Source organism: Phycicoccus sonneratiae (assembly GCF_016887965.1).
In the GTDB taxonomy this organism is placed as follows: Bacteria; Actinomycetota; Actinomycetes; order Actinomycetales; family Dermatophilaceae; genus Phycicoccus; species Phycicoccus sonneratiae.
In genome coordinates this window covers 226,561-311,370 of sequence record NZ_JAFDVD010000012.1, presented here as the reverse complement: position 1 = coordinate 311,370, position 84,810 = coordinate 226,561, and the positions used below count along the sequence as shown (strand labels likewise).

Annotated in this window: 81 protein-coding genes (1 of these 81 only partly in view); 35 read left to right on the top strand and 46 right to left on the bottom strand. The window is 73.9% G+C overall.

Annotation, left to right across the window (positions count from 1 at the left end; translation table 11 throughout):
* Nucleotides 1-80: 80 nt before the first annotated feature.
* Both JQN70_RS12095 and JQN70_RS12090 read right to left on the bottom strand, forming a co-directional pair.
* Nucleotides 81-1,580: a uracil-xanthine permease family protein gene (locus JQN70_RS12095; protein WP_204131589.1), complete on the bottom strand. Its 1,500-nt coding sequence runs from the start codon at nucleotides 1,578-1,580 to the stop codon at nucleotides 81-83.
* A gap of 181 nt (nucleotides 1,581-1,761) precedes the next feature.
* Nucleotides 1,762-2,508: an SDR family NAD(P)-dependent oxidoreductase gene (locus tag JQN70_RS12090; RefSeq protein WP_204131588.1), complete on the bottom strand. Its 747-nt coding sequence runs from the start codon at nucleotides 2,506-2,508 to the stop codon at nucleotides 1,762-1,764.
* A 73-nt stretch (nucleotides 2,509-2,581) separates the two neighbouring features.
* On the opposite strand from JQN70_RS12090, the gene JQN70_RS12085 reads away from it, so the two are divergent.
* Nucleotides 2,582-3,127 (top strand): 2'-5' RNA ligase family protein, encoded by a 546-nt coding sequence (locus JQN70_RS12085; protein WP_204131587.1) that lies wholly within the window; start codon nucleotides 2,582-2,584, stop codon nucleotides 3,125-3,127.
* Nucleotides 3,124-3,513 carry a hypothetical protein gene (locus tag JQN70_RS12080; RefSeq protein WP_204131586.1) on the top strand — a complete coding sequence of 130 codons (390 nt, stop codon included), beginning with the start codon at nucleotides 3,124-3,126 and terminating at the stop codon, nucleotides 3,511-3,513. Before JQN70_RS12085 ends, JQN70_RS12080 begins: the two co-directional genes overlap by 4 nt.
* Before the next feature lie 16 nt (nucleotides 3,514-3,529).
* On the opposite strand, the gene JQN70_RS12075 is transcribed toward JQN70_RS12080, so the two are convergent.
* The 3 genes from JQN70_RS12075 to JQN70_RS12065 all read right to left on the bottom strand — a co-directional run bounded on the left by JQN70_RS12075 (nucleotide 3,530) and on the right by JQN70_RS12065 (nucleotide 7,023).
* Nucleotides 3,530-3,949, bottom strand: coding sequence for a DUF6578 domain-containing protein (locus JQN70_RS12075; protein WP_204131585.1), 420 nt, complete (start codon nucleotides 3,947-3,949; stop codon nucleotides 3,530-3,532).
* Between the two features lie 45 nt (nucleotides 3,950-3,994).
* Complete coding sequence (locus JQN70_RS12070) at nucleotides 3,995-4,276, bottom strand: hypothetical protein (RefSeq protein ID WP_204131584.1); 282 nt, start codon at nucleotides 4,274-4,276, stop codon at nucleotides 3,995-3,997.
* 1,421 nt (nucleotides 4,277-5,697) lie between these two features.
* Nucleotides 5,698-7,023 (bottom strand): PucR family transcriptional regulator, encoded by a 1,326-nt coding sequence (locus JQN70_RS12065; RefSeq protein ID WP_307835945.1) that lies wholly within the window; start codon nucleotides 7,021-7,023, stop codon nucleotides 5,698-5,700.
* Between the two features lie 88 nt (nucleotides 7,024-7,111).
* Between JQN70_RS12065 and JQN70_RS12060 the strand changes: the two genes are divergently transcribed.
* Genes JQN70_RS12060 through JQN70_RS20125 form a run of 3 tightly spaced genes read left to right on the top strand, consistent with a single transcriptional unit; the run spans nucleotide 7,112 to nucleotide 10,853 of the window.
* Entirely contained in the window at nucleotides 7,112-7,963 is an 852-nt protein-coding gene (locus JQN70_RS12060; protein WP_204131582.1) for an oxamate carbamoyltransferase subunit AllH family protein, read from the top strand.
* A complete protein-coding gene (locus JQN70_RS20130; protein ID WP_239111447.1) occupies nucleotides 7,960-9,450 on the top strand; it encodes an AllF/FdrA family protein in 1,491 nt (496 codons plus the stop codon). The genes JQN70_RS12060 and JQN70_RS20130 overlap by 4 nt, the downstream gene beginning before the upstream one ends.
* Nucleotides 9,447-10,853, top strand: a complete 1,407-nt coding sequence (locus tag JQN70_RS20125) for a YlbE family protein (protein WP_239111446.1) — start codon at nucleotides 9,447-9,449, stop codon at nucleotides 10,851-10,853. The genes JQN70_RS20130 and JQN70_RS20125 overlap by 4 nt, the downstream gene beginning before the upstream one ends.
* Here the strand turns inward: JQN70_RS20125 and JQN70_RS20980 are convergent.
* Together JQN70_RS20980 and JQN70_RS12045 are read right to left on the bottom strand one after the other, a co-directional pair.
* Nucleotides 10,789-11,964 carry a DUF418 domain-containing protein gene (locus JQN70_RS20980; RefSeq protein ID WP_204131581.1) on the bottom strand — a complete coding sequence of 392 codons (1,176 nt, stop codon included), beginning with the start codon at nucleotides 11,962-11,964 and terminating at the stop codon, nucleotides 10,789-10,791. The two genes, JQN70_RS20125 and JQN70_RS20980, sit on opposite strands and share 65 nt — an antisense overlap.
* Entirely contained in the window at nucleotides 11,961-12,281 is a 321-nt protein-coding gene (locus JQN70_RS12045) for a hypothetical protein (RefSeq protein ID WP_239111445.1), read from the bottom strand. The genes JQN70_RS20980 and JQN70_RS12045 overlap by 4 nt, the downstream gene beginning before the upstream one ends.
* Before the next feature lie 243 nt (nucleotides 12,282-12,524).
* On the opposite strand from JQN70_RS12045, the gene JQN70_RS12040 reads away from it, so the two are divergent.
* The 3 genes from JQN70_RS12040 to JQN70_RS12030 all read left to right on the top strand — a co-directional run bounded on the left by JQN70_RS12040 (nucleotide 12,525) and on the right by JQN70_RS12030 (nucleotide 17,939).
* A complete protein-coding gene (locus tag JQN70_RS12040; protein ID WP_204131579.1) occupies nucleotides 12,525-13,406 on the top strand; it encodes a bifunctional methylenetetrahydrofolate dehydrogenase/methenyltetrahydrofolate cyclohydrolase in 882 nt (293 codons plus the stop codon).
* Between the two features lies 1 nt (nucleotide 13,407).
* Entirely contained in the window at nucleotides 13,408-14,511 is a 1,104-nt protein-coding gene (locus JQN70_RS12035; protein ID WP_204131578.1) for a calcium:cation antiporter, read from the top strand.
* Nucleotides 14,512-14,657: 146 nt separating this feature from the next.
* Nucleotides 14,658-17,939 (top strand): carboxypeptidase regulatory-like domain-containing protein, encoded by a 3,282-nt coding sequence (locus tag JQN70_RS12030; protein ID WP_204131577.1) that lies wholly within the window; start codon nucleotides 14,658-14,660, stop codon nucleotides 17,937-17,939.
* A 97-nt stretch (nucleotides 17,940-18,036) separates the two neighbouring features.
* Here the strand turns inward: JQN70_RS12030 and JQN70_RS12025 are convergent, their stop codons facing one another.
* On the bottom strand, nucleotides 18,037-19,026 hold the full coding sequence (locus JQN70_RS12025) for a malate dehydrogenase (RefSeq protein ID WP_204131576.1): 990 nt from the start codon (nucleotides 19,024-19,026) through the stop codon (nucleotides 18,037-18,039).
* A gap of 97 nt (nucleotides 19,027-19,123) precedes the next feature.
* On the opposite strand from JQN70_RS12025, the gene JQN70_RS12020 reads away from it, so the two are divergent.
* Genes JQN70_RS12020 through JQN70_RS12005 form a run of 4 tightly spaced genes read left to right on the top strand, consistent with a single transcriptional unit; the run spans nucleotide 19,124 to nucleotide 21,019 of the window.
* On the top strand, nucleotides 19,124-19,504 hold the full coding sequence (locus JQN70_RS12020) for a hypothetical protein (RefSeq protein ID WP_204131575.1): 381 nt from the start codon (nucleotides 19,124-19,126) through the stop codon (nucleotides 19,502-19,504).
* A complete protein-coding gene (locus JQN70_RS12015) occupies nucleotides 19,459-19,953 on the top strand; it encodes a hypothetical protein (RefSeq protein ID WP_239111444.1) in 495 nt (164 codons plus the stop codon). Before JQN70_RS12020 ends, JQN70_RS12015 begins: the two co-directional genes overlap by 46 nt.
* Nucleotides 19,954-19,970: 17 nt before the next feature.
* Nucleotides 19,971-20,561 (top strand): nucleotidyltransferase domain-containing protein, encoded by a 591-nt coding sequence (locus JQN70_RS12010; protein WP_204131573.1) that lies wholly within the window; start codon nucleotides 19,971-19,973, stop codon nucleotides 20,559-20,561.
* On the top strand, nucleotides 20,558-21,019 hold the full coding sequence (locus JQN70_RS12005; RefSeq protein WP_204131572.1) for a hypothetical protein: 462 nt from the start codon (nucleotides 20,558-20,560) through the stop codon (nucleotides 21,017-21,019). Before JQN70_RS12010 ends, JQN70_RS12005 begins: the two co-directional genes overlap by 4 nt.
* Nucleotides 21,020-21,039: 20 nt before the next feature.
* Here JQN70_RS12005 and aqpZ read toward each other — a convergent pair whose 3' ends face one another.
* Together aqpZ and JQN70_RS11995 are read right to left on the bottom strand one after the other, a co-directional pair.
* Nucleotides 21,040-21,855, bottom strand: coding sequence for an aquaporin Z (gene aqpZ / locus JQN70_RS12000; RefSeq protein ID WP_204131571.1), 816 nt, complete (start codon nucleotides 21,853-21,855; stop codon nucleotides 21,040-21,042).
* Nucleotides 21,856-21,920: 65 nt separating this feature from the next.
* Nucleotides 21,921-24,134, bottom strand: coding sequence for an NADP-dependent isocitrate dehydrogenase (locus JQN70_RS11995; RefSeq protein ID WP_204131570.1), 2,214 nt, complete (start codon nucleotides 24,132-24,134; stop codon nucleotides 21,921-21,923).
* Nucleotides 24,135-24,296: 162 nt separating this feature from the next.
* Here JQN70_RS11995 and JQN70_RS11990 point away from each other — a divergent pair, with 162 nt between their 5' ends.
* Genes JQN70_RS11990 through JQN70_RS11980 form a run of 3 tightly spaced genes read left to right on the top strand, consistent with a single transcriptional unit; the run spans nucleotide 24,297 to nucleotide 27,025 of the window.
* Nucleotides 24,297-25,523 (top strand): glycosyltransferase family 4 protein, encoded by a 1,227-nt coding sequence (locus JQN70_RS11990; RefSeq protein ID WP_204131569.1) that lies wholly within the window; start codon nucleotides 24,297-24,299, stop codon nucleotides 25,521-25,523.
* Complete coding sequence (locus JQN70_RS11985; RefSeq protein ID WP_255546922.1) at nucleotides 25,516-26,388, top strand: sulfotransferase family protein; 873 nt, start codon at nucleotides 25,516-25,518, stop codon at nucleotides 26,386-26,388. Before JQN70_RS11990 ends, JQN70_RS11985 begins: the two co-directional genes overlap by 8 nt.
* Nucleotides 26,381-27,025: a sugar transferase gene (locus tag JQN70_RS11980; RefSeq protein WP_204131567.1), complete on the top strand. Its 645-nt coding sequence runs from the start codon at nucleotides 26,381-26,383 to the stop codon at nucleotides 27,023-27,025. Before JQN70_RS11985 ends, JQN70_RS11980 begins: the two co-directional genes overlap by 8 nt.
* 6 nt (nucleotides 27,026-27,031) lie before the next feature.
* On the opposite strand, the gene JQN70_RS11975 is transcribed toward JQN70_RS11980, so the two are convergent.
* Nucleotides 27,032-28,198: a DegT/DnrJ/EryC1/StrS family aminotransferase gene (locus JQN70_RS11975; protein ID WP_204131566.1), complete on the bottom strand. Its 1,167-nt coding sequence runs from the start codon at nucleotides 28,196-28,198 to the stop codon at nucleotides 27,032-27,034.
* 158 nt (nucleotides 28,199-28,356) lie between these two features.
* Between JQN70_RS11975 and JQN70_RS11970 the strand changes: the two genes are divergently transcribed.
* Entirely contained in the window at nucleotides 28,357-29,703 is a 1,347-nt protein-coding gene (locus tag JQN70_RS11970; RefSeq protein ID WP_204131565.1) for an O-antigen ligase family protein, read from the top strand.
* Here JQN70_RS11970 and JQN70_RS11965 read toward each other — a convergent pair.
* The 7 genes from JQN70_RS11965 to JQN70_RS11935 form a co-directional block, all read right to left on the bottom strand.
* The gene (locus JQN70_RS11965; protein WP_204131564.1) at nucleotides 29,654-30,871 is read right to left on the bottom strand and encodes a glycosyltransferase family 4 protein; all 1,218 of its coding nucleotides are present in this window, start codon (nucleotides 30,869-30,871) and stop codon (nucleotides 29,654-29,656) included. The two genes, JQN70_RS11970 and JQN70_RS11965, sit on opposite strands and share 50 nt — an antisense overlap.
* Entirely contained in the window at nucleotides 30,868-32,163 is a 1,296-nt protein-coding gene (locus JQN70_RS11960; RefSeq protein WP_204131563.1) for a glycosyltransferase, read from the bottom strand. The genes JQN70_RS11965 and JQN70_RS11960 overlap by 4 nt, the downstream gene beginning before the upstream one ends.
* Before the next feature lie 8 nt (nucleotides 32,164-32,171).
* Nucleotides 32,172-33,455 carry an MATE family efflux transporter gene (locus tag JQN70_RS11955; RefSeq protein ID WP_204131562.1) on the bottom strand — a complete coding sequence of 428 codons (1,284 nt, stop codon included), beginning with the start codon at nucleotides 33,453-33,455 and terminating at the stop codon, nucleotides 32,172-32,174.
* A 113-nt stretch (nucleotides 33,456-33,568) separates the two neighbouring features.
* Complete coding sequence (gene wecB, locus JQN70_RS11950; RefSeq protein WP_204131561.1) at nucleotides 33,569-34,705, bottom strand: non-hydrolyzing UDP-N-acetylglucosamine 2-epimerase; 1,137 nt, start codon at nucleotides 34,703-34,705, stop codon at nucleotides 33,569-33,571.
* Complete coding sequence (locus JQN70_RS11945) at nucleotides 34,705-35,805, bottom strand: polysaccharide biosynthesis C-terminal domain-containing protein (RefSeq protein ID WP_204131560.1); 1,101 nt, start codon at nucleotides 35,803-35,805, stop codon at nucleotides 34,705-34,707. Before JQN70_RS11945 ends, wecB begins: the two co-directional genes overlap by 1 nt.
* Nucleotides 35,802-36,842: a polysaccharide biosynthesis protein gene (locus tag JQN70_RS11940; RefSeq protein WP_204131559.1), complete on the bottom strand. Its 1,041-nt coding sequence runs from the start codon at nucleotides 36,840-36,842 to the stop codon at nucleotides 35,802-35,804. Before JQN70_RS11940 ends, JQN70_RS11945 begins: the two co-directional genes overlap by 4 nt.
* A gap of 84 nt (nucleotides 36,843-36,926) precedes the next feature.
* Nucleotides 36,927-38,735 carry a polysaccharide biosynthesis protein gene (locus JQN70_RS11935; RefSeq protein ID WP_204131558.1) on the bottom strand — a complete coding sequence of 603 codons (1,809 nt, stop codon included), beginning with the start codon at nucleotides 38,733-38,735 and terminating at the stop codon, nucleotides 36,927-36,929.
* Nucleotides 38,736-38,854: 119 nt separating this feature from the next.
* On the opposite strand from JQN70_RS11935, the gene JQN70_RS11930 reads away from it, so the two are divergent.
* Nucleotides 38,855-39,433, top strand: coding sequence for an arsenate reductase/protein-tyrosine-phosphatase family protein (locus JQN70_RS11930; RefSeq protein WP_204131557.1), 579 nt, complete (start codon nucleotides 38,855-38,857; stop codon nucleotides 39,431-39,433).
* Between the two features lie 30 nt (nucleotides 39,434-39,463).
* Here JQN70_RS11930 and JQN70_RS20975 read toward each other — a convergent pair whose 3' ends face one another.
* A complete protein-coding gene (locus JQN70_RS20975) occupies nucleotides 39,464-40,852 on the bottom strand; it encodes a tyrosine-protein kinase domain-containing protein (protein WP_204131556.1) in 1,389 nt (462 codons plus the stop codon).
* 159 nt (nucleotides 40,853-41,011) lie between these two features.
* Here JQN70_RS20975 and JQN70_RS11920 point away from each other — a divergent pair, with 159 nt between their 5' ends.
* The gene (locus JQN70_RS11920) at nucleotides 41,012-41,962 is read left to right on the top strand and encodes a hypothetical protein (RefSeq protein WP_204131555.1); all 951 of its coding nucleotides are present in this window, start codon (nucleotides 41,012-41,014) and stop codon (nucleotides 41,960-41,962) included.
* A 22-nt stretch (nucleotides 41,963-41,984) separates the two neighbouring features.
* Here JQN70_RS11920 and JQN70_RS11915 read toward each other — a convergent pair whose 3' ends face one another.
* From JQN70_RS11915 to cysC, 3 genes are read right to left on the bottom strand one after another with little or no spacing between them, the layout of a single operon-like run.
* Nucleotides 41,985-42,740, bottom strand: a complete 756-nt coding sequence (locus JQN70_RS11915) for a 3'(2'),5'-bisphosphate nucleotidase CysQ (RefSeq protein ID WP_204131554.1) — start codon at nucleotides 42,738-42,740, stop codon at nucleotides 41,985-41,987.
* On the bottom strand, nucleotides 42,737-43,699 hold the full coding sequence (locus JQN70_RS11910; protein WP_307835943.1) for a sulfite exporter TauE/SafE family protein: 963 nt from the start codon (nucleotides 43,697-43,699) through the stop codon (nucleotides 42,737-42,739). The genes JQN70_RS11915 and JQN70_RS11910 overlap by 4 nt, the downstream gene beginning before the upstream one ends.
* Complete coding sequence (gene cysC, locus JQN70_RS20970) at nucleotides 43,689-44,840, bottom strand: adenylyl-sulfate kinase (protein WP_307835942.1); 1,152 nt, start codon at nucleotides 44,838-44,840, stop codon at nucleotides 43,689-43,691. The genes JQN70_RS11910 and cysC overlap by 11 nt, the downstream gene beginning before the upstream one ends.
* A 106-nt stretch (nucleotides 44,841-44,946) precedes the next feature.
* On the opposite strand from cysC, the gene cysD reads away from it, so the two are divergent.
* The 3 genes from cysD to JQN70_RS11890 are packed head-to-tail and all read left to right on the top strand — an operon-like array spanning nucleotide 44,947 to nucleotide 47,911.
* On the top strand, nucleotides 44,947-45,867 hold the full coding sequence (gene cysD / locus JQN70_RS11900; protein WP_307835941.1) for a sulfate adenylyltransferase subunit CysD: 921 nt from the start codon (nucleotides 44,947-44,949) through the stop codon (nucleotides 45,865-45,867).
* Nucleotides 45,867-47,108: a sulfate adenylyltransferase subunit 1 gene (locus JQN70_RS11895; RefSeq protein WP_204131553.1), complete on the top strand. Its 1,242-nt coding sequence runs from the start codon at nucleotides 45,867-45,869 to the stop codon at nucleotides 47,106-47,108. The genes cysD and JQN70_RS11895 overlap by 1 nt, the downstream gene beginning before the upstream one ends.
* A 5-nt stretch (nucleotides 47,109-47,113) precedes the next feature.
* Entirely contained in the window at nucleotides 47,114-47,911 is a 798-nt protein-coding gene (locus JQN70_RS11890; RefSeq protein WP_204131552.1) for an exodeoxyribonuclease III, read from the top strand.
* A gap of 10 nt (nucleotides 47,912-47,921) precedes the next feature.
* On the opposite strand, the gene JQN70_RS11885 is transcribed toward JQN70_RS11890, so the two are convergent.
* From JQN70_RS11885 to galK, 3 genes are all read right to left on the bottom strand, one after another.
* Complete coding sequence (locus JQN70_RS11885; protein WP_307835940.1) at nucleotides 47,922-48,509, bottom strand: pyridoxamine 5'-phosphate oxidase family protein; 588 nt, start codon at nucleotides 48,507-48,509, stop codon at nucleotides 47,922-47,924.
* 90 nt (nucleotides 48,510-48,599) lie between these two features.
* Nucleotides 48,600-50,063, bottom strand: coding sequence for an HNH endonuclease signature motif containing protein (locus tag JQN70_RS11880; RefSeq protein ID WP_204131551.1), 1,464 nt, complete (start codon nucleotides 50,061-50,063; stop codon nucleotides 48,600-48,602).
* Between the two features lie 90 nt (nucleotides 50,064-50,153).
* Nucleotides 50,154-51,311 (bottom strand): galactokinase, encoded by a 1,158-nt coding sequence (galK, locus tag JQN70_RS11875; RefSeq protein ID WP_204131550.1) that lies wholly within the window; start codon nucleotides 51,309-51,311, stop codon nucleotides 50,154-50,156.
* A gap of 41 nt (nucleotides 51,312-51,352) precedes the next feature.
* Here galK and trpS point away from each other — a divergent pair, with 41 nt between their 5' ends.
* From trpS to JQN70_RS11860, 3 genes are read left to right on the top strand one after another with little or no spacing between them, the layout of a single operon-like run.
* Complete coding sequence (trpS, locus tag JQN70_RS11870; RefSeq protein WP_204131549.1) at nucleotides 51,353-52,378, top strand: tryptophan--tRNA ligase; 1,026 nt, start codon at nucleotides 51,353-51,355, stop codon at nucleotides 52,376-52,378.
* 11 nt (nucleotides 52,379-52,389) lie between these two features.
* Complete coding sequence (locus tag JQN70_RS11865; protein ID WP_204131548.1) at nucleotides 52,390-52,914, top strand: 2'-5' RNA ligase family protein; 525 nt, start codon at nucleotides 52,390-52,392, stop codon at nucleotides 52,912-52,914.
* On the top strand, nucleotides 52,907-53,983 hold the full coding sequence (locus JQN70_RS11860) for a mannose-1-phosphate guanylyltransferase (protein WP_204131547.1): 1,077 nt from the start codon (nucleotides 52,907-52,909) through the stop codon (nucleotides 53,981-53,983). The genes JQN70_RS11865 and JQN70_RS11860 overlap by 8 nt, the downstream gene beginning before the upstream one ends.
* Nucleotides 53,984-53,989: 6 nt before the next feature.
* Here JQN70_RS11860 and JQN70_RS11855 read toward each other — a convergent pair whose 3' ends face one another.
* A complete protein-coding gene (locus JQN70_RS11855) occupies nucleotides 53,990-55,639 on the bottom strand; it encodes an ABC transporter permease (protein WP_204131546.1) in 1,650 nt (549 codons plus the stop codon).
* The gene (locus JQN70_RS11850) at nucleotides 55,636-56,562 is read right to left on the bottom strand and encodes an ABC transporter ATP-binding protein (protein WP_204131545.1); all 927 of its coding nucleotides are present in this window, start codon (nucleotides 56,560-56,562) and stop codon (nucleotides 55,636-55,638) included. Before JQN70_RS11850 ends, JQN70_RS11855 begins: the two co-directional genes overlap by 4 nt.
* A gap of 53 nt (nucleotides 56,563-56,615) precedes the next feature.
* Here JQN70_RS11850 and JQN70_RS11845 point away from each other — a divergent pair, with 53 nt between their 5' ends.
* From JQN70_RS11845 to JQN70_RS11825, 5 genes are all read left to right on the top strand, one after another.
* A complete protein-coding gene (locus JQN70_RS11845; protein ID WP_204131544.1) occupies nucleotides 56,616-57,107 on the top strand; it encodes a GbsR/MarR family transcriptional regulator in 492 nt (163 codons plus the stop codon).
* A gap of 64 nt (nucleotides 57,108-57,171) precedes the next feature.
* Nucleotides 57,172-58,389, top strand: coding sequence for an amidohydrolase (locus JQN70_RS11840; RefSeq protein WP_204131543.1), 1,218 nt, complete (start codon nucleotides 57,172-57,174; stop codon nucleotides 58,387-58,389).
* Entirely contained in the window at nucleotides 58,386-58,793 is a 408-nt protein-coding gene (locus JQN70_RS11835; RefSeq protein ID WP_204131542.1) for a cytidine deaminase, read from the top strand. The genes JQN70_RS11840 and JQN70_RS11835 overlap by 4 nt, the downstream gene beginning before the upstream one ends.
* Before the next feature lie 113 nt (nucleotides 58,794-58,906).
* Nucleotides 58,907-60,196, top strand: coding sequence for a thymidine phosphorylase (locus JQN70_RS11830; RefSeq protein ID WP_204131541.1), 1,290 nt, complete (start codon nucleotides 58,907-58,909; stop codon nucleotides 60,194-60,196).
* Complete coding sequence (locus JQN70_RS11825; protein ID WP_204131540.1) at nucleotides 60,196-61,281, top strand: adenosine deaminase; 1,086 nt, start codon at nucleotides 60,196-60,198, stop codon at nucleotides 61,279-61,281. The genes JQN70_RS11830 and JQN70_RS11825 overlap by 1 nt, the downstream gene beginning before the upstream one ends.
* A gap of 12 nt (nucleotides 61,282-61,293) precedes the next feature.
* Here the strand turns inward: JQN70_RS11825 and JQN70_RS11820 are convergent, their stop codons facing one another.
* Nucleotides 61,294-62,127 (bottom strand): RDD family protein, encoded by an 834-nt coding sequence (locus JQN70_RS11820; protein ID WP_307835939.1) that lies wholly within the window; start codon nucleotides 62,125-62,127, stop codon nucleotides 61,294-61,296.
* A 53-nt stretch (nucleotides 62,128-62,180) separates the two neighbouring features.
* Between JQN70_RS11820 and JQN70_RS11815 the strand changes: the two genes are divergently transcribed.
* The 4 genes from JQN70_RS11815 to JQN70_RS11800 all read left to right on the top strand — a co-directional run bounded on the left by JQN70_RS11815 (nucleotide 62,181) and on the right by JQN70_RS11800 (nucleotide 66,064).
* Nucleotides 62,181-63,176: a stage II sporulation protein M gene (locus tag JQN70_RS11815; protein WP_204131539.1), complete on the top strand. Its 996-nt coding sequence runs from the start codon at nucleotides 62,181-62,183 to the stop codon at nucleotides 63,174-63,176.
* 10 nt (nucleotides 63,177-63,186) lie between these two features.
* On the top strand, nucleotides 63,187-64,149 hold the full coding sequence (locus JQN70_RS11810; protein ID WP_204131538.1) for a hypothetical protein: 963 nt from the start codon (nucleotides 63,187-63,189) through the stop codon (nucleotides 64,147-64,149).
* A 77-nt stretch (nucleotides 64,150-64,226) separates the two neighbouring features.
* The gene (locus JQN70_RS11805) at nucleotides 64,227-65,399 is read left to right on the top strand and encodes a serine hydrolase domain-containing protein (RefSeq protein ID WP_204131537.1); all 1,173 of its coding nucleotides are present in this window, start codon (nucleotides 64,227-64,229) and stop codon (nucleotides 65,397-65,399) included.
* 101 nt (nucleotides 65,400-65,500) lie between these two features.
* Nucleotides 65,501-66,064: a DUF2231 domain-containing protein gene (locus JQN70_RS11800; protein WP_204131536.1), complete on the top strand. Its 564-nt coding sequence runs from the start codon at nucleotides 65,501-65,503 to the stop codon at nucleotides 66,062-66,064.
* Nucleotides 66,065-66,752: 688 nt separating this feature from the next.
* On the opposite strand, the gene JQN70_RS11795 is transcribed toward JQN70_RS11800, so the two are convergent.
* The 10 genes from JQN70_RS11795 to JQN70_RS11750 form a co-directional block, all read right to left on the bottom strand.
* Nucleotides 66,753-67,562, bottom strand: coding sequence for an LLM class flavin-dependent oxidoreductase (locus tag JQN70_RS11795; protein WP_204131535.1), 810 nt, complete (start codon nucleotides 67,560-67,562; stop codon nucleotides 66,753-66,755).
* Complete coding sequence (locus JQN70_RS11790) at nucleotides 67,559-68,161, bottom strand: dihydrofolate reductase family protein (protein WP_204131534.1); 603 nt, start codon at nucleotides 68,159-68,161, stop codon at nucleotides 67,559-67,561. Before JQN70_RS11790 ends, JQN70_RS11795 begins: the two co-directional genes overlap by 4 nt.
* Nucleotides 68,162-68,210: 49 nt before the next feature.
* On the bottom strand, nucleotides 68,211-68,990 hold the full coding sequence (locus JQN70_RS11785) for a class I SAM-dependent methyltransferase (protein WP_204131533.1): 780 nt from the start codon (nucleotides 68,988-68,990) through the stop codon (nucleotides 68,211-68,213).
* Nucleotides 68,991-69,018: 28 nt separating this feature from the next.
* A complete protein-coding gene (locus tag JQN70_RS11780; protein ID WP_204131532.1) occupies nucleotides 69,019-70,311 on the bottom strand; it encodes a DUF58 domain-containing protein in 1,293 nt (430 codons plus the stop codon).
* Entirely contained in the window at nucleotides 70,311-71,309 is a 999-nt protein-coding gene (locus JQN70_RS11775; RefSeq protein WP_204131531.1) for an AAA family ATPase, read from the bottom strand. Before JQN70_RS11775 ends, JQN70_RS11780 begins: the two co-directional genes overlap by 1 nt.
* Nucleotides 71,306-72,538, bottom strand: coding sequence for a DUF4350 domain-containing protein (locus JQN70_RS11770; protein WP_204131530.1), 1,233 nt, complete (start codon nucleotides 72,536-72,538; stop codon nucleotides 71,306-71,308). The genes JQN70_RS11775 and JQN70_RS11770 overlap by 4 nt, the downstream gene beginning before the upstream one ends.
* Complete coding sequence (locus JQN70_RS20965) at nucleotides 72,535-73,197, bottom strand: DUF4129 domain-containing protein (protein WP_204131529.1); 663 nt, start codon at nucleotides 73,195-73,197, stop codon at nucleotides 72,535-72,537. The genes JQN70_RS11770 and JQN70_RS20965 overlap by 4 nt, the downstream gene beginning before the upstream one ends.
* Nucleotides 73,194-74,201, bottom strand: a complete 1,008-nt coding sequence (locus tag JQN70_RS11760) for a DUF7847 domain-containing protein (RefSeq protein WP_204131528.1) — start codon at nucleotides 74,199-74,201, stop codon at nucleotides 73,194-73,196. The genes JQN70_RS20965 and JQN70_RS11760 overlap by 4 nt, the downstream gene beginning before the upstream one ends.
* Before the next feature lie 191 nt (nucleotides 74,202-74,392).
* Nucleotides 74,393-75,028 carry a uridine kinase family protein gene (locus JQN70_RS11755; protein WP_204131527.1) on the bottom strand — a complete coding sequence of 212 codons (636 nt, stop codon included), beginning with the start codon at nucleotides 75,026-75,028 and terminating at the stop codon, nucleotides 74,393-74,395.
* A 52-nt stretch (nucleotides 75,029-75,080) separates the two neighbouring features.
* Complete coding sequence (locus JQN70_RS11750; protein ID WP_204131526.1) at nucleotides 75,081-75,554, bottom strand: MarR family winged helix-turn-helix transcriptional regulator; 474 nt, start codon at nucleotides 75,552-75,554, stop codon at nucleotides 75,081-75,083.
* A gap of 97 nt (nucleotides 75,555-75,651) precedes the next feature.
* Here JQN70_RS11750 and JQN70_RS11745 point away from each other — a divergent pair, with 97 nt between their 5' ends.
* The gene (locus JQN70_RS11745; protein WP_204131525.1) at nucleotides 75,652-76,281 is read left to right on the top strand and encodes a maleylpyruvate isomerase family mycothiol-dependent enzyme; all 630 of its coding nucleotides are present in this window, start codon (nucleotides 75,652-75,654) and stop codon (nucleotides 76,279-76,281) included.
* Nucleotides 76,282-76,321: 40 nt separating this feature from the next.
* Here the strand turns inward: JQN70_RS11745 and JQN70_RS11740 are convergent, their stop codons facing one another.
* From JQN70_RS11740 to deoC, 6 genes are all read right to left on the bottom strand, one after another.
* Nucleotides 76,322-76,984 (bottom strand): Type 1 glutamine amidotransferase-like domain-containing protein, encoded by a 663-nt coding sequence (locus JQN70_RS11740; RefSeq protein WP_204131524.1) that lies wholly within the window; start codon nucleotides 76,982-76,984, stop codon nucleotides 76,322-76,324.
* Nucleotides 76,981-78,432, bottom strand: a complete 1,452-nt coding sequence (locus JQN70_RS11735) for an HNH endonuclease signature motif containing protein (RefSeq protein WP_204131523.1) — start codon at nucleotides 78,430-78,432, stop codon at nucleotides 76,981-76,983. Before JQN70_RS11735 ends, JQN70_RS11740 begins: the two co-directional genes overlap by 4 nt.
* Before the next feature lie 83 nt (nucleotides 78,433-78,515).
* On the bottom strand, nucleotides 78,516-79,040 hold the full coding sequence (locus JQN70_RS11730) for a TIGR03086 family metal-binding protein (protein ID WP_204131522.1): 525 nt from the start codon (nucleotides 79,038-79,040) through the stop codon (nucleotides 78,516-78,518).
* 69 nt (nucleotides 79,041-79,109) lie between these two features.
* Nucleotides 79,110-80,018: an aldehyde dehydrogenase family protein gene (locus JQN70_RS11725; RefSeq protein WP_204131521.1), complete on the bottom strand. Its 909-nt coding sequence runs from the start codon at nucleotides 80,016-80,018 to the stop codon at nucleotides 79,110-79,112.
* Complete coding sequence (locus tag JQN70_RS11720) at nucleotides 80,015-81,463, bottom strand: aldehyde dehydrogenase family protein (RefSeq protein WP_204131520.1); 1,449 nt, start codon at nucleotides 81,461-81,463, stop codon at nucleotides 80,015-80,017. Before JQN70_RS11720 ends, JQN70_RS11725 begins: the two co-directional genes overlap by 4 nt.
* Nucleotides 81,464-81,489: 26 nt before the next feature.
* Nucleotides 81,490-82,479 (bottom strand): deoxyribose-phosphate aldolase, encoded by a 990-nt coding sequence (gene deoC, locus JQN70_RS11715; protein ID WP_204131519.1) that lies wholly within the window; start codon nucleotides 82,477-82,479, stop codon nucleotides 81,490-81,492.
* A gap of 125 nt (nucleotides 82,480-82,604) precedes the next feature.
* On the opposite strand from deoC, the gene JQN70_RS11710 reads away from it, so the two are divergent.
* Nucleotides 82,605-83,081 carry a nitroreductase/quinone reductase family protein gene (locus tag JQN70_RS11710; protein ID WP_307835938.1) on the top strand — a complete coding sequence of 159 codons (477 nt, stop codon included), beginning with the start codon at nucleotides 82,605-82,607 and terminating at the stop codon, nucleotides 83,079-83,081.
* On the opposite strand, the gene JQN70_RS11705 is transcribed toward JQN70_RS11710, so the two are convergent.
* Both JQN70_RS11705 and JQN70_RS11700 read right to left on the bottom strand, forming a co-directional pair.
* Complete coding sequence (locus JQN70_RS11705) at nucleotides 83,068-83,676, bottom strand: hypothetical protein (protein ID WP_204131518.1); 609 nt, start codon at nucleotides 83,674-83,676, stop codon at nucleotides 83,068-83,070. The two genes, JQN70_RS11710 and JQN70_RS11705, sit on opposite strands and share 14 nt — an antisense overlap.
* Before the next feature lie 19 nt (nucleotides 83,677-83,695).
* Nucleotides 83,696-84,810, bottom strand: partial view of a phospho-sugar mutase gene (locus JQN70_RS11700; protein WP_204131517.1) — the 3' portion only. The gene runs 562 nt beyond the window's last position; only the last 1,115 of its 1,677 coding nucleotides appear in the window; its start codon lies beyond the right edge, outside the window; the stop codon is at nucleotides 83,696-83,698.

Genomic DNA, 84,810 nt, shown 5'->3' with positions numbered 1-84,810 from the left:
GGGGCGGTGGGGAACGGGGTGGTCGGGAACGGGCGCGCCCCGCCCGGCGGGTGGCCGGGGCGGGGCGCACACGGGTCGGGTCAGGGGCGGCGGTCGCGCTCCGGGTCGCGCGGACCCTTCGAGCCGGGGTAGCCCTCCTGGTAGAGGTCGTCGATGCCGTCGCTGTCGCCGTAGACGTGGTCGCCGACGGAGATCGCGGTGCCCTCGGCGTCGGCCCGGATCTCGGCGGGGGCGATGAGCCGGGCGAGGTGCCAGCCCACGATGGTGACGATGGTGCCGAGCGCGATGCCACCGAGCGAGAAGTCGTCGGTGATCTTCAGCTCGACGTTGCCGATGCCGATGATGATGCCCGCGGCGACCGGGACGAGGTTGACGGGGTTGCCGAAGTCGACCCCGTTCTCCTTCCAGATCTTCGCGCCGAGCAGGCCGATCATCCCGTAGAGGACGACGGTGATGCCGCCGAGGACGCCGCCGGGGACCGAGGCCACGAGGGCGCCGAACTTCGGGGAGAGGCCGAAGACGATCGCGACGGCGGCGGCGACGTAGTACGCGGCGGTGGAGTAGACGCGGGTCGCGGCCATGACGCCGATGTTCTCGGCGTAGGTGGTCGTCGGGGAGCCACCGACGGAGGTGGCGATGACGGTGCCGACACCGTCGGCGGCGATGGCCCGGCCCATGACCGGGTCGAGGTCGTGGCCGGTCATCTCGGCGACGGCCTTGACGTGGCCGGTGTTCTCGGCGATGAGCGCGATGACGGCCGGGAGGACGAGGAGGATCGCCGCGACGCTGAAGCTCGGGGCGTGCCAGCCGACGACCTCCTTGCCGTCGGCGCCGACCATCGTCTGGTCCGGGAAGCCGATCCACGAGGCGCTGCCGACGCCCGAGGTGTCCCACCGCAGGTGCGTCGTGGCCGCGGTGGCCCCGCCGAGGACCGAGGTGATCTGGCCGACGGCGCCGTCGAGGATCCAGGACAGGAGGGTGCCGAAGATCAGCGCGAGGAAGATCGCGATGCGGCTGACGAAGCCGCGGAAGGCGACCGCGCAGACGATGGTGAAGAGCATCGTGAGGATGGCCACCCATTGGTCCTGGGGCCAGTAGATGCCGGCGACCACGGGGGCGAGGTTGAAGCCGATGAGCATGACGACGGCACCGGTGACGACCGGCGGCAGCACCTTGTGCAGCACCGAGGAGCCGAGGACGTGGATCGCGACGCCGACGGCGGCGAGCACGAGCCCGGAGACGAGGATCGCGCCGGTGACCTCGGCGGAGTCGCCGCCCTGGGCGCGGATGGCCGCGACGCCGCCGACGAAGGACGCCGACGTGCCGAGGTAGCTCGGCACCTTCCCCTGGACGATGAGGAGGAAGGCGATGGTCGCGATGCCGCTCATCATGATCGCCAGCTGGGGGTTGAGGCCCATGACCAGCGGGAACACGAAGGTGGCGCCGAACATCGCGACGACGTGCTGGGCGCCGAGGCCCACCGTGCGGCCCCACGAGAGGCGCTCGTCGGGGGCGACGACCTCTCCGGGGGCGAGCGACTTCCCGTCGCCCTTGACCTTCCAACCGAGACCGAGCGACATGGGGTGGACCTCTCTGCCGGTGCCGCGGCGGTGACGCGGCTCACAGGGACCGTGATACCGGGAACCTAGTGACCGTGTCCGGCGACACCCCCGGCAATGGTTGACAGCCGGACCCCGCGCCCGTTGGCAACCTCGGCCGAGCGCGGTGGCGTCGTGTCGGCCCGCTGCTCGGCGCGACCGGTCAGACCGGGAGCACCTCGCGCTCGCGGCCCCCGGGGAGGGAGACGACCGTGCCGGCGACGGCGTCGCCCGTGACGAGGGCGAGGACCTCGTCGGCCACGAGCCCGGGCGGCACGAGGGGCGGGCGGGCGGCCCGCTCGACCGGGTCGAGGGCCGCCAGCTCGGCGTGGGCGCGGGGGAGCCCCACCCACCCGGGGACGACCCCGGTGACGCGCACCCCGTCGTCCGCCAGCCCGGCCAGCGAGGTGGTGAGCCGGATGAGCCCGGCCTTGGCCGCGGCGTAGGGCGGGCTGCCGTACGCCCCGGTGCCGAGGGCCGCGCTGCTCGCGACGTTGACGACGCGCCCCCACCCGCGCCGGCGCATCCCCGGCAGGCAGAGCTGGAGGAGGAGCATCGGGGCCCGGAGGTTGAGGTCGAGGACGGCCGACCACTGCTCGACGTCGGCCTCCGGGTACTGCGCGTCGGCGCCGCCCCATCCACCGGCGTTGTTGACGATCACATCCGCGCCGCCGAGGTCGTCGGCGACGGCGACGAGGGCGCGCAGGTCGGTGTCGCGCGTGACGTCGCAGGCCACGCCGGTGGCCGCACCGCCCTCCCGGAGGACGTCACGAGCGGTGGCCTCGGCGGCCGCGGGGTCGCGGTCGGCGACGACGACGTGGGCTCCGTGGCGGGCGAGGGCCAGGCCGACGGCCCTCCCGAGCCCGTCGCCACCTCCGGTGACCACTGCGGTGCGCGCGACAGATCCCATCCGGGCACCGTAGGGCGAGGGACCGACAGCGCCGGGTCGACCGGGTCGGGCGGGGGCGGGAGAGGATGGTCCCGTGCACAGCGTCGAGCTCGTCCTCGACCCGGCCGCGGACGAGGCGGTGCGGGACCAGTGGACGCTGCTGGCCGAGGCCGGCCTGCCGAGCCAGGCGCTGCACCGCAGCCCGTCGAACCGTCCGCACGTCACCGTGACGACGTCGGAGGGCTGGCCGGAGGGTCCGGCGCTCGCGGCGGCGCTCGGGTCGCTCGCCGTCCTGCCGCTGCCGGTCCGGCTCGGTCCGCCGGTGCTGCTCGGGCGCGGGCCGTACGTGCTGGCGCGACTCGTCGTCGCGACCGAGGACCTGCTCCGGCTGCACGCCGACCTCGCCCGGGCGCTGGCGCCCCTGTCGTCCGACCTCGTCGCCGCCGGGCGGTGGCTGCCGCACGTGACGCTGGCCCGGCGGCTGCGGGCCGACCAGCTGGAGGCGGCCCTCGACGTCGTCGGTCCCGGACCCGACGACGTCGTGCTCGAGGCGGCGCGGCACTGGGACTCGGTGGCGCGTGTCGACGAGCCGCTCACCCCGCCCCGTCACCACGCGGGCGGCCGTAGCGTCGGGGGATGACGACCCGCCGCTTCGCGTTCGCGTTCGACCCCCGCTACCGGGTCGCCGGGCTGCCCTTCGGGGTGCTGCCGTCGACGACGTGGGTCGAGGTGGGGGACGGCCTGCTCCGGGCCCGGTTCTCGTGGTGGCGGCTGGAGACCACGCTCGACAACGTCGCCCACGTCGAGACGACGGGCGACTACGCCTTCGTCAAGACCGCCGGGCCGCCGCACCTGTCGTTCACCGACCGTGGCGTCACCTTCGCGACCAACGGCGAGCGCGGGGTCTGCGTGGCCTTCCACGACCCGGTACCGGCCATCGACCCGACGGGGCGCATCCGGCATCCCGGCGCGACGTTCACCGTCGCCGACGTCGACGGGCTGGTGGCCGCCCTGCGGGGTGGGTGAGCTCGGGCTGGTGCGGTCAGTCGGGCTGGTCGGGGTCGGGGTCGGCGCCGGCGTCGGTGAGCTCGAGGTCGACGAGGTAGCCGTTGAGGCGGAGGTCGCCGTCGAGGCCCTCGCGGCCGTCGACGCGGTCGACCGGGACGACGACGGCCGTGCCCACGACGGGGTAGAGCGTGCGCGGGTCCCCGCCCGGGGTCGGTGCGTAGCGGCACGAGGCACAGCGGATGCCGACCACCCGGCCGCGGTGGCGGCGGGCGTCGCCGCGGAGGCCATGGTGGTCCTCGTCGTGCGTCACGCGGGAGGCGAGGTCGTCGCCGACGGCGTTCGGCAGCCAGTCGTCGGCCGAGTGCGGGGCGAGGTTCCACTCGACGACGTCGTGCACGGCGAACGGCTCGCCGCAGCACTCCATCTGCCAGCTCGAGTACCAGACGACCGCCACCTGGCCACTCTCGCAGAGTGGCCGCGACGGGTGGGCGGGGTTGCGTCAGAACGGTGGCGGGTCGGTGGAGGGTGGTCGCCGTCGGTGTCGCTGGTGGGGGCCGGCGCGGTAGGTGATCGCTGCCGCCGGGTGGACGACGTGGACCCGACACGCGGCCGCGTGCTCGAGGTGGTGCTCGAGTGCGGAGTGGGGTCCGTCGGGCAGGACGGGCGAGTGGCTCGTCGGTGGGGGTGGGCGGTCGGTGCCGGTGTCGGGCAGGACGGTGGAGTCGAGGCGGTCGGGTGGATGGGTGGTGCGGGTGCGGCCGGTGGGGTCGGTCCAGGTCATCGTGGCGTCGGGGTGGAGGACGGCCCGCCAGCCGGGGCGTTGCTTGGTGCGGTGGGTGGCGGCGGCAGAGGCAGGCGAGGTTGGCGGCGCTCGTGGGGCCGGCGGGGAAGGGACGGACGTGGTCGAGGTCGCAGAACCGGGCGGAGACGTGGCAGCCGGGGAAGCGGCAGTGCCCGTCGCGGGTGCGCACGAACCGGGCGAGGGCGGCGCCGGGCCGGTAGGTGTCGGTGGTGAGGTCGTCGTGGGGGTCGAGCAACGCCCCGGTCGCGGGGTCGCACACGACGGCGACCCGACCGGAGCGGTGAGTGCGGCAGGTCGTCGCGGCGACGGCACGGGTCAGCCAGCCGCGCTCGACGAGCTCCGGCTCCCCGGCGCCGGTCACGGTGACCGACACCAGGTCCCCCGGTGCGCTGTCGGTGAGCGACCCGGCCGGCGGGAGCGACGGTGCGCCCTCGGGTGTTCCCGGTCCGAGGAGACCCGTCGCGGGGGCGGTGAGCGTGACCTGGACGTCGATGCTGGCCTGCTGGGTGACCAGGTCGGTCAGGGCCTTGGCGCGGGCCCGGTCGACCCGATCGCACACCCCGTCACGCAGGTACTGCTGGGCGAGGGCGTCGATCGCGGCCCACGCGGTGCACGCCTCCTCCGACGGGAACGTCCCGAGCCAGGTGTCGACTCCCGGCTCGTCGACCCACCGCCGCAGGCCCGACTCGCTGCGGGCCCGGACCGCCCGCTGGCGCAGCAGGTCCGGGCAGATGCGGGCCAGCAACCGCCGACACCGGCGCCGCAGCCGGGTGGCGTCCTCCCGCTCGAACCACGCCTCGAGGGCCTCGACGACGGCCCGCGCCACCTCCGCCGGAGCCTCGTCCAGCTCGTGCGCGAGGACCTGCGCCCGGTACGGGTCGAGCCGCCCCTGCCCCATCGCCACGTGCAAACCACCCAGGCCGGTGCACCCCGGCGTCCCCTCCGGCCCGTCCGCCGCGACCCGCACGGCCTCACGCACCCGCCGCTCGGCGTGCACCGCCGACACGCACAACACCCCCGAGATCACCGCCGCAGCATCCAGGGCCACGTGCCCCGGCGCGTGACGGACCTCGACCAGCATGCCGTCCTCGTCGACCTCGGTCTCCACGGCGGCCAGGGCCACGACCGCGCGCTCCTGCACCGCGGTCACGACGTCGACCAGCGCCTGCAGCTCACCGACCACCTGCGCCCACTGCGCGACCGAGCCCGCACCACCGGCGCCGGACACCACCGACGCGACCTCCGCCCGAGCCCGCCGAGCAGCCGCGAGCACCTCGCGCGGACCGGCGGTCGTGGTCATCGGGGCTCCTCCCTGCTCCCCCAAATCCTACCCGCGACCACCGACAACCCACGGGGTTGTCCACAGCAACCACGCTGTGGCACAGCCCGTTCGGCCAGACTCAGAGGCCCTTCATGCGGTGCACCCGCAACGCCAGCGCCAGCGTCAGCCGCAGCTGCGGGTCGGTGGTGAACGGGCCGAGCATCCGCTCGAGCTTGGCGATGCGGTAGCGCAGCGTGTTGTAGTGGAAGAAGAGCCGACGGGCGGTCTCGGCGACGTTGAGGTTGGTGTCGATGAGCACCGACAGCGTGTGCCGCAGGTCCGCGCTCTCGGGGGAGGTGTCGGTGGCGAGCTCGCCGAGGCTCTCGGTGACGAAGCGGCGCAGGTCGGCCGAGTCGGGGACGAGGGCGAGCAGCCGGTAGATCCCCAGCTGGTCGAAGTGCGCCACCCCGGACCCGCCCTCGACCTGCCGGCCGACCTGCACGGCGGTCTCCGCCTCCTCGTACGCACGCGGGAGGTCGGCGACCGACGTCACCGTGCGAGACACCCCGACCGTGAAGGTCCGCCGCCCGCCGCCACCGTCGCCCCGCACCACCCGGACGAGCTCGGACACCCGGCGCAGCACGGCATCGGCGTCGGCGTCCTCCTCGACGGGCTGCAGCACGACCACCTCCTGGCTGAAGCCGGCCACGGCCATCGAGGTGTCGCGGGCCCGCACCGCCTGCGTCCAGGCGCGCGCGAACCGGTCCTGGAGGGTCCGCACCTCGTCGGCGGACCGGGTGCTCTCGGCGTCGTTCTCGTCGGTCTCGGCCACGACGACCACGAGCGGACGGTCGACGTCCCACCCGAGCGAGGACGCGTGCGACACCGCGTCGACGGGCTCGCCGCCCCGGCCGGCGAGCAGGTCGCGGAGGAACTCGGCGCGGTAGCGACCCTCGACGGCGGCCACCGCCTGCTCCTTGGTGATGGCCAGCGCGGCGACGGTGGCCGCCCGCTCGAGGACGTGGACGTCGGTGGGGGACAGGGCCGGCCCGGGCGAGAAGGCGCCGAGCACCCCGAGCTCGGAGGACCCCGCGACGATGCGGACGAAGGCACGCGTGGGGTCGGCAGGGCCGTCGGGGTCGCGCCAGCCGACCGGCTCGTCCTCGACGAGGAGCCGTCCGGTGCGGTCGAAGCAGGGGAGGGCGCTGACGTCGGCGACGTCGTCGAGGGCCCCGGCGCTGGCGACGAGCCGGCCGTCGGTGGTCGTCACCGCGGCGGCGCCCCCGTAGAACCCGGCGACCGCCTCGGCCACCTCGGGCAGCCCCCCGCCGTCGAGGACCACCCGGACGAGGACGCGGTGCACCTCGTCCTCGCGCTCGAGGAGGGCCCGCTGCTGCTCGACGAGGGTCGCGAGGGCCGTGGGGTCGGCGTCCCCGGCGCCCGACGCCCCCGGCCGTCCGGGCACATCCGATGGCAAGGTCTGTGCGTCCGCAGGCCCATCGTTGGCAACTCTGACCATCCGGCCACTGTAGTGCCGTCACTAGCGTCTCCGTATGCCCTCGCCCGCGCCGGCCTCCCCGCGCGGCCGCGTCGTGCTCCCGGGGGCGCTCTCGCCGCTCACCGCCGACCTCGTGCGCGGGCCGCGCCGCCCGTACACCGTGGTCGGCGTGTTCCGGGCCGGCGCCTACCTCGCGACCGTCGACCGGGTCCTCCCCCTCCTCGCCCACGACGCCGTCGCCCTGCCCGGCGCCCTGCGTCTCGCCGAACCGGCCGACCGCCTCGACCTCGGCGTCCGCGCCGGGGACGTGGTCGTCGGCGGCGCCGGGTCCCTCCACCTCCCCGGGGTCACCGTGCGCGGTGTCCGCACCTGGCGCCCGGCCCGCGTGCGCCGCGCTCCCGCCGTCCCGCGCCTCGCCCCCGACGAGCGCCTGCGCGCCCTGCTCGCCGAGGCGTCGTCCGCCGGGTCGCGATGGCTCCTCCCGGCCGTCCGCGCCGCGCTCGTCGCCCCGCTGCCCACGGAGGCCGTGCGCCACCTCGTCGGACGCGGCGAGGGGCTGACGCCCAGCGGCGACGACGCCCTCGCCGGCGCCCTGCTCGCCCGGCGGGCGCTGGGCCTCGCCCCCGGCGCCACGGCCGGCGGCCGCGACCCGCTCGCCCTCGCGGTGCGCGACCGGCTGCGGGCCACGACCGCCGTCTCGGCGTCCCTCCTCGCCGCGGCCCTCGACGGCTGGACGACCCCCGAGGTCGCCGCGCTCGTCGGCGCCCTGGCCCGGGGCGACGCCGACGCGACCCGCTCCGCGCTCCCGTCCGTGCTGGCCGTCGGCCACACCTCGGGCCGCGACCTCGTCACGGGGGTCCGGGCCGTCCTCGACACCGTCGCGTCCACCGGGAGGACCGCCGCATGACCACCCACGTCGAGCTGCGCCGCGGGGCGTACCACGACTCCGTCAGCCTGCTCCAGGTGTCGCGCACCGTCGCCGGCGCCCCGCAGGTCGAGGCCGCCCAGGTCGCGATGGCCACCGAGCTGAACCTCGAGGTCCTGCGCGGGATGGGCTTCGACGTCCCCCACGACGCCGGCCCCAACGACCTCGTCGTCGCCCTGCGCGTCACGGACGACGCCGCGGTGTCCTCCGGCATCGCCGCCGTCGACGACGCCCTGCGCGCCCTCGCCGCACCGAGCGGCGGCACCGGCACCGACGACGAGGTCCCCCCGGGGACGCTCGGCTCGGCCGTGCGCCGAGCGGGCGCCGGCCTCGCCCTCGTCTCCGTCCCCGGAGCACACGCCGTCACCGAGACCTACGACGCCATCGCGGCCGGTGCCTCGGTGATGTTGTTCTCCGACAACGTGTCCGTCGCGGACGAGGTGGCCCTCAAGGACGCCGCCGAGGCCGCCGACGTGCTCGTCATGGGCCCGGACTGCGGCACCGCCCTGGTCGGTGGCGTGGCGCTCGGCTTCGCCAACGTCGTGGCCGCGGGGCCGGTCGGCATCGTCGCCGCCTCGGGAACCGGTGCGCAACAGGCGATGTGCCTCCTGGACGCCGCCGGGGTCGGTGTCAGCCACTGCCTCGGCGTCGGCGGTCGCGACCTCAAGGCCGCGGTCGGTGGCCGCTCCACCCGCCAGGCCCTGCGTGCCCTCGCCGACGACCCCGCCACCGAGTGGGTCCTCGTCGTGTCGAAGCCCCCGGACGCCGCGGTGCTCGACGAGGTGCGCGCCGAGGCCGACGCCCTCGGGCTGCGCGTCCACTGGTCGACCCTCGGCGCGGGACGCCCCGACCTCACCGCGGCGGTCGAGGACGCGCTACGCGCGGAAGGGTCGAGCGTCCCCGACTGGCCTGCCGCGCAGGCCGATCCCGACGAGCAGTCCCTCACCCGAGGTCCCTCCCTCCGCGGCCTGTTCTGCGGGGGCACCCTCGCCGAGGAGGCCCTGCTGCTGGCGGCCGACGCCCTCGGACCGGTCGCCTCCAACCTCGGCCACGAGCCCGCCCTCGGCCCCGGCCTCACCGACCCGGGCCACGTCGTCGTCGACTTCGGTGCCGACGAGCTGACCCGCGGCCGGGCCCACCCGATGATCGACCCGACCCTGCGCACCGCCCGCATCGCCGACGAGGCCGCCGACCCGACGTGCGGCGTCCTCCTCCTCGACCTCGTCCTCGGCCACGGCGCCCACCCCGACCCGGCCGGCGAGCTCGCCGACGCCGTCCGCGCCGCCCGGGCCACCGCCCACTCCGACGGCCGCGCCCTGCCGGTCGTGGTGTCGCTCACCGGCACCGACGCCGACCCCCAGGGACGCGAGCGCTGCTCGGACGCCCTCGTGGCCGCCGGCGCCTCGGTGTTCCTCTCGAACGCCGCCGCCGCGCGGCACGCCCTCGCCGAGCTGGGAGCCGCCCGATGACCGCCCCGCTGCACGGCCTCCTCACGGCCGACCCCGTCGTCGCCACCTCCGGGGTCGCGCTCTTCGCCGACGCCCTCCGCGACCAGGCCGTGCCGGTCACCGAGGTCGGCTGGCGCCCCCCGATGCCCGGCACCGAGGCCGACCTCGCGCGGGTCATGGCCGACCCCCGCCGCGAGGCCGCGAACGCGACCGCCTTGGCCCGGATGACCTCCGCCGAGGCCGTGCTCGTCGACGTCGCTCCTGCGTCCGAGGCCCTCGGGCTCGAGCGCGGCACGTTCCTCCACGCCGGTCCGCCGATCGGCTGGGACCGCGCGTCCGGGCCGCTGCGCGGCGCGCTCGTCGGCGCCGTCCTCCTCGAAGGGCTCGCCGACACCCCCGAGGAGGCCGAGCGTCGCCTCGCCGCAGGCGAGTTCGACCTCGAGCCGTGTCACCACCGGGGCGCGGTCGGCCCGATGGCCGGTGTCGTCAGCCCGTCGATGTGGGTCTACGTCCTGCGCGACGACGTCCACGGCAACACCTCGTGGTGCTCGCTCAACGAGGGACTCGGGAAGGTGCTCCGCTACGGCGCGTACGGCCCCGAGGTCGTCGACCGGCTGCGGTGGATGGGCGCCGTCCTCGGCCCGATCCTGCGCCAGGCCGTGCGCTCCACCGGCCCCGTCGACGTCCGGGCGATCATCGCCCAGATGCTCCAGATGGGCGACGAGGGGCACAACCGCAACCGCGCCGGCTCGCTGATGCTGCTGCGCGAGCTGCTGCCCGGGATGATCACCGCCGACGCACCGTCCTCCGACGTCGGCGAGGCGGTGCGCTTCTCCGGCGCCAACGAGCACTTCTTCCTCAACCTCGGGATGCCCGCCTGCAAGCTGGCCACCCGTGCGGCGGAGGGCATCCCGGGCTCGACGGTCGTCACGACGATGGCCCGCAACGGCACCGACTTCGGCATCCGCGTCTCCGGCACCGGCGACGCGTGGTTCACCGGTCCGGCCAACACTCCCGAGGGGCTCTTCCTCGGCGACTACGGCCCCGACGACGCCAACCCCGACATCGGCGACTCCGCCATCACCGAGACCGGAGGCATCGGCGGCTTCGCGATGGCCGCGGCCCCGGCGATCGTCCGGTTCGTCGGCGGCGACGTGCCGTTCGCCCTGCGGGCCACCCGGCGGATGTACGAGCTGACCGTCGGCGAGCACCCGCTCTTCCAGGTGCCGGTGCTCGGCTTCCGCGGCACCCCGGTCGGCATCGACGTCACGAAGGTCGTCCGCACCGGCGAGCTGCCGCAGATCAACACGGGCATGGCCGGACGGGTCGCCGGCACCGGGCAGGTCGGGGCCGGCCTCGTCACTCCTCCGGCGGAGTGCTTCCCGGCGGCGCTGGCGGCTCTCGCCGCTGCCGTGCCGCGCTGACCGCCTCGGCGAGCGCGGCGCCCGGCTGCCAGCCGGACGGGAGGCGGGCCAGCCGGACGAGCAGCTCGAGCGGCCCGGTGCCCCACGTGCGGTCGAGCAGCCACACCGACCCGACGACGGCGGCCGTCGTCACGAGCAGCACGACCCAGGAGTCGTCGCGGGCGCCGTCGCGCACGAGCGAGACGAGGGCGAGCACGAGCACCTGCACCGTGTAGGCGGTGAGGGCCAGCCGGCCGAGTGCGAGCACGGGGTCGAGCGCGCGGACGCCCCACCGCCCGACCGCCGCCAGGTCGGCGACCGCGAAGGAGACGGCGACGACGCCACCCGCGAGGAACGTGCCGGCGACGACCTCGGCCGTCGTGCCCGAGTACGCCGCGGCGCCGCCCGACGACGCCGCGCCGAGGGCGTGCACGACCCCGGCGGCGGCGAGCAGCACCGCCCCGACACCGGCCGCCGGGCGCCAGGCCGCGAGCCGGGGCAGGAGCAGCGCGAGGGCCAGCCCACCGAGGGCCATCGGGAGGAAGGAGACGAGCCGGTAGCTCGGGCCCGCCGCCAGCCAGTCGAGCACGTGCCGGGCGCTCGTGCCCGTGGAGGACCCGCTCGCGGCGAGCGCGTCACGGGCGCGTTCGGTGACGAGTGGCCCGAGCACGGCGGCGCCCGCGGCGACGCCGAGGGTCAGCACCGGCAGGCGTCGCAGCCCCACGGCCAATGGGGCGAGGACGACGACGAGGACGCCGAGGTAGGGGAGGACGACGTCGACCTGCCCGTAGAGCGCCTGGAGCAGGACCCCGAGCGCGACGAGGAGCAGGCCGCGCAGCGCGTTGTCCGCGACGAACCGGACCGGGTCGGTGCCCGGGCGGGCGAGGGCGAGGCCCATCGCGGCGCCGACGAGCAGCGCGAAGAGCGGTGCCGTGAGGTACTCGCTGAGGTCGAGAACGCCCCCGACGGGGCTGAGGTGGGCGACGAGCATCGAGAGGACGGCGAGGCCGCGGGCGACGTCGAGGCCGGCCAGCCGCGGGCCGCCGGCTCCCGGGGCGATGGCCGGGGGCACCGACACGCGGCCCCCCGAGCGGTGCCGTCCGGACCGTCGGGTGGTCTGGTCGGTGCTCACGCGCTCGTCGCGTCGAGGTGCTGGAGGAGGTCGTGCGCGGCGAGCTCGACCTCCTTGTGGCGCCACTCCGACGCCCGGTAGACGCACGCGATGAGCGCGCTGCGGTGGACGCGGCGGAAGTCACCGGCGACGAAGGCGTAGCGCGCCTTGGTCTCCTCGCCGGGACCCTCGGTGAGTCCGAGGTGCCAGGCGCCGTACTCGTCCCACCCGTGCCGCTCGAGGTAGGCGTTCTGGGCGGCGGCGTCGGGCTGGACCTCGCCCCAGTCGCTGTCGAGGACGTACTGGTGGGCGTCGATGAGCGCGCGGACGTGGGCCACGCCCGCCTCGTTCACCGCATACTTCGCCACAGGGGCCACGCTAGTCACTCCAGCGCCATCGCGGGAGGTCCCCGACCCATCCGGTGCCCCGACCCATCCGGACCGGCGACGGGTCCGAACCCCTCGCCGGTGCCTGACCCCGGCAGGGGTGGCAGGGACCGGCGCCGGTGGGGCGGTGATGCAGAGGGGCCGCCCCACCGGACGTGCGCCCCGTCCTTTCCCCGCCGATGGAAGAATGGCCGCGTGACGGCGACGACTCTCGACGGCAAGGCCATCCTCGCGACGATCAAGGACGAGCTGCGCGCCCGCGTGGCCGCCCTCGCCGAACGCGGCGTCGTCCCGGGCCTCGGCACGGTGCTCGTCGGTGACGACCCCGGCAGCCGCTGGTACGTCGGTGCGAAGCACAAGGACTGCGCCGAGATCGGCATCCGCTCGCTGCGCCGCGACCTGCCGTCCGGCTCGACCCTCGAGGAGGTCCTCGCGGTCGTCCACGAGCTGAACGACGACCCCGAGTGCACCGGCTTCATCGTCCAGCAGCCGACCGGCCTCGACGAGAACGCGATCCTCTCGGCGGTCGACCCCGCGAAGGACGTCGACGGCCTGCACCCGACCAACCTCGGATGGCTCGTCCTCGGCGAGCCGGCCCCGTTGCCCTGCACACCCGTCGGCTGCGTCGAGCTGCTGCGCCGCTACGACGTCCCGATCGCCGGCGCCAAGGTCGTCGTCGTCGGACGCGGCATCACCGTCGGCCGGCCGCTGGGGCTCATCCTCACGCGCCGGTCCGAGAACGCCACGGTCACGCTGTGCCACACCGGCACCCGCGACCTCGCGGCCGAGGTGCGCCAGGCCGACATCGTCGTCGCCGCCGCCGGCGTGCCCGGCATCGTCACCGCCGACATGGTCAAGCCCGGCGCCGCCGTGCTCGACGTCGGGGTCTCCCGGGTCGTCGACGACGCCTCCGGCAAGGGACGGGTGGCCGGCGACGTCGCCGACGACGTGTGGGACGTCGCGGGCTTCGTGAGCCCCAACCCGGGCGGGGTCGGGCCGATGACGCGCGCGATGCTCCTCTCCAACGTGGTGGAGGCCGCCGAGCGCGCGGCCGGCCTGCACCCGGCGAGCGGCTGACGTGGCGGCGGCCGGAACCCACCCCGTCCTTGCTCGCACCTGGACGGCGGCCCCGCTCGTCGGCCTCGCCGCGCTCGCGGCCACCTGGGGTCGCGACATCGGGGCGGTTCTCGTCCTCGTCGTGGCGCTGCTGCTCGCCGCGGCCGTGCTCGCGGCGGTGCACCACGCCGAGGTCGTGGCCCACCGCGTCGGGGAGCCGTTCGGGTCCCTCGTGCTCGCCGTCGCGGTCACCGTCATCGAGGTCTCGCTCATCGTCACGCTGATGCTCAGCGGTGGCGACGAGGCGGCGACCCTGGCGCGCGACACCGTCTTCGCCGCCGTGATGATCACCGTCAACGGGATCATGGGGCTCTCGCTCCTGCTCGGGGCCCGTCGCTTCGGGTTCGCGAACTTCAACGCCGAGGGCACCGGCGGCGCGCTGGCGACGGTCGCGGCCCTCGCCGCCACGTGCCTCGTGCTGCCGACCTTCACGACCGGACAGGCGGGCCCGGAGTTCACCGGCGGCCAGCTGGCCTTCGCGGCGGTCGCGTCGGTCGTGCTCTACGCCGCCTTCGTCGTCACCCAGACGGTGCGCCACCGCGACTTCTTCCTCCCGGTGACGGCCAAGGGGGAGCCGGTCGACGAGGACGACCACGCCGACCCGCCCACCGACCGGGAGGCGTGGACCTCCCTCGGGCTGCTCCTGCTCTCGCTCGTCGCCGTCGTCGGGTTGGCCAAGATCGAGTCCCCGGCCATCGAGTCGGCGGTGCTGGCGGCCGGCCTGCCGGTGTCGTTCGTCGGTGTCGTCATCGCCCTGCTCGTCCTCCTGCCGGAGACGATCGCCGCGGCCAACGCGGCCCGTCGCGAGCGGATCCAGGTCTCGCTCAACCTCGCGCTGGGGTCGTCGATGGCCTCCATCGGCCTCACCATCCCGACGCTCGCCGTCGCGTCCATCTGGGTGCCGACGCCGCTGCACCTCGGGCTCGGCCCGACCCAGATCGTGCTGCTCGCGATCACCATGGTCGTCGCCGTGCTCACGGTCGTCCCGGGCCGGGCGACCCGGCTCCAGGGCACGGTGCACCTCGTGCTGCTCGCGGCCTTCCTCTTCCTCTCGATGTCCCCCTGACGCACCGGTTTCCGGCCGCTCGGCCGGATTCGACGAAACCGTTGCGGAAGGTCCGTCGCTGACCCTAGGGTCTGCTCATCGTGCCGGGTAGACGACGGACCAGAGCCCTCCGTCGCCTCGGCCGGTTCGTTCCGGTGGGGAGATCCATGATCGTCAAGGCACCCGGTCGCGCGCTGCGCGCCCTCGTCGTCGTCGCTGCCCTCACGGTGGCCCAGCCCGCGCTGGCCTCGGCCCAGCCGGCCGGCGCACCGCCGAGCGCGGAGGTCGTGGCGTCGCCCACTGCGGCCACGGCCGAGCCGGCGGGGTACGTCCCGCTGAGCCCGGCGCGCCTGCTCGACACCCGGTCGACCGGGGCCACCGTCGACGGCGTCGGCAAGGGCGGCGGCAGCGTCAAGGGTGGGTCGCCCCGCTCGGTGCAGGTGACCGGCCGCGGCGGCGTGCCCTCCTCCGGGGTGTCGGCGGTCGTCCTCAACGTCACGGCCGTCAAGCCGACGGTGTCGACGTACATCACCGCGTACCCGGACGGCGAGGCCCGGCCGAACACCTCGAACCTCAACGTCGTCAAGGGGTCGGTGACGCCGAACCTCGTCGTCACCAAGCCCGGCAGCACCGGCAAGGTCGCGTTCTTCGTCGCCGAGGGGGCGAGCGACGTCCTCGCCGACGTGGCCGGCTACTTCCCGACCGGCGGCTCGTTCGTGCCGCTGTCGCCGGGGCGCCTCCTCGACACCCGGGCCACCGGGTCGACGATCGACGGCCAGGGCAAGGGCGGCGGGGCGCTCGGCTCCGCCGGCACCCGCACCGTGCAGGTCACCGGGCGCCACGGCATCCCGACCACCGGGGTCGACTCGGTGGTCCTCAACGTCACCGGCGTCAAGCCGACCAAGGGCACGTACGTCACGGCGTGGCCGGCCGGTGCGACCCGCCCGACGACCTCGAACCTCAACCTCCTCGCCGGGGAGGTCCGCCCGAACCTCGTCGTCGTCAAGGTCGGCAGCGGCGGCGCGGTCTCGCTCTTCAACAACGCCGGGTCGGTCGACGTGCTGGCCGACGTGGCGGGCTGGATCCCCACCGGCACGACCTTCCGCTCGGTCACGCCGGCCCGCCTCCTCGACACCCGCACCACCGGTGCGACGGTCGACGGGCAAGGCAAGGGCTCCGGGGCCGTGGGCGCCGCGAAGACCGTCGACGTGCAGGTCACCGGCCGCTACGGCATCCCCGCCACCGGTGTGCGCTCGGTCGTCCTCAACGTCACCGGCGTGACGCCGACGAGCACCACCTACGTCACCGGCTACCCGGCGGGGGAGACGCGGCCCAACGCCTCGAACCTCAACCTCGTCACGGGCGAGGTGCGCCCCAACCTCGTCATCGCCAAGGTCGGCGCGGGCGGCAAGGTCCGCCTGTTCAACAACGCCGGCTCCACGCACCTGCTCGCCGACGTCGCGGGCTACGTCGTCGACGGCTCCACCGGCACGCCCGCCATCGCCGGCACGGTCCGCCAGAGCGGCACCTCCTCGCCGCTCGCGGGCGTCGACGTCTACGTCGACGACCCGGTGACGGGGGAGGGCTACACCGCGACGACCGACGCGAGCGGTCACTGGTCGGTCGCCACGGTGGCGGCCGGTGGGTACACCGTGTGCTTCGCCCCGGAGGGCGCGACCGGTGGGAGCACGGACGCCACCGGGTACGTCGAGTCGTGCCACGGCCAGAACGCGCCCGGCGACGAGCCGACCGTGGTCCCGGTGACGGCGGCCGGTGGGGTCGTCGTCGACAAGACCCTCACCAGCGGGGCGGCCGTGGCGGGCAAGGTCGTGCAGGAGACGACGAACGCGAAGCTGCGTGGCGTCTCGGTGAGCGTGCGGCCGGTGCAGAGCGAGGACCAGCGCTTCCTCAACGCGGTCACGGTGACCACCGCGGCCGACGGCACCTACCGGGCCACGGGCATCGCCGCCGGCACCTACGAGGTCTGCTTCGACGCCACCGACGCGCTGGGCGGCACCAGCGACGCCACGGGCTACGTCAACGAGTGCTACGACGGCATCACCGAGTTCTACGACGGCGTCGAGACCTTCCTCACCCTCGCGCCGGGAGGGCAGCGGACGGGCATCGACGCGACCCTCGCGCGGGGCGCCGCCCTCCAGGGCACCGTGCGCGAGGACGGGACGAGCAAGCCGCTCGGCGGGGTGTTCGTCAACATCGAGTTCTCCTTCCCGGGCGACAACCCGCCGTGGTTCCGCGAGATGGTCACCTACGCCGAGACGGACGCCACCGGCCACTGGGTGATCAAGGGGCTGCGCGCCGGCGGCTACAGCGTCTGCTACGAGGGCGCCGACTCCTCGGGCGGGTCCGCCACGGCCAAGGGTCACGTCTCGGAGTGCCACCTGAACAAGAGCCGGTACGCGCCCGATCCGACCCTGGTGCAGACGACCATCGGCAGCGCCCTCACGGTCGACGCGGGGCTGGCCATCGGCGCCGGCATCACCGGCAAGGTCGTCCAGGCCGGCGGCTCCGGCGCACCCCTCGAAGGCGTGTTCGTCGACGCGTGGTCGCCGTCGGGCGACTCCGAGGGCTTCGCGACGACGGGGCCGGACGGGACCTACGCGATCCGCGGGCTCGCCGCGGCGACGGACGTCGAGGTCTGCTTCTCGGCCTCGGGCGCGTCGGGTGGTACGAGCACCGTCGGCTACGTGGACGAGTGCTTCGACGACAAGCAGGACGGCCAGGTCCCCACGCCGGTGCGCGTCACGGCCGGGGCGAACACCACGGTCAACGGTGCTCTCGCGGCCGCGGGCGGCGTCCAGGGACGGATCACCGACGCCACCGGCGGGGCCCCGCTGGCCAACGCGGAGGTCGTCGTGCACCAGGGCGACCGGCAGTGGTCGGACTGGACCGACGACACCGGCGCGTACTCCCTCATCGGCATCCCGGCCGGCTCGGGGTACGTCGTGTGCGTCAGCGGCTTCGGGGCCACCGGTCCCAGCCCGTCCGGCTACGTCGGGGAGTGCTACGACAACCAGCCGTTCTCCGACTTCGAGCCGACCGGTACACCGGTCTCCGTGGTCGCCGGTCAGTACGCGACCGTGGACCTGGCCCTCACCCGGGGCGCCGTGGTGGCGGGCCGGGTGCTCGACGACTCCACGAACGCACCGATCGAGGGCGTGTACGTGTCGGCCTTCTCGGCGACCTTGGGCGAGTCGTCCCAGGTCTTCACCGAGCCCGACGGCACGTACCGGATGGACGGCATGTCGGCACGCACCGACTGGGTGGTCTGCTTCGATGGCTTCGGCCTCACCACCCCCAGCCCGACCGGCTACGAGGGCGAGTGCCATCTCAACCAGCCGTACGACCCGACCGGCGCCGGCGTCACCAAGGTCAGCACCACCGCCGGCCAGACGACGACGGTCGACGCCCGGCTGGCCCGCAGCCCCTGACCGACCGGCGCGGTCGGCACACGCAGAAGCTCCCGCGGCACCGAGGAACTCTCGGGTGCCGCGGGAGCTTCCGCGTGTGCCGCCGCAGCGGCGGGGATCAGATGAGGCCGAGGCCCTTGACGGCGTCGCGCTCCTCGGCGAGCTCGGCGACCGAGGCGTCGATGCGGGCGCGCGAGAAGTCGTCGATGTCGAGGCCCTGGACGATCTCCCAGCGGCCGTCCTTGACCGTGACCGGGAAGGAGGAGATGAGCCCCTCCTGCACGCCGTAGGAGCCGTCGGAGCGCACGGCCATCGACACCCAGTCGCCCTCGGGCGTGCCCTGGACCCAGGTGCGGGCGTGGTCGATGGTGGCCGACGCCGCGGAGGCGGCCGAGGACGCACCGCGTGCCTCGATGATCGCCGCGCCGCGCTTGGCGACGGTGGGGATGAAGGTGCCCTCGAGCCAGGCCTGGTCGCCGACGGCCTCGGCGGCGTTGCGCCCGCCGACCTCGGCGTGGAAGAGGTCGGGGTACTGGGTGGCGGAGTGGTTGCCCCAGATCGTCATCTTCCGGATCTCGGTGACCGGCACGCCGAGCTTGGCCGACAGCTGCGAGATGGCGCGGTTGTGGTCGAGGCGGGTGAGGGCCGAGAAGCGCTCGGTGGGGATGTCGGGGGCGTTGGACATCGCGATGAGGGCGTTGGTGTTCGCCGGGTTGCCGGTGACCGTGACCTTGACGTCGTCGGCCGCGACCTCGTTGAGGGCCTTGCCCTGCGGCGCGAAGATGCCGCCGTTGGCCTCGAGCAGGTCGCCACGCTCCATGCCCGGACCGCGCGGTCGGGCGCCGACGAGGAGGGCGAGGTTGACGCCGTCGAAGACCTTCGTGGCGTCGTCGCCGATCTGCACGCCGGCGAGGGTCGGGAAGGCGCAGTCGTCGAGCTCCATGACGACGCCCTCGAGCGCCTTGAGCGCCGGGGTGATCTCGAGCAGCCGGAGCTCGACGGGGGTGTCCGGGCCGAGCAGCGCGCCGCTGGCGATGCGGAACAGGAGGCTGTAGCCGATCTGGCCGGCGGCGCCGGTGACGGCGACCTTGACGGGCGTGGTGCTCACGGGTGTACCCCTTCGTGACGAGCGTGGTTCGGGTCGTCTCGACGCTATCAGCGGCGGGCCGTGGCGCGGCAGGCGGCAGGTGTGCTGGGCTGGTCACATGACGGCCGTGACGCGGGGAGCACGTGACCGGCGGCCGCTCGTCGTGACGGGGATCACGGCCGTGGTCTCGCTGGCCCTCGTCGTGCTCGCCGCCCGGGGAGGGTGGCTCGGGCCGGACGTCGGGCGGGGTGACGGCTTCTGCGAGGCCGCCCACCCCGGATGGGTCCGCCAGCCCGCCAACACGTGGAGCAACCTCGGCTTCGTCGTCGCCGGCCTGGCCGTCGCGTGGCACGCCTCGCGCCGCGACCGGCTCGGCGGGGCCCTCGCCGCGCACCCCGGGCCGCCACCGCGTTCGCCGTGCTCGTCGTCCTCCTCGGCCCGGGGAGCATGGCGATGCACGCCACCCAGTCCGACCTCGGCGGCCACCTCGACCTGCTGAGCATGTTCCTGCTCTCGGGGTTCGCGCTCGCCCACGCCGCGATGCGCTGGGCGCGCCGGGGCCCGGCGACCCTCGCCGCGGTGTTCGCGCTCGCGGTCGGGGTCGGGATGGCCGGGCACCTCCACGGCGGCGACGTGCCGGTGCTCGGGCACCTCGGCAACGCCGTCTTCGCGGTGCAGCTGTGGCTGGCCGTCGGGCTCGAGGTCGCGCTGTGGCGGCGCGGGCGCCGGGGCGACGGGCCGCGTCAGGACCTGCGGCTCGGCGTGGCCTCGGTCGGCACCCTCGCCCTGGCCTTCGCCATCTGGACGACGGGGATGCGCGAGCACCCGTGGTGCCGGCCCGAGGCGCTGCTCCAGCAGCACGCCGTGTGGCACGTGCTCGACGCCGTCGCGGCCTACCTGCTCTACCGGCACTACGCCGCAGAGGGAGTGGACGATTCCCATAAGTGACGAATAAACTCCATTTCATGAAAACGTCGCCGTCGGCTCTCCTCCCGATCCTGCGCACCCCCGCAGTCGGTGAGCTCTTGGCTCGACTGTTCGTCCACCCGCAGCGTGGATGGGCACTCAAGGACCTCGCGGCAGCGGCCCAGGTGTCCCTCCCGACGACGACCCGCGAGGTGACCCGCATGGTCCGGTCCGGACTGCTGGCGGAGAAGAGGGTGGGGCGCACCCGGCAGGTCCGTCCGAACACGGACTCGCTCCTGTTTCCCCCGTTGCGGCGACTGCTTCTGCTGACCTACGGCCCGGTGCCCGTCCTGGAGGAGGAGCTCAGTGCGGTGGCGGGGATCGAGAGGGCGGTGGTCTACGGGTCCTGGGCCGAACGGCACGCAGGGGTCGAGGGGAACGAGCCGAACGACGTCGACGTGCTGGTCGTGGGGCAGCCCGACCTCGACGACCTGTACGACGTCGCGGAACGAGCGCGTCAGCGGCTGGGACGACCGGTGAGCATCCGGAATGTCTCGGCGTCTCGGTGGAACGAGCCCGGCTCCGACCCCTTCCTCGCCGGCGTCACGACGGGCCCGCTGGTGACCCTCGGCGTGGGGACTGAGCGGTGACCTGGGACAAGGGGGCGGCCGAGATCAGCGAGATGGTGGCCGACGGCCTGCTGCAGGAGGTGCCCTCCTCCGTCGAGGCGGCGCAGGCGCTGTTGACCGAAGCCCGCCGACACCTGGCATCGGCCGACCTGCTCGCTGACACCGATCCTCAGGGCGCGTACTCACTGCTCTACGACGCGGCCCGCAAGGGGCTGGCGGCGGTCCTGCAGGCAGAGGGCCTTCGCGCGACGGCCAAGGGCGGACACGTCGTGCTCCAGGATGCGATGCGAGCGCAGTTCGACCCCCCGCTGGGTCACCTGTTCAGGCCCTTCGGCCGGATGCGGCAGCGGCGCAACCAGTCCGAGTACGCATCCACCGACAACCCCGAGGTGACCGCGGAGGAGGTCCGGTCGGACCTGACGAAGGCGATCGCCCTCCTCGACGACTTCTGCGTCCGGGCCGTCGACCTGGTGTCCTGACGGCCCGGACGGCGGGGTGATCAGCGGGGGGCGTCGGGGTCGACGCCCTCGGCGACGCGCAGGTCCTCGGGGTCGATCTCGCCGGAGATGTCGCGGTCGCGGCGGTCGACGCCGGTGATGAGGTGGAAGGTCGCGCCGGCGATCGCGGCCCCGATGATCGGCGCCACCCAGAACATCCAGAGCTGCCCGGGGGCGCCGTTGCCGTTGAAGAACGCGACGGCCGTCGACCGTGCCGGGTTGACCGAGGTGTTGGAGATGGGGATCGACACGAGGTGGATGAGGGTGAGCGCCAACCCGATCGCGATGGGGGCGAAGCCTTCTGGAGCGCGGGAGTCGGTGGCCCCGAGGATGACGTAGAGGAAGATCGCCGTCAGCAGGATCTCGGCGCAGAGCACGGCGACGAGCGAGTACCCGCCGGGCGAGTGGTCGCCGTAGCCGTTGGCCGCCATGTTGCCCGTGGCGTCGAACCCCGGTGCGCCACCGGCGATCGCCCACAGCGACAGGCCGGCGAGCAGCCCGCCGAGGACCTGGGCGACGACGTACGCCGGCACGTCCTTCCACTCGAAGCGGCGGGCGACGGCGACACCGATCGTCACGGCCGGGTTGAAGTGCGCGCCGGACACGTGCCCGACGGCGTACGCCATCGTCACGACGGTGAGCCCGAAGGCGAGGGCGACCCCGAGGAAGCCGATGCCGAGGTGCAGGCTGCCCCCGCCGACGACGTTGGGGGCGAGGAAGCCGGCGGCGAAGATCGCTGCGCCACAGCCTCCGAAGACGAGCCAGAAGGTACCGAGGAACTCCGCGCCGAGGCGCTGCACCATCGAGGGGGGTCTCATGGACCCTCAGTGTGGCCCTCCCGCGGGCCCTCGTACAGAGGACCCGCGGGAGCTGGCGCGGCCGGTCAGCCGGAGAGGCCGTCGACGATCGCGTTGAAGGTCGCCGAGGGGCGCATGACGCCCGCGGCCTTCGCCGGGTCCGGGCGGTAGTAGCCGCCGATGTCGGCCGGCTTCCCCTGCACCGCGACGAGCTCGGCCTCGATGGCGTCGGTCTGCGCGACGAGCTGCTCCGCGACCGGCGCGAAGACCGCGGCGAGCGCCTCGTCCTCGGTCTGGCCGGCGAGCTCCTGGGCCCAGTAGCGGGCGAGCCAGAAGTGGCTGCCCCGGTTGTCGATCGAGCCGACCCGGCGGGCGGGGGACTTGTTCTCGTTGAGCAGGCTCTCGGTGGCGCGGTCGAGGGTGTCGCCGAGCAGCTCGGCGCGCTTGTTGCCGCCGGCCGCCTCGTGCCGGAAGGACTCGGCGAGCGCGAGGAACTCGCCGAGGCTGTCCCAGCGCAGGTAGTCCTCGGCGACGAGCTGCTGCACGTGCTTGGGCGCCGAGCCGCCGGCGCCGGTCTCGAAGAGGCCGCCACCGTTCATCAGCGGCACGACGGAGAGCATCTTCGCCGAGGTGCCGAGCTCGAGGATGGGGAAGAGGTCGGTGTTGTAGTCGCGCAGGACGTTGCCGGTGACCGAGATGGTGTCCTCGCCGCGGCGGATGCGCTCGACGGACAGCGTCGCGGCCTCGACGGGGGAGAGGACGCGCAGGTCCAGGCCCTCGGTGTCGTGCTCGGGGAGGTAGGCCTCGACCTTGGCGATGAGGTTGCGGTCGTGGGCGCGGCTCTCGTCGAGCCAGAACACGGCCGGGGTGGCCGAGGCGCGGGCGCGGGTGACGGCGAGCTTGACCCAGTCGCGGATCGGGGCGTCCTTGGTCTGGCAGGCGCGCCAGATGTCGCCGGCCTCGACGTCGTGGCTCATGAGGACCTCGCCCGCCCCGTTCACCACCTCGACGCGGCCGGCGGCCTCGAGCTCGAAGGTCTTGTCGTGGCTGCCGTACTCCTCGGCCTTCTGCGCCATGAGGCCGACGTTCGGGACCGAGCCCATCGTCGTCGGGTCGAAGGCGCCGTGGGCCTGGCAGTCCTCGATGACGGCCTGGTAGACGCCGGCGTACGAGGAGTCGGGGATGACGGCGAGGGTGTCGTGCTCGTCGCCGTCCGGGCCCCACATGTGGCCGGAGGTGCGGATCATCGCCGGCATCGAGGCGTCGACGATGACGTCGCTCGGGACGTGCAGGTTGGTGATGCCCTTGTCGGAGTTGACCATCGCGAGGCGCGGGCCGTCGGCGAGGCCCTGCTCGAAGGCGGCGCGGATCTCGGCGCCGTTCGGGAGGGCGTCGAGGCCGTCGAGGATGCCGCCGAGGCCGTTGTTGGGGGAGAGACCGGCCGCGGCGAGGTCGGCGCCGTAGCGCTCGAAGACGTCGGGGAAGAACGCCCGGACGACGTGCCCGAAGATGATCGGGTCGCTGACCTTCATCATCGTCGCCTTGAGGTGCACCGAGAAGAGGACGTCGTCGGCCTTGGCCTGCGCCACCTGCTCGCGGAGGAAGGCATCGAGCGCGGCGGCGCGCATGACGGTGGCGTCGACGATCTCGCCCTCGAGGACCGCCAGGCCGTCCTTGAGGACCGTCGCGGTGCCGTCGGCGGCGACGTGGCGGATGGTGAGGGTGTCGTCGGCCGGCAGGACGACCGACTGCTCGTTGCTGCGGAAGTCGTTCTCGCCCATGGTCGCCACCCGCGTGCGGCTGTCGGCGGACCAGGCGCCCATCGAGTGCGGGTGCTTGCGGGCGTAGTTCTTGACGGCCGACGGGGCGCGGCGGTCGGAGTTGCCCTCGCGGAGCACGGGGTTGACGGCGCTGCCCTTGACCTTGTCGTAGCGGGCGCGGACGTCGCGCTCCTCGTCGGTCTGCGGGGAGTCCGGGTAGTCGGGGAGGGCGTACCCCTGCGACTGCAGCTCCTTGATGGCGGCCTTGAGCTGCGGCATCGAGGCCGAGATGTTCGGCAGCTTGATGATGTTGGCGTCGGGGGTCGTGGCCAGCTCGCCGAGCTCGGCGAGGGCGTCGCCGATGCGCTGCTCCTCGGTGAGGTGCTCGGGGAAGAGCGCGAGGATGCGGCCGGCGAGCGAGATGTCGCGGGTCTCGACGTCGACCCCGGCGGAGGACGCGAAGGCCTCGACGACCGGGAGGAAGGAGTACGTGGCCAGCATCGGGGCCTCGTCGGTCAGGGTGTAGATGATCGTGGCCATGGTCGTCGTCGACGCTCCTCGTGGTGGCGGTTATCTTGACGTCAAGAGAAATCCTACCGGAGGACGGTGGTCGCGGGAAGGCAGGGCTGCACGTGGCATGCTTGCCCCGTCCACGCCGCACGGCGGGGATCGAGAAGTTGCTCTGTGAGGGGTTGTCCTGACGTGCTGATTCGGGCCGTCCACCGCTACTTCTGGCCGGACAGCCCGCCGTATGCCACGTTCCTGCGCGAGATGACCCGTGACTGGGCCTCCCGGGGTCACGATGTCGCGGTTGTCGCGGGTCGGTCGACGAACCACCCGGCGCCTGCGTCGGCGGACGTACCCGTTCGTCGAGTGCCGGTAATGCGTGAAGCGGGACGTCCGGCCGGGCAGCTCGCCAACATGGTGGTCTTTCCGGTCGGTGTCGCGGCGGCGCTCCTCCGCGGCCCGCGCCCCGACGTCGTGATGTGCTCCACCGCCCCGCAGGTGACGCTCGGCGCGTTGGTGTCGCGCATAGCCCGGCTGCGCGGCGCATCCTTCGTGTACCACTGCATGGACCTGCACCCGGAGATCGGTCGGCTGTCCGGTGAGTTCGCGAACCCCCTGGTGTACCGACTCCTTCGCCGTGCCGACACCGCGACGATGAGGCGCGCAGCCCGAGTGGTTGTGCTCAGCGCGGACATGCGCGACGCAGTCGTCGACCGCGACCCGGCACTCGCCGACAAGGTCGTGGTGCTCAACAACTTCGCGATGCCGGACGACGGCGTTGTGGGAGAGAGCCCGCTGCCCGCACCCGCTCCGGGAGTACTGCGTGTCGTGTTCACCGGGAACATCGGACGGTTCCAGTCGCTGCCCGATCTGCTGCGGGCCCTCGGTCGCCTGCCGTCCGGCGCCGAGGTCGAGCTCGTGTTCATGGGGGACGGCCGCGCCCGCAGTGAGCTCGCCGACATCGCTGCCGGCCTCCCTGCGTCTGTGCGAGCACGGGTCCGCTTCCTGCCCGCCGGCACGTCGGCGCAGGCCAAGGCCCTGATGCGGTCGGCGCATCTGGGGGTCGTCTCGCTCGCTCCCCTGGTCGCGCGGTTCGCCTATCCCAGCAAGACCGCCACCTACTGTGAGCAGGGTCTTCCCGTTCTCGTCGTCTGCGACCCCGGGACCGAGTTGGCGAGCACGGTGGTCTCGGAGCGACTCGGGTGGACGGCGGCACCCGGTGACGTCGAGGCCATCGCCGCTGCCCTCGCCGCAGCCCTCTCCGAGATGTCGGAGCGCTCGCTCAGCATCCGGCAGGAGCGAGTCCGGGAGTTCCATCAGCGCACCTTCGACCAAGCCGGGGCACTGACGAGATGGGCGGAGCTCATGGACGGGTTGGCGGCGGAGCGGAGCGCTGACGCAGGGAGGGGACGTGATGCCTGAGTATGTGATCGTCGTCGGAGCGCCCCGGTCTGGGACGAACATGCTGCGTGACCTCCTCACCAGTGCACCGGGATTCGGCACGTGGGACTGCGACGAGGTCAACCTGCTGTGGAAGCACGGCAACCTCGACGTCCCCCACGACGAGATCCCCCGCGAACGGGCCACCCCGGCGCTCGCCGGCTACCTGCACCGCTCCTTCGATCGCGTCGCGCGGCGCACCCGCAGCGCCGTCGTCGTCGAGAAGACGTGCGCGGTGTCGTTGCGCGTCCCCTTCACCCGGGCCCTGTTCCCCGACGCGCGTTACGTGTTCATCCGCCGCGACGGCATCGACGCCACCGCGTCCACGATGCAGCGGTGGAACGCGCCGTTCGAGCTGGGATACACGTTGCGCAAGGCGCGTTACGTCCCACCGGGTGACTTCCCGCGGCACCTCGCGACGCTCGTCCAGAAGCGCGTCGTGCAGCGTCTGCGGGGCGAGGTGCGCGGCGAGGCCCGGGACATGCGCGTGAGCACGTGGTGGGGTCCACGACCTCACGACTTCCGGACGCTTCAGGAACACCACCCGCTGGAGGAGCTGGCCTTCATCCAGTGGCAGCGGTGTGTCGAGCAGGCCGCGGACGGGTTGTCCGGCCTTCCTGACGACCAGCTCCTGGAGGTCGTCTACGAGGACTTCGTGGCCGATCCGCAGCGCGGTAGCTCGCGCCTCTTCGACTTCCTCGGCCACCCCGGAGCGGCCGGGCACGCCGCGACCGACGCCATCGTCGCCGGCAGCGTGGGCAAGGGGCGCAGTCGGCTCGGCCCCGAGGCTGTTGACCGACTCGAAGCCCTGGGGGCCGACACGTTGGCCCGGTTCGGTCGTGGCTGACCACGTCCCGGTCGGCCTCACCCGGCCACAGGCCGCGGCCAAGCGCACCTTCGACCTCGTCGTCGGGGGCGTCGTCTTCGTCGTCACGGCCCCCATCAGTCTCGCGGCGGTGGTCGCGGCCCGTCGTGACACCGGGCTGTCCGGCATCTTCGCGCAGCAGCGGGTCGGCCGCGGCGGTCGGCTCGTCACCGTGCACAAGATCCGCACGATGCGCCCGTCGGTCGAGATCACGACGAGTGTCACCACCTCCGCGGATCCCCGCATCACGCCGCTCGGCAGGCGGCTACGGGCCTGGAAGGTGGACGAGCTGCCGCAGCTCGTCGACGTGCTGGCCGGCCGGATGAGCCTCGTCGGCCCCCGTCCCGACATCGAGGGCTGGGCTGATCGCCTGACGGGCGAGGACCGCATCGTGCTCTCGGTCCGTCCGGGGATCACGGGTCCGGCGTCGCTGGCCTTCCGACACGAGGAGCGGATGCTCGCGGCGGCCGAGGACCCCGAGGCGTACAACCGGGACGTGATCTGGCCAGCGAAGGTTCGCATCAACAGGGCCTACGTCGAGGAATGGTCGCTCCTGGTCGACGTGCGGTGCCTGATGCGGACGGTGTTCTCCGTGGCCGGACGGTTCGACGCGGGCTGAGGCCGTTCAGCCGGCGCCGGAAAGAGCGGGGCCGAGGGCTTCGATGACCCGGTCGATGTCGGCGTCGCTGAGCGCAGAACCACTCGGGAGGGTCACACCGCGAGCGAACAGGTCGGCGCTGGCGCCGGTGTCGACCATCCGGGCCGACCGATACATCGGTTGGAGGTGCATCGGCTTCCACAGGTGCCGCGCCTCGATGCCGGCGGAGCCGAGCGACTCGATGACGGAGTCAGGTGTCGACGGGGTGGCTGCCGGGTCGAGCAGGATGCACGTGAGCCAGCAGTTGTCCTCGTCGTCGCGTCGGGGGCCGAGGCGTCCGAGGAAGGACACCCCGGGGAGATGCGCGAGTGCTGCGGCATAGCGCTCGCGGATCGCCCGCCGTCGGCCGATCATCTCGTCGAGCCGGGACAGCTGACCCACGCCGAGCGCCGCCAGCAGATTCGACATCCGGTAGTTGTAGCCGACCTCGGTGTGCTCGTACCACGGCGCCGGCTGACGAGCCTGCGTGGCCAGATAGCGCGCGCGGTCGACGACGGTGGGGTCGTTCGAGAGCAGCATCCCGCCCCCGGAGGTGGTCATGATCTTGTTGCCGTTGAACGACAGGGCCGCGCTCTGTCCGTAGGAGCCGGCGGGGCGGCCCCCGAGGGTGGCGCCGAGGGCCTCGGCAGCATCCTCGACGTGCGCGACGCCGAGGGCGGCGAGCCCGGGCTCGATGACGTCGTGGTCGGCCGCGCGCCCGAAGAGGTCGACGGTGACGACTGCCGCGACGTCGCGGCCCTCCTTCTGCAGCTCGGACACCGTCGAGAGCAGGGCGTCGGGGTCCACGTTCGCGTCGTCCGGCCGGGAATCGACGAACACCGGTTCGGCGCCGGTGTAGAGCACCGCGTTCGCCGTGGCCGCGAACGTCATCGACGGGAGGACGACGACACGTCCTGGTTCGGCGCCGGCGTGCAGCAGCGCGAGGTGCAGGGCCGCCGTTCCCGAGGACAGGGCCACGGCCGAGGCCACGCCGACCCGCTCCGCGACCGCGGCCTCGAACTGCTCGACGAAGGGCCCCAGCGGAGCAACCCAGCCCGAGCGGAGTGCCTCGACGACGAGCTTCTCCTCGACTTCCGTGACGTGGGCCTGCGAGAGGAGGACGCGCGCGGCTGGCTGGTCGGGGCTCGAGGTCACAGGTGTAAATCCTAGGTCCAGCGGCCGAGTTGTTTGGCAGGGCGCCCGTCACATCGCAGAACGGACAGCTTTGGATTCCCAGAGCGCCGAGATGTCACGCCGTCCGACATCGCGAGTGTCAACGCCAGACGACGCGTCGTCGCGTACAGTTCGTCGCCATGTCCTCGCAAGCCCGGTCAGCCTTCGCTGTGGGCGAGGCCCGCCGGGTGCGCTATAAGCCGCATGAGCTGCTTTTCGCCGCCGCGGTTGCCTCCAGCGTGCTGCCTGCCCTCCCGCCGATCGCCGCTCTGAGTGGACTGATCGGCATCCCTGTCCAAGCTCCGGCCGTGGCGCTGTGGGTGGTGGCTGCACTGCTGTTCGGATCGTCCATGAGGGGACTGTGGCTTGCATTGCTCCTCGCCGCGGTTGGTGCAGCGGCGACCTTGCCGACTGGTGACCCTGTGTTGACCCGGGCCTGGTTCGGCGTGATGTTGGTGCCTCTCGCGCTCTTCGTGGGCCTACAGGCGGTCGATGCCGATGAGGTGAAGAACGCACGCGAGGCTACGCGCTGGGTCCTGTTCGCTGCGTGCGCGGCCCAGGTCTTCTACTACGCCGCCACTGCTGGCGTCCGGGCGCTGGCGTCGCCGTCGTCCGTGTACGTCAATCACACGAACGTCGAATTCTGGGAAGAAGCCGGTCGGCATGTCCTTGCGAACCCGAACAACGCCGCTGTCATCTTCTGCACCGCCTTCGGGTGGGCGGTGGCAGAGTGGGCGGCTGGTGCTCAAGGCCGCCTTTCCGTTGCTTTCGTGCTGACGAGCGCGACGGCGATCTATCTCACCGGCTCACGCGGCGCTTGGTTGACCGCTGGAACGATTCTGCTCCTGGCGGCGCTCTTCCACGTCCGATCACGCGCCCGCGTTGCGCTGCTGCTTTCGATCGCTGTCGCGGCATACGTCGCAGTGGACGCATGGGTCGCGAGGTTCGAAGCGGTGGCGCGAACGGGTGCCTCAGCCAACGTCCGCCTGCAAGCGCGAGCGGTGACCGTCTCGGAGGTGATTGATCACCCAATTGGTCATGGTGTGGGCACGACGGCCGATGTGCTGCGTGATCGACTCGGGGTGGTCGCGTTCCTGAGCAGCGATACCGCTGGAGCGACCAGCCACGACCTCTTCCTCAACTGGGGCGTGTGCGTGGGATGGATCGGCCTGGGTCTGCTTCTGGTGCTCTTAACGGTTGCCGTCCGGGATAGTTACCGCGGCGCGGGATTTCTGGCGCTGCTCCCCCTGCTCGGCTACGTGTTGTGCGGAGAACTCGTGGGGCTGGACATCCTGAACACGACCAACGCCGCCTGGTCGACCGTTCTCGTCGTTCTGATCGGGTTGGGGTGGCGAGGCGGTGCGGTCACGGGGTCCAGGCCGAGTTCCTTGTCGCGCCTATCGAAGGGCGCTGCACGCAGGGGCCGGCCGCTTGTATCTACGGCGCCGCCTCGGGCTCCGCAGAGAGCATCCGGAGAAACGCAGTGATGCGAGCGCCCTGAGCGGTGGGGGAGTAGGCGTCGGCGATGAACGTGTTCGCGGCGGAGCCCAGGTGCCGCAACTCCTCCGGCGCGAGAGCCAGGGTCGAGTCCAGGGTCGTTGCGATGGATGCCGAGTCCTCACCGGTGTAGATCACGAAGGGGTCCCAGCTGGAGGGGATCGTGGGGAGATGAGTGGTCACGACCGGTGTGCTCGTGGTCATGTACTCGAGAAGTTTCGACGGGAATGAGTACTGGACGAACTCTGTGTTCAGCTGACGGGGATTGACCAGCACGGAGGCGCGCGAGTAGGCGCGGCCCAACGTTTCCGTGTCTGCGACCCCGTGAAAGAAGATCCTGGGATCTTCTGCCTCGGCATGACGGCACTCATCGGCCATGGGCCCGTTGCCGTAGATGTGCAGGTGCCACGAGCCGCGACTGCGACCGACCGCATCGATGAGGGCGCGGACCCCGTACTCCTCACGGAGCCCACCGGCGTACAGGGCGATGGGGGGAGCGTCGTCCGCCGCGCCCTCGGATGGCGGCCCCGGCGCACGCAGCGGGCGAGCAATCCCCTCCATGAGCAGCGCCGGCTTGCCGGGGGCGAAGTCACCGGCAAGGGCAGGCGTCAGGGTGATGACCCCGTCGACCCGCTGTAGCCCGGACGCGATGAGGCGCCTGTCCACCCGCTTCATCGCGAGTGACACGCCGTGGTCGAACCGTGTGCGCAGACTGGGGGGATCCGTCATGACGACGACGACCGGGACGGGCAGCCACCGGGACGCGTGGACCGCCGCCCAGATGAAGGGACTGTGGACACCGTGGACGACGATGGCGGCGGTGCGTCCCCGGCGGACGCGTCGAGCGAGGCCCCACGTGGCCGAGATGTAGCGGCTCAGGTGTTTGAGTCCTGTGACGTTGACGAACGGCATGAGCCATCCCGAGACGGCCGAGCCGCCGGAGAATCGCCCGCTCGAGAAGACAATCCGCTTGTTGTGAGGGAAGTCCGAGGCCGGAGCCGCGGAGAGCGCGAAGACCCGCCACCCTGCCGACTCCAGTGCTTCGACGACCGACCAGCCGAAGCGCTGCGTGGCGATGGGCAGGCCGGCGTCGGTGGCCACCAGAGCGCGGAACTCGTCCTCGGGCAGGGCGAAACCGAGGAACACGACCTCGGTCATGACGTGCTGGCCTTGAGCAGGGCTCGGCGGAGCCGCTCCTGGGTCTCCTGCACGCCGAACTCCTCGCGAAAAGCCCTGCGCTCCGAACCGTCTCTGCTGGGCGCTTCCTCGAGGAACCTCGTCAGCTCGCCCAGGCTGTCGACGATCGAGGGTCCCGATGTGCCGTCACCACCGTGCACCGCGACACCGGTACGGACGAGGGTCCGAATGCTTGCCTGGTTGCGAGGCCCGATGGCCATCACGGGCCGACCCGAAGCCAGGTACTCAGGAACCTTCGTGGACACCGACAGCCGGGTGAAGGACACGATCCCCGGGTCCGAGGACTCGAGGAACAGCAAGGCGTCGGAGTTCACGATGGCCTGAGGAACGGCGTCGTGGTCGAGGCTGCCCTCACTGGTGATGCTCCCCACCTCGCGCGCCAGCACCTGCGCTGCACCCAGATCGTGCGTCGGTACGTTCAGCGTGAGCTGCCAACGGCGACCTTCGCCGCGGTGGTCGTCCAGGGCACGGCCGACCGTGCGCAGCACGTCCGCGCGCCCGAGGTGGAGGCCACCCACATACCGGAGGGCGAGTGGCCCGTCCGACGTGGGTCGGCGCTCGGCGATGAGTCGGTCGAAGAGGTCGAAGTCGGCACTGTTGCCGACGACCTCGGCCGGCCGCTGCAATGTCCGGGTGTAGTGATCTCTCATGTCCGCCCCGACGGTCAGGATCTCAGGAGCCTGACGCAGCATGAGGCGCACAGACCGTTCGGCCTCCCGGCGCGCGAGGCCGAACACCTGGCCGTCGGTGAAGAGGTTGTCCATCCAGTCGTCCATGAAGTGCGGCACGACCGGGACGTCAAGACGGCGCGACAGCGCCGTCACGAACCTGGTGATGCGAACACCACCCAGGAGGGAGTGGATGACCTGCGGTCGAAAGCGCTCGATCTCCTCCAGCCACCGACCTCCAGTCCAGACCGGGCCGATGTCGTTGAGCGCGGTCATTCCGATCCTCACCCTCGTCCTCAGGGGGGTGACTCCACTGCGCCGCACGGACGGGTTGAGTCCGTCCGTCGCCGGCTTCGGCATCCGATCACCGAGGACCGTGCGAATCAAGCCGTCCACGGGCGCAGTCGACATCGGCGCGAGCGCGAGGTTCTGGCCGGACGCCGAGCGTGTCTGCCGGCTGTGGGTGTAGAGCTCGAAGAGGTTCTCCCGGGGCCACGCTGCGAACATCGACCCCAAGGTCAGGCCGGTGTTGGTGGGGGACCCGATTCGGTTGAAGCCGACGTGCAGGACGCGCGGGTACTCCATGGCTCTCCTCATGCGGCTGGCCTGGTGTCGAGCCGGAAGCGACGCAGGGTTCGGTGGTACCCCAGGGTGCACGCGGGCCAGATGATCAGCAGGAAGGCGACTGCCCCCACCCACGGGATCCAGATGAAGCCGTAGGTCTCGCTGACCCACCACTTGAGCGGCAGGCTGACGAGGAGCGCGAGGTAGCCGAGTGTCTGGGGGCCGAGTACCTCGGCACCGTTCTGGGCCATGAATGCCGGTCCGGTCGCGGATTGCGCCACCCACCAGGCCGCCAAGCCTGCCCAGAGGACGGGCTCTCGGGCGATCCCTGACTGGAGCCACGCGTCCACGAGTCCAGGGCCGAGGACTGCAGCCAGCGCCCCGGCGCCTCCGACGGCGGCGACCGACACGACGGTCATGCGGCGTGTGACGACCGAGACCCAGTCGACGTCGCCGGCTGCCAGTGCTTGGGCGTGCAATGGCCACAGCGGCTGCGTCAGGCTCAGGGCCAGGGTGCCGATCACCGCGAAGATACGAGCCGGCACGGAGAACGTGGGCACGTCCTCCAACCCGGCGGTGTGCGCGACGAGCCACGGATCGACCTGCGTACTGACGGTCAGCAACACGGTGATCAGGAGGAACCTGCTCCCGAGGCCGAGAATCTGACGAAGGACCCCGAAGGACGACAGGCTGAGATCCGGACGAAGACCGCGACCCTGGGTGGTCAGGAAGAAGAAGGTCAGGGTGTTGAGGAGGGCGATGGCGACCGGGGTGAAGGCGCACCAGGCCACGAAGGTTCCGGCGCCGGGATCGGACTTCGCCGCCACGAATGCGACGGCGAGCGAGGCGAGGCTCCCGACGGTCTGCCACACGTTGGAGACCGCCTGCTGCCCGATGCCGTACTGCACCCTGACCACGAGGCTGGCCACGATGTTGCCGACGAACGCAGCGAGCGTCGCGAGGGCGATCGCGCTGATCTCGGGATCGCGAGGATCCGTGGCGCCGAGCAGTGCAGCCCAGGGAACGACCCGGGTCGTGAGGAGCAGGATGAGCCAGCCGGCCAGCACGATGAGTGTGGCCACCAGGTACGCGTTCGTCACGTACGCGCGTGCGAGTCGCTCTCCCTCGGTCCCCGGAGCGCGGTCCCGGGCCGACAGCTGACCCAGCTTGGTCATCAGGCCTGTGCCCAGGCCCAGGTCGGCGAAGAGCATCAGGCTGGTGACTGCGAGGGCCGCGGACCAGGCACCGTATCCCTCGGCACCCAGGTAGTCGAGGCTGATGGGGACCAGCAAGAGCGGGGTGAGGACGGCCACGCCTCTGCTGAGGACAGAGGTGACGACGCCACCCAAGAGGATCCGCGCGCGTTCCCGCCGAGGTTCGTCAGGCGTCGGCGTCTCGGCGGCAGGGATCTTCGCGGGGTCAGACGTCATGGGTGCTGGCGGATACCTGCCCACGAGTGGTGGCGCCGGGCCGTCGAGAGGATGAAGTTGACGGTGCGCTCGCTCGTGTTGTCGATGAGGTAGTCGTCCGGGGTGAGGTGGCCGACCCCGTCGCGCGCGCGGTCGGCGGCCATCGCGACGGCGACGGCCTCGACGACGTCGTGGGCGTCGAGCCCGGTCATGAGGATGCCGCCGGTGTCGAGCGCCTCGGGGCGCTCGACGGAGTCGCGCAGGGTGACGGCCGGGAAGCCGAGGAGCGTCGACTCCTCCGCGATGGTCCCGCTGTCGGAGAGGCAGCAGGCGGCCCTGAGCTGGAGGTGGTTGTAGTCGTGGAAGCCCAGCGGGTCGCTGAACGTGACGCCCTCCGGCTCCGACCACTCCGGCAGCGCCTCGAGCCGCTTGCGGGTACGCGGGTGGGTGGAGACGAAGACCGGCAGGCCGAAGCGCTCGCGGACGGCGACGAGGCAGTCGAGGAGGGCACGTAGCCGCTCGGGGGAGTCGACGTTCTCCTCGCGGTGGGCGCTGACGAGGAAGTAGCCGCCCTCCTCGAGACCGAGGCGCTCGAGGACGTCCGAGGCGAGGATCTGCTCGCGGTAGGCGTCGAGCACCTCGCGCATCGGGGAGCCGGTCTTGATGATGCGTCGGGGGTGCAGACCCTCGGCGAGCAGGTTGCGCCGGGCGTGCTCGGTGTAGACGAGGTTGAAGTCGGCGACGTGGTCGACGAGCCGGCGGTTGGTCTCCTCCGGGACGTTCTCGTCGAAGCACCGGTTGCCGGCTTCCATGTGGTACACCGGGATTCGCAGCCGCTTGGCCATCACGGCGGCGATGCAGGAGTTGGTGTCGCCGAGGACGACGACCGCGTCGGGGCGCTCCTCGAGCATCACCTTCTCGGCGGCGACGAGCGTGCCGCCGAGGACTGCGCCGAGGGACGAGGTGTCGACCCCGAGCATGTGGTCGGGCTCGCGGATGCCGAGGTCGCGGAAGAAGACCTCGTTGAGCGAGTAGTCGTAGTTCTGGCCGGTGTGCACGAGGACGTGCTCGACCCTGGCGTCGAGCCGCGCGATGACCCGCGAGAGGCGGATCAGCTCGGGGCGGGTGCCCACGACGGTCATGACCTTGAGCATCAGGCTCCGGCCTCCTGGGCGACGGGGTGGGGGAAGGTGTCCGGCGCGTCCGGGCGGAACAGCTCGTGCGACCAGAACTGCGTGAGGAGCACATCATCCCCGGTGTTCGTGATGTTGTGCGCCCAGCCGGTCGGCATGTCGACCGCGCAGGGGGCCTCGCCGGACACCGCGAACTCGACGACCTCGTCGTGGAACATCCGGCGCAGCGCGATGGTCGCGCGGCCCTGGACCACGGCGAAGCGCTCGATCTTGGTCAGGTGGTAGTGCTCGCCGCGGGTGACCCCGGGCACGGTCGTCGAGATGCTCGACTGGCCCTCGCCACCGCGGCTCCGGACGGTCTCGACGAAGGTGCCGCGGGCGTCGGAGTGCGGCTGCAGCAGCACCGGGTAGCGCTGCGGGAAGAGGGCCGCCCGGTAGGTGTTGAAGAGCGCGATCCGGAACGGCGTGGAGAGGTCGGGGAACTCGCCGGTGGAGTAGCTGGCCTCGAACTCGTGGAGCAGGTCGAGGACCTCCTGGACCCCCACCTCCGTGCCTCGCGGGTCGAGGCGCTCGGCGTCGGTGGTCACGGCGTCGAGGAGCGCCTGCGCGGCGTCCTGCACGTGGAGCAGCTCGACCGGGCGGTCGGCCACCTCGGGGGACTCGCCGGCCGCGACCGCGTGGACGAAGGTCGCGACGAAGCTGTTGTACCGGGGCCGGCCGTGCTCGCCGAAGATGTTCGGCAGGCGCACGTCGACGACGGCGTGGCCCTCGGCCCGCAGCGCGGTCAGTGCGGACGCGGCGGCCGCCTTGCCCGTGCCGTACGGGGTGCCGTTGCCGTCCTGGATCGAGTTGGCGTAGACCACGCGCACGGGGTGGCCGGCGGCGCGGACGGCGGCCGCGACGTCCTCGGCGAGCGCGATGTTGCCGCGCTCGACCTCGTCGTCGGAGCCGCGGTTGACGCCGGCGACGTGCACCACCGCGTCGGCGGACCCGACGAGGGCCGACAGATCGGCCCAGTTCTCCCGGGTGACGGCGACGACGTCGTGCTGGCCCTGCGCGTGCGCGCGCAGCCGGGTGTGCCACCCGAGGAAGCCGGACGCTCCGGTGAGGACGACCCTCATGCGCCGGTCTCCGCGAGCGCGGCGCGGATCTCGGGAAGGGTGCGGAGCATGGCCTCGGTCTGCTCGACGTCCATCTGCTGGGTGGTCGTCGAGTCGTACTCCTCGATGACCGGGTCGCCCGGCTCGCCGCGGTCGACGTAGATGCCGTAGTCGAGCGCGCGGGCGTCGAGGGAGACGCGGAAGTAGTCGCCCTGGTCCTCGGAGCGCGCGGTCTCCTCGCGGGTCAGCAGGGTCTCGTACATCTTCTCTCCGTGGCGGACGCCGATGACCTGGATCTCCGGCTCGCCGAACCCGAGGACCCGGGAGGTGGCCCGGGCCAGCGTTTCGACCGTGCAGGCCGGGGCCTTCTTGACGAAGAGGTCGCCCGGGGTCGCGTGGAGGAAGGCGTGCTCGACGAGGTCGACCGACTCCTGGAGGGACATGAGGAAGCGGGTCATCGACGGCGCGGTGAGGGTCAGCGGCTTGCCGGCCTGGAGCAGCTTGACGAACAGGGGGATGACCGAGCCGCGCGAGTACATGACGTTGCCGTAGCGGGTGACCGAGACGGTCGTCGCCGACTCCGGGTGGTTGCGCGCGAAGGCCTGGGCGGTCTTCTCCATGAGGGCCTTCGACATGCCCATGGCGTTGACCGGGTAGACGGCCTTGTCGGTGCTCAGGCAGACGAGCGAGCGCACGCCGTTGCGGTGCGCGGCCTGGATGACGTTCTGGCTGCCGACGACGTTGGTCTTGACCGCTTGGTCCGGGAAGAACTCGCAGGACGGGACCTGCTTGAGCGCCGCCGCGTGGAAGACGAAGTCGGCGCCGGTGACCGCGTTGTTGACGCTCTCGAAGTCGCGGACGTCCCCGACGAAGAACTTGACCCGCGGGTCGCCGAGCCGCTGGCGCATGTCGTCCTGCTTGGCCTCGTCCCGGCTGAGGATGTTGATGCGCTTCACGCTGCGGTCGAGCAGGTGGGTGACCATCGTCGAGCCGAACGACCCGGTCCCGCCGGTGATCGTCACCGTTGCGCCGGCAACGTCCAAGGCGTTGTCAGACATCAGTCTCCTTCATCGGGGTTCAGGGAACAGGGTGCCACCGGGAGTCCCCGGGCACGCAGAGGCCGTGGTGTGGCGGTCGAGCCGTCACGAGCGAGAGCTCACCGGTCCCGTGCCTGAGTACGCGACGAGCCAGGACCGCACGTCGGCGGAGGACGGCAGGTGCAGGCCGTCGGCATCGAGGCCCGGGACGAGGACGGAGGTGACGAGCGGGTGAGCCGAGGCGCGGACCTCCTCGCCCGGGGTGAACAGCTCCTCGGAGAGCTTCTCGCCCGGTCGCAGGCCCGTGTAGACGATCTCGATGTCAGGCCGCCCGGACAGGTGGATCATCGTGCGCGCCATCTCGGTGATGTTCACCGGCGTGCCCATGTCGAGGACCATCACCTCGCCGCCGGTGCCGATCGAGCCGGCCTGGAGCACGAGTTGGCAGGCCTCGGGGATGAGCATGAAGTAGCGCTCGACGTCCGGGTGGGTGACGGTGACCGGGCCGCCCTGCCGGATCTGCTCGGTGAACGAGAGGACGACCGAGCCGCGGGAGCCGAGGACGTTGCCGAACCGGACGCTGGTGTAGCGGGCGTGCGGCTCATGGGCGTCGGCGGCGGCGGTGAGCCGCTCGGCGATCCGCTTGGACCAGCCGAGGACGCACGAGGGGTTGGCGGCCTTGTCGGTGGAGATGTTGACGAAGGTGTCGACCCCGACCCGGCGCGCGGCGTCGATGACGTTCGCCGTGCCGACGACGTTGGTCTTCAGCGCCTCGTCGGGGTGCCGCTCGAGGAGGGTGAGGTGCTTGAGGGCCGCCGCGTGGAAGACGACGTCGGGGCGGGTGCGCTCGAAGACCTCGCGGACGGCCTCGACGTCGCGGATGTCGCAGAGCACGAGGGAGTCGGTGTCGAGGAGGGCTTGCCCCTCGATGGACATCTGCGTGGCGTGCAGGCCCGACTCGTCGCGGTCGAGCATGAAGAGCTGCTCGGGGAAGAAGCGGGAGATCTGGCGGCACAGCTCGCTGCCGATGGAGCCGCCCGCGCCGGTGACGAGCACCCGCCGCCCGGAGAGCTGCTGGGAGATGACGGCCATGTCGAGGTCGACCGGCTGGCGGCCGAGCAGGTCGGCGACGTCGAGGTCGCGCAGGTCGCCGGCCGTGGGGCGCTGGCCGAAGAGCTCGCGGACCGGCGGGAGGACGAGCACCGACAGGCCGGCGTCGGCGGCCCGGCTGGACAGCTCACGGACGAGCTCGGCCGAGGCGCTGGGCACGGCGATGATCAGCGTGTCGGCCTCGCGGTCGGCGGCGACGGTCGCGAGGTCGGTGCGGCGCCCGCGGACCCGCACGCCGGAGATGGTCAGCCGCTGCTTCGCACCGTCGTCGTCGAGGAGCGCGACGGCCTGGATGCCGCTGCCCGGGTCGCGGGTGAGGCTGCGGACGAGCACGCGGCCGCCGGCGCCCGCGCCGAAGACGATCGCCCGGCGGGCGCCCGCCGAGGCCCGGGTGCGGCGGGTCGAGCGGGCGCGCACGACGAAGCGGCCGGCGAACATCGCCGAGAGGGCGAGGACGGTGCCGGTGACCGGGACGCTGCGGGGGAGGGCGATGGCGTCGGTGGCGGCGACGAGGACGGCGAGGACGGCGCCGGTGCCGACGGTCGCGCGGGCCAGCTCGCCGGCCTCCTCGAAGGAGCCGAGCTCGTGGCTGACGGCGTACGGGCCCCAGAGCCAGCCGATGCCGGTCTGGAGGACGGCGACGAGGAGGGCGCCGAGCACGAGCCCCCGGGCGTACTCGACGGGGAGCGCGAAGTCGAGGCGGAGGATGGCGGCGAGGGTGAGGGCCGCGGCCCAGCAGGCGGCGTCGACGAGCGTCCACCCGAGGCGGGTGACGAGGGCCCGACGGACGGTGAACAGAGCCAAGCCCCCTTGTCGGCGAGCGCTTCCGGGCGCTCGGTAGTGTCGTGCACCCTGATGCCCTGGGCTGCGAGAGCGGCCCACCCCTGCTGGAGTGCGGAAGCGATGTTACCCGAGGTGAGAAAGTGAACGGACCGGGACACGTCCTCGTGGTCTGCACCGGCAACGTGTGCCGGTCGCCCTACCTCGAGCGCCGCCTGCGCCAGGACCTGGCGGGCACCGGCATCGAGGTCTCGAGTGCCGGCACCCGCGGGCTCGTCGGCCGCGACATGGACCCCACGAGCCGTGCGCTGCTCGTGCGGGCCGGGGCCGACGCCGAGGGCTTCGCCGCCCGCGAGCTGACGTCCGAGCTCGTCGCGGGGGCCGACCTCGTCATCACCGCCGCGCGCGAGCACCGGGCCGCCGCCGCGCGGCTGCACCCGGCCGCCCTGCGCCGGGCGATGACCCTGCGCGACCTCGCCGACCTCCTCGACGGCGTGACCCCGCGCGAGCTGGCCGACGGCTACCACGGGGAGAGCACCTGGGTGCGGCACGTCGTCGACGTCGCCGCCTCGCGCCGCGGCCTCGTGCCGGCCCGTCAGGACGGGGTCGACGTCACGGACCCGATCGGGCGCGGACCGGAGGTCTTCGACCGGATGGCGGCCGAGATCGACGGTGCGCTCGTGCCGGTCGTGGCCGCGCTGCGCGCCGCGCCCTCGGCCTGAGTCGTCGGCCTGAGTCGTCGGCCCGAGTCGTCAGGCCCGGCCGACGCGGGTGCGGTCGCGACGCATCGCCGCGTCGTCCGGGGTCTCGTACGAGTAGCCCCCGTACTGGCCGCCGGCCCGCGGCGGCACGCGGTTCATCACGACGCCGAGCACCTGGCCGCCGACCGAGCCGAGCGACTCGAGGGTGTGGGCGAGCTGGTCGCGGTCGACGAGCCCGGAGCCCGCGACGACGATGGCGCCGTCGGCGAGCTTGGAGAGCACGACCGCGTCGGTGACCGGCAGGGTCGGCGGGGCGTCGATGATCACGTAGTCGAAGCGCCGCACGAGGTTGGCCAGGAGGGTCTGCATCGAGGAGGACCCGAGCAGCTCGGAGGGGTTCGGGGGGATGCGCCCGGCACCGAGCACCCAGAGGTTGGTGCCGCCGTACGGCTGGATGACGTCGATGACGTCGGCCTTGTCGATGAGCGCGTCGGTGAGCCCGACCGAGCCCTCGAGGCCCATGTACTCGAGGACCTTGGGGCGGCGCAGGTCGGCCTCGATGAGGCAGACCCGGGCGCCGGCCTGGGCCATCGTCAGGGCGAGGTTGGCGGTGAGCGTGCTCTTGCCCTCGCCCGCGAGCGAGGACGTGACGACGATCGTGCGCGGGTGGTTCGCCGCGTCGACGAACTGCAGGTTGGTGCGCAGCGACCGGAAGGCCTCGGCGCGCGGCGAGCGCGGGTCGACCTCGACGATGAGCGGACGCTTCTGCGCGTCGGGGTCGTGCGAGATGGAGCCGAGGATCGGGGCGTCGGTGACCTGCTTGACGTCCTCGGCCGACTTCACGCCCTTGTCGAGGACCTGGCGCAGCACCGCGACCCCGAGGCCGAGGAGCAGGCCGAGCACCGCGCCGAGGGCGACGTTGCGCACCGGCTTCGGGCTGACCGGGCTCTCCGGGGTGGTCGGCGGCTGGACGACGGTGACCTTGACCGGGCTCGACTTCGCGCCCGCGGGGCTCTCGAGCTCGGAGACCGCGGTGGGGAACTCGGCGGCGATGGCCGTGCCGATGGCCTGCGCCCGCGACGGGTCGGCGTCGCGGACCGCGACCTCGATGAGGACGGTGTCCGGGGGCGTCGTGGCCGTGACCTGGTTCGCGATGGCCGCGCCGTCGCCGCCGACCGACTGGGCGACGGGGTCGAGGATGCGCGGGGTCGCGAGGAGCTGGGTGTAGGACTTGACCCGCTGCTGGGTGAAGGTGCTGCCCTGGAGCAGGGAGACGCTGTCCTCGGAGCCGGTGGTGGAGACGAAGAACTGGGTCGTGGACTCGTACTGCTTCGTCGACGTCAGCGTGGCCGCGGTCGCGAGGAACACGCAGGCCAGCACGACGAGGACGATGACCCGCCAGCGCTTGCGCACGACGAGCAGGTAGTCCTGGAGTTCCACGGTGTTCTCGTCCTCGGTGGTCGCGGTGGCCCGGGGGTGTCTCCTCCCCCCGGATGTCCGTCGTGAATCGTAACCGTCGGCGGCGCGCACGTCGCGGCGGCAGGCCCTCCGTTCGGCGATTCCGTTGAGCCAGGGGCCGTCGTCGGGGATGCTGGCCGGATGGACCGCCGATCGCTGCTCACCGCGGGTCTCGCGGCCTTCTTCGTCCTCGACCTCGTCCTCGTCGCCTACGCGGTCCGCTGGTCCTCGACGCCCGCGGCCTCCGTCGGCGTCCGGTCGACGGCCTCCGGCACCCCCACGGCGAGCGGGTCGGCGAGCCCCACGGAGCCCGCCGAGAGCGGGTCGCCGAGCCCGTCGAGCAGCCCGTCGACGCCGTCACCCACCGACACCCCGCTGACCACCGTCCTCGTCGCCGCCTCCGACACCGAGGCCTGGGTGGCGAGCACCGGGTCGTGCGGCAAGCCGGGGTCGGTGTCGGTCACCGGCGACGGCGGGGACTCGTGGGCGCGGCACGACGCCCCCGGCGCCGTCACGCGCATCCGCCCGACGTCGGGGTCGGAGGCCTTCGTCATCGGTGGCGACGGCGACTGCGACCTGCGCCTGTGGACCAGCACCGACGCCGCGGCCGGCTGGGGCGACCCCGCGAGCGCCGCCCGGGGCTGGGCGCGGGTCCCGGAGTCGACCGGTGACGTGCACACCCCGCGCGACGAGGTCGTCCGCCCGTGCGGCAAGGCCAAGGTCCTCGACCTCTCCGCCGACGGCGGCACCCGCGCCACCGTGCTGTGCGGCGGCGGGCGGCTGCGCGTGACGACCGACAACGGCTCCTCGTGGGACGACACGGCCACCGTCGAGGGCGCGGTGGCGGTCGCCGGGCGCCCCGACGGGTCCGGCGTCGTCGCGGTCGTCACGCAGGAGTGCCCCGGCACCGTGGTGCAGTCCTACGACGGCAGCGAGGTCGGGAAGCCGCTCTGCTTCGCCGACGCGATCCCGGCCGCGGGCCGCACGTCGGTGTCGACGAGCGGCCCGGCCGTGTGGCTGCTCGCCGGTGACGCGGTCTGGCGCACCCCGAAGCTCGGCAGCGACTGGCGCTCGGCGGGCAGCATCCGCTGAGGCCGCGGGCGCGCGGCTCCGCTCAGGCGAGCGCGTCGAGCGCCGCGCGCACCTCCGCGAGCACCTCGGGGCGGGCGACGACGAGGTCGGGCAGCCACGGGTTCTCGCGGTTGTACTCCAGCGGCGAGCCGTCGACCCGGGTGGGCGCGAGGCCGTGCCCGATCGCGACGGCCACCGGTGCGGCGGAGTCCCACTCGTACTGCCCGCCCGCGTGGACGTAGGCGTCGACCGTGCCGTCGAGGACGGCCATCGCCTTGACGCCGGCCGAGCCCATCGGCACGAGCTCGGCCCCGAGCCGCTCGGCGAGCTCGACGACGAAGGCCGGCGGGCGGCTGCGGCTGACCGCGAGGCGCACCGGGCCGTCGGGGCGCGGCGGGAGGTCGGCGGGCCGGTCCATCCGGTGCACGACGTCGCGCGCCGGCAGCCCGACCGCGCCGGCGACGAGCGAACCGTCCTCCCAGAGCGCGACGTGGACGGCCCAGTCGTCGCGCGGGCGCTCGGAGAACTCGCGCGTGCCGTCGAGCGGGTCGACGATCCACACCCGGTGCGCGGCGAGGCGGCGGGGGTCGTCGGCGCCCTCCTCGCTGAGGACGGCGTCGTCGGGGCGGCGCTCGGCGAGCAGCCGGACGATCAGCTCGTGCGAGGTCCGGTCGCCGAGGTCCTTGAGGTCGGCGCCGTCGAGGTCGGTGCGCTCGGCGCGCACGGCGACGAGCGCCCGGCCCGCCTCCGCGGCGACCGCCGCCGCCACCTCGTGGTCGTCGGCCGGGGAGTCGGTCATCGGGGGGTCCTCTCGTGGGGGTCGCGGGGTCCGGGCAGGTCGCCGAGGTCGGGGTCGCCCCGGTGCGGCGTGAAGGCGGGCAGGCCGTGCGCCCGGCGGAGCACGGCCCAGGCGAGCGGGCCGAGGACGAGGAGCGCGGCACCGGTGGCGCCGACGACCATCGGCGGCACCTTGAGCAGGCTGAGCCCGGTGAGGGTCAGGACGATGACGATGCCGCGCCGGATCGCGGTGCCGGGGACCCACGCCGCGAGGCGCGCCCCGACGAAGGTGCCGGGGGTGCCGCCGAGCACGAGCGGGATGAGCACGGCCCACGTGATGCCGGAGACGATGACGTGCGACACCGCGGCGGACAGGACGAGGGGCACGGCCTGCACGAGGTCGGTGCCGACGAGCCGGCGGGCCGCGAGGGCGGGGTGCAGGAGGAGCAGGGAGACCATGATGATCGAACCCGACCCGACGCTCGTCAGCCCGACGAGGAGGCCGCCGACCGCACCGACGGCGATGGTGGCCGCGACCCGGACCTTCACCTCGCCCTCCTCGCCGCGGCCCCAGTGGTGGAAGACCGTGCCGTAGATCCGCAGCGTGTACGTGCTCGCGGCGAGGAGCAGGGCGACGCCGATCGCGAGCCGGAGGAAGGCCTCCCGCTGCTCGACCGAGCCGACGGCGTCGACGACGAACGCGCCGGCGAAGGCGAACGGCACCGACCCGAGCATCAGCAGGCGGGCCAGGCGCCAGTCGGGGGAGCCGCTGCGGGCGTGCACCGCGGCCCCGACGCTCTTGTTGATCGCGGCGGCGACGAGGTCGTTCGCGACGGCGGCCGTCGGCGGGATCCCGAGGAAGACGAGTGCGGGCGTCATCAGCGCACCGCCGCCCATCCCCGTCAGCCCGACGACGATGCCGACGAGGAAGCTGACGGCGAGCAGGGCGAGGGCGGCGCCGGAGATCAGGTCATCGGGCACGGTGGCTCCCGGACTCGGTGGGGCGGTCGAGCAGGTCGAGGACCTCGGCGACGCACTCGTCGACGGGCCGGCCGGTCGTGTCGAGGCGCAGGTCGGGGTGCTCGGGCACGTCGTACGGGGCGGAGATGCCCGTGAAGTCGGGGATCTCGCCGCGCCGGGCGGCGGCGTAGAGGCCCTTGCGGTCGCGGCGCTCGCACTCCTCGAGCGGGGTCGCGACGTGGACGAGGAGGAAGCGCCCGCCCCGGGCGGTGACGAGGTCCTCGACCTCGCGGCGCACGGCGTCGTGGGGGGCGATCGGGCTGCAGATCGCGAGGCCCCCGTGGTGGGCGACCTCGGCCGCGACCCAGCCGATCCGGCGGACGTTGGTGTCGCGGTCGGCCGGCGAGAAGCCGAGGCCCGCGGTGAGGTGGCGCCGGACGACGTCGCCGTCGAGGAGGGTGACGGACGTCCCGGCCTCGACGAGCCGGGTGGCCACCGAGCGCGCGATGGTCGACTTGCCCGAGCCGGAGAAGCCGGTGAGCAGCAGGACGACGCCGGGGTCGTGGTGCCGGGCGTCTGCGGCGGCGGCCGCGGGCGGGGCTGCGGGACGAGGGGCCAGGGCCGGGTCGAGCCCGAGGGTGGTGAGGAGGGCGGCGCGCCGCTCGGCGTCGTCCGGGACCGGGGCGACAAGCACCCGTCCGCCGGCCGGCGTGGCGGCGGCGACGGCGGCCCGCACGGCGTCGGTGCCGGCAGTCGTGCCGTCGAGGGAGGTCGAGGCGAGCACGAGCAGCGTCGCGCCGGGCGGCACCTCGGCGGGCACGTCGGCGGCGGACCCGACGAGCACCACATCGGCGCCGGACAGGTCCTCGGGGGCGGTGAGGTGCAGCTCCTGGAACGGGCGCGACGACGGCTCGGAGAGCCAGATCGGCCGGCCGCCGAGCAGGCCGTTGCCGAGGTCTCCCACCCCGTCGAGCCGGACGACCGGCACCCCCTCGGGGTCGACGACGACGAGGGCGCCGGCGGCCTCGGCGGCCCGGGCCTCGCTCTCCGGCAGGCGGATCGCGCGCAGCGGTGCATCCGGCCCGTAGAGCCCGCGACGCAGCAGGTCGAGGTCGTCGAGGTCCTCGCGCTGCGGGTGGAACACGGGCGGTGCATCGGTCACCGCGCCAGTCTGCACGGAACGTGGGGGTCCAGTCTCCGGATCCGCACCAGATGGACGCCCTTGCGCGGGTAGGGTTCCAGCCGTCAGGGACCAGAGAGAAACACGGGTGATCCCAGTGCAGGCCAGTGCCGACTACCGGCTCTCCCACCTCGAAGAGCTCGAGTCGGAGTCGATCCACATCTTCCGCGAGGTCGTCGCGGAGCTGGAGCGACCCGTCCTCATGTTCTCCGGGGGCAAGGACTCCATCGTCATGCTGCGGTTGGCCGAGAAGGCCTTCTACCCCGCGCGGCTGCCCTTCCCGCTGCTCCAGGTCGACACCGGCCTCGACTTCCCCGAGGTGCTCCAGACCCGCGACAACTGGGTCGAGCGGCTCGGCGCCCGGCTCGTCGTCGCGTCCGTCGAGGAGGCGATCGCCACCGGTGTCGTCGTCGACGACGGCAAGACCAGCCGCAACCGGATGCAGACCGCGACGCTGCTCGACGCCATCGAGACGCACGGGTTCACCGCGGCGTTCGGTGGCGGCCGGCGCGACGAGGAGAAGGCCCGCGCCAAGGAGCGCGTGTACTCGCACCGCGACGAGTTCGGCCAGTGGGACCCCAAGAACCAGCGCCCCGAGCTGTGGTCGCTCTACAACGGGCGGCTCCACGAGGGCGAGCACATGCGGATCTTCCCGCTCTCGAACTGGACCGAGCTCGACATCTGGCACTACATCGCCCGCGAGGGGATCGAGATCCCCTCGATCTACTTCGCCCACCAGCGGCGGGTGTTCGAGCGCGACGGCATGCTGCTCTCCGAGCACCCGGCCAACCCGTGCCGCGACGGCGAGGTCGTCACCGAGCGCACCGTCCGGTTCCGCACGGTCGGCGACCTGACGCTCACCGGCTGCGTCGAGAGCCCGGCCACGACCCTCGACGAGATCGTCGAGGAGGTGTCGGTCGCCCGCGTCACCGAGCGCGGGGCCACCCGCGGCGACGACCGGTTCTCCGAGGCCGCCATGGAGGACCGCAAGAAGGAGGGGTACTTCTGATGGACCTGCTGCGCTTCGCCACGGCCGGCTCGGTCGACGACGGCAAGTCCACGCTCATCGGGCGCCTGCTCCTGGACTCGAAGGCGATCTTCGAGGACCAGCTCGAGGCCGTCGAGGCCACGTCGAACGCCAAGGGCTACGACTACACCGACCTCGCGCTGCTCACCGACGGGCTGCGGTCCGAGCGCGAGCAGGGCATCACCATCGACGTCGCGTACCGCTACTTCGCCACTCCGCGAAGGAAGTTCATCATCGCGGACACCCCGGGGCACGTGCAGTACACCCGGAACATGGTCACCGGTGCGTCGACCGCCGACCTCGGGCTCGTGCTCGTCGACGCGCGCCAGGGGCTCACCGAGCAGTCCCGCCGGCACGCCGTGCTCCTGTCGCTGCTGCGGGTGCCGCACCTCGTCCTCGCGGTGAACAAGATGGACCTCGTCGGGTTCGACCAGGGCGTCTTCGAGCGGATCCGCCAGGAGTTCGTCACCTTCACCCAGCGGCTCAACGTGCCCGACCTCGCGGTCATCCCGATCTCGGCGCTCCAGGGCGACAACGTCGTGACGCGCAGCGACGCGATGCCCTGGTACGAGGGCTCGTCGCTGATGCACCACCTCGAGAACGTGCACATCGCCTCCGACCGTGACCTGCGCGACGTGCGCTTCCCGGTGCAGTACGTCGTGCGCCCGAAGTCCGACGAGCACCACGACTACCGCGGCTACGCGGGGCAGGTGGCGTCCGGCGTGCTCAAGCCCGGCGACGAGGTGATGGTGCTGCCGAGCGGCCTCACGAGCCGGATCGCGGCCATCGACTCCTTCACCGAGCAGGTCGAGGAGGCGTTCCCGCCGATGTCGGTCGTCGTGCGCCTCGAGGACGACCTCGACGTCTCGCGCGGCGACATGATCTGCCGCGTCAACAACGCCCCGGAGCCCACTCAGGACGTCGACGCGATGGTCTGCTGGATGACCCGCGAGCCGCTGCGGCCGCGCCAGAAGCTGGCCATCAAGCACACGACGCGCTCGGCCCGGGCGCTCGTCAAGGACATCCAGTACCGGCTCGACATCAACACGCTGCACCGCGACGGCGACACCCGCGAGCTGGGGCTCAACGAGATCGGTCGCGTCACGCTGCGCACCACCCAGCAGCTGCTCGTCGACCCGTACGAGCAGAACCGGACGACGGGCTCATTCATCCTCATCGACGAGGCCACCGGCACGACCGTCGGCGCGGGGATGATCAACTAGCCCTCGTGCTGCTCGTCTCCGCCAACGTCAACGGCATCCGTGCCGCCGCCCGCCGCGGTGGCCTCGCCTGGCTCGCCGCCCGCGACGCCGACGTCGTCACGCTCCAGGAGGTGCGCGCCGACGACTCCCAGCTGCGGTCGGCGCTCGCCGACGGCGGGTTCGGGGACTGGCACGTGGCGCACGCGCCGGGCTCGGCCAAGGGTCGGGCCGGCGTGGCGGTGCTGTCACGGCATCCGCTGAAGGACGTGCGCGCCTCCCTCGCAGGGGAGTTCGATGACCAGGGCCGCTGGGTCGAGGCCGACGTGCTCGTCGACGGCGAGGTCGTCACGGTGGCGTCGGCGTACGTGCACACCGGCGAGGCGCGGACGCCGCGGCAGGAGGAGAAGGAGCGCTTCCTCGGCGCCGTCGGCGACCGGGTGGGGGAGTGGGCGGCCGACGGGCGGCTCGCGGTGCTCACCGGCGACCTCAACGTCGCGCACACGGCCGACGACCTCAAGAACTGGAAGGGCAACCGCGGCAAGGCCGGGTTCCTCCCCGCCGAGCAGGCCCACCTCGACCGCTGGGCGGCCGAGCACGGGCTCGTCGACGTGACCCGCCGGCTGCACGGTCCCGGCCCGGGACCGTACTCGTGGTGGTCGTGGCGCGGGCAGGCCTTCGACAACGACTCCGGCTGGCGGATCGACTACCAGCTGGCGACCGCGCCTCTCGCCGAGCGGGCGGTCTCGGGCTCCATCGGGCGGGCCGACAGCTACGCCGAGCGCTGGAGCGACCACGCGGCCGTGCTCGTCGACTACGCGCTCTGAGTGCGCTGGGTCACGCCTCCCGGCGCGCCGCCCGCTGGGCCATGAGCTCCTCGACGGCGCTCGGCAGGGTCGTCTCGAAGTCGATGAGCTTGGCCCACGTGGGCGTGACGACGACCCGCACCATGCCGTCGTAGAGCGAGCGGACCTCGGCCTCCCAGGCCACCCGCTGCTCCTCGCTCATGTCGTACGTGCCGTTCATCCGCAGGTACTCCTCCGGGATGCCGTCGACGACGTCGAGCTCGACCGTACCGCGGACGAGGAGGATCTTCGGCGGGTGCACCTCGGTGTCGATGGTCAGCGCGACCGCCGGGTTGCGGCGTAGCGACGCCAGCTTCGGAGAGTTCTTCGTCGTGCAGACGACGACCTGGGACCCGGTCCAGGTGAACGCGATCGGGATGGTCCGCGGCGTGCCGTCCGGCGCGACGTAGGCCATCCGCAGGATGTCGCGGGCCAGGAGCTCCCGGCTGTACGGGCGCTCCAGGACCTCGGTGATCTCGTGCTGCTGCATCGTCGTCCCCATCCGTTCGGTGCGGCCGGTGGGTCGGCCGCTGTACCCCTGGGTCGGAGCCGCCTGCCGGATCTCGACATCGACTCTCACCGTGATGACGCGGAAACCGGCCGATGACGCGGTTGTATCCGTGTCCGGCGCCGACTTCCGCGCCCCCACCGTCACGAGGGTGCGGGGACGTCAGGCGGCGTCGGGGCCCCAGTCGTCCTCGGTGAGCTCGGCCCACCATGCGTCGAGCTCCGCGTCCAACGGACCGGTGGAGGGTGGGCCGAGGAGGGCGTCGAGGAGCCGGGTCGGCGGTGGACGGACGTCGGTCGTGGCGCTGAGCCGTTCCAGCTGCCGGTCGTAGGAGCCGTCGGTGAGGTCCCACACGACGGACCGGCCGCGGTCGTCGGGTCGCTCGTGCACCGTGGCCCACAACCGGCGGCGGTGCACGACGGTGTGGTGGTGCTGGCAGAGGAGGGCCGCGTTGGTGACGTCCGACGCCCCGCCGTCGGCCCAGTGCCGGACGTGGTGCGCGCGGGTCCGGTCGGGGGGAGAGGTGCAGCCGGGGAAGGTGCACCCGCGGTCGCGGCGCCTGAGCAGCCGCCGCTGGGCGCGGGTGAAGAGCCGGGCCACCCGGCCGACATCGAGGGTCTCGCCCGCGGTGCCGAGCACGTACGGGACGAGCGCCGCGTCGCAGGCCAGCCGACGCAGCGCCTCGGGGGAGACGAGCGTTCCGTCGGCGGTCGAGCCGAGCACCTCGCCGGCCCCGGTGCGCCGCTCGAGGTCGCCGAGGTCGACCGTCACGTGGAGGACCGCGGCGGCGGTGGACGGGTCGCCGGCGGCCTCGGCGTCGATCGCGCTGGACCGACGGCAGACCTCCGTCAGGGCCTCGACACGACGCTGACCGGCCGGGCGCAGGTCGCGCTCACCGGTCTCCGCGTTCGGGGCGGGTGCGGAGAGCGGCCCCACGGCCGCCTCCAGCGCCGCCGCCTGCTCCGGCGTCATCCACAGCTGGTACTCGGTGAGGTCGCCCGACTCGACATGCGGCGCGGAGAGCCGGGCGGACTGCGCGAGGCGGTCGTGGAGGTCGTCGAGCGTGCCCCGCCCTCCGTGCTCGGCCAGGAGGCGCGGCCGGAGGCGGCGCATCATCGACGGGCCCCACTGGGCCGCGAGGTCGACGAGGGCGGTCGTGACGGTTGGGACGGCGGCGGGCTGGAGGAGGGGCGTGAGCCGCTCGACCTCGCGGGTCACGGCGACGGCGGTGCCCGGCGCCAGCCGGCCGGAGGCGACGGCCGAGCACACGATGCCGGTGGGCGACCCGGGGTCGGGGTCGCGCTGCTCGAGGCCGGTGTCGGCCGCGACGGCCTGGCGGGCCATCACCGCGATGGGGCCCGCGCTGCCCTGTCGCGTGGACCGTGCGTGCTCGCGCACCCATCCGTGGACCTCGCCGCTGGAGCACTCGCCGCGCCGGACCGCCTCGACCGCCACCCGGACCCGGGCCGCCCCGGCCAGCGCAGCCACGTCGTCGACGACGCCCAGCACCTCGGCGAGCTCGGCACCGATTGCCTCGACCAGCGCGTCCCCGAGACCCGCGAGGGCCTCACGCGCAGCCTCGAGCCGGGAGCGTCGCTCCGCGAGGGTGAGGGTGCCGCCGGCCATGCCCCAGCCTATCGAACACGCGTCCGAGGGGCAAGGTCCCGAGGACAAGAATTTGGGCGAGTTTGCCCTCGGCAGAACCGAATCCGTCGATCAGGCGTCGCGACCCGCCGGGCCGGATGCGGTGACGGTGAAGCACGCCGGCTCGGTCCATCCGCGCGCCGCGAAGGCCGCCCGCACCGCGTCCTCGGCGTCGCCCGCCGACCCCTCCGGCAGCAGCGCGATGGACGACCCGCCGAAGCCACCACCGGTCATCCGCGCACCGAGCGCGCCCGCCCCCTCGGCCGCCTCGACCGAGACGTCGAGCTCCTCGCAGCTCACCTCGTAGTCGTCGCGCAGCGAGGCGTGCGAGGCCCGGAACAGCCGCCCGACCTCGTCGAGGTCCCCACCCCGCAGCGCCGCCACGGTCGCCTCGACGCGCGCGATCTCGGTGACGACGTGCCGGGTCCGCGTCCGCAGCTCGTCCGACGACAGCCGCGCGAGCGCGTGCTCCAGCCCACCCGACGACACCTCCCGCAGCGACCCCACGCCGAGCTCGGCCGCCGCCGCCTCGCAGGCCCGCCGCCGCTCCTCGTACTGGCCGTCGTTGAGCGCGTGCGAGGCCCGGGTGTCGGTGACCAGCAGCACCATCCCGGCCGCGGTGAGGTCGAAGGGCACCTGCTCGGTCGCGCCCGACCGGCAGTCGAGGAGCAGCGCCGACCCCTCGTGGCACAGCAGCGCCGCCGACTGGTCCATGCCGCCGGTCGCGGCCCCGGCCACCTCGTTCTCGGCCCGCACGCACGCCCGGGCCAGCCGCGCCCGCGCGTCGTCGGACCCGAGCAGGTCGAGCCCGAAGAGGTCGCTCGCCGCCGCCCCGACCGCGCACTCGAGCGCCGCCGAGCTCGACAGGCCCGCGCCCACGGGCACGTCCGAGTCGACGGTGACGTCCATCCCGCGCACCGGCAGACCGTCCTCGCGCAGCGCCCAGAGGACGCCGGCCACGTACGCCGTCCAGCCCGACGGCGACCCCGGCCCCACGGACCCCAGCGACACCTCCACTGTCTGGCCGAGCTGGACCGAGTGCACCCGCAGCCGGTCGTCGTCGCGCACCGAGACCGCCGCGTGCGTGCGCTGCGGCAGGGCGATCGGCAGGGCCAGGCCGTCGTTGTAGTCGGTGTGCTCACCGATGAGGTTGACCCGCCCGGGGGCCGACCACACCCCCTCCGGCGGTGAGCCGAACACGTCGCGGTGGGTGGCGGCGGGGCTCGTCATACCGGTGAGTCTAGGGACGTGCGGCAGGGCACAATGGAGCCATGCCCACCCACCCCACCCCCGATGGCGCACGCCCCCGCATCCTGTCCGGGATGCAGCCGACGAGCGACTCGCTCCACCTCGGCAACTACCTCGGTGCGCTCGTCAACTGGGTGGGGCTCCAGGACGACTTCGACGCCTACTACTTCGTCGCCGACCTCCACGCGCTGACCGTCCCCACCGACCCCGAGGTGCTGCGCCAGCGCACCCGCGTCACGGCCGCCCAGTTCATCGCCGGCGGGGTCGACCCGAAGCGCTCGGCCGTCTTCTGCCAGAGCCACGTCACCGCGCACGCCGAGCTCGGCTGGGTCATGAACTGCCTCACCGGGTTCGGCGAGGCCAGCCGGATGACGCAGTTCAAGGACAAGACCGCCAAGGGCCAGAACGCCAACGTCGGGCTCTTCACCTACCCGATGCTCATGGCCGCCGACATCCTCATGTACGACGCCGCCTACGTGCCGGTGGGCGAGGACCAGCGCCAGCACCTCGAGATCACCCGCGACCTCGCCGAGCGGTTCAACACCCGTTTCGGCGACACGCTCGTCGTCCCCGAGCCGTACATCGTCAAGGGCTCGGCGAAGATCCAGGACCTCCAGGACCCCACCGCGAAGATGAGCAAGACCGGCTCGTCGCCCAAGGGCCTCATCGACCTCATGGAGGACCCGGCCCGCATCGCGAAGAACATCCGGTCCGCGGTCACCGACACCGAGGCCGAGGTCCGCTACGACCCCGAGGCCAAGCCGGGCGTCAGCAACCTGCTCGTCATCCACTCGGTGCTCTCCGGGACCCCCGTCGAGGAGGTGGCCGCGTCCTTCGCCGGGAAGGGCTACGGCGACCTCAAGAAGGAGGTCGCCGACGTCGTCGTCGCCGCGCTCACCCCGTTCCAGGAGCGGATGAAGGAGCTGCTGCACGACCCCGCCGAGCTCGACCGCATCCTCGCCGACGGCGCCGACCGGGCGGCCGAGGTCGCCCACGCGACGATGGCCAGGGTCCGCGACGCCGTCGGCCTCCTGCCGGCCGCGCGCTGAGGGCCGTCCGCATGCCGATCCACGGTGTCGCCGTCACCGTCCCCGAGCCGTGGGGCGCCCGGCTCCAGGCCGCGCGCGAGGAGGCCGGCGACCCGATGGCCGCGGCCATCCCGCCGCACGTCACCCTCCTGCCGCCGACCGCCGTCGAGCCCGACGCGATGGGCGCCTTCGCCGCCCACCTCGAGGACGTCTGCGCCGGGGTCGCGCCCTTCGAGATGGTGCTGTCCGGGACGGGCACCTTCCGCCCGGTCTCGCCCGTCGTCTTCGTCCAGGTCTCCCGGGGCATCGCCGAGTGCGAGCGGCTTGAGGCGGCGGTGCGCTCGGGGCCGGTCGAGCGCCACCTCGACTTCCCGTACCACCCGCACGTGACCATCGCGCACCACCTCGACGACGCGGCCCTCGACGGCGCGTTCGAGGGGCTCGCCGACTTCCGGGCCACCTTCCCGGTGTCGAGCGTCGAGCTGTACCACCACGACCCGGACGGCGTGTGGCGGGTCGTGCGCTCCTTCCCGCTCGGTGGGGGGCCCGGTGCCTGACGTCGAGGGGTTCTGGGCCGTCGTCCCCGCCGGGGGCGCCGGCACCCGGCTGTGGCCGCTCAGCCGCGCCGGCCACCCGAAGTTCCTCCTCGACCTCACCGGCAGCGGCCGCACCCTCCTCCAGGCCACCGTCGACCGGCTCGGGCCGCTCACCGGCGACCGGGTCGTCGTCGTCACCGGCGCCGCGCACGCCGACGCGGTCCGCGGGCAGCTGCCCGGGCTCGCGGCCGACCGCGTGCTCGCCGAGCCGAGCCCGCGTGACTCGATGGCCGCCATCGGCCTCGGCGCGGCGGTCGTCGAGCGCACCGACCCGGACGCCGTCGTCGGGTCCTTCGCGGCCGACCACGTCATCCCCGACGCCGCGGCCTTCCACGCCGCCGTGCGCGAGGCCGTCGACGTCGCGCGCGACGGGCACCTCGTCACCCTCGGCGTCGAGCCGACGCACCCCGCGACGGGCTTCGGCTACATCCGCGCGGGGGAGCGGCTCGCCGGCTTCCCGACCGCCCTCCACGCCGTCGAGTTCGTCGAGAAGCCGGATGCCGAGCGCGCCGCCGCGTACGTCGCGTCCGGCGAGTACCGCTGGAACGCAGGGATGTTCGTCGTCCGGGCCGCGACCCTCCTCGACCTGCTCGGCCGCTGGCACCCCGACCTCGCCGCCGGGCTTCGGGAGGTCGCCGCCGACCCCTCCCGCCTCGATGACGTGTGGCCGCACCTGACGAAGATCGCCATCGACCACGCCGTCGCCGAGCCCGCCGCCGCGGCGGGGCACGTCGTCGTCGTGCCGGCCCCGTTCGGGTGGGACGACGTCGGCGACTTCGCGAGCCTCGCCGCGCTGTTGCCGGACACCGACGGGCTCACCGTGCTCGGCAGCGACGACGACGTGACGGCCGTCGATGCCTCGGGGCTCGTCGTCGCCTCGGGCGGGCGGCGCGTGGCGGTCGTCGGGCTCGACGACGTCGTCGTCGTCGACACCCCGGACGCCGTCCTCGTGACGACCCGGGCCCGCGCCCAGGACGTCAAGCGGGTCGTCGACGCGCTCAAGGAGACCGGTCGCTCCGACCTGACCTGATGCGCCTCAGGCGACGTCGCGCCGGCGGTAGGCCAGGGCGCCGGCACCGCACAGGACCGCGGCCACGAGGGTCATGACCACCGCGGGCAGCGGCTCGAACGCGCCCGCCGGCAGCGGCGACAGGTGGCTGAACGGCGAGAGGTCGAGCAGCCAACCGGGCAGGTCGGCCAGCGGGCCGACCTCGGCGACGACGAAGGTCACGAGCAGCACGCCCCAGGTGAGCGGCGCGAACCGGGGCAGGGCCCCGGCGAGCAGCGCGGCGACGCCGATGACGAGCCACACCGCGGGGAGCGCGGCGACGGTCGCCGCGAGCGAGGGGTCGAAGCCCGGGGCGTCGGGCGTGACGGTGGGCCCGACGAGCCCGACGACCGCGCCGAGCAGGGCCATGAGGACGGCAGAGAGGACGACGGGCAGCCCGACGTGCGCGGCGAACCAGCGGGTGCGTCCGGTGGGCGTCGCGAGGACGACCTCGCCGAGGCCCGAGCGCTCGGCACCGACGAGCCGCAGCACGAGCGCGATGCCCGCGGCGGCCACGGCGGCGGCGACGAAGTGGATCTCGGTCGCGACGTAGACGTCCTCGAGCGTGCCGATCGTCCCGCCGAGGCTCTCGAGCACGTCGCGGATGCCGGGGTCGGAGGCCATCTGCCCGACGGCTCCGAGCAGCGACCCCACGAGCACGCCGCCGAGGACCATCCCCACGCCCCAGCCGACGATCGTCCCGCGGGCCTGGCGGACGACGAGGGAGCCCGGCCCGGCGAGCAGGCGGCCGGCCCGGCGCGGCCCGCTGCGCGCGGGGATGACGCCGGCGCCGAGGTCGCGGCGGTCGAGGACGGCGAGTGCGACGGCCAGTCCGCCGAGGAGGGCGATCACGCCGAGCAGCAGGACCCACTGGCGGTCGGCGCCGTAGGCCTCGACCCGTCCGGCCCAGCCGAGCGGCGAGAGCCACCCGAGGGCGTGGGTCACGGTGCCGGGGTCGGCCGAGTCGGCCATCGCCCGCAGCGCGTACATCGCCCCGAGGAAGCCGAAGCCGAGGCCCGCCGCGCCGCGCGTGGTCGAGGCCAGCTGCACGACGACCGCGGAGACGCCGACCGTCGCGAGCCCGGCGGTCAGCCAGGCGACCGCGAAGGAGGCGCTGCCCGCCTGGTCCATCCCGAGGGCGGCCAGCCCGGCGCCGCTGAGGACCGCGGCGAGGACGACGGCCGCCGCCGCGAGGGCCGTGGCCGCGGTCAGCGGTGCCCAGCGGCCGACGACCCCGGAGCCGAGCAGCTCGAGGCGGCCCTCGTCCTCCTCGGTGCGGGTGTGCCGCCGGACGACGACGAGGGCGAGGACGGAGGTGAGGAAGGCGCCGAGCATCACGGTCTTGAGGACGGCGAACGCGTCGGCGGTCTGTGCCGGGACCGGGCCGTACATCGCGACGATCGACGGGTTGGTGATGACCGTGGCCAGGCCGCTCGAGGCCGCCGCGTCGGTCGGGTAGAGCGCGAGGGTGGCCTGCGCCGACCCCACCGAGAAGAGGACGAGCCCGAGCACGCTGGCCGGGACGAGGATGCGGTCGCGGCGGGCCGCGAGGCGGAACACCGACCAGAACCCGGTGAGCCGGGTGGAGAGCGGGACGCCGCGGGCGAGCGACCCGGTCGGAGCGGTCGCCGCGGTCATGCCGGCTGCGCCTCGCGCTCGGCGGTGTCGGCGTCCGTGCCCTGGTAGCGGGCGAGGAAGAGCTCCTCCAGCGTGGGCGGCTGGACGGTGAGTCCGGTGACCCCGCGCCCGCCGAGGTCGGCGACGAGGGCGCCGAGGTGGTCGGCCTCGACCGAGCAGCGCACCTCGGCGCCGTCGACCGTGACGTCGTGCACCCCGGGCCAGGCCCGGGCCGTGGCGGGGTCGACCGGCCGCGCGAGGACGGCGCGGACCCGGGTGCGGGTGAGGTGGCGCAGCTCGGCGAGGCTGCCGGAGTCGACGATGCGTCCGGCGCGCACGATGCTCACGCGGTCGCAGGCCCGCTCGACCTCGCTGAGGATGTGGCTCGAGAGCAGCACGGTGCGGCCGTCGTCGCGCAGGGCGGTCAGCTCGCTCTGGAAGACCTCCTCCATCAGCGGGTCGAGGCCGGCCGTCGGCTCGTCGAGCACGAGGAGCGGGACGTCGCTCGCGAGGGCGGCGACGAGGGCGACCTTCTGCCGGTTGCCCTTGCTGTAGGCCTTGCCCTTCTTCGTCTCGTCGAGCTCGAAGCGCTCGACGAGACGGCGCCGGCGGGCCTCGTCGACCCCGCCGCGCAGCCGGCCGAGCAGGTCGATCGTCTCGCCGCCGGAGAGGGAGGGCCAGAGCACGACGTCGCCGGGGACGTAGGCGAGCAGGCGGTGCAGGTCGGTGGCGTCGCGCCACGGGTCGCGCCCGAGGACGGTCGCGGTGCCGGCGTCGGCGCGCAGCAGGCCGAGCAGCACCCGGATGGTCGTCGACTTGCCCGCCCCGTTGGGCCCGAGGAAGCCGTGGACCTCGCCCTCGCGCACGGCGAGGTCGAGGCCGTCCAGGGCGACGGTGCGCCCGAAGGTCTTGCGGAGTCCGGAGACGGTGATGGCATCGGTCACGTGCTCGACGGTACACCTTGTTCACAATCTTGTGAATGTTGTAATGTCGCCGCGTGGCCATCGCTCCCTCCGACGTCCTGCCCGACCCTCCCGCCGACGTGGTCGAGCGGCTCGGCGGCGCCCTCGCCGAGGTCGGCATCCCGCTCCAGCCCGCCCGGGTCTTCGCCGCCCTCCTCGTCACCGAGGACGGGCGGCGCACCTCTGCCCAGCTCGTCGACCTGCTCGACATCAGCCCGGCGGCGGTCTCCGGCGCGGTGCGCTACCTGTCGCAGGTGCGGATGATCCGGCGAGAGCGCGAACGGGGTTCCCGCCGTGACGTGTACGTCGCCCTCGACGACGCGTGGCACGACATGATGATGCAGACCGACCAGCTCTACGCGCCGATCCTCGCCGCGCTCGAGGGCGCACGCGACGGCCTGGGCCGACACACCCGGGCCGGCGAGCGGCTGCAGCTCTCGGCCGAGTTCCTCGAGTTCATCTCCCGCGAGATGGCGGGCGTCGCGCAGCGGTGGGACGCCTACAAGGCCGGACGCGGGCTCGGCTGAACGGCTCCCGTCCGGCGGACACCTCCGTGGTCCACGGGCCGCCCGGCGTAGACTCGGCCTCCTCATGAACGATGATGCCCTCCTCGCCGCGCTCGGCGAGCGCATCACCTCGCTGTCACCCGAGCTCACCGACCTCCGGCGGGACCTCCACGCCCACCCCGAGCTGTCCCGCGAGGAGACGCGCACGACCGAGGCCGTGGTCCGCCGACTCGACGCGGCGGGGGTCGCCGTCCGGCTGATGCCGGGCACCGGCGTCCTCGCCGATCTCGGTGCGCCCGAACCGCTCTACCGCGTCGCGCTGCGCGCCGACATGGACGCCCTGCCGGTGCGCGAGCGCTCCGGCCTCGAGTTCTCCTCCACCGAGCCCGGGGTCTGCCACGCCTGCGGCCACGACGTGCACGTCGCCGCGCTCGTCGGCGCCGTCCTCGCCCTGCGCGCGGTCGAGGACTCGCTCGCCGAGCGGGGCATCGCGGTGCGCGCGATCTTCCAGGCCGCCGAGGAGGTCATGCCCGGCGGCGCCCTCGAGGCCATCACCGCCGGCGCGCTCGACGGCGTCGACAGCATCTTCGCGGTGCACTGCGACCCGAGCATCGACGTCGGCGAGGTCGGCCTGCGCGAGGGGGCGCTCACCGCCGCCGCAGACCAGATCGCCGTCACGCTGCACGGCCGCGGCGGGCACACCTCGCGCCCGCAGCTCACCGAGGACCTCGTCTACGCGCTCGCCAAGGTCGTCACGGACGTGCCCGGTGCGCTCGGGCGCCGGCTCGACCCGCGCACCGGCGCGGCGCTCGTCTGGGGCAAGATCGAGGCCGGCCGGGTCGCGAACGTCATCCCGTCCACCGGCGAGTGCCGCGGCACGCTGCGGATGCTCGACGCCGAGTCGTGGCTCACCGTCGGGCCGCTGCTCGAGGAGATCGTCCACGGCGTCGTCCAGCCGTACGGCGTGCAGGCCAAGGTCGAGCGGCTCAAGGGGGTCCCGCCGGTGGTCAACACCGCCGACGGCATCTCGGCGCTGCGCCGGGCCGCGCTCGCCTGCCGGGTCTCCCCGGTGCCGACGGCCCAGTCGCTCGGCGGCGAGGACTTCTCCTGGTACCTCGACCACTGCACCGGGGCGATGGCGCGCCTCGGCACCCGCACGCCCGGGGGCCCGACCTACGACCTGCACCAGGGCGACCTCGTCGTCGACGAGCGGGCCATCGCCCTCGGGGCGCGGCTGCTCGCGACCGCGGCGGTGGTCCGCGGGCTCGATGCCCGGCGCGTGACGCCGGTGGGTGACGCGTGAGCGCCCCCGAGGTCGACTGGGAGGCGCTGCGCGCCGAGGCGGTGCGGATGACCACGCTCGCGTACTGCCCGTACAGCGGCTTCCCCGTCGGGGTCGCGGGCCTCGTCGACGACGGCCGGGTCGTCTCCGGCTGCAACGTCGAGAACGCCGGCTACGGCGTCACGCTGTGCGCCGAGTGCGGGATGGTCTCGACCCTGCACGCCACCGGCGGCGGCACACTCGTCGCCGTGTGGTGCGTCGACGGCCGCGGCGACACCCTCATGCCGTGCGGCCGGTGCCGACAGCTGCTGTGGGAGAACGGGACCCCCGACACCCTGCTCCGGACGCCGGAGGGCGTGCTGACGATGCGCGAGGTGCTGCCGCAGGCCTTCGGCCCCGAGGACCTCGAGACCCGCCGCCCCTGACCTCCGCCTTCCCCGACTTTGTGGGGGGCCGCCCGCCCGACACGCGGTGGAGCGGACCTGGGAGCGGACCAGCCCCCACAAGGTCGGGGTGGGACCCCTGCCATGATGTGCGGATGACCGAAGCCTTCGACGCCGTCGACGTCATCCTCGCCAAGCGCGACCGCCACGAGCTGTCCGACGACCAGATCCGCTGGGTCGTCGACGCCTACACGCGCGGGGTCGTCGCCGAGGAGCAGATGAGCTCGCTCGCGATGGCCATCCTCCTCAACGGGATGACCCGCCGCGAGATCGCGACCTGGACCGGCGCGATGATCGCCAGCGGCGAGCGGATGGACTTCTCGGGCCTCTCCCGCCCGACCGCCGACAAGCACTCCACCGGCGGCGTGGGAGACAAGATCACCCTCCCGCTCGCGCCGCTCGTCGCGGTCTTCGGCGTCGCGGTGCCGCAGCTCTCCGGCCGCGGGCTCGGCCACACCGGCGGCACGCTCGACAAGCTCGAGTCGGTCGCCGGCTGGCAGGCCTCCCTCTCCAACGAGGCGATGATGCGCCAGCTCGAGGACGTCGGCGCCGTCATCTGCGCGGCCGGCTCGGGTCTGGCCCCCGCCGACAAGAAGCTCTACGCCCTGCGCGACGTCACCGGCACGGTCGAGGCCATCCCGCTCATCGCGAGCTCGATCATGAGCAAGAAGATCGCCGAGGGGACCGGCGCGCTCGTGCTCGACGTCAAGGTCGGCAGCGGAGCCTTCATGAAGACCCGCGAGGACGCCACCGAGCTGGCCCGCACGATGGTCGACCTCGGCACCGACGCCGGCGTCACGACGGTCGCGCTGCTCACCGACATGTCCACCCCGCTCGGCCTCACCGCCGGCAACGCCCTCGAGGTGCGCGAGTCGGTCGAGGTCCTCGCCGGCGGTGGGCCCGAGGACGTCGTCGAGCTCACCGTCCGGCTCGCCGAGGAGATGCTCGAGGCGGCCGGGCGCGGGGGCCAGGACGTCCGCGCGGCCCTCTCCGACGGGCGGGCGATGGACGCCTGGCGCCGGATGATCGCGGCCCAGGGCGGCGACCCGGACGCCCCGCTGCCCGTCGCGCAGCACACCCAGGAGGTGCTCGCGCCGGCGGACGGCGTCATCACCCAGATGGACGCCTACGCCGTCGGGGTCGCGGCCTGGCGCCTCGGGGCCGGCCGGGCCCGCAAGGAGGACCCGGTGCAGGCCGGCGCCGGCGTCGAGCTGCACGTCAAGCCGGGCGCCACGGTGCGCGCGGGGGAGCGGATGATGACCCTGCACACCGACACCCCCGACCGGTTCGCCCGGGCCGAGGAGGCCCTCGAGGGAGCGGTGTTCGTCGCCCCCGAGGGGTCACGCCCCGCCGCCGGCTCCGTCGTCATCGACCGGATCGCGTGATGGCCGCCCCCACCGCGGAGGTCGTCCGCCGCGCACCGAAGGCCCTGCTGCACGACCACCTCGACGGCGGGCTGCGGCCGGCCACCGTCGTCGAGCTCGCCGAGGCGTCCGGGTACGACGGCCTGCCGACCACCGACCCCGCCGCGCTCGGCACGTGGTTCCGCGACGCCGCCGACTCCGGCTCGCTCGTGCGCTACCTCGAGACGTTCTCGCACACCGTCGCCGTCATGCAGACCGAGGAGCAGCTGACCCGCGTCGCCCGCGAGTGCGCCCTCGACCTCGCCGCCGACGGTGTCGTGTACGCCGAGTCGCGCTTCGCCCCGGAGCTGCACATCGACGGCGGCCTGTCCCTCGAGCAGGTCGTCGAGGCGGTGCTCGCCGGCTTCCGCGAGGGGGAGGCCGAGGCGGCCGCCGCCGGGACACCCATCCGGATGCGGGCCCTGCTCACCGCGATGCGGCACGCCGCGCGCTCGCGCGAGATCGCCGAGCTGGCCGTCACCTACCGCGACAGCGGCGTCGGCGGCTTCGACATCGCCGGGGCCGAGGCCGGCTTCCCTCCCACCCGGCACCTCGACGCCTTCGAGTACCTGCGCCGCGAGAACGCGCACTTCACGATCCACGCCGGCGAGGCCTTCGGGCTGCCGTCGATCTGGGAGGCGATCCAGTGGTGCGGCGCCGACCGGCTCGGCCACGGCGTGCGCATCGTCGACGACGTGCAGGTCGGTGACGACGGCGTGGCGGTGCTGGGCCGGCTCGCCGACTACGTGCGCGACCGGCGCATCCCGCTCGAGATGTGCCCCAGCTCGAACATCCAGACCGGTGCCGCCGAGTCCGTTGCGGCGCACCCGATCTCGCTGCTCAAGCGGCTCCGGTTCCGCGTGACGGTCAACACCGACAACCGGCTGATGAGCGGCACCTCGATGTCGCGGGAGATGCAGCTGCTCGTCGACGAGGCCGGGTGGACGCTCGAGGACCTGCGCTGGGTGACCATCAACGCGATGAAGTCGGCGTTCCTGCCCTTCGACGAGCGGCTCGAGCTCATCGAGCACGTCGTCAAGCCGGGGTACGCGGCCCTCGGCGCCTGACCGGCCGCGGCCTCAGGCCAGGGGGTCGGGGCCGACGACCCGGCGGCGCAGGGCGTCCTCGCGGGCGAGCCGCTCGGTGTCGCGTCGGCGGCGCTCGGCGATGACGGCCGAGAGGACGTACTCGGCGTGGAAGCCCGGCGGGGGAGCCGGCGCCACGTGGCGCAGCACCTCGCCGAGCAGCTCGCGGCCGAGGGGCTCGCGCGAGGAGGGCACGAGCGAGCCTGCGCGGGAGAGGAACTGGCGCACAGCGACCGTCAGCCCCGCGGGAAGGGCGGCGACGTCGGCGGACACGGCCCACGCGGCGAGCGGCGGCGGCATCTGCGGCGGGGGCAGCAGGCGCATCCGCGAGCGCTGGCTGATGACGTACGTGCCGGCCGCGTAGTCGCCGAGCCGCTTGCTGCGCGAGCTGACGACCGAGCTGACGAGGGCCGGGATGCCGACGAACGGCGGCAGCCAGAGCTCGACGAACCCGACGAGGGCGCGGGTGATGGCGTGCCGGGCGGTGATCGGCCCGCCGTCGTCGCGGACGACCCGCAACCCGAGGGCGAGCTTGCCGAGCGTGCGGCCTCGGGTGAGGGTCTCGACGGTGGCGGGGACGCCGACCGTGACGGCGACGACCACGACGAGGGACAGGGCGGTCGCGACGGCCTCGTTCGACTCCGCGACGAGGAACCCGACCCCCCACACGGACGCGATGAGCAGGACGACGGCGACGACGAGGTCGATGATCCCGCCGGCGGCCCGCACCATCGTGCCGGCGACCGGCAGCTCGACGGCCACGCCCTCCCCGGTGACGACGTCCTCGGAGGCGTAGGCGCGGTAGGCGGTGCCCCCGGTGCTGTCCACGGGCACAGGCTAACCGGCGACCCCGGCCGCGCGGGTCGCCTAGGCTGCTTCCCGTGGACCTCGACGCCTACGTGGCCGCCCACCAGGCGCAGTGGAACCGCCTGGAGACCCTCGTCGGCCAGCGGCGGCACACCGGGGCGGAGGCCGACGAGCTCCTCGACCTCTACCAGCGGGTCTCCACCCACCTGTCCGTCGTGCGGTCCTCGAGCCCGGACCCGGCCGTCGTCGCGCACCTGTCCTCGCTCGTGGCGCGAGCCCGGCTCGCGACGGCGGGGCGCCGCACCGGCACGTGGACGGCGCTGCTCGGGTTCTTCACCACGACCTTCCCGGCGGCGCTCTACCGCCTGCGCTGGTGGTGGGTGAGCACCGCCCTGGCCAACGTCGCGGTCGCGTTCGTCGTCGGCTGGTACGCGTACCGGCACCCGCAGGTCTGGACGAGCCGGATGACGCCCGAGGAGATCGACTCCTTCGTCGGCACCGACTTCGAGCGGTACTACTCCGAGTACGCGCACCTCGACTTCACCGGGCTCGTCTGGACGAACAACGCGTGGGTGTCGGCGCAGGTCATCGCGCTCGGGATCCTCGGGCTGCCGGTCATCTACATCCTCGCCCAGAACGTGCTCAACGTCGGGATCTCCGGAGCCCTCATGGCCTACCACGACCGGACGGCCCTGTTCTTCGGGCTGATCCTGCCGCACGGGCTCCTCGAGCTGACCGCGATCTTCGTCGCCGGCGCCGTCGGTCTGCGCATCTGCTGGGCGTGGATCAGCCCGGGTCCGGTGCCGCGCGGCCAGTCGCTCGCCCGCGAGGCGCGGACGGCCGTCGGGGTGGCCCTCGGGCTCGTCGTCGTGCTCTTCGTCAGCGGCGTCATCGAGGGGTTCGTCACGCCCTCGGGGCTGCCCACGTGGGCGCGCATCACCATCGGCATCACCGCCGAGACGGCCTTCCTCCTCTACGTGTTCGTCGTCGGCCGTGCGGCGGCCGCCCGCGGCGCGACCGGCGACGTCGCCTCACGCGACGCCGGGGACGCCCTCCCCGTCGCCGCGTGAGGGACGCGCGATGACGTCCGGCGCGGACCACCCGACGGCGCCCCTCGAGCCGCCCAGCGGGTGGGCCGAGTCGCCGCGGCCGCCACGGACCGTCCGCCTCACGCAGGCCCAGGCGATCGCGGTGCGTGCCGCGGTGTCCTCCGCGCTCCGACCGGTCGTCGTGGCCTCGCTCGTCCTGGCCCTGGCGGCCGGGGTCGCGGTCGGCTGGGCCGTCGGGCCCGCGACCGGGTGCGTCGTGGGCCTGCTCCTGGCCGTCGTCCTCGGGGGCCGCGTGGTCACCGCGATCCTGCGGATCCGCCGGCCGGTGGTCCCGGGCGCCGAGCGGGCGACGGGGTACGACGTCTCCGGCTCCTTCGTCGTCGCGGGGGCGGGTGCGCGTCCGATGGGTCGGGGCTGGGCCCGACGCGCCGTCCGCCGCGACGGGGTCGTGCGGCTCCATCCACGCCGGGCTCGAGCAGGGGTGGTCGTCGTCGTGGGGGACCTCGTGACCGTCGACGACGAGGACTTCCTGCTGGGCCACCCCGCACGGACGGGTCCGGCCCGGGAGACGGTCGTCGACGCCCGGCTCCGTCGCGACGTGCGGCGTCACGCCCTGCGACAGCTGCTCGGGGTCCGGGTGGTCCTCGCGGGGGTGCTGCTGGCGGCGGCCGACCTCGCCCTGACCCGTGCGGCTCCGTGGACGTGGCAGGTGGGTCTGACCCTCGCGTCCCTGGTGCTCTTCGTCCTCCTGGTGGCCGGGTGCCTCGCGGCCGTCGTCGCGACCGAGTACCCCGACGGCCGGACCCTCCGCTCGTTCGTCGCCGACGACGTGCTGCACCTGGAGGCCGGGCTGATGCTCGCGCGGACTGCTCCCCTGGAGGCCCTGCGCGCCGGGTCGCGCCGTGGCCGGCTGGTGCGGTTCCCGGGCGGCGGGCTGCAGCGCGCCTGCCCGGTCGACCTCGTCCCCGCCGAGGCCGGCGCCCCGGCGTCCTAGCCGGTCCGGCGCGAGTCGTCCGTCGGGGCTGGTCGGGCGAGGTGTGACGGGCGTACCGTCGAGGACCGGAGGCCTCCATGTCGGTGCTGCGTCGGGTCGCGTGGGTCCCGGTGGCGCTCGTCCTCGTGGTGGGATGCTCGTCCGACCCGCCCGTCGAGCCCACGGGGTCGCCGTCCCCTGCCACGAGCGCGTCGGACCCGAGGGTCTGGCCGGCCGTGCCGGACGCCGCGCTGCCCGCGGAGCAGGTGACGGGTCTCCAGCGGGAGATCGACGGCTGGGTCTCGTCCGGCCTCATGTCGGGCGTCACGGCCGCGGTCGTCACGCCGCAGGGCGCGTGGGCCGGAGCGGCCGGTGCCGACGGACGCGGCACGCGGCTCGTGCCCACGTCGGGGATGGCGCTGGCCAGCATCACGAAGACGTTCACGGCGGCCGAGGTGATGCTGCTCGCCGAGCAGGGGAAGGTCGACCTCGACGCACCGGCGTCGACCTACCTCGACATCCCGCAGGTCGCCAACGGGGTGACGGTCCGCCAGCTGCTCGCCCAGCGCAGCAGCGTCGGCCTCGGACGGGACGCGACGCTCGGCGACCCGGACTCGGCCTGGACCCCGGACCGGTACCTCGACCTCGTGCGGCCGGCAACTGACCCACCCGGGGACACGTACCGGTACGACAACACGAACTTCGTCCTGCTCGGGCGGATCGTCGAGGTGGCCGGGGGGCGCAGCATCGACGAGGCGATGGCCGCGGACCTCTGGCGACCGGCCGGGCTGGCGCGCCTGTCCGCCCAGCGCACCGACGGCCTCCCGCCCCCGCTGGCCATCGCCCCCGCGCCGGACACCGGACAGGCCGACCTCGACCGCTGCTCCGGTCCCGGCCCCTACCTCCCGTGCCGGGCGGTGTCCACCTACCTCGGGGCGGCCGGGGGGATGGCCGGTGACGCCGAGACCGTCGCGCGCTGGGGGTACGCGCTGTACGGCGCGCAGGTGCTGTCGCCGGAGTCCGTGGCGCAGATGACCGACTTCTCCGACGGCGACGGCTACGGCCTCGGGACGATGGACCTCGCGGCGGTCGAGGGCGGACGCCGCGGCCTCCAGGGAGTCGGCCACCTGGGGGACGCGATCGTCTACCGCACGGTGCTGGCCGTCCTCCCGGACCGGAAGGCGTCGGTGGCCATCCTCGTCCCGGCCCCGGTCGAGGTCACACCGTTCGTCCGGCGGTTCCTCGTCGCCGGCGGGCTGGCCGACCCGTAGCCGGCGCACGGGCCGTCGTGCCGGTTGCCGCGGCACCGGGTTGGGGCGAGGATCGAGCGGGTAGCCGGGAGCCACGGCGCCGCCGTCGAGAGGGGACCACGATGAGCTCGATCGAGAACGTGCCGCCGCAGGTGGCCTGGACGCTGCGCCTCGAGGAGCTGGACGCCCTCGACGGCGCCGTCGCCGCGGTCGCGCCCGTCGTCGGCGCGGCCTTCGCCACCGGGTGGCGGGGCCGGCTGCTGCGCGGCGAGTGGCTCGGCCACGCCCTGCACCCGCTGCTCACCGACGTCGTCATCGGCTCGTGGACCTCGGCGTCCGTGCTCGACGTCGTCGGCGGCGAGGAGGGCCGCGGGGCCGCCCGCACGTTGGTCGGGGTGGGCCTCGCGGCGGTGGGGCCGACGGCCTGGAGCGGCTGGGCGGAGTGGTCGGACTCGGGGCCGCGCGAGCAGCGGGTCGGCCTCGTGCACGCGGTGACCAACGGCGCGGCGATCGGTCTCTACGCGGCGTCCTGGCTCGCCCGGCGGCGTGGCCGGCACGCGGCCGGTGCCGGGCTCGGGCTCGCAGGTGCCTCGGCGATGGGCGTCGCGGCCTACCTCGGGGGGCACCTCTCGACGGCGCGCGACGTCGGCAGCCGGCACCCCGCCTTCGAGGCCGTCGACGGCTGAGGGGCTCGATCGGGCCTTCCCCCCGCCCCGATGACGGGAGCACCATCGAGGCGTGTCGAGTGGCCAGGCCTCCGGGATCGGGCAGTACCGCGAGAAGGTGGGCACGCAGCCGCCCGAGGGGCAGCAGCTGGCCGTCAGCATCGTCATGCACGCCGTCGGTTGGGTCGTGCTCGCAGGTCTGACAACCCTCGGGGTCCTCGACCAGAGCCTGCCGGCCACGGGCCCAGGTGACGGGGCCCTGAGCCTCTCCTACGTCGGGGCCCTCACGGTGGGGTTCGTGGTGTGGCTGGGCTTCGGGCTGTGGGTCCTGCTGCGACGATGGGAGGGAATGCCGGTCACCTGGGTGGTCTCCCGCAGCTTGTTGCTCTTCGGATTCCTGGTGATCCTCCTGACCGCGATGCTCGACGTGTCGCGGGACTGGGGTGTCCGCATCGAGGCGTGCCGTGGCGCGGTGTGCTCGGGGGTGGCGGTGGGGCGGGACGTCCTCGGGCTGCTCGCGTGGAACGCGGCCGACGTCGTGCCCGGGCTCGACATCCCGGGGTCACTGGGCTGGACCCGACCGGCCCGCTCGTCGAGCCCCCTCGTCGGGCTGAGCATCATCCTCGTGCGGCTCTGGGTGCTCGTCGGCGTCCTCGGTGTGCTGGCGCGGCTCTGGACGGCGTGGACGCGCCGCCAGTCGACGCCCGGGTCAGCGACCGGCGAGCTCGGCGACGACCGGGGCGAGCCGGTCGACGGAGTGCAGGCCGACGACCGCGTACGTCGCCCCGAGCTCCTCGCGCCGGCGGAGCAATTCCTCGACCGCCGCGGCGGGGTCGCCGGGGAGGACCAGGAGTGAGTCCGCCTCGCGCAGCGCGACGGGGTCGGTCTCGCGGGCCGAGGCCATGAACGGCGCGACCTCGTCGCCGACGACGGGGACGTGCAGGGCGATCTCGACGTCCCGCACGTCGAGGACCGAGCGGGCCAGCGCCACGACGTCGGCACGGGTGTCGGTGGCGAAGGAGGCGATGGTGACGGTGTCGGCGACCTCGGCGGCGAGGGCCCGGGCGCGCGGACCGCGCACGGCCATGACGACCGGGGTGTGCACCGACGGCCCGTCGAGCTCGCGCAGGCGCGCGACCGTCTCGCGCGCCCGGTCGAGGCGCTCGCCGGCCGGGACGGCGGGCATCCCGTAGGAGGCGAGCTCGTCCTCGAGGCCGGGGCGCCCGGTGCCGATGCCCAGCTCGAAGCGGCCCTCGGTGACGACCGTCAGCGAGTGCGCCTCCCAGGCCAGCTCCCACGCCGGGCGGAACGGCGTGGCGTGCACCCAGCTGCCGACCCGGACGTCGGCCAGCGCGGCGGCGGTCGCCAGGAGGGCGGTCGGCGACGGCTGCCACTGCGGGACGTCGGGGACGAGGACCGTGTCGAAGCCCGCGTCGGCGACCCGACGGACGTCGTCGCGCCAGGCGGCGACGTCGGTCGACACCGGGGTGACGACGCCGAAGCGGAACGGCCGGGTCACGACGACGCCGACTCGTCGCGCCGGACGGGGTAGCGCAGGTGCAGCACCCGGTCGCCGGCGATGACGACCTCCGGGTCCTCGAGCAGCCGCTGCCCGTCGGTCGAGCCGAAGTAGCGCTTCCCCGAACCGAACACGACGGGGACGACGTCCATCGCGACGACGTTGACGAGCCCCAGCGCGAGCGCCTGCCCCCCGACCTCGCCCGCGCACACGGCGACGACCCGGTCACCCGCCCGGCGCTTCGCCTCCTCGACCGCGGCCGCCACGTCGTCGAAGAACGGCACGTCGGCCTCGGGGTGCCAGCCGTCCGGCTTCGGGCGGTGCGACACGACGAGCAGGTGGTCGCCCGCCGGCGGCCTCGCCTCCCAGCCGTTCGTCAGGTCGAAGAGGTGCCGGCCCTGGATGGTGGCCCCGATGCGGCCCCAGAAGGTCCGGACGTAGTCGACCGACGCGCTCCCGACGCGGAAGGGCGCGTGCTGCTCCTCGCCGGGTTCGTCGACGAGCGGGTGCTCGCCGTTGAAGAGCGGGCCGACCTCGTCGTGCTCGTCGGCGATGTAGCCGTCGACCGACACCACTGCGTGCATGATCACCGTTGCCATACCCCGACAGACTGCCGGAGGCGGCCGGACTCATCGGACGGAGGCGCAGTCAGGATGACCGCGCGCCGCGCCCCGCGACCACGTACGCCGCGACACTGGGCAGCCGGAGCAGGCCGTCGTGAGTCGCGGCCCGGGCTGCCGACCGGAACGCGTCGTCGATGCGGAGGCGGACGGACCGGGGGTGTGACCGGTAGGCGCGTCCCGCCGTGGCCACGCCGCCGGTGACGCCGGCCCAGAGGTCGTCGGGGTCGACCTCCCAGTCCCACCCGAGCTGCGTCGCGGCGCTGACGGCCAGTCCGGCGTCCGTCACGAGGCTGCTCAGCCCCACCACGGACCGGTCGAAGTCCAGGTCGGAGGGCAGCGGCCGCCCCACCGGGGGGTCGACGCCGGCTGCGGTGAAGGCCGTCGCCACGAGGCGGGCCCACGCGGTCGGCCCGGCCGGCCACACGGTGAGGGCCACGGACCCGCCGGGCCCGAGCACCCGCGCGAGCTCACGCACGGTGGCCCGCGGGTCGCCCACGTGGTTGACGACGAAGTTGGCCGTCACGGCGTCGAACACCCCGTCGCCGAACGGCAGCGCCGGCAGCTCCGCGCGCACGGTCCGACCCGGGACGGCGGTGCTCGACAGGGCCACCATCCCGGGGTCGGAGTCGACGGCGACCACGGCCCGTCCCCGGTCCACGGCACGACGGGCCAGCACGCCCGGCCCGCACCCGACGTCGAGGTGGCGCCCCTCCGGAAGATCGGCCAGCATCCGGTCGACCGGCCCTGCGCAGAGGGTGCCGAAGGAACGCCGGTAGGCCTCTGCGGCACCGGTCCACGAGCTCACGCGCGACCCCTCCGACGGCCTGGGCGGCTCAGAGCAGGCCCTCGCGCTTGAGGGCGAGGTAGTGGTCGGCGAGCCGGACGGGCAGGTCCTCGGGCGGGGCGTCGAGGACGTCGACGCCGAGGCGGCCCAGCGCGTCGGCCGCGCCGCGGCGCAGCGCCGTCGTGCGCTCGGCGGCGACCGCGCCCCACACCTCCTCGGACCCGTCGCGCGAGGTGCGCATCCGCTCCAGCGCGGGGTCGGACACCGACGCCACGACGACCCGGTGGTGCGCGACGAGGGCCGGGAGGACGGGCACCAGCCCCTCCTCGACGGCGGCCGGCTCCAGAGGCGTGAGCAGGACGACGAGCGAGCGGTGCGTCGAGCGGGTGACCTCCGACGCCAGCACGCCCCAGTCGGTCTCGACGACCTGCGGGTCCACCGGCGCCAACGTGCTGATGACGTCGTGCAGCAGCGTCGCCCGGTCGGCGCCGGTGATGCGCGCGTGCACGCGCCGGTCGCCCGCGACGACCTGCACCCGGTCGCGCGCGTGCCCGGCGAGCGCGGTGAGGAGGAGGGCGGCGTCCATCGCGGCGTCGAGGCGCGGGGCGTCGTCGACCCGGCCGGCGCTCGTGCGCCCGGTGTCGACGACGATGACGATGCGCCGGTGCTGCTCGGGCTGCCAGGTGCGCACGACGAGGTGGCGGCGCCGGGCGGTGGCCCGCCAGTCGATGGAGCGGACGTCGTCGCCGTCGACGTAGTCGCGGAGGCTGTCGAACTCGGTTCCTTGCCCGCGGGTGCGCACGGCGGCCCGGCCGTCGAGCTCGCGGAGCACGGCGAGCCGGCTCGGCAGGTGCTTGCGCGACGGGAAGGCGTGCAGCACCCGGACCCGACCCGGCACCTCGACCGAGCGCTGCCGGGCGGCGACCCCCAGCGGGCCGGCGAGCCGCAGCGTCACCCGGTCGGCGACGCGGTCGCCGCGGCGGGTGGGGACGAGCGTGGTGGTGACCCGTCGTCGCTCGTGGCCCGGGACCGACACCCGGTGCCTCGCGGGTCGCGTTCCGGCAGAGGGCGGCCAGCCGTCACGCACCAGCCCGCGGGCGGTCCGCCCCGAGGTGTTCTCGAGCACCAGCGACGTCGGCACCGACTCGCCGAGCCGCACCTGGAGCGCCTCGCCCTCCCGGGTCATCCGGACCTGGCTGGGCGAGGCCGCGAGCAGCAGGTCGGCCCCGACGACGACGAGCCACACGAGCAGCCACGCCCAGACCGTCGACCCCGCCGGCCGCAGCACGACGGGGACGAGGCCGAGGAGCAGCAGCGCGGCGGCGCGCGTCGTCAGGGCCATCAGCGGGGGACGGGGACCGAGGCCAGCACGCTGTGCAGCACCGAGGTGACCGAGGTGCCCTCGAGCTCGGCCTCGGGGCGCAGCATCAGCCGGTGGGCGAGCGTCGCGACGGCGAGCGCCTTGACGTCGTCCGGGGTGACGTAGTCGCGCCCGCTGAGCCAGGCCCACGCCCGGCTCGTCGCGAGGAGCGCGGTGGCCCCGCGCGGCGAGACGCCGAGGGCGAGCGACGGGGAGTGCCGGGTCGCCCGGGCGATGTCGACGACGTAGCCGATGACCTCGTCGGACACCTCCACGGAGCGCACGGCGGCGGCGCCGGCCTCGACGTCGGCGGCCGACGCGACCGGGCGGATGCCGGCCGCGGCGAGGTCGCGGGGGTCGAAGCCGGAGGCGTGGCGCCGCAGCACCGACACCTCGTCGGCCCGCTCGGGCACCGGGAGGACGACCTTGAGGAGGAAGCGGTCGAGCTGGGCCTCGGGCAGCGGGTAGGTGCCCTCGTACTCCACGGGGTTCTGGGTGGCGGCGACGAGGAACGGGGACGGCAGGTCGTGGGCGGTGCCGTCGACCGACACCTGCCGCTCCTCCATCGCCTCGAGGAGGGCGGACTGGGTCTTCGGCGGCGTCCGGTTGATCTCGTCGGCGAGCAGCAGGTTCGTGAACACCGGGCCCGGCCGGAAGGAGAAGTCGCTCTCGCGCGCGTCGTAGACGAGCGAGCCGGTGAGGTCGCCCGGCATGAGGTCGGGGGTGAACTGGACCCGCTTGGTGCCGACGTCGAGCGACGCCGCGAGCGAGCGCACCAGCAGCGTCTTCGCCACTCCCGGAACGCCTTCGAGGAGGATGTGCCCGCGGCAGAGGAGCGCGACGAGCATCCCGGCGACGGCGGCGTCCTGGCCGACGACGGCCTTGCCGACCTCCTCGCGGACCCGGACGAGCGCGGCGCGGGCGTCTCCGGCGCGGGCGTCTCCGGCCGGGGGTGCGGGCGTGGTGGGGGTGTCTGTCATGACGTGCGGACCTTCTCCTCGAGGTGGGCGAGCTGCTGGGCGAGCGTGACGAGGCCGGCGTCGTCGGCGGGGACCCCGCCCTGCAGGAGCAGGTCGACGTCGACGGCGGGGACGCCGGCCGCGTCGGCGACGGCGGGAGCCAGCGCGTCGACGGAGGCGGTGGGCGGCAGGCCGACGCGCGTGGCGAGGCGGGCCGCCGACGCGCGGCGCAGGACGGCGGCCGCGCGGTGCCGGTCGGCCGCGGCGCGGTAGAGCTCGGCGCGGCTCTCGGTGGTCTCGGCGGCGCGGACGACGACGGGCAGGGGTTCGGGGACGAGCCGGCCGAGGCGGCGGCCGCGCGCGAGGGCGAACGCGACGAAGGCCAGGGCGAGGACGACGAGGCCCGGGCCGACTGACTCGGGCCACACCGAGTCGTCGGTGGTCGGCGGGTTGGCGGCGGCGTCCTCGTAGTCCGGGTGGTACCAGACGAGGTGCGGGGAGCCCCCGAGCAGGCGGACGACGAGGCCGGCGTGGTCGGCCTCGGTGACGAACCGGTTCGTCGCGGCGTCGGGGATGCCGAGCACGGTGACGACGGTGTGGTCGGAGGTGGCGGGCAGCTCGACCGCGGCGAAGCCCGCGGGGAGGTCGGGCCCGGCCGAGCCGGTGGGGAAGCACCCCCGGGCGCCGGAGGCCCGGGCCGCGGCCGAGGGGACGACGGACCACGAGAGCCGGGAGACGCGGTCGCCGCCCTCGACCCAGGGCAGCGAGCAGTCGGCGGCGGCCGGTTCCTTCGCGGGCACCCCCAGCGTGAGGCCGAGCCCGAGCGCGTCGAGCATCCCCGGGGCGCCGTCGAGGAGGACGACCCGGTCCGCGCGCCGCGTGCCCTCGAGGAGCCGGCGGCCGGCCGAGTCGGTGAGCAGGTCGGAGTTGCCGACGACCACGGTGGCGCCCCGGCCGTCGCCCGCCGCGTCGACGGCCTCCTGCGCGGTGCTCACGACGTCGACGTCGACGCCCTGCTCTCTCAGGACCTCGACGAGGGCCCGGGTGCCCGACTGGCCGGTGCCGTCGGGGTGGAGGTAGTCCTCGGGCGGCGGGCTCCCCGCGGCGACGGCGATGAGCGCGCCCCCGACGACGAGCGCCACGACCCAGAGGACGACCGTGCGTCCGCGGCGCAGGGCCCGGCGGCCGTCGACACCGGAGGCCGAGACGGGGGAGGCATCCGTGGCGCTGGTCGCGACCGTCGTCGTCATGCCACCGGCTCCGGGGTGGGGTCGGCCGCCGGCTCGGCGGGCGCGCCCGGGCGGGCCGGCCGGGCGGCCACGAGGCGGTCGTCGAGCGCGAGGACGGCGCGGGCGGTCTCCTCGCCGGCGCCGCGGTGCCCGTAGCGGACGGCGTCGAAGGCGTCGGCGGCCGCGAGCAGGGCGGCATCCTCCGCCGGGAACGAGACGGCCAGCGCCACCGCCACCTCGTGCGCCGTGCGCCCGGGGGCGTCGTCGAGCACGACGCGTTCGACGGCCCCGCGGGCCACCGCCCGGACACCGTCGAGCACCGCGGTGTCCCAGTCGCCGCGGGCGAGGGCGGCGCGCGCCGAGGCCCTCAGGGTGGCGGCCGGGACGTCGGGGACGTCGAGGACGCCGGTGCCGGGCCCGCCGCCGGTGCGGCCGACCTCGCGCCGCAGCACGCGCCAGAGCACGAGGGCGAGGACGGCGAGGACCAGCCCGACGGCGATCGGCACGACGAACGAGGGCAGCCCGCCCGAGGGCGAGGAGTTGAGCAGGTCGTCGAGGAACTCGCGCAGCCGCTCGATGAGGCTCGGCTGGGCGTGGTAGCGCGGGCTGCTCAGCTCGTCCTCGAGCCAGCGGCGGGCCTCGTCCGACGAGGGGTCCAGCGGTGCGTCGAACGGGGTCACGGCGTGGTGAGCGGCCACGGCGGCGGCGCGGCTCCCTGCGTGGCCTGGATGAGGCGGACGTCGAGGCCCTCGGTGCGGATGCGGGCGTCGACGTAGAGCAGTGCGTCGACGCCGGCGGTGAACGGCGTGGTGAGGGCCCCGGTGATGAGCCCGGCGATGCCCGCGCTGACGGTCTGGAGGACGAGTGCCTCCGCCCCGCTCGAGGAGTCGCCGATGGAGGCGATGCCGACGAGGAAGAGCACGAGGGTGATCGGCAGCGTGATGACGTACGACGCGACGCCGACGATGAGCCCGGTGAGCGCGCGGATGCCGAAGATGCGCCAGAACGGCCCGCGCAGGGGGCTGCCGACGAGGGTCCACGACCGCCGGAGGCCGCCGATGACCCCGACCCGCTCGAGGACGATGGCCGGGGTCGCGAAGGCCCACTTCGTCGCGAGGAGGACGAGGGCCACGACGGTGGCGAGCACGGCGACGAGGACGAGCAGCACGGTGAGCCCGATGCTGTCGCCGCCGGCCTCGTACGAGTAGACGATGAGCCCCGTCGGGATGCCCGCCGTCACGAGCAGGACGAGGAGGAAGGCCAGGGCGGTGAGCAGCACGGCCCCGGCGAGCGCCGGCACCCGACCGCGGGTGGCACGCCACGTCTCGCCCATCGACACCTTGCGCCCGAGGACGGCCTGCCCGACGACCTGCGCGAGGAAGCCCGCGAGGAGGATGGCCGAGAGCAGCTGCCCGATGGTCGGCAGGTAGACACCGATGATGCCGACGCCGAGGCCGTCGGGCAGGGTGTCGGAGCTCGACGCGGAGTTCTCGACGACCGTCAGCGCGCTCTGCCCCGAGAGCCAGGCGCCGAGCGCGGTCGTCGGGAGGAGGAAGGCGAAGGTGGTCAGCGCGGCGAGGCCGATGGTGGCCGCGGGGTTGCCGCGCACCGCCTTGAGGACGGCGCCGTAGACGTCACCGATCTGCTGCGGGCGCAGGGCGATGATGCCCGGCCGGAACTCCATCGAGCGGTACGGGGCCGGCGGGACGCCCGGGGGCGGCGGGGTCGGGGGAGGCCCGCCGGCCGGCGGTGCGCCACCCGGCGGTGCGGTGGGGGGCGGGGGAGGGCCCGGCGGGGGGCCGGCCGGCTGCGAACCGGGGGCCACCCACGGCTGGTCGGTCATCCGCGTACCCCCGTGCTCACCACGGCGCCACCCTAACCGAGCAGGTCCCGCTCCACGGCCGAGGCGCGGGAACCCACGGCCCCGAGGGCGGTCTGCCGGGCGACGATGCCGGGCTCCTCGCGCATCAGCCCCCAGCCGCGGCGGAGCAGGACGGTCGGCGGCTTGCGACGTTCGCGCAGGTCACGGAGCAGCCGGCGGACGAAGGTGACCGCGGGTCGGTGGTGGACGCACCAGGCGCTGTGCAGCATCCCCTCGGCGTCGAGCCGGCCCACGACCTCCGCGGCGAAGATCCCCTCGGCGAGCACGAGGTCGTCCGGCCGGGCGGTCACCTCGTGGGTGCCGACGGCCCGGCTGCGGGAGATGTCGTAGACGGGCAGCTCCGCCCGGCCGGTGTCGAGTAGGTCGCGCAGCGCCGCGAGGGCGCGCTCGGCGTCCCAGCTGTCGGGGTGGTCCCAGTCGACGATCCCGAGGTCGGCCTGGCGGGGCATCGCGGGGTCGTCCTCGTCGCGGTAGAAGTCGTCGAGCCGGAAGACCGGCCAGCCCCGGGCCGCGTGCACCCGGTCGGCGAGGCGCGACTTGCCGGAACCGCTCGGACCGGCGAGGACGACGACGCGGCGCCGGGTCGCGGGGAGGCCGGTGGCCGCGCGGGCGTCGTCCGGGTCCTCCACGGGCGACCATCCTAGGCGCGCGGTGCGGTGCCCGGCGACGCGGCCGGAAGGGTCAGGACGGAGCCCGGTCCAGCCGGTCGAGGGCGGTGCGCATGGCGCCGAGGACCCGCAGCGTCGTCGTCACGTCGTCCTCGGTCAGCCCGCCGGGTGTGGCACCCATCAGCGCGTGCTCGCGAGCGACGACCGCGTCGATGGCCGCGCGCCCCGCCGGCGTCAGCACGAGGAGGACCGAGCGGCGGTGCTCCGGGTTGTCCCGCCGCTCGACCCATCCCCGGTCGAGCGCGTCGTTGACCATCCGCTGGACGAACTGTCGACTGAGCTCGAGGTCGGTGGCGAGCCGGGGCACCGTGGACGGTCGGTCGCGCCGGTGCAGGGCGTCGAGGACCGCCCGGATGCCGACCGACATCCCCATCGCGGGCTCGTCGGTCTCGACCCGGCGGTGCACCTGCCGGTACACGGTGCCGAGCAGGTGGTAGACCTCGGCGAGGCGGGAGCCGAGGCGGTCGGGCGGCAGGGGGGTGGTCACTCGCCCATTCTGACACCCCAGTTGTCATCCTCACCGGCATGTGACACCTTGGGTGTCATCAAGCGCCGGACCCGGTGCCGCGACGAGGAGGAGAGCCATGGACCGCCGCGACCTCTTCGGACGGACCACGCGCAACCGGCTCCTCCTCGCCGACGTGCTCGATGGCCTGACCCCGGCCCAGTGGGAGGCCGACACCCTCTGCGAGGGATGGACGGTGCGCGACCTCGCGGGCCACCTCCTCCAGCCGATGCTCGTCGGCTTCGGTCGCTTCCTGCTCGTCGCCCTGCGCCACCGCGGCGACACCGACGCCACCGTCGACGCCGTCGCCCGCCGGCTGGCCCGCCGCGAGCCGGACGAGCTCGTCCGACTGCTCCGCTCGCACGCCGGCGACGAGGTCGACCCGCCGCGGGTCGGTCCGGTCGGCCCGTTCGCGGACACCTGCATCCACCTGCGCGACCTCGCCCGGCCGCTCGGGCTGGAGGCGGACGTCCCCCGCGAGGACTGGGTGGCGGTGCTCGACCACCTCACCGGTCCGGCTCCGACCCCGGGCCTCCTCTCCGGGAGCCGGCTGTCCGATGTCTCGTTGCGTGCGACCGACGCCGAGTGGCGATGGGGGGACGGCGCCGAGGTCGTCGGGACGCTCGAGGCGCTCACCCTCGGTGTCACCGGGCGCGCGGTGGTCCTCGACGAGCTGACCGGCCCCGGGGTCGACGCCCTGCGGCGCTGACCGTCGACGCGGTCGACCGGGTCGCAGGTCCGCGCGCGGGTCAGCGCTCGAAAAACCGCCAGCGGCCCTCGGACACGACCTCGACCTCTCCGTCGACGACGCGCAGGGCGCTCTGCTCGTCGAGGGCGTAGGCGGGGACGTCGATCGACGCCGCCCAGCGCTCGGCGTCGGCCATCGTGTTGGACGGGAACGCGTCGAGGTGCGGGAAGATCGCGACGTCGACGAGGCCGAGGGTGCGGTCGTCCGCGGCGCCGGGCCACTCGACGAACAGGTCCCCGATCCGTGGCGTCAGCACCATGCTCCCGGCGCTGACGCCGACCCAGACCGTGTCGGTGAGCGTCGGCAGGAGGTCGGCCAGCCCGGACTCGCGCAGCCAGTGGGCGAGGTACGTGGCGTCGCCGCCGTCGACGAGGAGCACGTCGGCCTCTCGCACCCACGGCACCCACCGCTGCCCAGCGACGGTCGGCAGGGCGGTGAGCTCGAGGACGCCGAGCGACCCCCAGCCGAGCCCGGTGAGGTGCGGCGACCCCGCTCCACCGGACACGACCCGCTGCAGCGAGGCGGGACCGCACAGCGGGTGGCCCCACTGCGCAGTCGGGATGCAGAGGGCGCGGGACTCCTCGACGGGCTTGCCCAGCAGCTCGACGAGGGACGCATGGAGGGAGGCGTTCGTGACGCCGCCCGAGGTGAGCAGCAGCTTCATGGCGCTCCCGGTGGGTCGATGCGGTGCTGGGGTTCGGTGGTGCGGGTCTGACCGTCGGGGCCGTGCCAGGTGAGGGTGCCGTCAGGTGACAGGGCGGGTCGCCAGCGTTGGGTCTGCTTGAAGCGGTGGTGGTGCCGGCAGAGCGACTCGAGGTTGTCCGCCGTGGTGGTGCCGTCGGGCCAGGGTCTGGCGTGGTCGAGGTCGCAGCGTTCAGCGGGTCTGGTGCAGCCCCACATGCGGCAGGTGCCGTCGCGGGTCTTGACGAAGTCGCTGATGGTCTTGGGTGGGCGGTAGGCACTGGTGGTCAGGCTGGCGAGGGTGCCGGTGTCGGCCGCGAGCACGGCCCGGGAGACCTCGAAGGGCAACAGATTCAGGAGGTTGGCGAGGGTGGCCGGGTCGACCCAGCCGAGGCCGGGAAGGTGGGTGCCGGAGACCGCCCAGCCGGGGGTCACCTCGGCCATGTCGGCGCAGTCACCATGGAGCTCGGGCGGCTCCTCGATCCAGGACAGCTCCTCGCGGGAGGCGGGGTCGAGGTCGCCGTAGCGGACCTCCTCACCGGTGACCGCGTCGAACAGGGTGTCGTCGTCGTCCCACTCGACCCGGAACCGCTCCCCGGGCACCTCGGGTGTCAGCCGGTCGGCGACGACCGGCACCCCGAGGGTGACCTGCGCCGACACGGTGACGTTGCGCAGGACGAGGTCGGTCAGCGCATCAGCGCGGGACTCGGCCGTCGTCAGGGTGTCGTCGAGGCCTCGGTACTCGCCCGCGAGCTGCTCGACCGCGGACCACATCGCCGCACTGGTGGCGGTCGGCAGGGACGCGAACCAGTCGGTCAGCCCGTCCACCCCGGCCCGGGTCTCGACGCACCGACCACGGCGGGTCCTCGCGGCGTGCGCGGCCACCTGGTCCGCGGCCACCCGCCCCGCGACCCGGCGTGCCTCCCCGGTGACCCGAGCCGGGTCCATCGCGGGAAGCCGGCCCGCGAGCTCGGCATCGACCCGGACACACGCGTCGACGTCGAGGCCGGCGCACGCGTCGACGACCTTCTGCGCGGTCACCGCTGCCACCTCACCGGAGACCAGCAGGTCGCGGATCGCCGGGAAGCGCTCACCCAGGGCCGCACCGAGCGCGCCCTTGCGCCCCGCCACACCCTCGGTCAGGCCGCACGCCAGGCTCATCTCGGTGCCGGCCATCGCGTCGACGAACCCGACCGGGTGCACCCGCTCCCACGGCCCCGGTTCCCGCAGCGTCGTCTCCACCCGCGCACCCCACGCCCCCGCCACGGCCACCAGCGCATCAGCAGCGTTCGCCAACCCCTGCGCCTCACCCGCGAGCCCGAACGCCTCCTCCGCCGACAGCCCCCGACCCCCGTCGGCGAGCTCACGACCCAGCGCAGCGCACTCCTCACGCAGTACCGCGATGCGGCTCGAGATCGTCCCCCTGTCCATGCCTCATCCTACCGAACAGGCGTACGATCATCAAGAGTCACCAGAGACCAATTCGGCTGCGGCGCAAAGAATTAGCAGACGATTCAGACCTCACGGCCGGCGAACGCGGCCAGCCGGGTGTAGGCGTCGGCGCCCTCGGGGGCCTCCCGCGCCGGGCCGAACGCCGCGCCGCGGTTCTCGTCGGTCAGGCCCTGCTCCATGAACGCCGCGCCCTTCTCGGCCACCGACTGGTCGAGGTCGGCGGTGTCCTTGCCGAGGGCGGTCGCGAGGTCCCACGTGTGCACGGCGAGCTCCGAGCACTGCCACTCCGGAGGCGGTGCCTCGGCGTCCTCGGGCGCCTCGGCCCAGGCCGCGAGCAGGTCGTCGGCGGCCGACCGCAGCGCCGCGGCCCGGTCACCTTCGACGGGCGCGCGAGCGGCCGACCAGTCGACCTCCTCGCCCCGGACCCCACGGGCGAAGTTGCCCACCCCGCCGACGACGTGGTCGACGAGCTCGGAGACGGTCCAGTCCGCGCACGGGGTCGGGCGGGCGGCGGTGTCGTCGTCGACCTCGCCCACGAGGTCGACGAGCTGGTCGAGGGCGGTCGAGAGGGTGCCGGTGTCAGCCATCCTCGGACCGTACAACCGGACGACCCCCCTCGAGGGGTTAGCAATCGGCCTGCGCGGCGAGCGGTCGGGTCAGCGGCCCTTGGGGTGCCAGACGGTTTTGGTCTCGAGGAAGGCGGTCATCCGGCCCAGGTCCGGCGTGGCCTCGAAGTCGGGCTCGACCGCCTCGGTCCCCGACCCGCCCGGCCGCAGCACCCGCTTGAGGTTGTCGGCGGCGGCGAGCTCGAGGTCGCCCCACTCGACCCCGTCGGCACCGGCAGCGCCGGTGAGGTCGATGGCGTTGACGTCGCGGTGCGAGGCCAGCCACGGGGCGACCTCGGCGGTGCGCCCGGTGACGACGTTGACCACGCCACCCGGCACGTCGGACGTCGCCAGGCACTCGGCGAGATCGATGGCCGGCAGCGGCCGGTCCTCCGACGCCAGCACCACGCACGTGTTGCCGGACACCACGACCGGCGCGACGACCGACACCAGCCCGAGCAGCGAGGACGCCTGCGGCGCGAGCACGGCCACGACCCCGGTCGGCTCCGGCGCGGAGATGTCGAAGTACGGCCCGGCGACGGGGTTCAGCCCGCCGAGCACCTGCGCGTACTTGTCGGACCAGCCCGCGTACCAGACCCACCGGTCGATGGCGGCGGACACGACGGCCTCGGCGCGCGCGGGCGTCAGGCCCTCGGAGTCGCGGACGTCCTGGACGAGCTGCGCGCGGCGGCCCTCCATCACCTCGGCGACGCGGTACAGCACCTGACCGCGGTTGTAGGCGGTCGCGCCGGCCCACCCGGGCTGCGCCTTGCGCGCGGCCACGACGGCGTCGCGGGCGTCCTTGCGCGAGCCCATCGCCGCGTTGGCGAGGAAGCGCGGGGTGGCGCGACGCCCCGACGGCGCGGCCATCACCTCGTAGGAACGGCCGCTCTCGGAGCGCGGGAACTTCCCGCCGATGTAGAGCTTGTACGTCTTGCGGACGTCCACGCGGGCGCTCACTGGTCACCACCGGTCTTCACGTAGGCCTCGAGCCCGTGGCGGCCGCCCTCGCGGCCGTACCCGGACTCCTTGTACCCGCCGAACGGCGAGGTGGGGTCGAACTTGTTGAACGTGTTGGCCCACACCACACCGGCGCGCAGCTGGTCGGCCATCCAGAGGATGCGGCTGCCCTTCTCGGTCCAGATGCCGGCCGACAGCCCGTACGGCGTGTTGTTCGCCTTGGCCACCGCCTCGCCGGGCGTGCGGAAGGTCAGGACCGACACGACCGGCCCGAAGATCTCCTCCTGGGCGATGCGGTGCGACTGCGACACGTCGGTGAACACGGTGGGGCGGAACCAGAAGCCGGTGCCCGGGAGCTCGCAGCCCGAGTCCCAGCGCTCGGCGCCCTCGGCCGCACCCGCCGCCGTCAGCTCCTCGATGCGGGTCAGCTGCGCACGGCTGTTGATGGCCCCGACGTCGGTGTTCTTGTCCATCGGGTCGCCGACGCGCAGCGTCGTGAGGCGGCGCTTCAGGCGGCGCACGACCTCGTCGGCGACGTTCTCCTGCACCAGGATCCGGCTGCCGGCGCAGCACACGTGGCCCTGGTTGAAGAAGATGCCGTTGACGATGCCCTCGACGGCCTGGTCGACCGGGGCGTCGTCGAAGATGATGTTGGCGCCCTTGCCGCCGAGCTCGAGGGTGGCCTTCTTGCGCGTGCCGGCGATCGAGCGGGCGATCATCTTGCCGACGTTGGTCGACCCGGTGAAGGCGAGCTTGTCGATGCCGGGGTGGTCGACGATGGCCTGCCCGGTGGCGCCGGCGCCGGTGACGATGTTGACGACACCCGGGGGCAGCTCGGCCTGCTGGCAGACCTCGGCGAAGAGCAGCGCGGTGAGCGGCGTGGTCTCGGCGGGCTTGAGCACGACCGTGTTCCCGCACGCGAGGGCCGGCGCGACCTTCCACGCGAGCATGAGGAGCGGGAAGTTCCACGGGATGACCTGCCCGACCACCCCGAGCGGGCGGGGGTTCTCGCCGAGCGCTGCGTAGCCGAGCTTGTCGGCCCAGCCTGCGTGGTAGAAGAAGTGCGCTGCGACGAGCGGGATGTCGACGTCGCGGCTCTCCTTGATCGGCTTGCCGTTGTCGAGCGTCTCGAGGACGGCGAACTCGCGGGCCCGCTCCTGGAGGATGCGGGCGATCCGGTAGAGGTACTTGCCGCGGTCGGCGCCGCTCATCCGCGACCAGACGCGGGTGTAGGCGCTGCGGGCCGCGCGGACGGCGGCGTCGACGTCGTCGGCGGTCGCCTCGGAGACCTCGGAGAGGACCTCCTCGGTGGCGGGGTTCACCGTCTTGAACGGCTTGCCGCCGGTGGCCTCGACGAACTCGCCGCCGATGAACAGGCCGTGGCTGCTCGCGATGTCGACGACCGCCCGGGACTCGGGGGCCGGCGCGTACTCGAAGGTGGGCATCGGATGTCCTTGCCGGTCGGGGTGGGTCAGTAGCCGCTGGGGGCGTCGTCGGCGACGTAGTCGGCGCCGGAGTAGGCGCCGGTCGTCATCTTCTGGCGCTGGAGCACGAGGTCGTTGAGCAGGCTCGAGGCACCGAACCGGAACCACTCGTTGGTCAGCCAGTCCTCGCCGGCGACCTCCGAGACGGTGACGAGGAACTTGATGGCGTCCTTGCTCGTGCGGATGCCGCCCGCCGGCTTGACGCCGACCATCTCGCCCGTGGCGTCGCGCCAGTCGCGGACCGCCTCGAGCATGACGAGCGTGACGGGCAGGGTCGCCGCGGGGGAGATCTTGCCGGTCGAGGTCTTGATGAAGTCGCCGCCGGCGAGCATCGAGAGCCACGAGGCGCGGCGGACGTTGTCGTAGGTGACGAGCTCGCCGGTCTCCATGATCACCTTGAGGCGCGCGTCGCCGCAGGCCTCCTTGGTCTCGGCGATCTCGCGGAACACCGAGAGGTAGTCGCCGGCGAGGAAGGCCCCGCGGTCGATGACCATGTCGATCTCGTCGGCGCCGTTCTCGACCGCGTCGCGGGTGTCGGCGAGCTTGACGGCCCGGCTGGCGCGCCCGCTCGGGAACGCCGTGGCGACGGCGGCGATGTTGACGCCCCGGTCGCCGATGACCTCGCGGGCGAACGGCACCATGTCGCCGTAGACGCAGACCGCGGCCGGGCTGGGGGTCGACAGGTCGCTGGGGTCGGGGACGAGGGCGCGCGTGGCCAGGCCGCGGACCTTGCCCGGGGTGTCGGCGCCCTCGAGGGTCGTCAGGTCGATCATCGAGATGGCGGTGTCGATGGCCCACGCCTTGCTCGTCGTCTTGATCGAGCGGGTGGACAGCGCCGCCGCGCGGGCCTCGCAGCCGACCTGGTCCACCCCGGGCAGGCCGTGCAGCCAGCCGGTGAGGGCGGAGTTCGTCAGGCGGGACACCCCGAGGATGTCGCGGGCGCGCGCCGTGGGGTCGAGGTCGGTCGCGGTGCTCACCCCGAGAGTGTACGGGCGTCGCGGGGGGCCGACCGACCCCGGAGCGGGCACCTCCGGACGACTCCGGGACGCGAGCCCTGTCACGTTCTGCCACCGCCCCGCAGGGCCTGCGGGACGCTGGGGACGTGGGCCGGTGGCAGGAACGGCAGGCCCGCCGACTACGGGCGATGTACGTCGGCGGACGCGGCAACGCGGCCGCCCGACGCTGGTCCCGCGCCTGGGTCCGGCTCATCGGGAGCGGCCTCGGACCCCGGCGCTGGGCCACCCTCGAGGTGCTCGGCCGGCGGTCCGGCGAGGTCCGCCGCTTCCCGCTCGGGCTCGCCGACGTGGGGGAGGACTGGTACGCCGTCTCGATGCTCGGGGAGTGCGCCTGGACCCGCAACGTCCGGGCCGCGAGCGGTGAGGTCGTCCTCCGCGGGCGGGGCTGGGGGCCGGTCCGGTTCGTCGAGGTGCCGGTGGCCGAGCGCGCGCCGGTGCTGCGGCGCTACGTCGAGAAGGTGCCGGGCGGACGCCCGCACGTGCCCGTGCGGGTCGGCGCCCCGCTCGCGGACTTCGCCGCGGTCGCGCCGGAGTTCCCGGTCTTCCGGGTCACGCGCAGGTGAGGACGAGCGGGTGTACGAGCATGTCGTCGCCGCTCGTGACCCCGCCGACGGGGGTGCTGATGCTCGTGCGCACCGCGACGGCCACCGTCCCGGTGCTCGTCGCCACGTAGGCCGCCGTGCGGGACGACACGTGGTAGGTCGACCCGGAGTTGACGGCGAGCAGGGAGGTGTCCACGAGGGGCAGGCCGGTGAGGGGCGAGCCGCCCACGTCGAGGTAGGTGCGCATCGGCTGGGTGTTCGTGACGTACGCCCGGAAGCTGAGGACGAAGGTGTAGACAACACCGGCGACGACGGCGAGCGACGAGGAGGCCGTCGCGACGAAGGTCGACCCGCGAGAGGCGTCGTGGGTCTGCTCGAAGTTGCCGCCGCCGAACGAGGCGGCACCGGTGCCCGTGACGCTCGAGCCGCTCGTCGTGATCGTCCAGGCGGGGGCGGCGAAGGCGGGCAGCGGACCGCAGATCGAGGCGGCCATCGCGGGGGCTGCCGCACCGACGGCGATGACCGGGACGCTCCACGCCGCCCCGGCCGCGAGGGTCCGCCAGCTGACCGGGCGCGGGGCGCGGTTCGCCGGGGTGGTGCCACCCTGCGAGGTCACGCCCCGAGGAAAGCACAGGTCAGGGGCGGGTCGCGACCTCGAGGTCGGCCTTGAGGGCCGCGAGCCGGGTCGCCGCGCGCTCGCGGGCGCCGCGCAGGTCCTCGCCGGTCACCGGCTCGACGACCTCGAGGTAGACCTTGAGCTTCGGCTCGGTGCCGGACGGCCGGACGATGACGCGCGAGTCGTCGGCGAGGTACCAGCGCAGGCCCTCCGTCGGCGGCAGTCCGCCGTCACCGCGCGCGAGGTCGTCGACGCGGGTGACCTCGACCCCGGCGACCGTCGACGGCGGGGCCGAGCGCAGCCGCTCCATGACGCGTCCGATGAGCGAGAGGTCCTCGACGCGCACCGAGAGGGCGTCCGTGGCGTGCACGCCGTGCGCGCGGGCGAGGTCGTCGAGCCGGTCGACGAGGGTGCGGCCCTGCGCCCTGAGGGTCGCGGCGAGCTCGGCGACGAGCAGGGCGGCCGAGACGCCGTCCTTGTCGCGGACGTGGCCGGGGTCGACGCAGTAGCCGAGCGCCTCCTCGTAGCCGTAGCGCAGCCCCGGGACGCGGCCGATCCACTTGAAGCCGGTGAGCGTCTCCTCGTGGCGGACCCCGGCCGCCCGGCACATCGCCGCGAGCAGGCGCGAGGACACGATGGAGTTGGCGAAGACCGCGTCGGGGGAGTCCGGCTCGACACCGCGCTCGAGGACGTACGAGCCGAGCAGCGCACCGACCTCGTCGCCGCGCAGCATCCGCCAGCCGCCCGGGCCGGGGACGGCGACGGCGCAGCGGTCGGCGTCGGGGTCGTTGGCGACGACGAGGTCGGGCCCGGTCTGCTCGGCGAGCTCGAGGGCGGCGTCCATCGCGCCGGGCTCCTCGGGGTTCGGGAACGAGACGGTGGGGAACATCGGGTCGGGCTCGGCCTGCGACGGGACGGGCAGCGGCTCGGCGAAGCCGGCCGCCGCGAACGCCCGCCGGACCGTCTCGGACCCGACGCCGTGCAGCGCGGTGTGGACGACGGTCAGCTCGCGCGGGGCGTCGGCGGACACGACGGTGACGACGTCGGCGAGGTAGGCCTCGAGGACGTCGTCGCCGAGGGTGTCCCAGCCGTCGTCGGCGCGCGGCACCTCGGCCACGGACGCCACGCCGGCGA

Coding starts and splice junctions, on each gene's coding strand:
- JQN70_RS12095 (WP_204131589.1), bottom strand. CDS start 1,580: ATGTCGCTCGGTCTCGGTTGGAAGGTCAAGGGCGACGGGAAGTCGCTC.
- JQN70_RS12090 (WP_204131588.1), bottom strand. CDS start 2,508: ATGGGATCTGTCGCGCGCACCGCAGTGGTCACCGGAGGTGGCGACGGG.
- JQN70_RS12080 (WP_204131586.1), top strand. CDS start 3,124: ATGACGACCCGCCGCTTCGCGTTCGCGTTCGACCCCCGCTACCGGGTC.
- JQN70_RS12070 (WP_204131584.1), bottom strand. CDS start 4,276: ATGACCTGGACCGACCCCACCGGCCGCACCCGCACCACCCATCCACCC.
- JQN70_RS12060 (WP_204131582.1), top strand. CDS start 7,112: ATGCCCTCGCCCGCGCCGGCCTCCCCGCGCGGCCGCGTCGTGCTCCCG.
- JQN70_RS20130 (WP_239111447.1), top strand. CDS start 7,960: ATGACCACCCACGTCGAGCTGCGCCGCGGGGCGTACCACGACTCCGTC.
- JQN70_RS20125 (WP_239111446.1), top strand. CDS start 9,447: ATGACCGCCCCGCTGCACGGCCTCCTCACGGCCGACCCCGTCGTCGCC.
- JQN70_RS12030 (WP_204131577.1), top strand. CDS start 14,658: ATGATCGTCAAGGCACCCGGTCGCGCGCTGCGCGCCCTCGTCGTCGTC.
- JQN70_RS12020 (WP_204131575.1), top strand. CDS start 19,124: ATGACGGCCGTGACGCGGGGAGCACGTGACCGGCGGCCGCTCGTCGTG.
- JQN70_RS12015 (WP_239111444.1), top strand. CDS start 19,459: ATGCACGCCACCCAGTCCGACCTCGGCGGCCACCTCGACCTGCTGAGC.
- JQN70_RS12010 (WP_204131573.1), top strand. CDS start 19,971: ATGAAAACGTCGCCGTCGGCTCTCCTCCCGATCCTGCGCACCCCCGCA.
- aqpZ (WP_204131571.1), bottom strand. CDS start 21,855: ATGAGACCCCCCTCGATGGTGCAGCGCCTCGGCGCGGAGTTCCTCGGT.
- JQN70_RS11995 (WP_204131570.1), bottom strand. CDS start 24,134: ATGGCCACGATCATCTACACCCTGACCGACGAGGCCCCGATGCTGGCC.
- JQN70_RS11985 (WP_255546922.1), top strand. CDS start 25,516: ATGCCTGAGTATGTGATCGTCGTCGGAGCGCCCCGGTCTGGGACGAAC.
- JQN70_RS11970 (WP_204131565.1), top strand. CDS start 28,357: ATGTCCTCGCAAGCCCGGTCAGCCTTCGCTGTGGGCGAGGCCCGCCGG.
- JQN70_RS11965 (WP_204131564.1), bottom strand. CDS start 30,871: ATGACCGAGGTCGTGTTCCTCGGTTTCGCCCTGCCCGAGGACGAGTTC.
- JQN70_RS11960 (WP_204131563.1), bottom strand. CDS start 32,163: ATGGAGTACCCGCGCGTCCTGCACGTCGGCTTCAACCGAATCGGGTCC.
- wecB (WP_204131561.1), bottom strand. CDS start 34,705: ATGCTCAAGGTCATGACCGTCGTGGGCACCCGCCCCGAGCTGATCCGC.
- JQN70_RS11945 (WP_204131560.1), bottom strand. CDS start 35,805: ATGAGGGTCGTCCTCACCGGAGCGTCCGGCTTCCTCGGGTGGCACACC.
- JQN70_RS11940 (WP_204131559.1), bottom strand. CDS start 36,842: ATGTCTGACAACGCCTTGGACGTTGCCGGCGCAACGGTGACGATCACC.
- JQN70_RS11920 (WP_204131555.1), top strand. CDS start 41,012: ATGGACCGCCGATCGCTGCTCACCGCGGGTCTCGCGGCCTTCTTCGTC.
- JQN70_RS11915 (WP_204131554.1), bottom strand. CDS start 42,740: ATGACCGACTCCCCGGCCGACGACCACGAGGTGGCGGCGGCGGTCGCC.
- JQN70_RS11895 (WP_204131553.1), top strand. CDS start 45,867: ATGGACCTGCTGCGCTTCGCCACGGCCGGCTCGGTCGACGACGGCAAG.
- JQN70_RS11880 (WP_204131551.1), bottom strand. CDS start 50,063: ATGGCCGGCGGCACCCTCACCCTCGCGGAGCGACGCTCCCGGCTCGAG.
- galK (WP_204131550.1), bottom strand. CDS start 51,311: ATGACGAGCCCCGCCGCCACCCACCGCGACGTGTTCGGCTCACCGCCG.
- trpS (WP_204131549.1), top strand. CDS start 51,353: ATGCCCACCCACCCCACCCCCGATGGCGCACGCCCCCGCATCCTGTCC.
- JQN70_RS11865 (WP_204131548.1), top strand. CDS start 52,390: ATGCCGATCCACGGTGTCGCCGTCACCGTCCCCGAGCCGTGGGGCGCC.
- JQN70_RS11855 (WP_204131546.1), bottom strand. CDS start 55,639: ATGACCGCGGCGACCGCTCCGACCGGGTCGCTCGCCCGCGGCGTCCCG.
- JQN70_RS11840 (WP_204131543.1), top strand. CDS start 57,172: ATGAACGATGATGCCCTCCTCGCCGCGCTCGGCGAGCGCATCACCTCG.
- JQN70_RS11830 (WP_204131541.1), top strand. CDS start 58,907: ATGACCGAAGCCTTCGACGCCGTCGACGTCATCCTCGCCAAGCGCGAC.
- JQN70_RS11825 (WP_204131540.1), top strand. CDS start 60,196: ATGGCCGCCCCCACCGCGGAGGTCGTCCGCCGCGCACCGAAGGCCCTG.
- JQN70_RS11810 (WP_204131538.1), top strand. CDS start 63,187: ATGACGTCCGGCGCGGACCACCCGACGGCGCCCCTCGAGCCGCCCAGC.
- JQN70_RS11805 (WP_204131537.1), top strand. CDS start 64,227: ATGTCGGTGCTGCGTCGGGTCGCGTGGGTCCCGGTGGCGCTCGTCCTC.
- JQN70_RS11800 (WP_204131536.1), top strand. CDS start 65,501: ATGAGCTCGATCGAGAACGTGCCGCCGCAGGTGGCCTGGACGCTGCGC.
- JQN70_RS11790 (WP_204131534.1), bottom strand. CDS start 68,161: ATGGCAACGGTGATCATGCACGCAGTGGTGTCGGTCGACGGCTACATC.
- JQN70_RS11780 (WP_204131532.1), bottom strand. CDS start 70,311: ATGGCCCTGACGACGCGCGCCGCCGCGCTGCTGCTCCTCGGCCTCGTC.
- JQN70_RS11775 (WP_204131531.1), bottom strand. CDS start 71,309: ATGACAGACACCCCCACCACGCCCGCACCCCCGGCCGGAGACGCCCGC.
- JQN70_RS11770 (WP_204131530.1), bottom strand. CDS start 72,538: ATGACGACGACGGTCGCGACCAGCGCCACGGATGCCTCCCCCGTCTCG.
- JQN70_RS11760 (WP_204131528.1), bottom strand. CDS start 74,201: ATGGAGTTCCGGCCGGGCATCATCGCCCTGCGCCCGCAGCAGATCGGT.
- JQN70_RS11745 (WP_204131525.1), top strand. CDS start 75,652: ATGGACCGCCGCGACCTCTTCGGACGGACCACGCGCAACCGGCTCCTC.
- JQN70_RS11740 (WP_204131524.1), bottom strand. CDS start 76,984: ATGAAGCTGCTGCTCACCTCGGGCGGCGTCACGAACGCCTCCCTCCAT.
- JQN70_RS11735 (WP_204131523.1), bottom strand. CDS start 78,432: ATGGACAGGGGGACGATCTCGAGCCGCATCGCGGTACTGCGTGAGGAG.
- JQN70_RS11730 (WP_204131522.1), bottom strand. CDS start 79,040: ATGGCTGACACCGGCACCCTCTCGACCGCCCTCGACCAGCTCGTCGAC.
- JQN70_RS11720 (WP_204131520.1), bottom strand. CDS start 81,463: ATGCCCACCTTCGAGTACGCGCCGGCCCCCGAGTCCCGGGCGGTCGTC.